Source organism: Lentibacillus juripiscarius (assembly GCF_042685205.1).
Lineage (GTDB): Bacteria > Bacillota > Bacilli > Bacillales > Amphibacillaceae > Lentibacillus > Lentibacillus juripiscarius.
In genome coordinates this window covers 1-86,879 of the sequence record NZ_JBHUNA010000017.1, presented here as the reverse complement: position 1 = coordinate 86,879, position 86,879 = coordinate 1, and the positions used below count along the sequence as shown (strand labels likewise).

At 43.6% G+C, this 86,879-nt stretch carries 92 protein-coding genes and 1 other RNA gene; 57 read left to right on the top strand and 36 right to left on the bottom strand.

Annotation, left to right across the window (positions count from 1 at the left end; translation table 11 throughout):
* Window positions 1–249 precede the first annotated feature (249 nt).
* From aroC to ACFSUO_RS07740, 14 genes are all read left to right on the top strand, one after another.
* Complete coding sequence (gene aroC, locus ACFSUO_RS07805; protein ID WP_382392775.1) at window positions 250–1,416, top strand: chorismate synthase; 1,167 nt, start codon at window positions 250–252, stop codon at window positions 1,414–1,416.
* On the top strand, window positions 1,416–2,495 hold the full coding sequence (gene aroB / locus ACFSUO_RS07800; protein ID WP_382392773.1) for a 3-dehydroquinate synthase: 1,080 nt from the start codon (window positions 1,416–1,418) through the stop codon (window positions 2,493–2,495). The genes aroC and aroB overlap by 1 nt, the downstream gene beginning before the upstream one ends.
* Window positions 2,496–2,511: 16 nt before the next feature.
* Complete coding sequence (gene hisC, locus ACFSUO_RS07795) at window positions 2,512–3,618, top strand: histidinol-phosphate transaminase (protein ID WP_382392771.1); 1,107 nt, start codon at window positions 2,512–2,514, stop codon at window positions 3,616–3,618.
* Complete coding sequence (locus tag ACFSUO_RS07790) at window positions 3,615–4,715, top strand: prephenate dehydrogenase (RefSeq protein ID WP_382392769.1); 1,101 nt, start codon at window positions 3,615–3,617, stop codon at window positions 4,713–4,715. Before hisC ends, ACFSUO_RS07790 begins: the two co-directional genes overlap by 4 nt.
* Before the next feature lie 21 nt (window positions 4,716–4,736).
* Window positions 4,737–6,029 (top strand): 3-phosphoshikimate 1-carboxyvinyltransferase, encoded by a 1,293-nt coding sequence (aroA, locus tag ACFSUO_RS07785; RefSeq protein WP_382392767.1) that lies wholly within the window; start codon window positions 4,737–4,739, stop codon window positions 6,027–6,029.
* A 105-nt stretch (window positions 6,030–6,134) separates the two neighbouring features.
* A complete protein-coding gene (locus ACFSUO_RS07780) occupies window positions 6,135–7,400 on the top strand; it encodes a tetratricopeptide repeat protein (protein WP_382392765.1) in 1,266 nt (421 codons plus the stop codon).
* A 38-nt stretch (window positions 7,401–7,438) separates the two neighbouring features.
* The gene (locus tag ACFSUO_RS07775; protein WP_382392763.1) at window positions 7,439–8,005 is read left to right on the top strand and encodes a ReoY family proteolytic degradation factor; all 567 of its coding nucleotides are present in this window, start codon (window positions 7,439–7,441) and stop codon (window positions 8,003–8,005) included.
* A 97-nt stretch (window positions 8,006–8,102) separates the two neighbouring features.
* Window positions 8,103–8,576, top strand: a complete 474-nt coding sequence (locus ACFSUO_RS07770; protein WP_382392761.1) for a DUF2487 family protein — start codon at window positions 8,103–8,105, stop codon at window positions 8,574–8,576.
* Window positions 8,577–8,756: 180 nt separating this feature from the next.
* Complete coding sequence (locus tag ACFSUO_RS07765) at window positions 8,757–9,272, top strand: QcrA and Rieske domain-containing protein (RefSeq protein WP_382392759.1); 516 nt, start codon at window positions 8,757–8,759, stop codon at window positions 9,270–9,272.
* Between the two features lie 6 nt (window positions 9,273–9,278).
* Window positions 9,279–9,953: a menaquinol-cytochrome c reductase cytochrome b subunit gene (gene qcrB / locus ACFSUO_RS07760; RefSeq protein ID WP_382392757.1), complete on the top strand. Its 675-nt coding sequence runs from the start codon at window positions 9,279–9,281 to the stop codon at window positions 9,951–9,953.
* An 18-nt stretch (window positions 9,954–9,971) separates the two neighbouring features.
* The gene (locus ACFSUO_RS07755; protein WP_382392755.1) at window positions 9,972–10,742 is read left to right on the top strand and encodes a menaquinol-cytochrome c reductase cytochrome b/c subunit; all 771 of its coding nucleotides are present in this window, start codon (window positions 9,972–9,974) and stop codon (window positions 10,740–10,742) included.
* 777 nt (window positions 10,743–11,519) lie between these two features.
* A complete protein-coding gene (locus tag ACFSUO_RS07750) occupies window positions 11,520–12,098 on the top strand; it encodes a DUF1405 domain-containing protein (RefSeq protein WP_382392753.1) in 579 nt (192 codons plus the stop codon).
* A gap of 64 nt (window positions 12,099–12,162) precedes the next feature.
* Window positions 12,163–12,423 (top strand): sporulation protein YpjB, encoded by a 261-nt coding sequence (locus tag ACFSUO_RS07745; protein ID WP_382392751.1) that lies wholly within the window; start codon window positions 12,163–12,165, stop codon window positions 12,421–12,423.
* Between the two features lie 64 nt (window positions 12,424–12,487).
* Window positions 12,488–13,174: a zinc metallopeptidase gene (locus ACFSUO_RS07740; protein WP_382392749.1), complete on the top strand. Its 687-nt coding sequence runs from the start codon at window positions 12,488–12,490 to the stop codon at window positions 13,172–13,174.
* 153 nt (window positions 13,175–13,327) lie between these two features.
* Here ACFSUO_RS07740 and ACFSUO_RS07735 read toward each other — a convergent pair whose 3' ends face one another.
* Window positions 13,328–14,200: a YitT family protein gene (locus ACFSUO_RS07735; RefSeq protein ID WP_382392747.1), complete on the bottom strand. Its 873-nt coding sequence runs from the start codon at window positions 14,198–14,200 to the stop codon at window positions 13,328–13,330.
* A 177-nt stretch (window positions 14,201–14,377) separates the two neighbouring features.
* Between ACFSUO_RS07735 and ACFSUO_RS07730 the strand changes: the two genes are divergently transcribed.
* The 12 genes from ACFSUO_RS07730 (at window position 14,378) to nth (ending at window position 27,164) form a co-directional block, all read left to right on the top strand.
* Window positions 14,378–14,719 carry a nucleotide pyrophosphohydrolase gene (locus ACFSUO_RS07730; RefSeq protein WP_382392745.1) on the top strand — a complete coding sequence of 114 codons (342 nt, stop codon included), beginning with the start codon at window positions 14,378–14,380 and terminating at the stop codon, window positions 14,717–14,719.
* 39 nt (window positions 14,720–14,758) lie between these two features.
* On the top strand, window positions 14,759–15,556 hold the full coding sequence (dapB, locus tag ACFSUO_RS07725) for a 4-hydroxy-tetrahydrodipicolinate reductase (RefSeq protein WP_382392743.1): 798 nt from the start codon (window positions 14,759–14,761) through the stop codon (window positions 15,554–15,556).
* 11 nt (window positions 15,557–15,567) lie between these two features.
* Entirely contained in the window at window positions 15,568–15,990 is a 423-nt protein-coding gene (locus ACFSUO_RS07720) for a methylglyoxal synthase (protein ID WP_382392741.1), read from the top strand.
* Complete coding sequence (bshA, locus tag ACFSUO_RS07715) at window positions 15,987–17,108, top strand: N-acetyl-alpha-D-glucosaminyl L-malate synthase BshA (protein WP_382392739.1); 1,122 nt, start codon at window positions 15,987–15,989, stop codon at window positions 17,106–17,108. The genes ACFSUO_RS07720 and bshA overlap by 4 nt, the downstream gene beginning before the upstream one ends.
* A 63-nt stretch (window positions 17,109–17,171) precedes the next feature.
* Window positions 17,172–18,335 (top strand): CCA tRNA nucleotidyltransferase, encoded by a 1,164-nt coding sequence (locus tag ACFSUO_RS07710; protein WP_382392737.1) that lies wholly within the window; start codon window positions 17,172–17,174, stop codon window positions 18,333–18,335.
* A complete protein-coding gene (locus tag ACFSUO_RS07705; protein ID WP_382392735.1) occupies window positions 18,311–19,300 on the top strand; it encodes a biotin--[acetyl-CoA-carboxylase] ligase in 990 nt (329 codons plus the stop codon). Before ACFSUO_RS07710 ends, ACFSUO_RS07705 begins: the two co-directional genes overlap by 25 nt.
* Before the next feature lie 297 nt (window positions 19,301–19,597).
* Window positions 19,598–22,390, top strand: coding sequence for an ATP-dependent DNA helicase DinG (dinG, locus tag ACFSUO_RS07700; protein WP_382392733.1), 2,793 nt, complete (start codon window positions 19,598–19,600; stop codon window positions 22,388–22,390).
* A 284-nt stretch (window positions 22,391–22,674) separates the two neighbouring features.
* Window positions 22,675–23,211: a cell wall elongation regulator TseB-like domain-containing protein gene (locus tag ACFSUO_RS07695; RefSeq protein WP_382392731.1), complete on the top strand. Its 537-nt coding sequence runs from the start codon at window positions 22,675–22,677 to the stop codon at window positions 23,209–23,211.
* A gap of 12 nt (window positions 23,212–23,223) precedes the next feature.
* Entirely contained in the window at window positions 23,224–24,408 is a 1,185-nt protein-coding gene (locus ACFSUO_RS07690) for a pyridoxal phosphate-dependent aminotransferase (protein WP_382392729.1), read from the top strand.
* A 20-nt stretch (window positions 24,409–24,428) separates the two neighbouring features.
* Window positions 24,429–25,721, top strand: coding sequence for an asparagine--tRNA ligase (gene asnS / locus ACFSUO_RS07685; RefSeq protein ID WP_382392727.1), 1,293 nt, complete (start codon window positions 24,429–24,431; stop codon window positions 25,719–25,721).
* 100 nt (window positions 25,722–25,821) lie between these two features.
* Complete coding sequence (locus ACFSUO_RS07680) at window positions 25,822–26,502, top strand: DnaD domain protein (RefSeq protein WP_382392725.1); 681 nt, start codon at window positions 25,822–25,824, stop codon at window positions 26,500–26,502.
* 5 nt (window positions 26,503–26,507) lie between these two features.
* Window positions 26,508–27,164 carry an endonuclease III gene (nth, locus tag ACFSUO_RS07675; RefSeq protein WP_382392723.1) on the top strand — a complete coding sequence of 219 codons (657 nt, stop codon included), beginning with the start codon at window positions 26,508–26,510 and terminating at the stop codon, window positions 27,162–27,164.
* 53 nt (window positions 27,165–27,217) lie between these two features.
* Here the strand turns inward: nth and ACFSUO_RS07670 are convergent, their stop codons facing one another.
* Entirely contained in the window at window positions 27,218–30,034 is a 2,817-nt protein-coding gene (locus ACFSUO_RS07670; RefSeq protein ID WP_382392721.1) for a PBP1A family penicillin-binding protein, read from the bottom strand.
* Window positions 30,035–30,052: 18 nt separating this feature from the next.
* On the bottom strand, window positions 30,053–30,646 hold the full coding sequence (gene recU, locus ACFSUO_RS07665) for a Holliday junction resolvase RecU (protein ID WP_382392719.1): 594 nt from the start codon (window positions 30,644–30,646) through the stop codon (window positions 30,053–30,055).
* A gap of 79 nt (window positions 30,647–30,725) precedes the next feature.
* On the opposite strand from recU, the gene ACFSUO_RS07660 reads away from it, so the two are divergent.
* Window positions 30,726–31,685, top strand: coding sequence for a DUF2515 family protein (locus ACFSUO_RS07660; protein ID WP_382392717.1), 960 nt, complete (start codon window positions 30,726–30,728; stop codon window positions 31,683–31,685).
* Between the two features lie 60 nt (window positions 31,686–31,745).
* Here ACFSUO_RS07660 and ACFSUO_RS07655 read toward each other — a convergent pair whose 3' ends face one another.
* A complete protein-coding gene (locus ACFSUO_RS07655; protein WP_382392715.1) occupies window positions 31,746–31,850 on the bottom strand; it encodes a spore protein in 105 nt (34 codons plus the stop codon).
* A 149-nt stretch (window positions 31,851–31,999) separates the two neighbouring features.
* Here ACFSUO_RS07655 and ACFSUO_RS07650 point away from each other — a divergent pair, with 149 nt between their 5' ends.
* The 8 genes from ACFSUO_RS07650 to ACFSUO_RS07615 all read left to right on the top strand — a co-directional run bounded on the left by ACFSUO_RS07650 (window position 32,000) and on the right by ACFSUO_RS07615 (window position 37,649).
* Window positions 32,000–32,287: a hypothetical protein gene (locus ACFSUO_RS07650; RefSeq protein WP_382392713.1), complete on the top strand. Its 288-nt coding sequence runs from the start codon at window positions 32,000–32,002 to the stop codon at window positions 32,285–32,287.
* An 86-nt stretch (window positions 32,288–32,373) separates the two neighbouring features.
* The gene (locus tag ACFSUO_RS07645; protein WP_382392711.1) at window positions 32,374–32,730 is read left to right on the top strand and encodes a DUF1798 family protein; all 357 of its coding nucleotides are present in this window, start codon (window positions 32,374–32,376) and stop codon (window positions 32,728–32,730) included.
* Between the two features lie 69 nt (window positions 32,731–32,799).
* A complete protein-coding gene (locus ACFSUO_RS07640) occupies window positions 32,800–33,213 on the top strand; it encodes a cytidine deaminase (protein ID WP_382392709.1) in 414 nt (137 codons plus the stop codon).
* Window positions 33,214–33,487: 274 nt separating this feature from the next.
* Window positions 33,488–33,787 carry a cell division regulator GpsB gene (gene gpsB / locus ACFSUO_RS07635; protein ID WP_382392707.1) on the top strand — a complete coding sequence of 100 codons (300 nt, stop codon included), beginning with the start codon at window positions 33,488–33,490 and terminating at the stop codon, window positions 33,785–33,787.
* A 67-nt stretch (window positions 33,788–33,854) separates the two neighbouring features.
* Window positions 33,855–34,239, top strand: an RNA gene (rnpB, locus tag ACFSUO_RS07630) — RNase P RNA component class B.
* A 203-nt stretch (window positions 34,240–34,442) separates the two neighbouring features.
* Window positions 34,443–35,576: a THUMP domain-containing class I SAM-dependent RNA methyltransferase gene (locus ACFSUO_RS07625; protein ID WP_382392705.1), complete on the top strand. Its 1,134-nt coding sequence runs from the start codon at window positions 34,443–34,445 to the stop codon at window positions 35,574–35,576.
* 469 nt (window positions 35,577–36,045) lie between these two features.
* Window positions 36,046–37,140, top strand: a complete 1,095-nt coding sequence (locus ACFSUO_RS07620; protein ID WP_382392703.1) for a type III polyketide synthase — start codon at window positions 36,046–36,048, stop codon at window positions 37,138–37,140.
* Window positions 37,137–37,649 carry an isoprenylcysteine carboxyl methyltransferase family protein gene (locus ACFSUO_RS07615; protein ID WP_382392701.1) on the top strand — a complete coding sequence of 171 codons (513 nt, stop codon included), beginning with the start codon at window positions 37,137–37,139 and terminating at the stop codon, window positions 37,647–37,649. Before ACFSUO_RS07620 ends, ACFSUO_RS07615 begins: the two co-directional genes overlap by 4 nt.
* Before the next feature lie 105 nt (window positions 37,650–37,754).
* On the opposite strand, the gene ACFSUO_RS07610 is transcribed toward ACFSUO_RS07615, so the two are convergent.
* On the bottom strand, window positions 37,755–37,955 hold the full coding sequence (locus ACFSUO_RS07610; RefSeq protein ID WP_135109102.1) for a cold-shock protein: 201 nt from the start codon (window positions 37,953–37,955) through the stop codon (window positions 37,755–37,757).
* A gap of 335 nt (window positions 37,956–38,290) precedes the next feature.
* Between ACFSUO_RS07610 and ACFSUO_RS07605 the strand changes: the two genes are divergently transcribed.
* On the top strand, window positions 38,291–39,961 hold the full coding sequence (locus ACFSUO_RS07605; protein ID WP_382392698.1) for a formate--tetrahydrofolate ligase: 1,671 nt from the start codon (window positions 38,291–38,293) through the stop codon (window positions 39,959–39,961).
* Entirely contained in the window at window positions 39,961–40,569 is a 609-nt protein-coding gene (locus ACFSUO_RS07600) for an HD domain-containing protein (protein WP_382392696.1), read from the top strand. The genes ACFSUO_RS07605 and ACFSUO_RS07600 overlap by 1 nt, the downstream gene beginning before the upstream one ends.
* A 112-nt stretch (window positions 40,570–40,681) precedes the next feature.
* Here the strand turns inward: ACFSUO_RS07600 and ACFSUO_RS07595 are convergent, their stop codons facing one another.
* A complete protein-coding gene (locus ACFSUO_RS07595) occupies window positions 40,682–40,996 on the bottom strand; it encodes a hypothetical protein (RefSeq protein ID WP_382392694.1) in 315 nt (104 codons plus the stop codon).
* Window positions 40,997–41,200 (bottom strand): helix-turn-helix transcriptional regulator, encoded by a 204-nt coding sequence (locus ACFSUO_RS07590; protein ID WP_382392692.1) that lies wholly within the window; start codon window positions 41,198–41,200, stop codon window positions 40,997–40,999.
* A gap of 547 nt (window positions 41,201–41,747) precedes the next feature.
* Between ACFSUO_RS07590 and ACFSUO_RS07585 the strand changes: the two genes are divergently transcribed.
* Window positions 41,748–44,081, top strand: coding sequence for a PBP1A family penicillin-binding protein (locus ACFSUO_RS07585; RefSeq protein ID WP_382392690.1), 2,334 nt, complete (start codon window positions 41,748–41,750; stop codon window positions 44,079–44,081).
* A gap of 112 nt (window positions 44,082–44,193) precedes the next feature.
* Here ACFSUO_RS07585 and ACFSUO_RS07580 read toward each other — a convergent pair whose 3' ends face one another.
* Together ACFSUO_RS07580 and ACFSUO_RS07575 are read right to left on the bottom strand one after the other, a co-directional pair.
* Complete coding sequence (locus ACFSUO_RS07580; protein WP_382392688.1) at window positions 44,194–44,553, bottom strand: phage holin family protein; 360 nt, start codon at window positions 44,551–44,553, stop codon at window positions 44,194–44,196.
* 67 nt (window positions 44,554–44,620) lie between these two features.
* Window positions 44,621–45,670, bottom strand: a complete 1,050-nt coding sequence (locus ACFSUO_RS07575; RefSeq protein WP_382392686.1) for a C40 family peptidase — start codon at window positions 45,668–45,670, stop codon at window positions 44,621–44,623.
* Between the two features lie 243 nt (window positions 45,671–45,913).
* Here ACFSUO_RS07575 and ACFSUO_RS07570 point away from each other — a divergent pair, with 243 nt between their 5' ends.
* The 10 genes from ACFSUO_RS07570 (at window position 45,914) to ACFSUO_RS07525 (ending at window position 52,404) form a co-directional block, all read left to right on the top strand.
* Window positions 45,914–46,870 carry a thymidylate synthase gene (locus ACFSUO_RS07570; protein ID WP_382392684.1) on the top strand — a complete coding sequence of 319 codons (957 nt, stop codon included), beginning with the start codon at window positions 45,914–45,916 and terminating at the stop codon, window positions 46,868–46,870.
* Between the two features lie 50 nt (window positions 46,871–46,920).
* Window positions 46,921–47,409: a dihydrofolate reductase gene (locus ACFSUO_RS07565; protein WP_382392682.1), complete on the top strand. Its 489-nt coding sequence runs from the start codon at window positions 46,921–46,923 to the stop codon at window positions 47,407–47,409.
* A 15-nt stretch (window positions 47,410–47,424) separates the two neighbouring features.
* A complete protein-coding gene (gene mobA / locus ACFSUO_RS07560) occupies window positions 47,425–48,003 on the top strand; it encodes a molybdenum cofactor guanylyltransferase (RefSeq protein ID WP_382392680.1) in 579 nt (192 codons plus the stop codon).
* Window positions 48,004–48,120: 117 nt separating this feature from the next.
* On the top strand, window positions 48,121–48,324 hold the full coding sequence (locus ACFSUO_RS07555) for a twin-arginine translocase TatA/TatE family subunit (RefSeq protein WP_382392678.1): 204 nt from the start codon (window positions 48,121–48,123) through the stop codon (window positions 48,322–48,324).
* A gap of 18 nt (window positions 48,325–48,342) precedes the next feature.
* A complete protein-coding gene (gene tatA, locus ACFSUO_RS07550; RefSeq protein WP_382392676.1) occupies window positions 48,343–48,531 on the top strand; it encodes a twin-arginine translocase TatA/TatE family subunit in 189 nt (62 codons plus the stop codon).
* Window positions 48,532–48,604: 73 nt separating this feature from the next.
* Window positions 48,605–49,369, top strand: coding sequence for a twin-arginine translocase subunit TatC (tatC, locus tag ACFSUO_RS07545; protein WP_382392674.1), 765 nt, complete (start codon window positions 48,605–48,607; stop codon window positions 49,367–49,369).
* Between the two features lie 14 nt (window positions 49,370–49,383).
* On the top strand, window positions 49,384–49,599 hold the full coding sequence (locus ACFSUO_RS07540) for a YozE family protein (RefSeq protein WP_382392672.1): 216 nt from the start codon (window positions 49,384–49,386) through the stop codon (window positions 49,597–49,599).
* A gap of 442 nt (window positions 49,600–50,041) precedes the next feature.
* Window positions 50,042–50,509 carry a VrrA/YqfQ family protein gene (vrrA, locus tag ACFSUO_RS07535; protein ID WP_382392670.1) on the top strand — a complete coding sequence of 156 codons (468 nt, stop codon included), beginning with the start codon at window positions 50,042–50,044 and terminating at the stop codon, window positions 50,507–50,509.
* A gap of 82 nt (window positions 50,510–50,591) precedes the next feature.
* Window positions 50,592–51,545: a peptide-methionine (R)-S-oxide reductase MsrB gene (msrB, locus tag ACFSUO_RS07530; RefSeq protein ID WP_382392668.1), complete on the top strand. Its 954-nt coding sequence runs from the start codon at window positions 50,592–50,594 to the stop codon at window positions 51,543–51,545.
* Between the two features lie 652 nt (window positions 51,546–52,197).
* On the top strand, window positions 52,198–52,404 hold the full coding sequence (locus ACFSUO_RS07525; protein ID WP_382392666.1) for a DUF6501 family protein: 207 nt from the start codon (window positions 52,198–52,200) through the stop codon (window positions 52,402–52,404).
* 40 nt (window positions 52,405–52,444) lie between these two features.
* Here the strand turns inward: ACFSUO_RS07525 and ACFSUO_RS07520 are convergent, their stop codons facing one another.
* Complete coding sequence (locus tag ACFSUO_RS07520) at window positions 52,445–53,635, bottom strand: M14 family metallopeptidase (RefSeq protein ID WP_382392664.1); 1,191 nt, start codon at window positions 53,633–53,635, stop codon at window positions 52,445–52,447.
* A gap of 196 nt (window positions 53,636–53,831) precedes the next feature.
* Between ACFSUO_RS07520 and ACFSUO_RS07515 the strand changes: the two genes are divergently transcribed.
* Window positions 53,832–54,071 (top strand): 4Fe-4S dicluster domain-containing protein, encoded by a 240-nt coding sequence (locus ACFSUO_RS07515; protein ID WP_382392662.1) that lies wholly within the window; start codon window positions 53,832–53,834, stop codon window positions 54,069–54,071.
* Window positions 54,072–54,166: 95 nt separating this feature from the next.
* Here ACFSUO_RS07515 and ACFSUO_RS07510 read toward each other — a convergent pair whose 3' ends face one another.
* Complete coding sequence (locus tag ACFSUO_RS07510) at window positions 54,167–54,436, bottom strand: acylphosphatase (protein ID WP_382392660.1); 270 nt, start codon at window positions 54,434–54,436, stop codon at window positions 54,167–54,169.
* A gap of 333 nt (window positions 54,437–54,769) precedes the next feature.
* Here ACFSUO_RS07510 and ACFSUO_RS07505 point away from each other — a divergent pair, with 333 nt between their 5' ends.
* From ACFSUO_RS07505 to ACFSUO_RS07470, 8 genes are all read left to right on the top strand, one after another.
* Entirely contained in the window at window positions 54,770–55,186 is a 417-nt protein-coding gene (locus ACFSUO_RS07505; RefSeq protein WP_382392658.1) for a hemerythrin domain-containing protein, read from the top strand.
* Window positions 55,187–55,212: 26 nt separating this feature from the next.
* Window positions 55,213–55,536 carry a hypothetical protein gene (locus ACFSUO_RS07500; RefSeq protein WP_382392656.1) on the top strand — a complete coding sequence of 108 codons (324 nt, stop codon included), beginning with the start codon at window positions 55,213–55,215 and terminating at the stop codon, window positions 55,534–55,536.
* A gap of 20 nt (window positions 55,537–55,556) precedes the next feature.
* On the top strand, window positions 55,557–55,844 hold the full coding sequence (locus tag ACFSUO_RS07495; protein WP_382392654.1) for a hypothetical protein: 288 nt from the start codon (window positions 55,557–55,559) through the stop codon (window positions 55,842–55,844).
* Entirely contained in the window at window positions 55,831–59,529 is a 3,699-nt protein-coding gene (locus ACFSUO_RS07490) for a nitrate reductase subunit alpha (RefSeq protein ID WP_382392652.1), read from the top strand. Before ACFSUO_RS07495 ends, ACFSUO_RS07490 begins: the two co-directional genes overlap by 14 nt.
* Window positions 59,519–61,057: a nitrate reductase subunit beta gene (gene narH / locus ACFSUO_RS07485; RefSeq protein WP_382392650.1), complete on the top strand. Its 1,539-nt coding sequence runs from the start codon at window positions 59,519–59,521 to the stop codon at window positions 61,055–61,057. The genes ACFSUO_RS07490 and narH overlap by 11 nt, the downstream gene beginning before the upstream one ends.
* Entirely contained in the window at window positions 61,057–61,659 is a 603-nt protein-coding gene (gene narJ, locus ACFSUO_RS07480; protein ID WP_382392648.1) for a nitrate reductase molybdenum cofactor assembly chaperone, read from the top strand. Before narH ends, narJ begins: the two co-directional genes overlap by 1 nt.
* Window positions 61,660–61,759: 100 nt before the next feature.
* Window positions 61,760–62,458, top strand: coding sequence for a respiratory nitrate reductase subunit gamma (gene narI, locus ACFSUO_RS07475; protein WP_382392646.1), 699 nt, complete (start codon window positions 61,760–61,762; stop codon window positions 62,456–62,458).
* A gap of 120 nt (window positions 62,459–62,578) precedes the next feature.
* Window positions 62,579–64,111, top strand: coding sequence for an FAD-dependent oxidoreductase (locus tag ACFSUO_RS07470; protein ID WP_382392644.1), 1,533 nt, complete (start codon window positions 62,579–62,581; stop codon window positions 64,109–64,111).
* A 265-nt stretch (window positions 64,112–64,376) separates the two neighbouring features.
* On the opposite strand, the gene ACFSUO_RS07465 is transcribed toward ACFSUO_RS07470, so the two are convergent.
* From ACFSUO_RS07465 to ACFSUO_RS07345, 25 genes are all read right to left on the bottom strand, one after another.
* The gene (locus tag ACFSUO_RS07465; RefSeq protein ID WP_382392642.1) at window positions 64,377–64,805 is read right to left on the bottom strand and encodes a cell wall hydrolase; all 429 of its coding nucleotides are present in this window, start codon (window positions 64,803–64,805) and stop codon (window positions 64,377–64,379) included.
* A gap of 127 nt (window positions 64,806–64,932) precedes the next feature.
* On the bottom strand, window positions 64,933–65,577 hold the full coding sequence (locus ACFSUO_RS07460) for a DUF3889 domain-containing protein (RefSeq protein ID WP_382392640.1): 645 nt from the start codon (window positions 65,575–65,577) through the stop codon (window positions 64,933–64,935).
* Between the two features lie 134 nt (window positions 65,578–65,711).
* Window positions 65,712–66,632: a cysteine synthase A gene (gene cysK, locus ACFSUO_RS07455; RefSeq protein WP_382392638.1), complete on the bottom strand. Its 921-nt coding sequence runs from the start codon at window positions 66,630–66,632 to the stop codon at window positions 65,712–65,714.
* 15 nt (window positions 66,633–66,647) lie between these two features.
* Window positions 66,648–67,958 (bottom strand): D-serine ammonia-lyase, encoded by a 1,311-nt coding sequence (locus ACFSUO_RS07450; RefSeq protein ID WP_382392636.1) that lies wholly within the window; start codon window positions 67,956–67,958, stop codon window positions 66,648–66,650.
* 57 nt (window positions 67,959–68,015) lie between these two features.
* Window positions 68,016–68,852: a gamma-glutamylcyclotransferase gene (locus ACFSUO_RS07445; RefSeq protein WP_382392634.1), complete on the bottom strand. Its 837-nt coding sequence runs from the start codon at window positions 68,850–68,852 to the stop codon at window positions 68,016–68,018.
* 118 nt (window positions 68,853–68,970) lie between these two features.
* A complete protein-coding gene (locus tag ACFSUO_RS07440; RefSeq protein ID WP_382392632.1) occupies window positions 68,971–69,840 on the bottom strand; it encodes a 5'-3' exonuclease in 870 nt (289 codons plus the stop codon).
* A 2-nt stretch (window positions 69,841–69,842) separates the two neighbouring features.
* Window positions 69,843–73,484: a dynamin family protein gene (locus ACFSUO_RS07435; protein WP_382392630.1), complete on the bottom strand. Its 3,642-nt coding sequence runs from the start codon at window positions 73,482–73,484 to the stop codon at window positions 69,843–69,845.
* 75 nt (window positions 73,485–73,559) lie between these two features.
* A complete protein-coding gene (locus ACFSUO_RS07430; RefSeq protein WP_382392628.1) occupies window positions 73,560–74,027 on the bottom strand; it encodes a CBS domain-containing protein in 468 nt (155 codons plus the stop codon).
* A 265-nt stretch (window positions 74,028–74,292) separates the two neighbouring features.
* Window positions 74,293–75,822, bottom strand: coding sequence for an acyl-CoA carboxylase subunit beta (locus tag ACFSUO_RS07425; protein WP_382392626.1), 1,530 nt, complete (start codon window positions 75,820–75,822; stop codon window positions 74,293–74,295).
* Window positions 75,823–75,840: 18 nt separating this feature from the next.
* The gene (locus ACFSUO_RS07420) at window positions 75,841–76,623 is read right to left on the bottom strand and encodes an enoyl-CoA hydratase-related protein (protein ID WP_382392624.1); all 783 of its coding nucleotides are present in this window, start codon (window positions 76,621–76,623) and stop codon (window positions 75,841–75,843) included.
* 83 nt (window positions 76,624–76,706) lie between these two features.
* A complete protein-coding gene (locus ACFSUO_RS07415) occupies window positions 76,707–76,922 on the bottom strand; it encodes an acetyl-CoA carboxylase biotin carboxyl carrier protein subunit (protein ID WP_382392622.1) in 216 nt (71 codons plus the stop codon).
* A gap of 12 nt (window positions 76,923–76,934) precedes the next feature.
* The gene (locus tag ACFSUO_RS07410) at window positions 76,935–78,290 is read right to left on the bottom strand and encodes an acetyl-CoA carboxylase biotin carboxylase subunit (protein WP_382392620.1); all 1,356 of its coding nucleotides are present in this window, start codon (window positions 78,288–78,290) and stop codon (window positions 76,935–76,937) included.
* Window positions 78,287–79,936, bottom strand: a complete 1,650-nt coding sequence (locus ACFSUO_RS07405) for an AMP-binding protein (protein WP_382392618.1) — start codon at window positions 79,934–79,936, stop codon at window positions 78,287–78,289. Before ACFSUO_RS07405 ends, ACFSUO_RS07410 begins: the two co-directional genes overlap by 4 nt.
* Before the next feature lie 28 nt (window positions 79,937–79,964).
* On the bottom strand, window positions 79,965–81,107 hold the full coding sequence (locus ACFSUO_RS07400) for an acyl-CoA dehydrogenase family protein (protein WP_382392616.1): 1,143 nt from the start codon (window positions 81,105–81,107) through the stop codon (window positions 79,965–79,967).
* A gap of 112 nt (window positions 81,108–81,219) precedes the next feature.
* The gene (locus ACFSUO_RS07395; RefSeq protein WP_382392777.1) at window positions 81,220–81,801 is read right to left on the bottom strand and encodes a TetR/AcrR family transcriptional regulator; all 582 of its coding nucleotides are present in this window, start codon (window positions 81,799–81,801) and stop codon (window positions 81,220–81,222) included.
* Between the two features lie 573 nt (window positions 81,802–82,374).
* The gene (locus ACFSUO_RS07390) at window positions 82,375–82,557 is read right to left on the bottom strand and encodes a hypothetical protein (protein ID WP_382392614.1); all 183 of its coding nucleotides are present in this window, start codon (window positions 82,555–82,557) and stop codon (window positions 82,375–82,377) included.
* Between the two features lie 46 nt (window positions 82,558–82,603).
* Window positions 82,604–82,951, bottom strand: coding sequence for a type II toxin-antitoxin system RelE/ParE family toxin (locus ACFSUO_RS07385; protein ID WP_382392612.1), 348 nt, complete (start codon window positions 82,949–82,951; stop codon window positions 82,604–82,606).
* On the bottom strand, window positions 82,938–83,201 hold the full coding sequence (locus ACFSUO_RS07380; RefSeq protein WP_382392610.1) for a hypothetical protein: 264 nt from the start codon (window positions 83,199–83,201) through the stop codon (window positions 82,938–82,940). Before ACFSUO_RS07380 ends, ACFSUO_RS07385 begins: the two co-directional genes overlap by 14 nt.
* Before the next feature lie 145 nt (window positions 83,202–83,346).
* Window positions 83,347–84,189: a tyrosine-type recombinase/integrase gene (locus tag ACFSUO_RS07375; protein ID WP_382392608.1), complete on the bottom strand. Its 843-nt coding sequence runs from the start codon at window positions 84,187–84,189 to the stop codon at window positions 83,347–83,349.
* 183 nt (window positions 84,190–84,372) lie between these two features.
* Window positions 84,373–84,708, bottom strand: a complete 336-nt coding sequence (locus ACFSUO_RS07370) for a hypothetical protein (RefSeq protein WP_382392606.1) — start codon at window positions 84,706–84,708, stop codon at window positions 84,373–84,375.
* A 252-nt stretch (window positions 84,709–84,960) separates the two neighbouring features.
* Window positions 84,961–85,146, bottom strand: coding sequence for a DUF3976 domain-containing protein (locus ACFSUO_RS07365; RefSeq protein WP_382392604.1), 186 nt, complete (start codon window positions 85,144–85,146; stop codon window positions 84,961–84,963).
* Between the two features lie 14 nt (window positions 85,147–85,160).
* Window positions 85,161–85,535, bottom strand: coding sequence for a permease (locus ACFSUO_RS07360; RefSeq protein WP_382392602.1), 375 nt, complete (start codon window positions 85,533–85,535; stop codon window positions 85,161–85,163).
* 14 nt (window positions 85,536–85,549) lie between these two features.
* Complete coding sequence (locus ACFSUO_RS07355) at window positions 85,550–85,759, bottom strand: helix-turn-helix transcriptional regulator (RefSeq protein ID WP_449280319.1); 210 nt, start codon at window positions 85,757–85,759, stop codon at window positions 85,550–85,552.
* Between the two features lie 208 nt (window positions 85,760–85,967).
* Window positions 85,968–86,150, bottom strand: coding sequence for a hypothetical protein (locus tag ACFSUO_RS07350; RefSeq protein ID WP_068446700.1), 183 nt, complete (start codon window positions 86,148–86,150; stop codon window positions 85,968–85,970).
* Between the two features lie 500 nt (window positions 86,151–86,650).
* Window positions 86,651–86,827, bottom strand: coding sequence for a hypothetical protein (locus ACFSUO_RS07345; RefSeq protein ID WP_382392597.1), 177 nt, complete (start codon window positions 86,825–86,827; stop codon window positions 86,651–86,653).
* Between the last annotated feature and the right edge of the window lie 52 nt (window positions 86,828–86,879).

The following is an 86,879-nucleotide window of genomic DNA, read 5'->3' as shown; positions in this document are numbered from 1 at the left end:
TATGCCTTAATAGGGCACGTGCGGTTTGATGAGGGGGTAGCCTTGAGAAAGGTTACCCTACTCTATTTAAATCAAAAGATACACAAATTTTTAACAACGTCAGAAAGTATAAATTATGGATGACCTTATAAGTAAAACTAAGCTTTCACTATAAAGATTTGGTGAAAGCCAAGTTTTTCTAACGAAAGCTCCCAAAAATAAGCTCGGATATGATATAGTAATACAAAATTCTGTGAAGGAGGAAGTCACATGCGTTACATGACAGCCGGTGAGTCCCACGGCAAACAGCTGACTACGATCATTGAAGGAGTTCCCGCGAACATGCCGCTGCTCCAGGAGGATATTAACCAGTCATTAATCCGGAGGCAAAAAGGCCACGGACGCGGCAAAAGGATGCAAATAGAAAAAGATATGGCAGATATTACAAGCGGTGTGCGGCATGGTTATACGCTCGGATCACCGATATCACTCGTCATACATAATGATGATTTTAAACATTGGGTCGATATTATGGGAGAAGATCCCATCGATGACAATAAAAAGTTGCGGCGGACTGTGTCACGGCCAAGACCGGGCCATGCCGATCTGAATGGAGCGCTCAAATACGGTCACCGCGATATGCGGAACGTCCTTGAACGATCATCGGCCAGAGAGACGGCGGCGCGTGTGGCAGCCGGTGCAGTTGCTAAAACATTGCTCAAACAGTTGGGAATCACCGTCGCTGGCTATGTGAAGGAAATTGCCGGAATTACTGCAGCCGAAAACAGCTCTCTCTCCATTGCGGACAGACAGCGAATTTCCGAGGAATCACCTGTCCGGACACTTGATGAAGATGTGGAACAGCAAATGATGGATGCTATTGATCAGGCCAAAAAGGATGGGGATTCCATCGGCGGCGTTACGGAGGTATATGTGGAAGGATTGCCTGCCGGCCTTGGCTCCTATGTGCATTATGACCGTAAATTGGACGGAAGAATTGCAGGTAGTGTTATGAGTATTAATGCATTTAAAGGTGTGGAGTTTGGACTGGGATTCGAAGCGGCCCGAAAAAATGGCAGCCAGGTTCATGATGAAATTGCCTGGAGTGAGGAAGATGGCTATTACAGGAAAACAAACCGTCTCGGTGGGTTTGAAGGTGGAATGACAACAGGTATGCCGCTGGTAGTTAAAGGAGTAATGAAGCCAATTCCAACGCTCTATAAACCACTTCAAAGTATTGATGTCGAAACAAAAGAACCATTCAGCGCCAGCATTGAACGATCCGATTCCTGTGCCGTTCCCGCAGCGTCTGTTGTGATGGAACACGTGGTGGCCTTTGAACTTGCAAAAGCAATAACGGAACAATTTCCGCATGATCAGTTCCCGAAATTGCAAAAAGCCCTCGATGATTACCGTGAAGAGATCAGGTGTTTCTAATGGACGTTCTGAAAGTGCAGGCGTCCGCTAAGACATATCCTGTTTATGTGGAGGAGAACCTCCGCCATCATGTCAGCCGTTTTTTGCCTAGTGAATACACAGCAATTCTGATTATCACAGACGAACATGTCAGCAATTGCTATCTGGAGGATGTCAAACAAGGGTTATCCGACCACCGTGTTTATACGCACATCATACCAGCAGGAGAAAAAGCAAAAAGCATTGATATTTTTTATGAGATTCATACGAAGGCAATTACATGCGGATTGGACAGGCAATCACTGATTATTGCACTTGGCGGGGGCGTTGTTGGCGATGCTGCTGGGTTTGCTGCCGCAACATTCATGCGGGGAGTCGGTTTTATTCAGATGCCAACGACAATCCTTGCCCATGACAGCAGTGTGGGCGGAAAAGTTGCCATTAACCATGAGCAGGGAAAAAATTTGATCGGGAGTTTCTATCCGCCCGATGCAGTTATTTATGATATACAAACATTGCACACGTTAAGCAAGCAGGAAGTGCGATCAGGCTACGCGGAACTGGTTAAAGAGGCACTCCTTGCTGATGCAAACTTTTTTCAGGAACTGATGAGCCAGCGTCTGTCGTCACTTACCAATCGCCAGCTTGCCGAACATTTGACGAAGGGGATTCGTATTAAATCGACCATCGTTGAACAGGATGAACGGGAATCAAGCGTTCGTAAATTTCTCAATCTTGGCCATACACTGGGGCATGCATTGGAAGCTATGCTCGGTTATGGAAAGTGGACGCACGGGGAACTTGTTGGTATTGGGTTATTATTTGCAATGCGCGTGAGCGAAAAAGAATATGCTACAGTACTGCCGTTTGAAAAGCTGTATACATGGCTTAAGGATAACGGGTATCCACTGAAATTGCCTGTGCTCGATCCACATGACATCCTTGCAAAAATGAAGCTGGATAAAAAGGCATTTAACGCTGCCGTCCAGATGGTTTTACTAAAGGATGCCGGACAGCCTGAAATGGCCGAGGTGAGTGACGCAGAATTACTGGATTTCCTTGAATCATTTCTGGAAGAATTAGCACAAGATTATCACTAGATGGGGGGAGCAGAGAATGAGAAATAAACAAGTACTTGAAGAAATGACACCGTACAAACCTGGCAAACAAATAGACGAGGTAAAAAAAGAATATGGCCTGAGCCGAATTGTAAAACTTGCGTCAAATGAAAATCCTTATGGACATTCAGAACATGTCGATACATACCTCGCTCAGGCAGCAATTGGCTATCACTTTTATCCGGATGGGTATACGTCCGAGCTGCGGAAAACAGTTGCCAAAAAATGGAATGTATCGGAAAGTCAGCTACTGTTCGGGAATGGTACAGATGAGATTATCCAAATGATTAGCCGTGCCTTTTTATACCCTGGTGTAAACACCGTTATGGCTACCCCAACATTCCCGCAGTATAAACACGGTGCACAAATTGAGGGTGCCGAAGTGGAAGAAATTCCATTAATCAATGGTGCTCATGATTTAGACGGGATCCTGGAGGCTATTGATGATAAAACAAACATCGTATGGCTGTGCTCACCGAATAATCCGACAGGGTGCGTCATACCGAGAGATGACTTTTACGCATTTATGGATAAGTGTCCGTCAGACGTGCTGGTTGTACTGGATGAAGCTTATTTTGAATATGTGAGCGGTGATGTTCAGCCGAATGTCCTGGATTATCTCGATAACTATGACAACCTGATTGTTCTACGTACATTTTCCAAAGTATATGGACTGGCAGGTTTAAGGGTTGGATATGGCATTGCGAACGAACCTCTCATTAGGAGACTTGATGTTGTCAGAGGACCGTTCAACACATCGTCGCTTGCACAGAAGGCAGCATCAGTGGCTATCGGGGATGATCGTTTTGTCGAACAATCTGTCAGCAGGAATCATGCCGTCAAACAATCGTTTGAGCAATTTTTGGATTCCATCGATTGGCACTATTTTGAATCACATACTAATTTTCTGCTCATTTCGACACCAGTAAGCGGTGAGCGAACATTTCGGCATTTGTTGGAGAATGGTTTCATCGTCCGAGCCGGTGAGGGAATAGGTGTCCCCAATACCATTCGGGTGACAATTGGAAACGAAGCTGATATGGAGCAGCTGAAGGAAATTCTGCACCAAATGCATCTTAAACTGGAGAAGGGGCAATCATTGTGAGGCGGACCATTTTTATCATTGGATTAGGATTAATTGGCGGATCACTGGCCAAGTGTCTTGCCAAATCAGAAGCCAACCACGTTATAGGATATGATATAAACCAGAAAACAATTGAGTTTGCCCGGATAAATGGCATTATTCATTCAGCTAGTTCCGATATAGCTGCAGCAGCTAAAGAGGCTGATTTGATTATTCTGGGCACACCGATAACGGAAACAATCGAAATCATGCACACACTGGATACAATTACGTTTGATCGAGATGTCATTATCAGTGATGTATCTTCAGTTAAAAAACCGGTTATGGAAGCGGCAAACTGTATGCAGAACAGCCGGATACAATTTGTGGGCGGGCATCCTATGGCGGGTTCCCATAAGAAAGGAGTCAAAGCAGCAAAAGGACATCTTTTTGAAAATGCGATCTACGTATTGACACCAGCCGAAACTTGTCAGCCCCAAACGGTCCAGCAATTGCAGGATGTGCTGGAAGACACCAAGAGCAACATCATTGAGCTCGAGCCAAATGAACACGACGAGATGACTGGTGTTATTTCCCATTTCCCACATCTGGTCGCATCGGCGCTCGTTCAGCAGGCGAAAAAATGGCAGGAGACGCATGCATATATTCCTAAACTGGCAGCCGGCGGATTCCGTGATGTGACCCGGATTGCCTCCAGCAGTCCGGAACTCTGGCAGGATATTTTCTGTCACAATAAGCAGAAAATGGTGCAGCTGATTGATGACTGGACAACAGAAATGACAGATTTAAAACAAATGCTGCTTGAACAGGATAAAGAACAGCTCACATCCTATCTTAAGCATGCAAAAGAGTACCGTGATGGGCTTGGTGCAAAGAAAAAGGGTGCTATTCCCGCATTCTATGATCTTTATGTGGATATACGGGACCAGACAGGTGCCATCGCCTCCGTTGCCAATTTGATTGCAGAGGAAAACGTCAGCATTACCAATATACAAATCCTTGAAATTCGTGAAGGGATCACAGGTGCTTTACGTCTTAGTGTATCAACGAAAGACGAGCAGCAAAAAAGCTATCAGCTCTTGCGGGATAAAGGATATGATGTAATGCTTGAAGAGTAGCAGGAAAAGGGAGGGAACATAATGAAAGAGATGGCACTGGCACCCGTTTCATCACCGGTTACAGGTGAATTGCAGGTGCCTGGAGACAAATCCATTTCACATCGGGCCATTATACTCGGCTCACTTGCAGCTGGCACCACAACCATTACACAATTTCTGATTAGCGAGGATACCAGGCGCACAGTCGAGGCTTTTCGGCAGCTGGGTGCAGAAATCGAGGAAAATGAAGCATCGCTGAAAATTCATGGCCATGGTCCAAAAGCTTTACATGAACCGGAAGAGCCGATTTATTTTGGCAACTCAGGGACAACTGCCAGACTGATGCTGGGGGTTCTGGCCGGATTGCCGTTTTTCACTTCAGCATACGGGGATCCCCATTTAACACGGCGCCCAATGGATCGCGTTGTAGATCCGCTGTCGGTAATGGGCGGAAATTTTGACGGGCGGAACAACGGGAGCTACTTGCCGCTTGCAGTGAGAGGCGGAAACCTTAACGGCATTCATTACAAACTTCCAGTAAAAAGTGCACAAGTGAAATCCGCCGTTTTATTGGGTGGATTGTTTGCAGAAGGGACAACCGAAGTCATCGAGGATACACCATCACGGAACCATACGGAAACTATGCTCCAGGCATTCGGTGCAGATATAACGGGCAGTGACCGCCATATACGGATAACGAACAGTAAATCTTTAACGGCAACAGATGTGACCGTTCCCGGTGATATTTCTTCCGCCGCTTTTTTCATGGCTGCGGCTGCAATTGTGCCTGGAAGCGAATTGACCCTTCGCCGCGTTGGTCTCAACGATAGCCGGACAGGAATAGTGGATGTCTTGTCCGAGATGGGTGCACGGGTCAGCATTGCCAATAAACAAACAGCTGGCGGTGAAACGTTCGGTGATATCACGATTACTCATCGCCCGTTAAAAGGTATTGTCATAGAGGGAGAAATCATCCCACGACTGATCGATGAGATTCCGGTAATTGCTCTCATGGCAACGCAGGCTGAAGGGGAAACGTTGATCCATGATGCGGAAGAGCTTCGGCTGAAGGAAACTGACCGAATTCTAGCAACGGCAGACGGACTGAACAGGATTGGCGCAAACATTGAACCTACAGATGACGGAATGATTATCAAAGGCAAGTCTATTTTGACAGGAGGGCAGGCAGAAGCACGTCATGACCACCGTATCGCTATGATGCTTGCAGTAGCTTCTTTGATTGCCAAACAAAAAGTCATCATTGATGATGTATCATCCATTGCCATCTCCTATCCCGACTTTTTTCAGCATCTGCACAAAATAACGAGAGAGTAAAAAGGATCTGCCCGCCCAGGCAGATTCTTTTCTGATTGAATAAAAAAAATGTATTCTGTATGATGAAAAGGATGAATGAGTACGACAGCAGAAAGGATGTTCCTGATGGACACCACCATAATGGAAGCAGTCAATTTAATGGAAAGCAAACAAATGGAAAAAGCAATATCCCTTCTTGAAGACTTTCTCCCCAAAGCTGATGATGAAGAGAAATTCACAATTGCTGAATTATATGTCCAATGGGGATTTTTGAACGAAGCAGCGGATATTTTAGACGAATTAATGCACCGTTTCCCTAACGAGAATGAAATAAAAATCATGCTCGCTGACGTATATATTGAGCAGGATAATGATGAAGAGGCCATCAATCTGCTAAACGAAATTGAAGAAGATGATCCGGCTTATGTACAGACCCTGCTGCAGCTGGCGGACTTGTATCAGGCACAGGGTTTATTTGAGGTTGCTGAGCAAAAGCTGCTCACCGCGAAACACCATGAGCCGACTGAACCAATCATTGATTTTGCACTTGGGGAACTACTGTTTTCAAACGGCGATTACAGGCAAGCCATTACGTACTACGAAAAAGTGCTTCCTATCACAAAAGAAATTGATCACGTATCTGTCAATGACCGGCTTGCCGAAGCGTATGCAGCATCCGGGGAATATGAAATGGCGCTGGACATTTACCAGGATATTGACAGCGAAGATCCGGATACTTTATTTAAATATGGCTTTACCGCGTTACATGCCGGGCGCCGCGACATCGCCATTAAAGCTTGGAAACATGTGATTGAACAGGACATGTATTACCATACTGCTTATTATCAATTGGCAAAAGCCTACGAATCAGAAGAAATGATCCAGGAAGCATACGATACAGCTTTACAGGGTATTCAAGTGGATGAGTTCAATAAAGAGTTGTACTTTTTCGCCGGTTCTATGGCCCATCAGCTGAACAATGATGAAGAAAGTGAAAAATGGATGCGTGAAGCCATCACACTTGATTCTGATTACAAAGAAGCTGTACTGTTTTTGATCGAACTTCTTAAACAGCAGGACAAAGAAGAAGGCATTATCGAATTATTGACGGAGATCATCCAAACCGGGGCAAAAGATTCACTGTACGAATGGGAGCTTGCACGTGCCTATAATGAAACAGAATCATATGACAATGCATTAAAACACTATAGAGAAGCATATAATAGCTTAAACCAAGACAGTGACTTCCTGAAAGAATTCGGCTATTTCCTTACTGAAGAAGGGAGGATTGACGACGCCATTCAATTGTTTGACGCGTATTTGCGCATACAGCCACTTGATGCGGACATAGAAGAATATGTATCCCGTCTAAAAAGTACTCGAGACGCTTGATCAATCCAAATGGATAGTTAGGGAGGGTATCCTGGTAAATGCAGACTCCTGTTTCCGTGCAAGACAAAAAAAGTTTTATTCAATGGTTCTTAAACCATTATCAGTTAAAAAAACGGGAGAGTGTGTGGATTCTGAACTATATCGTCAACCATAAGAATCTGCTGGAAAACATACACTTTGTCCGTGAGGCAAAATACTGCCCAAGAGGGCTAATCATGACCAGCCACTGCTCAGAAGAGGTTCCATTTCGTTTTTATAAAAAACAGCTTGTCACAACTGATGCCGAAAAGTCATTCCATGATATACGCATGAACCAGCATGAGCCATTATATATCCAATTGAACTTCAATCGGTCACATCAAAACAGTTATTATGCGGCAGTACTGGTCGAAAACCCATTTATTCCAGACGATTATTTCATTACCAAGCATGATAGAGATACCGCAAAACAGATACTGGATCTGACGGTGCATGAATATCAGCGTACGGCATTAAAGAGAAAAATTGACCGTGCGCTTGATGAAAGAGACCAACAAACGTTTTTCGAACTTGCTGAACAGCTTGACGGCATTGACCGCATGAAATCAAATCAGCCTAATTCCTGATTGGATAGGTTGATTTTTTTTTGTTTCCTAAGCATAATAAATAGACGTGACAATTTCTTGTTAATTGCAGAATAGACAGAAGGGCAGGGAGTATACTATGAAATGGATAAAAAAAGATCTGCAGCAATTTATCCAGGCAAAAGAATTCGTCGACACAGCAATCGTACCACTGCTTCCTTTTCAATTATCAAATGATGCAAGCCTTGAGAAGGACGCTTTCCAATCAGAAGCACTATCTGTATTTTTGCGTGAACTGGAGAAGGAACTTACCGGCAGGGTGATGCTGGCACCCAACTACCATTATGTAAAAACAGCTGATAAAGAATCGGAATTAGATCGCATCGGGAAATGGATAGATGATGTACAGGCCCAGCCTTTCCGCCATGTTTTTTTTATTACGTCTGATTCCGGTTGGAAAAAGAATGAACAGGCACTGCCTGGGACAATGATATGGCTTCCTGTAACCGGTGGCGAATCCGACCAGGGGACGATGCAGACGGTTATCCGTGAGCATGTACAAGAGGTCAGCGAACTGATCAGGAGCTATTGGAAAGATGACTCGAAATCGTAACCAGTGGATTCAGCTAATGTGAACGGCCGGTAATGCTTACTTCTTCTGTTCTTCTAGAATTAATAGAAGCACAGGGGATTTATATTGACCCGTCACACAGTTTGCGCTATCATGGTATTGTCCTAGTAATCTGATTTAAATAAGCTTGTCCGTGAAAAATGTATAGAGGGGGGTAAAATCATGAGCGAAGACAAACAACCAGTATCCCGTCGGCAATTCCTGAATTATACGCTAACAGGAGTGGGCGGCTTTATGGCAGCTGGTCTGATGGTTTCACCACTGCGTATGGCGATTGACCCAGTGCTTCAAGAAAGTTCGGCTTCCGGTGACTTCACTAACGTTAAACTTGCTGTTGAAGACATTACAGATGAACCGCAGCGTGTGGACTGGGAAATCAACCAAGTAGATGCTTGGTACGAATCCAAAGTGGGTAAATCCGCATGGGTTTATAAAGACGAAAATGGCGATATAGTTGCACTTTCCCCGATTTGTAAACACTTGGGCTGTGTTGTTTCATGGGAAGGCAGCGATGATCATCCAAATCAGTTTTACTGCCCATGTCATGACGGACGCTATTATAAGGATGGCATGAACGTTCCAGGAACACCACCAACAGCCGGACTGGATATTTACGAGCACAAAGTTGAAAACGGTATGTTATTCCTTGGAACAGCACAGCCAAGAGAGGAGGCGTAATAAGAGATGCTGCAAAAGATTTATGACTGGATAGACGATCGCGTAGATATTACGCCTATATGGCGTGATATCGCGGACCATGAAGTACCTGAGCATGTTAATCCGGCCCATCATTTTTCTGCTTTTGTTTATTGCTTTGGGGGATTGACATTTTTCGTAGTTGTCATCCAGATCCTATCAGGTATGTTTTTGACCATGTATTATGTGCCTGATATCGAAAATGCATGGCGTTCTGTTTATTATTTGCAGACAGAGGTTGCTCACGGCCAGATTGTGCGAGGCATGCACCACTGGGGCGCAAGTGTGGTCATTGTAATGCTTTTACTACATACATTGCGCGTATTTTTCCAGGGCGCGTATAAAAAGCCGCGTGAACTGAACTGGATGGTTGGGGTACTCTTGTTCTTCACCATTCTGGGACTTGGTTTCACAGGATATCTGCTGCCTTGGGACAATAAAGCGTATTTTGCAACTGAGGTCGGATTGAATATCGCACAAGACGTCCCTATTATCGGCGACGAAATTAAAACCTTGCTTGCCGGGGATGAAGAAATTGTCGGTGCACAGACACTGGCCCGATTCTTTGCGATTCACGTTTTCTTCCTGCCTGCAGGATTGTTCGCCTTATTGGGCGTACACTTTATATTGATCAGAAGACAGGGAATTTCCGGACCACTATAATACAAAGGAGGTTAAGCTGTGCATAAGGGTAAAGGAATGAAGTTCGTCGGGGATTCGCGTATATCCTCGGAACGCAAATCAACTATACCAAAAGATTATTCAGAGTATCCCGGAAGAACAGAAGCATTTTGGCCCAACTTCTTATTAAAAGAATGGCTGGCGGGCTCTGTATTTTTGGTCGGCTTTTTGTGCCTTACACTGGCTCACCCGGCTCCACTGGAAAAAATGGCTGACCCTACTGCTGCCGGTTATATACCATTGCCGGACTGGTATTTTCTGTTCCTCTATGAACTGCTGAAATATGATTTTGCCAGTGGACCTTATATTTTATTCGGTATTTTGATAATACCCGGACTGGCATTCGGGGGACTATTTCTGGCGCCTTTCCTTGACAATGGACCGGGCAGACGACCGCATCGGCGTCCGATTGCAGTCGGCATGATGCTTCTGGCGCTCACTTCCACGATATGGCTGACCTATAAATCAGCATCGCATGTGGACTGGGAGCAGCGGGCAGAAGCAAACAAACCTATTCCGCCGTCAGAGGAAGTGCAGATTGATAAAGAATCGGAAGGATATGCCCTTTATGAAAGTAACTGTATGAGCTGTCACGGCGAAGACATGCAGGGTGGTGCAGGGCCGGCACTAATTGGCATAGACAAATCCACAGATGAAATCAAAACCATTGCACAAGAAGGAATAGGTTCCATGCCACCGGGACAGTTTAAAGGATCTGACGAAGAACTGCAGAAACTGGCAGATTTCATCGTATCCGTTAATGAAAAGTAAAATGAACGTGTTTTATAAAAAACACCTTTGCCAAGACCGATTGGTGAAGGTGTTTTTTATACGTTACGACAGTATAAAACGTTTGTTAAGCTTCTCGTTATCGTCAAAAAACAGCTGTTTTCTTCCTATGTTTATTCATAAAGGCTCTTTTCGACTTTGTTGTTTTTCCTGCGTAGTTGATCTAAACTGCGACACGACTTTTTAGATGTCTCTCCCTAATTCTATCGGGACTGAGTGCTAGTTAATCGCTGCGGAAAAATACTCGCTTTCACCACTCCGGGTACAAGTGCGACATCTGCTCAAGCTTCCTTTGGTCGTATTCGCAGTGTCTTCTTTGCCGCGGGGAACGCTTCAGCCTCCCCGTTCGTCCCTCACTGCGGGGTCTTCAGACTGTTCCTTTCCCGCAGGAGTCTCGCATTTTTCTGCAGCTTGGTGTTGTGTTCTGTCCTAGTGAGAGAAAAGACTGCTGAATTTTTTTCTCGGGCTTCATCCTTCCAATATGCAGAATTTCAGTGCCAGCGGAGGCAATATACGCAGACTCCTATGGGAACAGCACGCGTCCGAAGACCCCGCAGGAAGCGGTTTTTGCTTCCGAGGAGGCTGAGGCCGTGCCCATGGAAAGCGAAGTATATTGCCGGAGCGGTGTCTTAGCACTCACATTTTTTCACAGTACGTCGCAGTTTATAAAAATTGTTCAACAGGGTTTCATTCTCTAGAATGACGCAAAAAGCAACAGTCTTCTAGAAAACATCCATCATAAAAGAAGGGATCTTGGACATGCTGAATTACATCCTCACCGACAAACGGTTTTTACTTATCTTGTTTTGGGTTAATTTATTCGGTACGGTTTATGGCTTTTATTGGTACCGGTTTCAGTTGTATCAGACACCGGAAATATTTTTGCTGTTTGTCCCGGATAGTCCAACAGCAAGTCTGTTCTTCACTATATTTTTACTATTTTTCCTGTTTAACCGGAATGTACCATATATTGAAGCACTAGCGATGATTACTTTATTCAAATATGGTGTCTGGGCAGTTGTAATGAATGTGCTAACATTGATGGCGGACGGTGCACTTGGCTGGACGGGGTATATGCTTATGCTTTCACACGGAGCGATGGCCATTCAGGGTCTGCTGTATGCACCTTTCTATACGATTAAATTACGGCATATTGTTGTTGCTGCAGTCTGGACCTTGCATAATGATGTCATTGACTATGTATTCGGACAGATGCCAGTGTATGATTCGATTGATGCGTATATGAATGAAATTGGCTACTTTACTTTTTGGCTCAGTATTCTGTCGATATCCATCGCTTACTGGCTCACAATCAGACGGAAAAAAGCGAACGCTTAGCTGTTATATGTTGGGAAACCTGCACATACATTAGTAGTGAAAGATGTTATGTGAGGTGACCCCCGTGAATAGAACTTTTACTTTAAGGCGTATGCTGATTGCTGCTATAGGCATATACTCCTTCCTGCTGATGAATGCACCAACCATTGTTTCTGCACGGCAACTGTATGCAGCTACAGAGACAGCCGGCGATGTCAAAATGATCCCTTTCTACTGGATTGTAGGAATCGTTGGCGGGTCTATTGCCATCACATTAACGTATGTCGGCTGGAAAAAATATAAAGGAGAGGAAAAGAAGCAGTCGGACGACGATGCTAACAGTTGACTGGAGACTGTTTTTTGACTATAATTGACCTTATAAGAATACCGTAATCGATGGAGGAATGACAATGATAGGTGGGCTAGGTGGCTATTTAGTATATATTGCACTATTAATGATTATACCGTTATGGGCGCAATCCAAAGTGAAAAGCACGTATAAAAAATATTCCAAAAAGGCAACATCATCCCATATGACTGGTGCGGAAGTTGCCCGTAAAATTCTTAATGATAATGGCATCTTTGATGTACAAGTTAGGGAAACAAAAGGGTTCTTGTCTGACCATTATGATCCAAGGAAAAAAACAGTGAACCTTTCACGCGATAATTTTCATGGTCAGTCCATGGCATCATCCGCCATTGCAGCACACGAAGTCGGCCATGCGATTCAGGATGCACAGGATTATGCATTTTTGCGTTTCAGATCTTCACTGGCTCCTGCAGCAGCAAAGGGATCAAATATTTCGTTTTTCCTATTATTTGCCGGCATTATTTTTAACATGTCAGAAATGCTTCTGCTTGGGATTATCTTCATGTCAGCAGCAGTGCTGTTCCAGTTAGTCACATTGCCGGTTGAATTCGATGCGTCCAACCGAGCCATGACACAGATGATTTCAACCGGGATTATTCGGAATAATGAAGAACGGGAAACCAAAAAAGTCCTGAACGCCGCTGCCATGACATATGTGGCCGCCGCGCTTGTAGCTGTTGCAGAACTGGTCAGATTTATCTGGATCTACACCTTAAGCAATGAATAATAATAACCACTGGAAGGGACGGCAATTAAATGTCGTCCTTTTCATATCTATAATCGGCTGCTAAACGTAAAAAGTGTCATATTATTAATGAAGTATGACACTTTTTTCATCCGGTATTCGATTACAGTTATAAGAAGGGGATTCTTTGTAAGTTTAATGATTTAACGGATTTTTATTTTCATCCAGGGTAAACCCTTCTCCAGCCACATCATGTACGGAACTGACTGCAACAAAAGCTTGAGGGTCGATATCGTTAATAATATTTTTCAGTCTGACAATTTCATTTCTGCCGACGATGCAATACAGCACGTCCCGGTCTTCGCCTGTGAAGCTTCCTCTTCCATTCAGTACAGTTACGCCACGGTCCATTTCCTTAATAATATTTTGAGCTATTTGATCATTTTTACCGGAAATAATCGTAGCTCCGCGCGCTGCATATGCGCCTTCCTGGATAAAATCAATCACTCTGGCGCCAATATAGACTGCAACTAGGGTATACATGCCCTGCACCATGTCAAGGAAAGTGAAAATGGACGTTGCGATGACACAAAAGTCGAAAAGGAACATCGTCCGGCCCATGCTCCAGCCCACATATTTATGGACGATTCTAGCGATGATGTCAACGCCGCCCGTTGTACCACCATAGCGGAAAATGATACCGAGGCCAATTCCAATGAATACCCCTGCGAACAGTGCGACCAATGTCATATCAGACTGCAGACCCATCTGGAACGGGTTGATTTGAAAAATATACAGGAATAAGGATACTGCCAGCGTACCAATGATGGTGTATAAAAATGTATTGCGGCCAAGGAACTTCCATCCGATGAAAAAGACAGGCACGTTAAGGACGATATTGGAAATAGCAGGGTCCCAGCCCCAAATAAAATAAAACAAAAGTGTAATACCAGTAAAACCGCCTTCACCGAGGTTGTTCTGCATATTAAAATGGACAATGCCAAATGAAAAAATAGCAGCCCCAAACAAAATGAAAGCAATATTTTTCAGTTTTAATCCAAAAACCATCATTGTTCCCTCCAATCATGTGCGTTTACCGTAAAATCTGACTGCACTTTTACTATTATAGACAATTTAGTCGTAAAGAACAATGCAACTTTAGCCTTTATGATTTGTCAAATGGATGCCTTTTAGCTACCATAATAGGAGATTGTATCAAATTAAATCAGGATAGGAGCGTTCTATATGCCGGCACCGGAACAACCGATATACGACACAAGCGAAATCCAGGATAGAGTCGATCGATATATAGGACAATTTAAAGAGGGCTATTTTTCACCGCTCAGTTTAATGGCAAGACTGAGTGAAGAAACCGGGGAATTTGCCCGTGAGGTTAATCATTTTTATGGGGAAAAACCAAAAAAAGCTTCTGAACAGCCAAAGACAATGGAAGAGGAGCTTGGTGATGTTCTTTTTGTTCTGACATGTTTCGCTAATTCACTCGATATCGATCTCTCAGAAGCATTCGACAGATCCATGCGGAAAATTGAAACAAGAGACAGCAACCGATGGACAAAAAAAGATTAACAATTTCCAACCCGCTCAGTTCAGACAGGAGGCTAAGCAATGACTAAAAAAATAATTATAGCAGGTCCACGCGGAAAAATGGGCAACGAAGCCGTACATATGGTAGATGGCGATACATCATTTGAGCTTGTCGCTTGCATCGACCGCACAAATGGCGGAAAACAAATGAAAGACATAGAGGGACTCCCGACTTTGCAAATTCCAATATACGAAGATCCGGAAGCTTGTTTTCAGGAAATTGACGCAGATGTGTTTATTGACTTAACTGTCCCTGGTGCAGGCTTCGAACATACAAAACTGGCTTTATTATATGGGATACATCCGGTTGTCGGCACATCGGGTTTTTCGGATGACCAACTCGAGGCTTTGAGGGATTTGTCGATGACACATGGGACAGGCTGCATTATTGCTCCAAATTTTGCTGTTGGTGCTGTTTTAATGATGCAATTTGCCAAAACAGCTGCAAAATATTTACCTGATGCAGAAATCATCGAGAAACACCATGACCAGAAATTGGACGCACCTTCAGGAACAGCGGTCAAGACAGCCGCTATGATGCAGGAAACACGGGAAAGCAAGCAGCAGGGACACCCGGAGGAAAAAGAAACTCTTGAAGGTGCCAGAGGGGCTGAAACGGACGGAATTCATATCCACAGTGTCCGGCTTCCGGGTCTCGTTGCACATCAGGAAGTGCTTTTCGGTGGTCCCGGGCAGGGACTGACAATCAGGCACGATTCCTATAACCGCGCCTCATTCATGGAAGGGGTTAAACTTTGTGTCCAGAAAGTAACCGATCTGGACAGGCTTGTTTATGGGCTGGAAAATATACTGGATTAGGCGGGATTTTGATGAATATTGCTTTGATTGCACACGACAAAAAAAAAGAGGATATCATCCACTTTACTGTGGCATATAGCCATGTATTAAAAAATCATCAGCTGTTTGCGACAGGGACGACAGGCAAACGGATAAGTGAAGAGACCGGTTTGACAATCCATCGTTTCCAGTCGGGGCCGCTTGGCGGAGATCAGCAGATTGGAGCAAAAATTGCCAGCAATGAAATGGATGGTGTCATTTTTTTCAGGGATCCATTAACAGCACAACCGCATGAGCCTGATGTCAGTGCATTAATGCGGCTATGTGACGTTCATTTAATCCCGCTTGCTACAAATCGTACAGCCGCTGAAATGATGATTGCAGCATTGGCAAGGGGCGATTTTGATTGGCAGGAATTTAAAACACCCATCCAGCAGGAAGGTAATCAGCCATGAAAAAGATAGGTATCACGTGTTATCCGACACTTGGGGGATCAGGTGTGATTGCCACGGAATTGGGAATGAAAATGGCAGAACTTGGTCATGAGATACACTTTATTACATCCAGTCTGCCATTTCGGCTGAATCATGTTCATCCCAACATTTACTATCATGAAGTGGAAGTCAGTCATTATCCTGTATTCCAATATCCTCCTTTTGATCTTGCTCTGGCCAATAAGATGGCAGAGGTCATTGACCAGGAAAAACTGGATATTCTTCACGTCCACTATGCAATGCCACATGCTATCTGCGCCATTTTGGCAAAGGACATTGCTGAACATGAGGTCAAAATTGTGACCACATTGCATGGAACGGACATAACCGTGTTGGGTATTGACGACGCATTGCGAAAAATGATTAAACACGGGATTGAACAATCGGATGCCGTCACAGCTGTTTCCAACAGTCTTGTCACGCAAACGAAAGAAATGCTTGGTATAGAAAAAGAAATTGAGGTCATTTATAATTTCGTCAATGAAGCGAACTATACGAAAAAAACGCTCCCTGGAATTCGCCGTCAATATGGAATAAAGCCGAATGATAAAGTTATTATTCATATATCCAATTTCCGAAAAGTGAAACGTCTCGAGGATGTTATTTATACGTTTCACAAGATACATGATCAACTGAATGCGAAATTGCTTTTAGTAGGCGACGGTCCGGAGTATTCGTCCATATACCAGCTCGTGAGAAAATTAGGTCTCACGGACGATGTGCTCTTTTTAGGTAAACAGAAGAATGTGAATGATCTGTTCTCCATTTCTGATTTGAAATTGCTTATGTCCGAAAAGGAAAGTTTCGGCCTGGTACTCCTTGAAGCAATGTCCTGTGAGGTGCCCTGCATCGGTACGAATGTCGGCGGTATCCCTGAAGTAATCAAACATAATGAGACAGGATTCATCGTTGAGCTCGGTGATACCGACCGTGCTGCAGCCTATGCTACTGATTTGCTTCATAATGAGGAAGCACTTGAGCGCTTCTCCCGTAACGCACTCGTGCATGCACGAGAAAAATTCTGCTCAAAGTCCATTGTTCAGCAATACACTGATTTATATGATAAACTAATACATTAAGAAGGTTAGAAAATTGGTGATAATGTGCGTTTACATGAACGTTTGACCCAGGCGGCGGATGTATTGAATATATTGGAAAGTCACGGGTACAAGGCATATTTTGTTGGGGGCTGTGTCCGGGATTTGCTATGTGGCCATGACGTTGGCGATATAGATATTGCTACGTCAGCTACACCGGATGCCGTCCAGGAAATTTTCGACAAAGTGATTCCGGTCGGGCTGGAACATGGCACAGTGATTGTCCGGCACGCTCATCAATCGTATGAAGTGACGACATTTCGAACGGATGGCGATTATTCAGACCAGCGTCACCCTGACTCTGTTGAGTTCATGCAAACCATTGATGAAGATCTGAAACGGCGTGACTTCACAATGAATGCGCTCGCGATGGATAAAGAAGGGATCATCATTGATTTATTTGGCGGACAAAAAGATATTCAGCGGGGACTAATCCGGACAGTCGGCAATGGGGTGGACCGGTTTCAGGAAGACCCACTGCGTATCATTCGTGCCGTCCGATTTGCGAGTCAGCTCGGATTTTCGATTGCTACAGAGACATTGGACGCAATGAAAACAGCTAAACAAGAAATGGAAACAATCGCTGTGGAACGGATTGCCCATGAAATGGAGAAATTTTTTGCTGGCGCCAATGTGCAGATCGGACTTGATTATTTACACACAACTGCCATTTACAAACATCTCCCAATAATGAAAGGTTATCCGCATATCATTGACAGGGTTCCGGAGCCGGTCCTGCCATTGCAGTCATTTGGGGCTGTTATTGCAATGTTTCACAGACTGGAACCCGCCGTCAGTATCCATGCATGGGTGAGGGGCTGGAAATGTTCGAATAAAGTGAAACACGAGGCACTTGGATTGCACGAAGCAATGGCCCATTTCCAGACTGCCGGGCTTGACCGGTGGCTTGTCTATCGGCTTGATAACAACTGCTACAAAGCATTTTCTGCACTAGCCAGAATGTTTTTTGATTCGGCCATCACTTATCGGGATGTGCTGGCAATGAATGAGCTGCTGCCAATTAAATCAAAACAGGATTTAGCTTTAGATGGCACGGACATAAAGCAGCTTTTCCCGGGTGCGAAAGGCGGACCATGGATGGGGAAACTGCTGGACAAACTTGAACAGAAAGTTGTTACCGGTCATTTAAGTAATGATAAAAACGAAATAAGGGATTGGATAAAATGGCATCCACACGATACCAGCTGATTCACCTGTTAAACACAAATGAAAACAGCTATATCTCTGGTCAAAAACTTTCAGAGGAATTGAATATTTCCCGAAGTGCTATCTGGAAACATATGAAAGAACTGGAGAAAGACGGATATGTTATCGAAGCCGTGCGCCGGAAAGGCTATCGAATTGTGACATCGCCGGACAAAGTCAGTGAAAACACTATACTTTGGGGGCTTGGCACAGACTGGCTTGGAAAAAATATGATACATAAACAGACTGCGGATTCCACACAATCCATTGCCCATCAGGAGGCTTTAAATGGTGCTCCGGATGGAACGGTTGTTATTGCGGATGAACAAACACTAGGAAAAGGAAGAATGGACAGAGAGTGGCATTCAGCAAGCAATAAAGGAATCTGGATGAGCATCGTATTGCGGCCAGCTATAAACCCCGCACTGGCCCCACAGCTGACCCTGATGACGGCTGCTGTATTAGCTGAAGTCTTAGCGGAACATACATTAGCCGAACCAAAAATAAAATGGCCAAATGATATTCTTGTTCATCATAAGAAGGCGGCAGGAATACTGACCGAAATGCAGGCTGAACAGGACCGGATCCAATATGTCGTCATCGGAATGGGGATAAACGTCAATCAAACAGAAACGGATTTTCCTGCGGCATTAAAAGAAAAAGCGACATCCATCAGGCTGGAAACAGGTGAGTACTGCCATGTAAAAGACCTGATTCAGCAAATCTTGCTTCGTTTTGAACAAATGTATGAGACCTTTATGCAAGCTGGGTTTCCTCTTATTAAAGCTAAGTGGGAATACTATGGCTATAAAATTGGCGAAAAAATCCGTATTAGTACAGCACGCAATTCACTGAATGCTACATTTTTGGGGATTGCCGAGGACGGTGCGCTGCTGGCACAGACGGAAGGAAAAGAAACAAAGAAAGTCTATTCAGGCGAAATTGAATGGCTGCGTGAAAGGGACTGAATAGTATGCTTTTGCTCGCCATTTTTTGATAAGAATAGAAGAGCACCATGTATTAAAGTGCGTGTTCAAAAAGGAGGATAAAAAGGACCAAGAATTTCAAGGCGGCGAAGCTCCCGAGTAGCGGAGTGTATGCAATTTAATACATGAGCGCAAGGAATGCTACCCTGAATCCGCATCGCACGCGAGCATTAGGGCTTTTCTTTTCCAAGGAACGGAAAAGCAAGCCAACGAAGAAATTCGAAGTGTCATTTTTACCGGACTTTTTGAACAACCTCTGAAAGAGAGTAAGGTGGCATTATGGAAAATAGATACGTTGTATTGGATCTGGAAACGACAGGCCATTCACCTGCGAATGCAGATAAAATTATTGAAGCTGGCATCGTTGTCATTGAAGATGATGTCATAACAGAAGAGTTTTCTACATTTTTGAATCCTAGTAGGCCAATCCCGCCATTCATTTCCAATCTGACAGGTATTACGGATGATGATGTGCGTCATGCACCCGTTTTTCAGAACAAAGCATCGGAGTTGACAGCTCTTTTGGAAAATAGCTGGCTGATTGCGCACAATGTGACGTTTGATTTAGGTTTCCTGAATGAGGAATTGGCATCCCATGGTTTTTCCCGGCTTGAAAATCAGGTGATTGATACTGTAGAACTTGCACGGATCCTTTACCCGCAGGCGCCGAGTTATAAATTGGAACAGCTGGCAGGATATCTGCAAATTGAACATGAAGCGCCGCACCGTGCTTTAATGGACGCGTATGTAACAGCCGAATTATTCCTTGAACTAAAAAATAAGCTGCACTCATTGCCTTATGAAACAATCGCTCATTTGCTCGAGTTGGAAAAAGGGCTTAACTCGGATTTATATTCGCTGTTGCAGCAACAAAAGCAAAAACTGGCTTTTTCTGTTTACGAGGATGAAAGATTTGAAACGTACAGGGGTATGGCCGTTAGAAAGCGGGCTAATGAGAAACAGGAAAAGCTCCTGTTGGATACTTCCTTTGGCCATTTTCTAGACACGATTTACGAGACGGGCGGGGCTATGCAGCAGCATATGAACCATTATGAAAGACGAGATGGGCAGCGGGATATGTCGGAGACGGTTTATGATGCGTTTCAGTCGCAAAACCATGCACTGATTGAAGCAGAAACAGGAACGGGCAAAACGCTTGCATACTTGCTGCCTTCCATATACGAGGCCGTCAAGTCACGAAAGCGAATTGTCATCAGTACCTATACGACCCAGCTCCAGTCGCAGCTTCTGGATGATGAGATTCCGTTAATAAGACATCTTGTTCAGTTTCCATTCCATGTTGCATTGCTAAAAGGGAAGCAGCATTATATCAGCCTTGAGAAATTTGAACGAGCCTTGACTTTTGAACAGGAGGACAACTACGACATCATCCTGACGAAAGCAATGATCCTCGTCTGGCTTACCGAAACGGAAACAGGGGATATCGATGAAATCCAGCTTCCATCCAGCGGCTATATATTTTTCAGAAAAGTTTCCAGTGACATGGAAGATACGACGGACCCGTCATCACCGGAATTCGCCCGGTCCTATTATCAGCGAGCTCGAAAAAAAGCGCAACAAGCAGATATTGTGATCACCAATCATGCCTTATTATGTACGGATATGGTCAATGACTATCAATTGCTGCCTGCTTATAAAAAGGCAATTATTGATGAAGCACACCATTTGGAAGAAACAGCAGCAAAACATTATGGGGCATCACTTGATTACGTTTTTGCCCAAAACATGCTCAGTCAGATAGGGATGACGTCAGAGAATTCCTGGCTCAGCCGATTGCTTGGTGGTGCGTCAAATAATCTGGATGTGTTTGCAGCAGGGAAGTGGGATGACCTTTTTACAAAGGCGAGACATGAGACGGATGATTTATTCCGAATGCTGTTTCAATATGTTCTGGATCAAAGGCAAAAAGATAAATCGTTAAGTGACATTGGCCGGATCCAATATCGTTTTGACGGTGACGGAGGAGACGCAGACCAGTGGAATACCGTTATAGAAATGGCTACAAGGCTTACTTATTATCTTCGTGATCTGATTCATTTGCTTTCACCACTCACACAGTTGGAAACAATGGATACAGGTCTAGCTGAAGAACTGAATAAAAATATGGAAGACCTTCAGACCGTTATTGACCGGCTGGAACATCTGTTTTTATCAAATGATGCCAGTAAAGAGGTGAAATGGATTGAAATTGAAGCTTACGGGGCAAGGAACGCAGTATATTTGTACAGTGAACCAGTTGCCATGGCTCCGTTACTAAGAGAGGACTTTTTCCAGCAAAAAGAAAGCATTATTCTAACCAGTGCCACATTGACCATGAGGGATTCATTCACTTTTATGCAAAACAGACTAGGGCTGCCGGAAGAAAAAGCTTTAACTGCCAAAATCAAATCCCCGTTTTCGTATGAAACCCAGGTCCAACTGATGATTCCGGATGATTTTCCTGATATTAAACACGGGAAGCTGGATGATTTTGTTGCAGCAGTCAGCGAAGCAATCCTGTCCATGGCACATATTACCGATGGCAGAATGCTTGTGCTGTTTACTTCGTATGATATGCTAAAAAGAGCTTACTATTTACTGAAGGAAATAATTGATGTAAATAAATACATGCTGATTGCACAAGGGATTTCAAGCGGAAGCAGGTCAAGGCTAAAAAAGAACTTCCAAACATTCGATAATGCCATTTTACTGGGGACGAGCTCTTTCTGGGAAGGGGTCGATATTCCAGGCGATGATCTGTCCTGTGTCATGATCGCCAGGCTTCCATTTCAGCCGCCGAATCACCCTGTATATGAAGCCAAATCAAGCCATTTAAAACAAGAAGGGAAAAACCCGTTTGTTGAATTGGCGCTTCCTGATGCCGTTATCCGGTTTAAACAGGGATTTGGCAGATTAATTCGTTCTGCACGAGACCGCGGAATCGTTTTCGTGTGCGATTCCCGCATCAGGAAAGCACGCTACGGTAAATATTTCATCGATTCCATACCAAGTGTACCGGTCACATTTGACTCCACACAGACAATATTGGAAAAAGCGGAGGAATGGTTTTAAAGAAACTTACGGCCAGCACCGAGGGTAAAAAAACTGGTGCATCTTTTGAAATGCACCAGTAAGGTTGGGTAATGGAATGGGGCTGGAAAAATTTTTGTTGAAACAAATAAAATGAAACATATTGCTTGTTATACTGTAACATACATGCTCAGTTATTTATTTTCAACCTTACGTTTAGTATTAGCACACGAAAACAAACTATAAGTACCAAAATGTGATAAGAGATGAAGCATTTGACTGGGGGATGGAGAAGTGATGCGTAACAATTATGGGATGTGGAAGTTATGAAGCCCCGTTTTTCCAGGTTCACTATTCCGGCGTGGCTGAAGTGGCTGACAGGAATCATATGTTTTGTTGTCATTTCCTGTCTCATTACGGGTATTTACCTTTATTATTCTACACAGCAGGAACGAACAGCGGAATTTGACCAAGTGGAACAGGATGCCATTAAGGAAACGGAAATGAGCACAGTAAACCGGATTGAACGGTTCCATGGTAAGGATGCTTATTATGTCATTTACGGTGAAACGGATAATAATCAATCGGCAATTATGTTTTACCCATTTGCTGAAAATGATACTGAAACCGTACTGGTGGAACGTTCTGAAACAATATCGGAAGAGACCGTTAAGGCAGACTGGCAGAGCAACTGCAGTGACTGCACACTGTTTACAATCACACCGGCACTCATCACCAATGACAAGCTGCCTGCATGGGAAATCACTTATGAAAATGATGCAGGACGTTATATAATGGAGTACGTATCCTTAAATGACGGAGAGTTAATTGAAAAGATTGGATTTAAACGGATGTTCAATTAGGAGGTTGATTAGATGGAACTAGCAAATAGGGTGAAAACACTTTCCCCTTCATCAACACTGGCAATTACGGCTAAAGCAAATGAATTGAAAAAGCAAGGTCACGACGTTATCGGACTGGGCGCTGGAGAACCCGATTTCAATACACCCGAAAACATTCTGGACGCAGCCGAAGATGCTATGCGAAATGGTTTCACCAAATATACGCCTTCCGGAGGGATACCGGAGTTAAAACAAGCAATTGTGGACAAGTTTCAGACGGATAATGGACTCAGCTACACACCGGAAGAAATTATCGTCACAACCGGAGCCAAACATGCCTTGTACACACTTTTTCAAGTTTTATTGAACAAAGATGATGAAGTGATTGTGCCTGCGCCATATTGGGTAAGTTATCCGGAACAGATTAAACTGGCTGGAGGCAAGCCGGTGATAGTCAGTGCAACCGAACAAAACAGCTTTAAAATAACACCTGAACAAATTGAAGAGGCCATCACAGCAAAAACGAAGGCTGTCATCATTAATTCACCGAACAACCCGACAGGAATGGTCTATAGCAAAGAGGAATTGCGTAAAATCGGCGACATTTGTTTAAAGCATAATATTCTGATTGTGTCAGATGAAATTTATGAGAAACTGATATATACCGATGACAGTCATGTTTCCATCGCAGAAATATCTGCGTCGTTAAAAGAGCAGACAGTCATCATCAATGGAGTTTCCAAATCACATGCCATGACAGGATGGAGAATTGGATATGCCGCAGGGCCGTCGGAACTGATTAAGCCAATGACTAATCTTGCATCCCATTCAACATCCAATCCTACGTCCATTGCACAATATGCAGCCCTTGCCGCTTACCGTTCAGAAGGTGACTCGAACTTAGAAATGCGGCAAATTTTCGCAGAACGGCTGGAATTACTGTATGGGCTGTTGCAGGACATCCCTGGCATCTCCTGTGTAAAACCAAAAGGAGCCTTTTATTTATTCCCGAATGTCGAGGAAGCCATGAATAGGAATGGATACCGGACCGTTGATGACTGGGTGAAAGCCTTACTGGAGGAAGAAAAAGTTGCCCTTGTCCCTGGCACCGGTTTCGGGGCACATGAAAATGTGCGTTTATCCTACGCCGTTTCCAGTGACGCATTGAAAGAAGCGAGCCAGCGAATTAAACGATTTGTATTAAACCATCAATCATAGCTTATTGGAGGTAGCAATGTATGAAAACAACCATAGCACAAGTACCAGCATACGAAGGGCAAGAAGTCACCATTGGTGTATGGCTGACGAATAAACGGTCAAGCGGAAAAATTGCATTTCTGCAGCTGCGGGATGGGACTGGATTTATTCAGGGAGTTGTTGCCAAAAATGATGTCACCGAAGAAGTGTTCCAGCTTGCCAAAAATTTAAATCAGGAATCATCCATGTACATAACCGGCATAATTGTTGAGGATAAACGGTCTCCATTCGGTTATGAAATGCAGGTGACGGATATTGAACTGATCCAGGAAGCTTCAGACTACCCAATCACGCCGAAAGAACACGGAACTGAATTTTTAATGGATCATCGCCATTTATGGCTTCGCTCCAGCCGTCAGCATGCGGTGATGAAAATCAGAAACGAAATTATCAGGGCGACGTATCAATACTTTAATGAAAATGGCTATATGAAGGTGGACGCACCGATTTTGACTGGTGCTTCTGCAGAAGGTACAACCGAATTATTCCATACCAAATATTTTGATGAGGATGCTTACTTATCCCAAAGCGGGCAGCTCTATATGGAGGCAGCTGCAATGGCTCTAGGGAAAGTTTTCTCATTTGGACCGACATTCCGCGCAGAAAAATCCAAAACGCGCCGGCATTTGATTGAGTTTTGGATGATTGAACCGGAAATGGCCTTTGTCGATCATGAAGAAAGCCTGGAAATACAAGAACAGTATGTCAGTTTTGTCGTGCAGTCTGTTCTTAAAAACTGCTCACTTGAGCTGCAGACACTCGGCCGTGATACCACAAAATTAGAAACAATCCAGGCACCATTTCCAAGAATCAGTTATGATGATGCCGTACAGTTATTAAAAGAAAAGGGATTTGATGATATTGAGTGGGGAGAAGACTTTGGTGCGCCGCACGAAACAGCCATCGCTGAAAGCTTTGACAAACCAGTCTTCATCACCAATTACCCGGCTGACATAAAGGCATTTTACATGAAGCCTGATCCGGAGCGTCCGGAAGTTGTTCTATGCGCGGATCTCATTGCACCGGAAGGATATGGGGAAGTTGTTGGCGGTTCGCAACGGATTGATGATCCTGAATTAATGAAACAGCGTTATGAGGAACATGATTTATCCGGACCTGCCTACCAATGGTATCTGGAACTGCGGCAATACGGCAGTGTACCACATTCCGGCTTTGGACTTGGACTGGAACGGACGGTTGCATGGATTGCCGGGGTGGAACATGTGCGTGAGACGATTCCATTCCCAAGGCTTTTGAATCGCCTTTATCCGTGAGTGTTGACATGGCAATAGTGTATGTTGTAAAATCCCTTGCCCAGCGCAAGGGGTTTTATCTCTTAGGTGGCATATTAAGGAATGAGGTGTATCAATCCCTATGACTAAATTCATTTCATTTCAGGAAATTTTACTGAATCAGGTGCAAATACCTGTAAGGCTGCTCGAACGGTATACATCACTCGGACTGAATGAAACAGAAGTAATGATTATGCTGCAGCTTGTCCGCTTTATGCAGGAAAATAATGAATTCCCAACCCCGGGAGACCTGGCGGCACATCTTACCATTAGTGAGAAGGACTGTGCTAACATACTGCGAAAGCTAATTCAACAGAACTTTTTATCCATTGAGCAGCTGAAAAATGAACAAAATCGGCTAACAGAAGCTTATAGTTTGAATCCGCTCTGGGAGAAATTGTTCTCTGAAGAGCAGCAAGATACAACGGAGGAACACGACGGGACGATCTTTATTTTATTCGAACAGGAATTTGGAAGGCCATTATCTCCTTTTGAAATCGAGATGATTAATTCGTGGCTTGATGAGGATGATCTGGCACCTGCATTGATTAAAGCGGCATTGCGGGAGTCGGTGCTCATGGGAAAACTTAACTTCAAATATATTGACCGGATTCTCCGTGAGTGGAAAAAGAAAGGAATTCATTCTGTTGAGCAGGCTCGGGAGGCCAGTAAAGCTTTTCATGAAGCCCAGTCAGGCAAAAAAGAGCCCTCGGAAGAAAAACGGGATACATCCATTTATTATAATTGGCTGGAGGAGGAATAGGAGGAATGCTGAATAAGAAACAAGTGCAGCACTGTCTTGAAGTGATGGAGGAAATGTATCCGGAAGCACAGTGTGAGTTGGACCACCAGAACCCATTTGAACTTGTCATCGCCGTCTTATTATCCGCCCAGTGTACAGATAATCTTGTCAATAAGGTTACAGCATCATTGTTTGACAAGTATAAAACACCAGAAGACTATCTGGCCGTTCCATTATCGGAACTTGAACAGGATATAAAGTCAATCGGGCTGTACCGCAACAAAGCCAAAAATATCCGCAAACTGTGTCAAATGCTGATTGACGATTATGGCGGGGAAGTACCAAAATCAAAGGAAGAGTTGATGAAATTAGCGGGTGTCGGCCGGAAAACCGCTAATGTTGTGGCATCAGTTGCATTTAATGAACCAGCTATCGCTGTTGATACACATGTAGAACGAGTTGCAAAACGCCTGGGCATATGCCGCTGGAAAGATTCCGTTCTGGAAGTAGAAGAGACATTGATGAGAAAGGTGCCAAAAGAGGCTTGGGCGGCCACACATCATCGGATGATTTTCTTTGGCCGGTACCATTGCAAGGCAAGAAACCCGCAATGCCCGGAATGTCCGCTGCTTGATCTTTGCCGGGAAGGACAGAAGCGTATGAAAAAAAGAGAAATGATTTGAACAGTGAATGAAAGAGGCAGCTTCTAGATTAGAAGCTGCCTCTTTTCATCGTGTCAGGCGGATTCTTTTTCTTCTGTATCTTCTTCGCCACCTGTTTCTTCTTCATCGGAACTGCCACCATCTGAACTGCCTTCATCTGAGCCCCCATCATCTGAACCACCTTCATCAGACTGTGGTATGGTGACTTCTGTACTTTTCGCTTCCCCGTTAACACCTTGGTTTGCACCATTCTGACCAACAGGGACAACCGTTATCGAGTAGGTTTGCCCCGGTTGCACACCGTTTCCTTCGATGACAATTCCTTTTGTACCGACCGTTTGGGTCTGAATCGGGGTTCCACCTTGCGAAACCGTCACTTCATATTGTACGGGAGGGCCATTGTATTGCCAGGAGACATCAATAGCTACTTCAGACGGTATCGGCTTTGCACTTAGAGAACCAATCGCTGGGATATTTCCTCCTTCATTTTCCTTTTCGTCGCCATCTTCTTCCTCATCTTCGTCGTCTTCCATGTCTTCCGGAACTTTTACGGTTGTTGTTGCTGGCTCACTTGTATTACCTTCTGTTTTACCGCTGGCTGCAACAACCTGGATTTCATATTCTGTACCTGGTTCCACATTGGCTATTTCAATCGACGTTTCTTCGGTTGATGACAATTCTTGCTTTTGCCCTCCATCAACACTGGCACTTACTTTAAATGAAACTTCTTGTTCCGTGTCATATTTCCACTCTGCCTGAATGGAATTCGATTCTTTATCAAATGTTGCTTTCAAGTCTTTAACAGGGTCCAGCTGATCATATCTATCTGATGTTTTCGTTGGTTCTGTTCCTTTAACAAACAGTTCCGTAACGATTTGCGATTCCGGTGTATAGTCACTTGGCAGTTTTGCCGGCCTTGAGCCTTCCTCAACGGCAACTTCAACTACTGAATCTGGTTTAGTAAAGTCGGGTGTCTCCATACCTTTTGACAGTTCAGACATTGTATGTTTGAACAAAGTGAGCGGAATCTTCGTCTCTGCACCCTGCAAGCCAATGTTATTATTATCATAACCGGTCCAGACTGATATCGTGTAATTTGTGCTGTAACCACTGAACCACGCGTCAGGGGAGCCCTCGACATCAGGTCTGGTTGTGGTTCCCGTTTTTCCAGCAATCGGAAGATCAGGGATATTGGCCAGTTCACCCGTCCCTTGTTGAACGACCGATTTAAGCATATCCGTAATCATATATGCCGTGGAATCGGACATGACCGCTTCAGGTTCCGGCTTCAGGTTAACGGTTTTTCCACTTTCCGGAAATTCAACTTTTGTCACTGTATACGGCTCATTATAAATGCCTCCGTTGGCAAAAGCGCGGTATGCTCCAGCAAGTTCCAGTGGGTTCGTGCCAATATTCCCACCAATGGCATCTGTCAGCTTAACGTTATTGTCCCCAAACCCAATTCCCAACTTTTCAGCAAATGCTTTTGCATTTTTCTGGCCGACTTCCTCGAATGTTTTTACAGCAGGGACGTTGAGTGACTGCTGCAGGGCATACCTTGCTGTGACCCACCCAAAGTAGGAATCAGCCCACGTTTCAATTTGCTTTCCGCCGCTTCCTGCAATGTCATATGGACCATCATCATTCAGCTGATGATAGGTGGACCACTGCATATTTTCAATCGCAGGGCCATAATCCATAATTGGTTTAAACGTTGAACCGGGCTGCCGCTCCATTTGCGTTGCATGATTAAATCCTTGACTTTCCAGTCCATTACGAGCTCCGCCGATTGCCCGAACGGCACCCGTTTTCGTATCCAGCACTGTCATCCCGGCTTCCGCCCCTACTTTTTCACCTTCATCACTATCTGGATTAACAACAGGTTCAGGATAGCTGATTGGATTATCTTCACTGTCCGACAGTAAAAATTCGACATGTTCTTGTGCATCAGTATCGATGGTTGTATAAATTTTTAACCCATCCGTGTAAATATCAGCGCCATCCACCTTCTGCTCGACTTCCTTCCTTACTTGCTGCACAAATGCCTGGTATTTAGTCGAATCGGGCTTTTCATCTGTAAGAAGGGAAGGAATATCTACCTGTCTTGCTTCCTCTGCTTCTTTTTCCGTTATTTTTCCATGCTCGACCATCAAATGCAGAACAGTGTTCATTCGGTCTTTCATTAAATCCGGGTTCTTAAACGGATTATATGCAGTAGGGCGCTGAGGCAATCCGGCAAGAATGGCAGCTTCAGGCAGTGTCAATTCATTCAGATCTGTTTTCCCAAAATAGACCTCCGCAGCTTTTGCGACGCCATAGGCCTGGTTGCCGTAAAAGATTTTATTTAAATACATTTCCAGTATGCGCTCTTTGGAATATTTCCGTTCCAGCTGCAATGCCAGCCACATTTCCTGAACTTTAAGACTGATTTTTTTCTCTGGTGACAGGAATGACTTCTCGACAACCTGCTGGGTAATAGTACTGGCACCTTCAGATCCGAACCCATCTGTTATATTGGCGACTACTGCTCCGCCAATTCGCCATACATCAATACCTGGGTGATCAAAAAACCTGGCATCTTCGGTGGCGGTCACAGCATCAATCAGCACTTGCGGCAAATCATCAAATTCAACCTTCGTTCGCTGTTTCCTGCCTAAATCGGCAAACAACTCGCCATCTTTGTCATATAATTTCGATGAAAACGGTGTATCCAGTTTAGATGCATCAATATCCGGTGCGGTGGCAATATAATAGGTGAAAAGGGCACCGACACCAATTCCGATTGCCAGCATAGCAACGATAGTCCATAATGCTATTTTTTTCCACAATGGTTTTTTGGACGCTTTTTTTTGTTTCCTTCTTGCTGTACGAGATTGGCCATTTTCTGCCATTGCTCATTCTCCTCCAATCTAAAAATAAAGCTTATCGATAACTGCCAGATAATTTACCCTTGCCTGGTAGTGAAATGGTACTAGATATCCTTCTTTTACGATCGTTTCGTAACGAATGGATTTCTTTCCGCCGTTAAATTGAGCATCCCAGTATCGGAATAGCACCTCAGCCGGCATATAATAGGTCTCCTCATAGGCTGAGAATCGAATAATAAGAAAACAAACCGCTCCCTGTTTCGCTATCGATTTCATGTGCCTGATCTGGTGCTCATGAATATTCGCAAGCGGGAATCGTGTTTTATTTTTGGTTTCTTTTGCTTCAAAATCAATATGCCTTCCGCGGTAAATACCGTTGTAATCAGTCGTAGAAGGCTGTTTGAAATAGCCTTCTGTAATGACGGCAGCACTTCGCTTCGGATAATGGACATTGACCACCTGAATGGGGGTCGGTTTTTTGTGAATAACTGCTTTGTCCATGTCACGATAATAAGTATTAGCTGCATTGATATCTTCCTCAAGTGTCATGCCCCGGTTGCTGAATCCCTGGGCCCGGTTTGCAATCGACAAGGTCTTGTAAGTATGGTTGTTCTTTCTTCCATTTGGATAGTGCATGTATACTCCCTCCGCATGTTACTGTATCATATCAAAAAAACCCTTTATTGACTATAAACCTTGTTTGGAGGTCACTCTCATGCGCGAAACCAAGGACGAACACCTTCATTATATACTATCTGAAACGAAAAAGCATAACGCGGATAACATTTCCCGGACAAAGGCCTATCAAAACTTCTACATGCAATACCCTGAAATGAAATGGGCTTTGTTGGCCAGCATGGTGTCCCGTAATGCCGGCTGGAATATGACAGATCTTCACTTGTCGCCGTTCCGAAAAATACTGTCCACTAAACAGCGTAACCGTCTCTTCATGACATACGAACGGGCAAATTGGCTCATTTTTTCAGATGCATACCCACAACTGCTTACTTACGCACTGTCCATCCACTACAACCAGCCATTGTTCCATCTATTATCCCGATTTCGTGTATCACGTTTCATGAAAAAAGAATGGGATTACTTTTGGAAGCACAGTGACCGGAACCGTCTGATGACTGCTTTGATTATTAATGAACAAAATGTTATCCATTCTCCGGTCATCAAACAGGATTATTTTCAGTATCGCATTTTTATGCGTCTGCCATACCTTTTGCAGGATATGCTATTGTTAAATGCCGTTCTCCTTCCCGACAGGTTCGGAAGGCTTTATGGAGCTTTTGTTCATGATTTCACGAATATCAATAAACGGATAGACATGGGCAAACGGATTGCTTCCATCGTGTTTCATCCAGCTGTATATGATTCGCTGCTTGATTTTGTGCTGACGAGGGAACACACCGGATCTCGTCGTGACTATGAACAGTTTTTTCACAGTCCTTTCGAGAAAGCCCCTTTTTTAAGGTCTGTCTATCCTGTCATAACCCATCAGGATATTATTCGCAAGGACTGGCACAAAATCAGGGGGGTTAAACGAAAATGGACCAATCCAATATCCGCTAAGCCTGATTCCGGAATAAAAAAGTCTTTTTATAACAGAAGAAAACTATTATACGCATATAGTCATCTTAAAGGCGTCTTCACACCTGACTCAACATGACGGAAATATATATCGGCATTCGCAAATGATGAGCGAATGCCGATTTTTACAGATAGCAATTTACGTGGACGGCCGGTTAGGTCCATCCAATTTTTTGTCCCGGGTGCGGTTTTCTTTCTTCTGGTGATGTTTGTTTGTTTTTTGTTGTGACGGTTTGTTTTCCATCCTGTTACCCTCCTTTCCTTGTTAGTTTGCCTGAGGTCGAGCGAATATACACTGGTTTTGCCATTATTCTTCTAGTTTTGTCGAGCAGGCAGGGAAGGGCAGGTTTTCGCCGAAGTAATGAGTAACTGATGAAAGGGAAGGTGAAACGGATGACAGAAATAAGATTGCCCAGGGGAATGAGCGAAGGGACCGATAAGCAACATTTTGCAGATGCTATAACGGGGATGGCTGATCAGCTGCGACTCATGGAACAAAAAATCGCCATGGCAGCAGATAACAGTGTCAGGGACCAATTCCGAACCAATAAAGATGAACTGAGCCGGGCTCAATTCAGGATAGAAAAACTGGTAAAAACACACGTACAAACGCAAGATGCTAATTATCCGTCCCCATCCGATAACGCTGACTTCACCGAAGAAGTAAAGCAATCATCCTAATATGCTGACAGATGCATGCATTTCTGATGCTAAAATGATACACTATTTCCTGCAGGGATTAGTAAAGAAAAAGGCAGGATTTCAGTATGGAACTATTACAGCAGACACAGCAATTTCAATACCATTTGAATAAGCTTGAAGAAATCTACAATGCGAATAAGCCGCCGGAAAGCAGAAAGGATAAAGCGTTTTTCCAAATGGTAAAAACATATACAGAACCCATTTATAACCTCCTGAAGGACTGGGAAGATCATGCACTGTATGCCGTTAAACAGCGTCACGTCAATCTGCATCCCCAGCAAGTAACATCCACTAAAGAAAACATGGAATTATTGATGATGCACAGTTTTTATGTAGATGTGAAGCGGAAACGTTATATGGAGCTGAATCACTCCATCCATTTCATCCTCGATAAACTCCTGGACGAGCTGGAGGAGGATTGAAAGCTTTACAAGTAACAGGTATTCTTTTATAATTAGTTTCCATTTCAGTGTAAAGGGGGAGAGTCCGGTATGCAGCGCAATGATTTGATTGCCAAAGCAAAAGATATGCTCGCAAAAGCTTATGTCCCTTATTCCCAATTCCCTGTCGGTGCTGCGGTAAAAACTGCTTCCGGCAAGGTATATACCGGGTGCAACATCGAAAACGCCGCGTATCCAGTGAGCTGCTGCGCAGAGCGGGTGGCTATCTTCAGGGCTGTTGCCGATGGAGAACATTCATTTCTCGAGATGGCTGTCGCCGCTGATACAGCGCGCCCCGTCCCGCCGTGCGGTTCTTGCCGGCAGGTCATGAGTGAGTTTTTTGACAGTGGTCTGAACATACATTTGACGAACGCACATAACGATGTGAAAACACTGACAATGGAAGAACTGCTGCCATTTTCATTCCGATCTGACGATATGGACGCAAGCCAAGGAGGAAGCTGACATGGGTCGGCTTCTTTTTTTGTAACGTCCGGAAAGTATAAATTATGGTTGACCTTAAAGTTAAACGAAGCCTTTCACTAAAGACTTGGAGAAAAAGCCAAGTTTTTCTAACCATCATACTTCTATAGGAAAACATTTCTATCCATGTTATACTGATAAAGGGACTTAAGCAGAATGCATAAATTAAGAGAGCTGTCAGTACAATGAAAATGAGCATGTCCGCCCGCGAATGGAATCAATAGAAAATCAACTGTTATACAGAGGTGACTGTGAAATGAATACGGACCGCATTCAAATGACGGGGAAAGATATTCTGGAAAAAGAATTTAAAACGGCAATGCGTGGCTATCACCAGGAAGAAGTCGATGAATTCCTAGATACAATCATTCAGGACTATGAAGCGTTTCAGCAGGAAATAGATAAACTGCGTCAGGAAAATGAGCGGCTGCAGAAACAGTCCGATCAGACAAAAAGCCGGGCAGCAGCCCCGAATCATCAGGTCAATTACGATATTTTAAAACGAGTATCCAACCTGGAAAAAGCCGTATTTGGTAAAAAATACGCTGATTCATAAAAACTGGTTCTCATTACCAGTGAAATATCGTAAAATATATGCTACACTATACATAGATTGTAATTGAATACTCACGTAATCGCTGTATAGGATTCTATGCAGAGGAAAGTCCATGCTCACACAGGCTGCGATGCCTGTAGTGTTCGTGCTTGACGAAATCATAAGTCAAGGTAGCCAAAACGGCTAACGGCAGTGGAAAGTCCTAACTCCTATGACATGGATGACTACACTTGAAAGTGCCACAGTGACGAAGCCGGATTGGAAACGATCCGGGTGGAACGCGGTAAACCCCACGAGTGAGCAACCCAAAAATAGGTAGGGGCATCCTTGATTAGGAAAATGAACCGAAAAAGGGACAGGCATTGGAAACATGTCTGTAGATAGATGATTACGACCGCTGTACAAGGCTGACCACCGCAGAAGTGCAGCGGAACAGAACATGGCTTATCGAGTATTCAATGGTCCTGTATATAACCGAACAAACCCTTTCTGACTGTAACGCAGCCGGAAAGGGTTTTTAATTTTGGCAGATTTGTCTGGAGGTTGTTCAAAAAGCCCGGGTTTGCACACATGCTTCTAGTGCGATTTTTGTTCATTACTCAAGAATGTGGTAAACTATCACTGCTTTTACATTGGAAATGAAAGGAACGTCTATATGGCTCAACAAGTGACATTAACCGCTACAGCTGCTATGGGACTTGAATCAGTGGTGGCCAGTGAAGTAAAACAACTTGGTTATGAAGTGGAAGTCGATAATGGAAAAGTAACATTTGATGCACCAATCAGTGCCATCCCACGCTGCAACCTGTGGCTGAGAAGTGCTGATCGTGTTAAATTACAGGCTGGCCGTTTCCAAGCCGTGACATTTGACGAACTCTTCGAAAAGACGAAAGCATTACCATGGGAAAATTTTATTATGGAGGATGGAAAGTTTCCTGTTTCAGGTAAATCGGTCAAATCAGAGCTGCACAGTGTCCCCGATTGCCAGGCCATTGTAAAAAAAGCAATTGCCGAACGGCTGAAGCTGAAATACGGGGTTGCTGGCAATTTGCCTGAAACCAGTGCTTTGTTTAAAGTGGAAGTGGCCCTTCATAAAGATGAAGCCACGCTGACCATTGACACATCCGGTACAGGACTGCACAAGCGGGGCTATCGCGTAAGCCAGGGTGAAGCACCTCTAAAAGAGACGATGGCAGCGGCACTGATTCTTTTAACCAACTGGAAACCTGACTATCCGCTGCTTGATCCATTCTGTGGTTCGGGAACCATCCCGATTGAAGCAGCACTTATCGGGCAGAATATTGCCCCTGGTTTCAACCGCTCATTTGCTTCCGAGGATTGGGGATGGATTAGAAATAAGCACTGGAATGAAGCCTTTGAAGAAGTGGAAGATAAGGCTGATTATGATCAGGAACTTGCCATTACCGGAACGGATATCGATCACAACATGGCCTCTGCCGCAAAGGAGAATGCCATGGAAGCCGGACTTGGGGATTTAATCAGCTGGAAACAGATGAATGTGAAGGACCTTTCTATCCAGCAAGAGAATGGTTATTTAATCGGCAACCCTCCATATGGACAGCGCATTGGTGATCAGGAGGCAGCAGCGGATATTTGTCAGCACCTCGGCCGTATCATGAAAAACTACCCTTCCTGGAGCGTGTATATATTGACAGCGTTCGACAGGTTTGAGAACGAATACGGTCAACAAGCAACCAAAAAACGAAAACTGTTTAATGGATTTATCCAAACGAACTATTATCAGTATTTTGGTGCGAAACAGTCTTAAATCTATAACAAAGCAAAACCAGACGAGGGAAGGCCACTTGTCTGGTTTTGTTTTTTTATAATCGATCTCATTTCCTAATCCTTAAATGACCGAGTGAATTACCTTTAAAATACGAACAATTAGGTTATTGCGTTTGATTTCCACTTCAGGCTGACGCTTTCACCACTCCGGGTACAAGTGCGACATCTGATCAAGCTTCCTTTGGTCGCTTTCGCAGTGTCTTCTTTGCCGCGGGCTCGCGCTGAGCCTCCTCGCTCGCAAAGTTCGCTGTATGGCGGAGGGCAGTCGACTCCTGCGGGAAAAGCAACAGTTTTAGAAAACAGCCTTTAAAAATTGTGTAATAATTTTGCTGAAATCAACCAGACTAAGAAACAAAAATGGCAGTAGCATCTTATAGGCCAGTGCTGCCGGTAAGATATTACAACAATTTATTTTCTAGCTGCTTACTAACGAAAGGGGATGGGTATGGTTGATAGGGTCAATTGGATTGGGAATACCTCCGTATGATATGCCGCAGCATTCTGTCAAGTCGTTTATCAGCAACGTTTTTGATAAGTCGGCGTCACGGCTGATTGATCGGCTGTTGCCTGTCTTTGACAATGCACAAATTGACAGAAGACAATTTGTCGTTGATCAGGAATGGCTGCAAAATGATCACACGTTTGAAGAGAAGAATGATTTGTATCATCAATGTGCACAAACCTTTTCACTTAAGGCAATCGACGCTTGTCTGACGAATGATCACTTGTTAAATGAAACCATTCCATACGAAGCAATCGACATGATTATTTTTGTTTCCAGTACTGGTATTGCAGCGCCATCTATTGATACATATATCATGAATGAACGACCGTTTCGGGAAGATGTTGTAAGGATGCCTTTATGGGGACTTGGCTGTGCGGGTGGGGCCATTGGCTTATCGCGTGCTTCTGACTGGATTAGCGCACATCCGGATAAAAATGTGCTCCTTGTCTGCTGTGAACTATGCAGTCTTACATTCCAGAAAGATGACCTGCGCAAAAGTAATATAGTCGGTTCCGCTCTTTTTGGGGACGGGGCGGCGGCCGCTTTGCTTATGGGTGAGAAATCCAGCTGGCGATCGGCTGTCAACCATTCCAAACCGAAACCACAAATTCTCCAAACAAGTTCTGCCACAAAGAAAAACAGCCATTCCGTTATGGGGTGGAATATGACGGACAGGGGAATGGAGGTCATTTTCACCAAAAGCATTCCTGCACAGGTGCGATCATTTTGGAAAAAGCATATCGAAACTTTTCTAGCTGATTTTCCATTATCTTATCACCATATCCATTCATTTATCGCACACCCCGGCGGGAAAAAAGTGCTGGAGGCAATGGAAAAAGTACTGCAGGCACCACAAGCAAAATTCATGCATTCGCATGGCGTTCTTCGGGAGCATGGCAATATGTCATCAGCTACGGTACTCTATGTGCTTTATGAATGGATGAAGGAGGATATACCGGAGAAAATGCTAAGTATTGTATCGGCTCTAGGACCGGGATTCAGTTCAGAATTATTGTTATTGGAGTGGAATGAACATTGACGACTTGGATATGGGTTTTTATTTTGGCAGTTATCATGCAACGCCTTGGTGAATTGTATATTGCCAGACGAAATGAAAAATGGATGAAAAGCATGGGTGGAATTGAAAAAGGGGAAAAACATTACAAATGGTTTGTTCTTCTCCATTGCTTGTTTTTTGCATCAGCAATAACAGAAGTATCTTTAAACCCCCAGTCACATGCAGCACAGCTTAATTACTTTCTCCTCTGCCTGTTTTTGCTGATGCAGGCGGGGAGGATATGGTGCATGCATACGCTCGGCCGCTTCTGGAATACAAAAATAATTGTACTTCCTGGAGTGACGGTCATCAAAAAGGGGCCATACAGGTATATAAAGCATCCAAACTATGTGATTGTGGCAGTGGAATTGTTTGTCATTCCGCTTTTAATAGGTGCCCAGCTGACTGCTTTTCTATTTCCGATTTTACATTTGCTGCTATTGAGGGTGCGGATACCAAGCGAGGAAAAAGCCTTAACGAGAGCGACGTGAGGGAAACAGAACCCTTATGGAAAAGCAATGAACACAATGAACAGCATCAAAAAAAGCGGCAATCAGATTAGGATTGCCGCTTTTTATATATGGTTTCGTTACACGTTATTTTTTAACTACGTTTGCAGCCTGTGGGCCACGGTCACCTTCAACGATATCAAACGAAACGTCCTGGCCTTCTTCCAGTGTTTTGAATCCTTCTTCTTGGATTGCGGAATAATGTACGAATACATCATTTCCTTCCTCCACTTGAATGAAGCCATAGCCTTTCTCTGCGTTAAACCATTTTACTACGCCATTTTCCATTATAAATTTCCTCCTAAAACCTTTCACGTAAAACGTGTTAATACAAATCAGATACATGGAATACAAAAAAACAGCCTGCCACAGAAGTAATGGATTACTTGATGCATCCACTTCCACTGGAAGCTGCCTGTCCTTCATGAATCCATACATCTTCATTGCTTGTGTCTAATATAGCTTATTTTAGAACCTCAGTCAAGAATTTACCCTGATTCGATTGTTTTTATACATATTGCTGTAATAGAAATGAAAGCGGTTAAAAGATGTTTAATTTTTATGTAAAAAAAGGTGTAAATGCGTTACACTGGAACTAACAAAAAGGGGAGGGAGCGCGCAGTATGAAAACGGACATTGAAATAGCACAAGAAGCCACTTTGAAACCTATTGGGGATATTGCCAAAGACTTGGATTTAACAGAAGCGGATTGGGAACCATATGGCCATACAAAGGCCAAACTCTCGAATGACTTGCTGCATAAACTGGACAACAAACCAGACGGGAAAATTGTGCTGGTCACCTCCATCAATCCGACAGCTGCCGGGGAGGGGAAGTCAACGGTAACGGTCGGACTCGGTCAGGCGCTTGAAAAACTTGGCCAAAAAGCGCTCATTGCCCTTCGCGAACCGTCGCTTGGTCCTGTTATGGGGCTGAAAGGCGGAGCAGCTGGTGGGGGATACGCCCAAGTACTGCCGATGGAGGACATCAATCTGCACTTTACAGGTGATCTTCACGCCATTACAACGGCAAACAATGCGCTGTCTGCCATCATTGACAATCATATTCACCGCGGGAATGAATTGAATATTGATCCTCGCCGTGTGGAGTGGAAACGCGTTATGGATATGAATGACCGGGCATTGCGGCAAATTGTTGTCGGGCTGGGTGGTCCTTTGCGGGGGGTTCCCAGAGAAGACGGGTTCAATATAACAGTCGCGTCCGAAATAATGGCCATCCTTTGTCTGGCAACAAGTCTTGATAACCTGAAAGAGCGTCTTGCAAACATTGTCATTGGCTTTACATATGATGAAAGACCAGTTACGGTGAAGGATCTGAATATAGAAGGCGCACTTTCCCTTTTGCTTAAAGACGCCATTAAGCCGAACCTGGTGCAGACAACTGAGAATACGCCAGCCATTATTCACGGGGGACCATTTGCTAACATTGCCCATGGCTGCAACAGTGTAATGGCTACTAAAACAGCGGCCAAGCTAGGTGATTACGCAGTAACTGAGGCTGGCTTTGGTGCGGATCTGGGTGCAGAAAAGTTTCTTGATATCAAATCCCGTGCCGGGGACATCAACCCAAGTGCAGTCGTTATCGTCGCGACAGTCCGTGCGTTAAAAATGCATGGCGGCGTTCACCGTGACCATTTGAAAGAGGAAAATATCCAGGCATTGGAAGCAGGAATGGACAATCTGAAGAAACATATGGAAACAATCGATTCGTTCGGGCTTCCGTTTGTTGTAGCAATCAACCAATTCCCGACAGATACAAAGGCTGAAACCGATTTTGTAAAGTCATGGTGCGAATCCCATGGCGCCGATGTGGCATTGACAGACGTTTATGCGCACGGCGGAGTGGGCGGTATCGAACTTGCTGAAAAAGTTATGGCGATTGCCGGTCCTGCTGAAGGAAAACCGAACTATGTATACGACACCAATGAGAAACTGGAAACCAAAATACGGAAAATAGCCCAAAACGTGTACGGTGCACTTGATATCGAATTGTCACCACAAGCTAAAAAACAGCTTGCATATTATGAACAGGAAGGATGGGGAAACCTTCCCGTCTGCATGGCCAAAACACAATACTCCCTGTCAGATGACCCGGCACTGCTCGGACGTCCGGAAAATTTCACCATAACCATTCGGGAACTGCGGCCATCGATCGGTGCTGGCTTTATCGTTGTTCTCACAGGAAACATGATGACCATGCCTGGGCTGCCTGAAAAACCTGCCGCATTAAACATGGATGTCGATAAAGACGGAAAGATTAAAGGATTGTTTTAATGGATACGACCAGGAAATTAGCAAATATCCGTGATTATACCCACAGTATTTTTCAGGATGACAGTACAGGACACGATTTTTTTCATATGCAGCGGGTTGCCCGCACGGCAAGTGAACTAGCGGCAAAAGAGGGGGCAGACCCGTTTATTTGTGAAGCTGCTGCATGGATTCATGATATCGGCGATGAAAAATTATTTTCCGATTCTACAAAGGCGATTCGGAAGCTGGAAGAATTTTTATATTCGATTGATTGTACTGGTGAACAGATCCAGCGTATGAAAGATGCCGCAAAAGATGTTTCGTTCCGTAAAGGCAGGATACCGGACACATTGGAAGGGAAAATAGTGCAGGATGCAGACAGATTGGATGCCATAGGGGCCATTGGTATTGCACGGACGTTGGCTTATGGCGGGGCGAATGGACAGTGCATTTGGCATGACAACGATGAAGAGAAAGAAAACACATCTGTCCAACATTTTTATGACAAGCTGCTGAAGTTAAAAGACAGGATGAACACAAACAGCGCAACACAGATTGCTGCCAAACGCCACCAGTTTATGGAAAGTTATCTGCAGCAATTTTTCCTGGAGTGGGGGAACACACTCTAAAAGTAGGTAGTTCATATTCATTGAAAATCAGCAAGAAGCTTGGAAAAGAGGGAAGTCTCCGATGGCTCCCCTCTTTCCCTATTTACTTATTCCGAATCACCAACAGATATTTTCAATTAATAACTAGCAATACAAATGACATAAGGATAAGAACGAAACTGGAATTTGCATATAAGGAATAATCTGCAAACATTTTATACTTTCTAGCCTCAACTTTATCTTCTTGATCGCCGCCAAAGTTTTGTGTGTTAAGCGATTTAATCTTTTGAAACCGAAAAACACTCATAGCTATTAGGAAGGTAGAGATTGCAATTAAGCTGATTACAGTTATTTCTCCAGCAAAATTAACCTCAGAAAAGTTCATCAAAGCATACACGACAAAAAAACCAACAAATCCACCAATAACAAATCGCAATATAAGTTTCATTTATAACTCCTCCTCCTCAAAGTGGAATACATTTTCAACAGGCTCATTAAAAATACGAGCAATACGAACGGCAATTAAAAGTGAAGGCATATATTCTCCGCGTTCGATTAAACTTATTGTTTGTCTGGATATCTTAGCGCGTTTCGCGAGCTGGGTTTGGTTATAGCCTGCACGTGCCCGAAGCTCTTTTAAGCGACTTCTCAAACCTCATCACCTTCAATTCTTTTGATCTAATAATAATAGTGTATACGATAATAATCATTTTGACAATAATAATTGTCGTAAGTGAAATAATTATTGTCGATTGCGTATGTCAAAACATCTCTATTATTATTGGGCCATTTACCGTAATAACGGGATCAAAATTACAACGTAACTACTACCATAGACTACGACGCCATTTAAATGGCAACGTAATTCACGCACATTAATTTCATTACTGCTACCATACAGTTTATTTTTCTTTGGGAATTGGATTGTGAATAGATTGAACATCTTGTTAAATGTCATTTTTTAAGAAATTGATGCTACATTACGAAAAAGATGCATATAATTGACCGGATAGAGAAGAAACATTTGGGAGGCAGAATGTTCGATGTCGGATGAATACAGCTCTCGTATGGAACGGAGAAAAGGGGAAAATAAACCAAAAAACAAAAATAGAAAACTTTTTAAGAGGATTATTCTATATTGTCTTATTGCAATTTCGCTCGTATTGATAGCTTGTGGGGTGTGGGTGGTTTCAATCATTATGAGTGCGCCGGAGTTAACCCCGGAGAAGCTGCAAACTCCTTTCTCGTCACAAATTTACGATCAAGACGGGGAACTTGTCACAACGCTGTTCAAGGAACAAAATCGGTTGAAGGTCGATATTGGAAACGTTCCGGACCAGATGATAGAGGCTGTAACCTCTATTGAGGATCGACGGTTTTATCAACATAACGGGGTCGATATCTATCGGATTTTCGGTGCACTCATGGCAAATATCGAAAGCGGATGGGGCTCTGAGGGGGGAAGCACAGTTACCCAACAGGTCGTGAAAAGGACGATATTATCGCCCGAAAAAACATTGACTCGTAAAATAAAGGAAGCCTATTTGGCGATAAAGCTGGAACAAAAGTATTCAAAAGATGAAATCCTGCAAATGTATTTAAACAATATTTATTTCGGCAACGGAGCTTATGGTCTGGCAACGGCATCGACAACTTATTTTGGTACGAAAGATTTGTCCGGGTTAAACGTATCGCAAATGGCCTTACTTGCGGGTCTACCGAATGCACCAAGTTATTATGATCCATTTCAACATCCCGATAGAGCGACCGACCGTCGGGATCAAGTTTTGCAGGCAATGGTAGAAACCGGTGCCATTTCGGAGAATCAAGCAAAAAAAGCAGAATCAATTCCCGTTAAAAAACTTGTTCAAGAACAAAAAAAGGTTATTAATAACAAGGATCGACCTTATCAAGCGTTTGTTGACCGGGTGTATCATGAGTTAGTAAACGAAAGGAAAATTGTCTCGGATCAACAGTTTTATCAAGGCGGATTGAAAATTTACACGACCCTGGACACCGATGCACAAAAAGAAGTCTATGATCTTTTGACTTCGGATAAAATCAATTATCCTGACAAGGCATTTGAAGCGGGAATTTCCCTAATTGATACGAAAACGGGGGCCATTCAAGCCATCGGCGGGGGAAGAGATTTTCTTTCCATCGGTGATACCAACTACGGTGCTGAGGAAAAAAATCCTCCCGGCTCAACGTTTAAGCCGATTATTGATTATGGTCCGGCGATTGAACACTTGAATTGGTCAACGAGTCATTCGATCGTGGATGAACCTTATTCTTACAGTGATGGAACACCGATCAACGAATGGGACGGGGAATATTGGGGGTCAATGACCATACGAAGGGCTCTGGCGTGGTCGCGAAATATTCCTGCGTTAAAGACGTTTCAGGTTGTCGGAAAGGAAAAAGCGGCAGGATTTGCGGAACAGCTTGGAATTGAACTCGAGGAACCGATTCCTGAAGCTGCTGCAATAGGAGGCCTTTCCACAGGCGTAACTCCATTGCAAATGGCCGGCGCCTATGCAGCATTTGGAAACGAAGGGGTTTATCATACCCCATATGCTGTAAAGAAAATTGTCTTTCAAAATGGAAAAGAGAAGAAGCCTGAACATGAGCCGGTTCAGGCCATGCATGACTATACAGCTTATATGATTACTAACATGCTCAAAACAGCTATCACTTCCGGAACGGGTACTGGTGCTAACATACCCAGTATTCCGGTAGCAGGTAAAACGGGATCAACAAACATTCCGGAGCCATTGCGACAAGAATATCATATTGGAGATGGTTTGCTCGATTCGTGGTTTACCGGTTATACAACACAGTACACGGCTGCAGTTTGGACCGGTTATCCGAAATTGAAAGATGGAGACGACGTTCATTATATTCGTTATGACGGGTCAGAGGATATAGCAAAAGAAATTTTTCAAGTGTTAATGGAAAATCTGTCTGATTCGGAAACGCCGGATTTCAAAAGACCGGATTCAGTCGGAGAATCAGGTGGTACATTGTATGTCCGAGGGGCACAGCCAACAATCTCCGGTTCGGTCGATGATGAGCAACAAGAGGATGATCATACGGATCAAAAGGAATTTGAACCGCCTGTTCAACAAGAAGAGGAAAACGAACAAGAACCAAATCGTGAGGAACAAGAACAGAAGAAACCGAGGAATCAAAATCAACATAAAGAACCAAAGGACCAGCAAGTCGAAGAACAGAAAAAACAGCAGAATGAAGAACAACAGGATCAAAATGAACAAAAGAACCAAGATCCGGAAGAGAATAAGACCGACCAGACGGATGAAGATTCTCAAGAGCAAGATAAAGATTCTCAAGAGCAAGATAATCAAGAATCCAATCCGGATGAAGGAGAGGATCAGGATAATGGTTCTGACGGAAATACAGAAGATCAAGATAACAGTGAAAAGGGAAATAAAGATGGTGATAACGGAGAAAACTCTGGAGGAGAGGAAAAAGATAAAGAAGATAACCAAAGCCGACCAGACGATACGGGTTGAGAATAAAAGACATCTGACAACCTTTCCGCCATTTACCCATGATAGAAGGACAGAACGTTGGTTTATGAAAAAACGAGCAGGAAGCATATGAAGCTTTCCTGCTCGTTTATTTTCACTCCTGTACGGTTTTTTTTACTCGGTCGCTGCTCAGGAGCCAATTGTGCTGGAAGATCTCCGTTATTCCAAGTAATGCTCCAGTTAAAACAGCTCCCCAGAATGTAACGGCCGTATCAGCCAGTAACATAGAACCAAAGTATACAATTAACGCGGTGACCACGAAATCTAATCCAACACTCAGCCAGTTTGTCTCTTCCCGCAGCATCATTTTTTCCATAAAATATCCTACAAATGCCAAAACAACACCAAGGATGATCGGCTGATACCAGTAGCCAAAGTCGACATTAGGAAAGAGCCATGATGCAGCATATAATCCGATTGGGCAGACGAGTAATTTAACGATTAGGCCAGTCATTGTTTCATCCCACCTTTCTCTTTTATACCGTTATTATTTGCGGTAAAGGTGGATTTATTCCAATAAATTACTGAACTCTTCTTGCCCCAAGGAATCGCTGTTTCCAGTAGGAATTTCCCAGTTTGCTGGTTTCGACACCACGTGATTCTCCTGCATGGATAAACTTATTATCGCCAACATAAATCCCCATATGGGACGGCCCTGGTTTATATGTTTCAAAAAAGACAAGATCACCGACGGATGGCTTGTTGACGGGTACTGTAAAATTCCACACATCACTGACAGTTCGAGGGAGTGTGATATCTTCCATTCGAAAAATGTATTGGATAAATCCACTGCAATCAAAGCCGGATGGGGACTCTCCGCCCCAGACATACGGTGTACCGACCTGTGCGTATGCAGCTTCAACAGCCCTTGAATAATTAGTATTGTTTACTTTGACCTGTTTCGTTTCCTGTTCAGATTCGGCTTCATTCTCTTGCGCTTGCTGCTTGCTTTCCTGCTCGTGATCGGCTTTGCTCTCTTGCACTTTCTGCTGGCTTTCCTGTTCTTCCTGCTCCTGTTCATACAGGGCTGCCAGAGCGTTATCATCGACAAGCTCCATTCCGAATTTATCCTCCGCCATCTCCAGAGCCTTCTGAGTAAGCGGTCCATAAATACCATCAATTTTTCCTTCGTAATAACCAAAATACTGCAGTGCCTCCTGCACGATTTTAACGTCTGAAGGATTCATTTCCGGATGGATGGTATCGGACATTTCGTTTAATTGTTCCTTGTATTGCTTCTTCTCTTCGTCAACGACTGTTTGGAGTGTTTTCAGGTTTGCTTTACCTGTAATCGTGATTTGATGATCCTTCTGAAACTTTTTTAGTGCATGCTCCGTTAATACATTGTACTCACCATCAATTTCGTCATCGAAATAAGATAATCTGTTTAATTTATGCTGCAGGATCCGAACGGCTTCTCCATGCTGTCCGAATTGTAGTTGTTCCTCTTCAAGCAATTGTTCATTTTGAAGTGCAGGATATGCATCAACATAAACGGAAAACGGCTGACTTAACACGTAGCTGTACAAAATAGATTGCTTTACTACATGTTGAACGGAACCATTCAGCATGCAAATATCCCCTTTCATGTGTGACTTGCTTTTAAAAGATTTATGTGCAGGTGAATTTGTTTATGCGCCAGCGAGTTAACGATTGTGTTACAATATGGAAAGGTGGAATCGTCCGTACAGGCTAAATTCGTGTAGTGTCACCGGCACTAGTACGTCCGTCCTGTACGTCGGCAGGCTAAAACCGCGACGTGCTATCGCAACGCCTGCACAGGATCTGGATTTAATTCTTATGGAGGGTACAATATGTTAATAGGTGAACAGGGTTACCTGGACTTATGTAACTACATACTAGAAAATGGTACGAAAAAAACGGACCGAACCAACACTGGAACGTATTCAGTTTTTGGCCAGCAAATGCGGTTTGATCTTAGCGAAGGATTTCCGCTTCTGACAACAAAAAAAGTCCCTTTCCGACTAATTGCCAGTGAACTTCTCTGGTTTATCAAAGGGGACACGAACATACGTTATTTGCTGCAGCATAACAATAACATCTGGAACGAATGGGCATTTAAGAAATGGGTGGAAAGTGATGAATATGATGGACCTGACATGACTGATTTCGGTAATCGAAGCCAGCAGGATATAGCTTTTCGTGAAGAGTACCGGAATCAATTGGATCGATTCAAGGAAAGAATCCTGCACGATCCATCATTTGCGGAAAGTTTCGGGGATTTGGGAAATGTGTACGGCAAACAATGGCGCGCCTGGGAAACATCCCGGAATGAAACAATTGATCAGCTGAAGGAGACAGTGGAGGGCATACGGAGTAATCCCGATTCCCGCCGGCATATTGTAACAGCGTGGAACCCGGAAGATATTCCAAACATGGCACTCCCGCCCTGTCATACACTATTTCAATTTTATATAGCGGACGGAAAACTGTCGTGTCAATTATATCAGCGCAGTGCCGATATATTTTTAGGAGTACCGTTCAATATAGCAAGCTATGCGCTGCTTACACAGCTGATTGCGCATGAGTGTGGCCTTCAGCCAGGCGAATTTATTCACACGCTCGGGGATGCACATATATACACGAATCATGTGGAACAGGTGAAAACACAGCTTGGACGTGACATCAGACCACTGCCGAAACTTGAGATTAATAAGGACAAGGAATCGGTGTTTGATTTTGATATGGATGATTTCAAGCTGACAGATTACCATCCGCATCCATCCATTAAAGCACCAATTGCAGTATAAGAGGTTTATCCTCATTTTTGAACACACACTCGAAAGGAGGTTTGTAGCGAATGATTTCATTACTTGTAGCAATGGACCGGAATCGGGTGATCGGGTCCCAGAATGATCTGCCATGGCATCTCCCGAATGACCTGAAATTTTTCAAACAAAAAACCACCGGTAACACTATCTTTATGGGCAGAAAGACATTTGAAGCAATCGGAAAACCACTCCCAAACCGTGAAAATATTGTCATGACACGCCAACAGTCCAGCTTCCCGGAAGGAGTGGATGCTATCCACACGATTGATGCGGTTCTTGAACGGAATGAAGAGCGTCCTGATGAGGAACTATTCGTCATTGGAGGTGCGAATATCTTCAGGCAGTTTCTTCCCCATGCAGACCGGATGTATATAACACTGATTGATGAGGCTTTTACCGGGGATACCTATTTCCCTGCCTTTGCAGAAGATAATTGGCAGCTGACAGTAAAAGAGAAGGGGGTGCAAAACGAAAAAAACCCTTATGATTATTACTTCCTTCAATATGACCGGATGTAATGGGGAGGTGAAGGCATGCAAGTCAGCGGAATCATTCTCGCAGGCGGGAAATCGTCCCGTATGGGGACAAACAAATCGCTATTGCCAATTGAGACAAAGGCATCCATCGCACATGTGGCAGATGAATTAAAAAAATGCAGCCAGCAAACAATGGTCATTACAAATGAACCTGCCCAGTACACATTCCTCGGATTGGATATGTTTAGTGACCGGTATAAAGATATGGGGCCACTGGCAGGCATGGAGGCCGGTTTGCATTATTCCAGTTCAGATGTGTGCGCATTTGCCGCGTGTGATATGCCGTTTATTGATCAGGAAGTCTACCGCCTGCTGCTGCATTCTCTTGGCAGCCATGATGCGGTAATTCCGGTGTATAATGAAAAAATGCACCCGCTGGCAGGCATATATAAAAAACGAGTTCTGCCGCAAATCCAGAATCTGTTGGACAGAGATCAGCGAAAAGTGCGCACATTGTTCAGGCATATAAATGTCCGGTATGTGTCAGACTATAAAGGACTTCCCGCTCAAATGCTGGAGAGACATTTTTTTAACATGAATTATCCCGGTCAATATGAAGTAGCAAAACGTTTATAAGTTGTACAGCAGCTGTTTCCCGTGTTACACTTTACTCAGCATAGGATGATGTGCAAATAATACGATTTTCTTGTGCGCGTTGGTTCATATATCATACATGATAAGAAGGTGTTTATAATGGCTAATATCGGATTCCCGGGACTCATTCTTATTCTGGTCATTGCACTGGTTATTTTTGGCCCGAAAAAATTGCCGGAAATTGGGAAAGCGGCAGGTCATACATTAAAAGAATTTAAGAATTCGGCTCAGGATTTGACAGGTGATGTTTCCAATGAAGTCAATGAAGCTAAAAAGGCAGTTAAAGGCGATGAAAGCAAATAATCATGCGGAGTGATGATGATGGGGTTAGGCAATATTGGCATTCCAGGATTAATTTTAATTCTAATCATTGCGCTGATCGTTTTCGGACCGTCTAAACTTCCGGAAATCGGTAAAGCGTTTGGAAGCTCATTAAAAGAATTCAAAAATGCCACCAAAGGTATTGTATCGGATGATGATTCCAGGAAAGACGACCATACATCAAAATAAGCGAATGAATAAGAAAGGTGTAGGGGCAACCTTACATCTTCTTTTGTGTGCGTCATAGTGGGAGCGTGAACGAATGGCTGATGAACAGCAATTGGACAATGAAAAAGAAATGAACGTAGTCGGGCATTTATCGGAATTACGGAACCGGCTGATCGTTACAGCGGTGTTTTTTGTTCTATTTTTTGCAGCCGGCTTTATTTATGTAGAAGAAATTTATGATTTTATAGCTGCTGATTTGCCCTTTAAGTTAAGTGTCACCGGTCTTACCGATTTGGTGTCTGTTTACATTACACTGGCAGGATTAATCGCTGTTGTTGGTACATTGCCGATATTGACTCTGCAAGTCTGGTTTTTTATTAAACCAGGCCTGACGAAACCGGAACGTATAACAGCATTAATGTATATACCGATCATATTTATTTTATTCATCATCGGCGTTGTTTTTGGATATATTATTTTTGTTCAGCTGATTGTACCCTTTTTACTATCATTGAATAATGACATGTTCAATGAAATTTTTACATACGACCGTTACTTCAAACTGTTATTCCGGATTGTAATTCCATTTGCTCTGTTTTTTGAAATACCAATTATCGCCATGTTCCTAACCCGGCTGGGAATTCTTACGCCGGAGTTTATGCGGAAGACGAGGAAGTATGCTTATTTAATCCTTGTCATCATCGGTGCATTGATTACACCGCCTGACTTTGCTCTGCAGCTCGTCGTGGCTGTTCCGCTGATTATCCTTTACGAAATCAGCATTTATTTATCAGCGGCTGTGTATCGCAAAAAACTTAAGGAACATCAGAAGTTTATGGAGAATAGTGGCTATGAATAGCAAAGGGGAATACGATGCGTTCATTTTATCATTTTGTACTGACTTATAGAGGAAAAAAAGAGCCGGACGATAAAAGCCGGCTGGCCGATTGGATTTTTTATGATCATGACTTTCCTAAACAATCTGCGGATTATCATGAGATCAGCAATTATCTGGAATGGAACAGTCCTTTTCCGAATGCACTGTCTGTCTTTGATGATTTATGGGAAGCATACCAAGCAATAGATTAGGCAGCAGATTTTTTCATACCGGGACATAAAGTGTGCTTTTTCAGCATTATTCACAGTCTGAATGTAGGATAGTGGAGATTCCTGCGGTTGCCCGGGAAATATTGACCGTGCTTATGGGGGTTTTCATGAAATCGTCAAACTGCCCATCGCCTGAACAGCCCTGAATCACGTATACTTAATGTATAAAGAGTAGGGGAAAGAGGGGAAACTAGGTTTTCTGTTGTGGTATTTGGCATCATACTTACCGGTTCTGTCGGCTTTATTATTGCCTCAGATATAGCAAGTGATTGATTTTATGATGAAGCCTTTCCTAATAGGCGAAGGCTTCTTTGTTCTAAGACTCGGACTTTCCGTCATTATGGTACAGTAGCCTACACTTTTTGAGCATTTGTCACGTACACTAATCTTAATGACCATGATGGAAGGGAAGGGGAGGATCAACATGGTATGGCCAATCCAGCACTACCCCAATAATCATTTTCAAAATCCTCAGGGGTTTTACCCGCCAGGGCCGCCCCAGCATAACACGTCAAATGGGTTACGGCAGTTTTTCACTCCTAACCATGCCCAGCGTTTACTAACGCCTGATAAGATAAGCAGTTTTTCACAAAAATTGGGAAGTGTGCAACAAGTATTAAAAACCGTCCAATCTGCAGCACCAGTCATACAGCAATATGGACCAATGCTTAAAAACCTGCCAATGATGCTGCAATTGCTGAAATCATTGAATGAAAACGAGGAAGTGGAAGAGGAAGAAGAAAATGCTGAAAGCCCGGATGACCATGAACCATTGTCCGATAGCGAAGACACGGAAGAGACACCGGATTTACCTCTGGAAAGCATGAATAACACTGATACAGATGATGCTATAACTAAATCAGGACAATCAACACCAAAGCTGTTTATTTAATTCCTCCAATTACAGGCAAAGCGCTTGATTTTTTTTGCTGAAAACGAAAAAATAGAACTAGAACAGAAACGGGAGGTATCCTATGGCAACCGAACTAGCAACATTTGCAGGAGGATGTTTTTGGTGCATGGTGGAACCATTTGATGAGCGCCCTGGTATCCTGAATATCATTTCAGGTTATACGGGAGGACATACGGAAAATCCGACCTATGAAGAGGTATGCTCGAATACCACTGGCCATGTGGAAGCAGTGCAAATTACTTTCGATCCTGAAAAGATGCCTTATGAGGAACTGCTCAGTACCTTTTGGCAGCAGATTGACCCAACAGATGCAGGCGGGCAATTCAATGACCGGGGCGAGTCGTATCAAACTGCTATTTTTTATCATAATGAACGGCAAAAGCAGCTTGCGGAACAATCTAAGCGGGAACTCGAAGAAAGCGGAAAATTTTCCAAACCAATTGTAACGCCAATTATTGCTGCGAAACCGTTTTACAAAGCAGAGGCAGAACATCAGGATTATTACAAGAAACAGTCGTTCCATTACCGTCTTTATAAAAAAGGTTCTGGTCGCGAGAACTTCATTAAAGAACATTGGCGTCAAAAACCGGACGAATCGGAACTGAAAAAGAAACTAACACCTATCCAATATAATGTGACACAAGAAAATGGGACGGAAAGACCTTACGCCAATGAATACTGGGATAATGAGAAAGAGGGAATTTACGTAGACCTGATTTCTGGGGACGTTTTGTTTTCTTCACATGATAAATTTGATGCAGGCTGCGGCTGGCCAAGCTTTACCAAGCCTGTGGACCCATACCGGGTGGAAGAAAAAACCGACACGAGTCATGGGATGATCCGAACTGAGGTCAGAAGCAAACACGCCGACTCCCATCTAGGCCATGTCTTTAATGATGGTCCAAAAGATAAAGGCGGTTTACGCTACTGCATGAACTCTGCCGCCATGCAATTTATACCTAAAGAGGAAATGGAAGAAAAAGGATATGGACAGTATTTGTCCTTTTTTGAGTAGGCTGTTTTCTAAAAGATTGTTACTATGTGCATCATTTTAGGAACCCTACTTAACAATTTCTATATAATGCGGTGTAAATTGAGATGGTGGTTAGACCACCGTTCTAGAAATACACTTCGCTTTCACCACTCTGGGTACAAGCGCGACATCTGCTCAAGCTTCCTTTGGTCGCATTCGCAGTGTCTTCTTTGCCGCTGGGCTTGCGATGAGCCTCCTCGTGAGAAAACCACTCACTGCGGGGTCTCATCGTCTTCGCTTTCCCGCAGGAGTCTTCGTGCATTTCTTCCACTAGTGTCTGCGATACTTTTTGGTGAAATGGACAATAAGTACACGATAACCAGAACACCACTGCCAGCGTAGGCAAAATACGTAGACTCCTGCGGGAACAGCACGTGTCTGAAGACCCCGTAGCGGCGGTTTTCCGCGAGGAGGCTGAAGCCGTGCCCGCGGAAAGCGAAGTATTCTGCCGGAGCGAATTCAAGCACTTATCTATCATTAGAACGAGAGATAGTGTCATAAAAGAGAATTTTCACTGTGTCGCAGTTTATATCAACTGCACTGGAAAAACAACAAAATATGCTAAAAGAACCTTTAAGTAAAGTTGACAATAATAATATTATGTAAACAAGACTAGAAATAGGAGCGCTTAGCAATGATACACTTAAACTGGCAGGAACGAGAAACAGTCAAAACAGTGGAATGCATCCATGCCGATGCCAAAAAATTCATTGTACATCATAAACTGACCCCAGGCGAGCACTATGATGTCAAAAATGAGACAGATGAATTTTATTTCATAGTGGATAACAGCGGCCGAATCGGTGGTTTCTACAAGGATTATTTCAAAGAAATAAAATAACAGGCAGGACCACCCTGCCTGTTATTTTATGTTTTGCCTGTTACATATAGAGGTTTGCCAGCATAATCCCCAGAGTTTCTTCATAAATCTCTTCAAATTGGCTGAATGGCAGCGGGTTTACACCAGTACCCAGTTCAACGGTAAATCCAGGCCGCCGGAATTCCTTAATAAACCAGTCTTTATATCCCGCGTAACTGTCAATATAGCGAACAGCCCGGTATCCGCTAACACGGCTGTATTCATTAACAAGCTCCTGAGCGTATGGCGGCTCAAGCCCTTCGTATCCCCAATAGATTACCTCACCCTGGGTATGAAACGCGTTAACACGCAAGAAATCCCGCCCGTTTGCGAGATCAGCCATTGCAATAGCTTCCGGCTCCGATAAGGGATGCGGCCCAGGATAATCTCTAGGTTGTGGTGAATCAGGTTTTCGTGCTTCTTCAACTTCCCATCGGGCTGGATATTGGTTGTTTAGATCGACGCCGGCAATATTTGCTTTCCAGTTCGAGAAATCCGGATTTTGGTCATTCAAAGCAAGGACTTCCTCGCGATACGTACCGGCTGCAGATGCACCATCCAGGACAAGATCGACACCGTCCGGGTTGACCATTGGGACAACAGATAAGTTGGTTTCCTGAATGTAAGGAAGCATTTGAAGTCCCCTTATCGGCATTTTATTGGTCAATGCCCGTGCATATTCGTTGATGAAGCGCATAATAACAGGGGTTGTAATCCATTCATTGGCATGGAATGAACCGTTCAGGTGAACCTGTTTTTGGCCGCTGCCAATCTGCAGTTCTGTTAGATCTTTTCCCATGACGGAATTGCCGATGGACTGTTTCCGAATGAATGGATAAACGGTTGTGAGCAGCTGGATATCCCGTACCATCTTTGCAAATGTATAGTGATTGAAATCTGTTAAGAGTAATTGATCAACACGTGCTGGAACTGCTATTGTTTCCCCGATTGATAAGTTGCCGGGATTAATCGTTGGGTTCACTAACTGAAGCATATCAACCGGCACATTCTGTTCCATAGCGACTTTCCACAATGAATCATTCGCAGCGATGGTACGGTTATGAATCATGTAGCCAGGAATTTGTACTGTTTCACCAGCCATTAATTGATTTGGATTCAATGCCGGGTTTGATTGTTCAATCAATACAAGCGGAACATCAAATAATTCACTGTAATACCAGAGGGAATCATTTGGCCGGATGGTGACTTCCATACATAACCTCTCCTTCATATGAATCCGATAGTAAATGGTATGTATAAACGCCCAGGAATGTGCTCCAACACTTGAATCTGCAGACAAAATTCTGTAATATACTTGTATAAGTGCGTGTTCAAAAAGTAGATAACCCGGACTTTTTGAACAACCCCTATAATGAATGATTTGTCCCTAATCTGAAGGAGGAATTAGCTTGGCTTTTGTCATAACATCACCTTGCATAAATGAAAAATCAGGGGAATGCGTAGAAGTTTGTCCTGTAGACTGTATAGAAGAAGGCAAAGATATGTTCTATATTGATCCTGATATTTGCATCGATTGTGGTGCATGTGAAGCGGTTTGCCCGGTCGAGGCCATTTATATGGAAGATGAAGTACCGGAAGAAGAAAGTAAATATACCGAATTAAACCGCCAATTTTTCGAGAACCGCTAGCGCAGAAGCGATGAGAACAAGAACCGCTGCATGCTGCCGGCGGTTCTTATTTTATCACGCATTAACGGGCTGTCATACCCCCACTGAATGAAGTTTCATTTGATGGAGAAATCCTTGAAACCTTTATCTTTCTGGTCTAAATCTACTTCCATATTGTCCACGTGAATAAACGGGCTGAATCCTTTTTTCAATGCCTGGAGAAAAGTATGGACCTGCTCTTCATCACCTTCCACTTCCAATTCCACGGTACCGTTTGCTTTATTTTGAACCCAACCATTCAAATGATGCCTCCTGGCCTGCTGCTGGGCTGAAAACCTAAACCCTACACCCTGAACACGGCCGCTGACAATGACATGTGCTAACATTCCTACCGTCTCCTTTATTTTCTCGCTATTCGTATATATAGCCACATAATGTATTCTTAAACATACCATTTTCCTTCTTAACAAACTCGTCATCCTATGTCAAGAAAATTATTTCGACAAAACTGTTACCAGGATTTCGTGATAATTATCACATTTTGACTAACATTCGCCATATAAGAATTGTGAGAGGTTAATAGGCGTGATATGCTGAAAAAAATAAAGGAAGTAAATTCCGATTAAATGACGGGCTGACGGGATGGTACAAATAAGAACGAATGTCAGCCTGCCTTATCTATTAATCTTTGAAAGACCAAAGCATAGGAGTGATTAAAAATGTCAGGTCCAGCTTTGAAACGTGCCGACAGTCATGCTGCCATACATGAAGCAGCATTAAACGAAGCAATCGAGCTAACAAACATGCTCGAAAAACTTGCCGATAACAGTCAGCAGGAAAAGGCAATGGAATTAGCATATGTGCTTGTCGAACAATGGGAGACAAGAACCCTTGCCCACGCTAGTTCAGAGGAAGAAGGTTTATATAAAGATCTGGTGAAGGAAAATCCGGATATGAAGGATGACATTGTTGCATTGACACGTGATCACGATTTGCTGCGGCTGCTGGTCGCTGAAATCAAACGGTTACTGCCCGAATTCGGGGTAACCGGCGGGGTGGTGCAGCGTTTCCATTCATTAATTATTGTTGATGAATTGCATAATCAAAAAGAATTGGATGTTTTGCCGGAGCATTAAAATAATACATCACTGGGAGGTGAAGCATGTTGCATTCTGAACAAGCATCAACCGGGAAAGAACGGTCGCTTCGTGTCATACTTCCGGAATTGTACAGCTTTATAACAACGGAGCTGGAAGATCGTTATAACATCCATCCGTATGATATTCAGGCGAATGCTGTTAAAGAAGCATCCGGGTATAAGATCATCCTTTATTATGGGGATAACTATGCTCATCAGAAGGCTCAATCGTTTTCCGTCAAGTCCCTTCAAAGCTTTGACACAGAATTGACGGCGTTCATTGAAGAAGTTGGGGAGTCCTGCAAAGAAGTGATGATTGCTGATTACTACCGAATGATGAAACCATAGCACAAAGGAGTGTATGTGTCATGTTCATGTTTGAAGATGAAGCAAATAATGTACAGGATCGGGAAGATTTATTGGCGATTTTAAAAATGCGGTTCGGTGAAATCCCTCCCAAAATCATCGAATCCATCTATGACATAAAAGAGTACGATACATTGGAACGATTAATACTTGTGGCTTCCAATGCTCCCAGCCTGAAAATTTTCCTGGAAGAAATGGAAGCAGGAAGTGGTAGCTTCAAAATCTTGGGGGAACGATTTAATCCAGTTGAGGCAACCCATCAGGGAGGTGGCACAAGTGAAAAAGAATAGAAATAAACTATTTGAAACCTTGAAACACGTAAAAGCCGGAACTCGCATCAATGAGGGCTGGACAGAAGAGAGTACTCGTCCCCGTGATTCAGAAGATATCTACCGAAGACGCTGGCAGCACGATAAAGTTGTCCGGTCCACACATGGTGTCAATTGCACAGGCTCATGCAGCTGGAAAATTTATGTGAAGGATGGCATTATTACTTCGGAAACGCAGCAGACCGACTATCCAAGTACAGGGGATGACTTCCCGGAATATGAACCACGTGGCTGTCCAAGAGGTGCCAGTTTTTCATGGTATACGTACAGTCCGATACGGGTGAAATACCCATATGTCCGCAGTGATTTGTATGCGTTGTGGAAAGAAGAACGCGAAGCTGGAAGCGATCCTGTCGAAGCATGGCAGAATATTGTCAGCACACCCGAAAAACGTGCCCAATATGTCCAGGCTCGCGGTAAAGGTGGCTTTGTCCGTGCAACATGGCGGGACATGAGTGAAATGATTGCCAGCGCTTCTATCCATACCATCCAAAAATATGGGCCGGACCGTGTCGCAGGCTTCAGTCCGATACCGGCCATGTCTATGATCAGCTATTCTTCCGGCACACGCTTCCTGTCGCTGATCGGCGGCACCATTTTAAGCTTTTATGATTGGTATGCAGACTTGCCGCCGGCTTCACCGCAAGTATGGGGAGAACAGACAGATGTTCCGGAAAGTGCCGACTGGTATAACTCCAAGTACTTCATTATCTGGGGTACCAATCTGCCGCAGACCCGGACACCGGATGCTCACTTCATGGTCGAAGCAAGATACAATGGGACAAAAGTCGTCGGAGTCAGCCCGGATTACGCGGAATATGAAAAATTCGCCGATATTTGGCTGCCAGCCCGTGCCGGCACAGATGCAGCACTTGCAATGGCCATGACCCATGTTATTTTAAAAGAGTTTTATGTCGATAAAGAAACGCCTTACTTTACAGATTACGCAAAAAAATATACTGACTTGCCATATTTGGTAACCCTGAGCGAACAAGATGGAGAGTACCGCAGTGACCGGTTCCTCCGCGCGTCTGATTTGAATGACGACCACGAACTGGGTGAATGGAAGACACTCGTTTGGGACTCTGGCACTGATACATTAGAAGCACCAAACGGAAGTATGGGATTCCGCTGGGATGGTGAAAGCAATTGGAACCTCCAGCTGGATAAAGAAGATGGTAGCTTCATCGATCCCGAACTTAGCTTCATCGATCGTCATGATGAGGCTGTGACAGTAAGCTTTCCTTATTTTGCAGAAACAGAAGGGGATATTGTCAAACGCGGTGTACCTGTCAGAGAAATACAGGATACGGATGGCAACCGTGTAAAAGTAACAACTGTCTATGACCTGATGATGGCGCATACGGGCATTGACCGCGGCCTGCCTGGGGATTATCCGTCTGATTATGATGATCCGAAACCATATACACCGGCATGGCAGGAATCCATCACAGGCGTTAACAAAAACCATGTCATCAAAGTTGCACGTGAATTTGCCGACAATGCCGAACGTACAAAAGGAAAATCAATGATTGCCATGGGCGGCGGAACAAACCATTGGTTCCATAGTGATCAGATTTACCGGGCTATTTTAAATCTCGTATTACTGACAGGTTCACAGGGTGTAAACGGTGGTGGCTGGGCCCACTATGTCGGCCAGGAGAAAGTGCGCCCGCAGGAAGGCTGGCAGCAGGTTGCCTTTGCCGGTGACTGGCAGAAAGCCCCGCGCCACCAGAACGGAACTTCTTATTTCTATTTTGTGACCGATCAGTTCCGTTATGAAAGCATACCAGATGATGCAGAAAAAACAGAATGGGGCAGCAAGTATAATGACATGCACCCGGCTGATTTGAATGCATTAGCAGCAAGACTGGGATGGCTCCCTTCGTATCCGCAGTTTTCACAAAACTCTATTGATCTGGTCAAAGAGAGCCGTGATAGAGGAGCACAGACCGAACAAGAGATTATAGATGATGTCGTTGGCCGGATAAAAGATAACGAGATTGATTGGGCTATTGAACATCCGGACGATCCAAGAAACTTCCCGCGGGTATTTTTCAATTGGCGCTCCAATCTGCTTGGTGACAGCGGGAAAGGACACGAATTCTTTGTCAAGCACTTGGTCGGTGGTGACAACCAGGTACTGGCAGAACCGGAAAATTCATGGCAGCCGGAAACGGTTAATACCGAAGGAGAAGCTCCTACAGGAAAAGCGGATTTGCTCGTCAGTGTCGACTTCCGCATGACAAGTTCCGGATTGTTTTCTGACATCGTGCTTCCCGCAGCGACATGGTATGAGAAGAACGATATCAGCAGTACAGACTTGCATCCGTTCGTGCATCCGTTCAACGCAGCCATTACACCACCATGGGAAGCGAAGAGTGATTGGAACACCTTCAGGGAAATTAGTAAAGTTTTCTCAGAGCTTGCGGAAAAACATCTTCCAAAGACAGAGGAACTTGTAGCATCGCCGCTCGGACACGACTCGCCTGGTGAAATCGCCCAAGCAATGGGTAAGGTTAAAGATTGGCGTAAAGGTGAAACGGAAGCTATTCCTGGTAAAACGATGCCAAGTCTGAAGGTCGTCGAACGTGATTTTCCAAACGTCTATCAAAAAATGACGACGGTTGGCCCGCTGATTAAAAATGGCTACGGCGGCAAAGGGGTTACCATCCCTGGTGAAGAAGTATACGACGAATTGGGCGGACGCCTCGGCAAATCCAAACGGGAAGGCATTGGAAAAGGGAATCCTGATCTATATACAGATGAACAGGCCATTAATGCCGTTCTATTAATGTCCGGTGCCACAAACGGTAAGCGAGCTGTTGCCGGGTGGAAGTCACTGGAGGCCAAAACAGGCCAAAAACTGGAGGAAATTGCCAAACCGCGTGCAGAAGAGGACCATACATTGCGTGATTTGAGCATTCAGCCGCGCAATGCTATTTCAACACCGGTATGGAGTGGTTTGGAAAAAGACCATCGACGGTACTCACCGTTCACCGTAAATGTGGAATACAATATTCCATGGAGAACGCTGACAGGAAGACAAAGTTTCTACCTTGATCATGAAGTGATGCTTGATTATGGGGAAGGACTGCCGCTTTATCTGCCGCCACTAAGACATGGACCATTCCTTAAAAAAGAGGAAGGTGTGGAGGAAAATGAAAACAAGTCCATTACGGTAAGGTATTTGACACCACACCAAAAATGGGGCATCCATACGATGTTTACAGACACTACCCATATGTCTCAATTGTTCAGAGGCTGGCAGACGATTTGGATGAACGAAGACGATGCTGCTTCGATCGGACTGAAAGACAATGATTTTGTCGAAGTATACAACCGGAATGGGGCTATTGCTGCGCGGGTGGTTGTCACCTACCGCATACCAAAAGGGATGGCGTATATGTACCACGCACAGGACCGTACACTTGGTGTTCCTGCTACATCCATCAGTAAAAATGGCGGCAAAAGACGGGGCGGAACCCATAACAGTGTGACCAGGGTTACGCTGAAAGGAACACATATGATCGGTGGTTACTCCCAGTTAAGTTATGGGTTTAACTATTATGGTCCAACCGGTCATCAGCGGGATACAATCGCGGTCATCAGAGCTTTGAAGGAGGTAGATTGGCTTGAGAATTAAAGCGCAAGTAGCAATGGTTATGCACTTGGATAAATGTATCGGCTGCCACACTTGTTCTGTAACGTGTAAGAACACATGGACAAACCGGCCCGGAACGGAATATATGTGGTTCAATAACGTAGAAACCCGTCCGGGAACCGGCTACCCGAAACGCTGGGAAGATACGGAACGCTTTAAAGGTGGATGGATCCTGAAAAACGGCAAATTGCAGCTGAAAGCCGGCGGACCAATTTCCAAGCTTATGAATATCTTTTACAACCCTGACATGGCTACCATGGAGGACTATTATGAACCTTGGACCTACGATTATCAGCACTTGATCGACAGCCCAAAGAGTGAAAATCTGCCTGTGGCACGTCCGCAGTCGATGATTACGGGTGAATATATTGACAAGCCTGAATGGGGATCAAACTGGGATGATGACCTGGCAGGGGGAACAGAAACTGTTTCACAGGATCCAACCGTTGAAAAACTGCAGGAACACATTTCACTGGAATATGAAAAAACGTTTATGATGTATCTGCCAAGGATCTGTGAACATTGCCTGAACCCATCATGTGTTGCATCTTGTCCTTCTGGTGCACTATACAAACGGGATGAGGACGGAATTGTTCTGGTGGACCAGGAAGCATGCCGCGGCTGGCGCTTCTGCATGAGCGGCTGTCCGTACCATAAAGTGTATTACAATTGGAATACACATAAAGCTGAAAAATGTAATTTCTGCTATCCGCGGACAGAAGCTGGCTTGCCAACCATATGTTCAGAAACCTGTGTTGGCAGAATCCGCTATATCGGTGTCGTTCTGTATGACGCGGACAAAGTAAAAGAAGCGGCATCAGTGGAGGATCCGCAAGACTTGTATGAAGCACAATTATCCGTCTTTCTCGATCCATTTGATCCTGAAGTCATCGAAGAAGCAAGGAAAGCGGGAATTAATGATGAATGGATTGAAGGGGCGCAAAATTCACCAGTATACAAAATGGCAATGAAATGGAAAATTGCGCTGCCGCTGCACCCGGAATACCGGACACTGCCAATGGTCTGGTACGTGCCGCCACTTAGCCCAATCATGAACCATATTACGAATGAAGAAGATTTAAGCACAGACGGCTACATACCAGCTGTCGATCAAATGCGGATTCCTGTTCAATACCTGGCATCGATTCTTGCAGCCGGCGACACAAAAGTCATCCGCAAAGTATTGCTGAAACTAACGGCCATGCGGGTATATATGCGCGGAAAAACCGTCGGTGGTGTGGATGCGTTCAGACAGAGCGAATTGCTGAAAGAGGCAGGAACAGATCCAGAAGAAATAGAGGACATGGCACGGCTTTTGGGTGTCGCCAAATATAATGAACGATTTGTCATCCCGACCGGACGCAGGGAGATGGATGATGATCTGTATTATGAACAAGGTGCCTGCAGCCTGGAAGATTTAGCACCGCCAGAAGGCCTGACGACGTATGCATCCGGAAGAAAGACGTCTCCAGGAGAAATGGTGACATTTACATCTGGGGGTAAAGAATAATGGAACAGCAGGATCGCGCATTATTGATCATTGGATCACGACTATTGGCATACCCTGGAGAAACATTTTTTGATGAGCTTCATGACATACTGGATGGCATTGAGAGCGATATTACATCATCTGAATTGAAAAAAGAAATGACCCACTCGGTAAATGCTTTTAAGAACTATACGATCGAAAAATTGCGGAAAGTATATGTAGCAACATTCGACCTTCGAGCTAAAAATGGGCTGTATTTGACAGCCCATGAGCTCGGGGACAGCAATAAACGTGGTGCAGCACTAATCAAATTGCAAAAAATTATTAATCAGGCAGGCTATGAGCGGATTGATGAAGATTTGTCCGATTATATACCAATGCTTCTGGAATTTCTATCCGTTGCACCTGACAGCCGCGATAATGACCGGCTGATAAGAAGGCTTGCTGTAGCCATACATCGGATAATGAGCAATCTGCCAGAAGGGAATCCGTACCGCCAGTTTTTGCACGTATTAATGGATACGGTTTTCCCGCAGCCGACAAAAAAAGAATTGGAGAAGCTGGAGTACGAACGGGAAGAAGCTGATTTGGAAGAACTGCCATATCCTATTATGTATGGATAATGAACGTGGTGCATTACGCTGGACTACAGTGTGTTCATGAATAGAGCTTCTTTTGCTAATTTATTAGTTCTGACGTTATAAAATAAGGGAGGAATAGGATATGAGTGACATCTTTTGGTGGGTAATTTTTCCTTACGTCACCGGTTTAATCATGATCCTCGGACTCATATACCGTTTCGCTTACAGGCAATTAACCTGGGCCGCCCCGTCAACAGAATTTTTCGAGAAAAAATGGCTGCGGCTTGGCTCTCCACTGTTCCACTGGGGAATTGTTTTCGCGTTTATCGGGCATATCATGGGGATGGTGGTACCAATTGAGTTTTACCATGCGCTTGGCATATCAGACCACCTGTATCACTTTGGAGCAATTTACGGCGGAGGCCTGGCGGGATTGATGGTCGTTGCTGGATTGATTATTTTGCTAATCCGGAAAATCGTCATCGATCCGGTACGTGTCCATGCGACGTTTGCTGATTTCTTTTCCGTGATAGCTTTGCTGATTGTTTCCGGGCTAGGCGTTTATATGTCGATTATTTACAATTTAACCGTGGTGGAATATGAATACCGGACAACCATTGGACCGTGGTTCAGAAGTTTGTTTTACTTTCAGCCAAAATACGAGCTGATGACTAGTGTGCCATTGATTTTTAAGGTACATGTCATCGCTGCCTTCGGGTTATTCGCAAGTATACCATTCACACGGCTAATTCATTTTTATAGTTTGCCAGTCAGCTATCCGGGCAGAGCACCTCAGCAGTACCGCTCCCGGTCCCAATACAAACACTTAAAAATTAAATAAGCACCAACAAAAAGAACTGAATCCCTTTTCAGTTCTTTTATTTTTTCTCCCGTGCATAAAACAGCAAAACAGGATAATCCTAGAAGTGCGTTTATTGCACTTATGGGAGGAATGATATTTATGGCGGCAAACGTGAATGTTCCGCAATTTCCTGAACCTTATTGGAGAGAATCGGTTTCTGTTCCCTCATTTCCAAAATTGGATAAATCCGTAAAAACGGATGTTGGAATTGTTGGAGGGGGCATTACCGGTATAACAGCAGCTTATCTGCTGACAAAACAGGGTCTGAATGTCACTTTAATTGACGCCGGAAACATATTGAACGGTGTCACTGGTCATACCACAGCAAAAATAACCGCACAACATGGCATTATTTATGACGAACTTATCCAGCATTTTGGTACAGATAAAGCATCTCTATATTACCAGGCTTGCATGGAAGCAAAACAGCTGATAGAAGATACCATTAACAAACATGATATATCCTGCGATTATAAAAATGAGGATGCATACATTTTCACAAATGCGGATAACTATCTTTCTAAACTGGAGACGGAAAAGAAAGCGTATGAACAGCTTGATATCCCCGGGGAACTAAAGGATAGCATACCATTGAACATCCCAGTAAAATCCGCATTAGTCATGAGAGATCAGGCCCAATTTCACCCGCTTAAATATTTGAAGCAGCTAGTAAATGAAGCGGTCAATAATGGTCTGGAAATATACGAACAGACAACAGCAACAGACGTGGAATATAATAAGCATCCAGCAATTATTACAAGAGACGAGCACCGAATTTCCTGCAAATACATTATCCAGGCTTCCCATTATCCATTTTATGATATTCCTGGATTTTATCCGGCACGAATGTATCCGGAAAGAGCTTATATTGTTGCGGTTAAAACACCGGAAACATTCCCGGGCGGCATGTATATCAACGCTGAATCACCAACACGGTCGATTCGTTCGGCGAAGATGGATGGGGAAGATTTGTGGCTGATTAGCGGAGAGAATCATAAAACCGGCCAGGGTGAATCCACGATGAATCACTATGATGCGCTGCAGGAATATGCCGAAAAACAATTCGGTATATCCGAATACGTATACAGGTGGTCGGCCCAGGATTTAACGACAATGGACAAGGTTCCTTACATTGGACCGGTCACGAAGGAAGAGGATAATATTTTTGTCGCGACCGGTTACCGCAAATGGGGGATGACGAACGGCACCATCGCAGCGAAAATTCTTAGTGATCGCATTTTAAACAAAGACAATTCCTATGCCGAGCTATATTCGCCGTCACGATTTCACGCCGATCCGGCCATCCGCAAATTCACTCGTATGAATACCGATGTTGCAAAACATATGATAAAGGGAAAACTTGAATATACCAATGATAATGTAAAGGATCTTTCGGCTGATGATGCCACCGTAACACGTGTTAATGGCAAACGTACCGGTGTATATAAAGATAAGGATAATGCGTTATATGCTGTTGATACAACCTGCAAGCACCTTGGTTGTGAAGTGAATTGGAACGCAGGGGACCGGACATGGGACTGTCCATGCCACGGATCAAGATATTCCTATACAGGTGAAGTAATTGAAGGACCCGCGAAAGAACCATTGAATAAAGTGGAATTAGATCAGTGAAAATTTTAAAACACAATCGATCATTTAACACGTTATAAAAACTCCATTTATAGCGTGTTTTTTATGATATCTCACTATCACAAGTATACTTTATAATGAGACAGGAAAAAGCTTATTTTGCATCGACTTCCTATAATATATATTATGTAAACTAGAAGATGAAACTTGCGGGGGAAGTTCTGACCCTGTTCAGTGGTACTTCCCCCGTTTCAGCGATGCTGTCTTTAGTTACACAGTACCAAGCTAGACACAAGTTGTCAATTATTTAAAGTGCTGTGTAAACTTGATCGCACTCACCACCGGTTGGCTCATAAAAGCAATGCAATTTATATCGTCCAACAAGCGGCTGATCATACCATGTCGCCGGGCAGTTACCCTCCGGCCTGAAATACCACAAACTGTACTTCGCCGGCCAGCGCCGCTCGCCATTAACGACCCGCCGCGCCAGGCGTTTTTCGGTTTCTCTTGCTCTTTGGTAAAAGCTCCCATGCTGCAAAGCCTCATATGCGGTTGGCTGGTGAATTACCTCGGGCAGTGTGTTAAGACCTGCAAAATCTGAACAATCAACCCTTACCCGATTTACAGTGACCGCGCCAACATGGAGCATTCCCAATTTACCTTCCCCAACCGCTTCAGCCCGGAGCAGCCTTGCCAGAAGGTTAATATGCTTATTGGTTGCCTTTATAACAGCCAATTTCCCACCTCCGGTAAATTATTAAGCAGAACGATGCCAACTAAACTTCACCGGATTTTCAAGCAATCCCGACAGTCGTTGACACCATCCGCAGTTGCTGTTCGTTATAAAAAACAGGGGACTCTCTTTACTTTTCACGAATGTCAAAGGAGATAATCCGATCGTTTTTCGGATTATACACAGCTGTTCCCTGAACGGTAATGCGTTCCCGCGGAGATTGGAGGATATATTCATATGTTTCTTGCTTTTGTTCTGGAGATGTTTGTTTTTTATCGGTAAAATTGTATTCAGTTACTTGATAGGAAGGATAAGCGGTTTGGATAATCTCCAATAAATATTTCCCCCATTTTTGCTGTTCCAACTCAGGAATAGGTGATATCTCAACATTTAAAACACCTTGCTGCGGGTTTGCCCCCAGTGTTTCGAAGGCTCGCCGATGCAGAGTGATTTGATTCTGTGCATATCCTGCTGTTTCATCAACAATGGTGACTAAAATCTCTCTTCCTGTGGCAGGATTCCGTATTTTCAACGTCTGCCCGCATTGATACGGCGAATTGGGCCCAACTGCAGCGGTCATGTATTGATTTGCCGACCATGGTATGCCGCATTTTGTAACCTGTCCGCCTTCTGTCCATGTTGCCTGCCCGCTGACCGTCTGCTGCCGTAAATAGCCATCATACGGGAATGGAAATTGCGTGCTGTTGTACCCATGCTGATAAGCGCCATTGCCATTAACTCCATAAGGATAGATATAAGGATATGGACGATGCATTTTCTTTCCTCCTGTCAGGTGTGAACTCCTTGTTACTTTATGCACCCGGAAATCAGTCCGTGACAGATGTCTCATAAGTACAGCAGTCCTGCACCAATAAAAAAAGAGCAGCCATTCACTGCTCTTTTTCCGGGTTATTCATCAAATAGATTCATGCTTAAATACCGCTCACCTGTATCCGGTGCCATACATAGTACATTTTTTCCTTTTCCGAGGCGTTTAGCCGTCTTTATGGCCGCAATAACTGCTGCAGCACCTGATAAACCAGTAAAGATCCCCTCTTTTTGTGGCAGTGTCCTGAACATATTAACCGCTTCTTCATCGCTGATTTGAATAATTTCATCATAAACTGCTGTATTTAAAATCCCAGGTACAAATCCCGGACTGGTACCTACTAATTTATGTTTGCCAGGCTCGCCACCTGACAGTACCGGAGATCCTTCAGGTTCGGCGACCGCAATATGCAGGTCAGGAAACTTTTCTCTTAGAACTTCTCCTGTGCCGGTAATGGTTCCGCCAGTTCCGGCAGTGGCGACAAATGCATCAAGCTCCCCACCCATTTGTTCATAAATTTCCTGTGCTGTTGTTGTACGGTGGATATCCGGATTCGCACTATTTTCAAATTGCTGCGGAATAAAGCTGTTAGGGATTTGCTGCTGCAATTCTTCCGCTTTTTTGATTGCACCAGGCATCTTTTCATCACTCGGCGTCAGAACAACTTTTGCACCAAATGCCCGCAAAATATTCCGCCGCTCCTGTGTACTGTTGTCCGGCATCACTAAAATTGCATGGTACCCTTCCGCTGCAGCATTCATCGCAAGGCCGATTCCGGTATTCCCGCTCGTTGGTTCAATAATGGTATCACCCGGTTTTATGAAGCCTTCATCCTCCGCTTTTTTGATCATACTGTATGCCGCACGATCCTTCACGCTTTTACTCGGGTTAAATGATTCCAATTTGATAAAAATAGAAGCAGCATCTTCCGGAACAATGCGGTTAAGCCGGACGACCGGCGTTTCCCCAATCAGTGCTGTCATATTGTCAACTGTTTTCATGGTATGCCAACCTTCCTATTCCAAGCTTTTCCCTTTATTATAAAACATTTCCATATCTTTTGCAGGGACAAGTGCTCCACCTGTCGCCCAGGCAATATGTGTTGTTTGATTGCTGGTGCTAATGTGGTTGTTGATATACGGAAATGCCCGCTGGGGACCGGCTAAACCAGCTGTAGCAGATGGTTCAAGGAACATGCCTTCCCTGTCTGCCATTGCGGCAAGCAGTCGGTATAATGCATCATCTTTCATCGTGTAAATACCGCTTACCAGCTGGTCACTTATAGCGGTAGCGAACCGGGACGGACGCCCTACTGCAAGCCCATCCGCTTCCGTACGATTATCGATGCCCAAATCCTGTACACTGATTTCATCCATCTTCCCAGTAACGAGACCAATCAGAACCGACGGAGAATGTACAGGCTCGGCAAAGAAGCAATGAACATGGTCACCAAACACCATTTTCAGGCCAAACGTAATCCCACCTGGGGAACCGCCGACACCGCATGGGAGATAAACAAACAATGGATGATCCGCATCAACTGTAATATTTTTCTCCTGGAGCTGTTTTCTCAAGCGTAACGCCGCTACACTATAGCCAAGAAATAAATCACGTGAGTCTTCATCATCGACAAAATAACCGTTAGGATCGGCATTTGTTTTCTTTCTACCGGCAGTAATTGCCTCACCGAAGTCCCCGGAGAATTCCAACACTTGTGCCCCATTTTCACGCAATAAATCTTTTTTCCATTGCTTGGCATCAGCTGACATATAAACATTAACTTGAAAACCTAGTTTGGCGTTAATAATTCCGATGCTCAAGCCAAGATTGCCGGTTGAACCAACACCAATGGAATACCGGCTGAAAAATTCCCTGAACCGGTCTTCTGCCAGCACTGCATAATGATCATTTTCCTGCAGCATTCCTGCTTCCATAGCAAGCGTTTCGGCATGTTTCAGTACTTCATAAATGCCTCCCCTTGCTTTGATGGATCCGGCAATCGGGAGTTTATGGTCACATTTTACATAAAAGTTACCAGAAACCTTAGGAAACACACTCGCTTGCAGCCTGCTCATTTCCTTCAGCGGAGACTCGATTATCCCGTCCGTCGCTTTTGTTTCAGGAAAGACAGTAGCCAGAAACGGGGCAAATCGCTTCCATCGTGCTTCAGCCTCTTCTATATCCTTCCGACTCAGCTGCAGATCTGACAAGTCTTCCACTTTTTTTAGCCGTGGGTTTGTCCAGAACACCGGTTTCAAATCCATTACATCGTTCAGGATAGGATACCTGATTTGCCAGTCATTGATTTGCGCCTGTGAAAATCCCATATACATCACCTCACACGAATAGTATTACCCGTTTATCATCCCATTGATGCCAGCGGATCAGCCCTGCAAATGATGGATTTTCCCACGAATCATTTGCAGGTAAGACTCACTTAAATAGTTCTCCCCGCCACGAAGGATTTCTCTTCCATAAAGTGCCGTTGGTGCTGTTTCCGGTGACTTTTCCATTCCGATAAAGGTCAGCGCTTGGTGCACCTCTCCATGTATCTCAACCGGAACTATGGCAGGTCGGTAGGATTGGGAATAAACACCTTCCCGCCGGTACAAGTAGGAAGTTGCCCTAATGGGAATCCGGTAGACAATACCTTCGACCTTTTCCTGGTCCTTTTCCACCAGATCCGCTTTCCCTCCATCATCTGTACTCCGGGAAAACTGAAACCGAAAGCCACCCAGAACACCTCTTCCTTCCACATTTTTAAAGTAGTGCGCAACATTCGCCTGCCGGAACCGCTCCTTGTCCATGCATGATCCATAAGCAAAATAACGAATGAAATGATGCTTCAGATATTGATAGACTAACCAGTCTCCAGACGGGATGAGCGTGCAACGACTTGATAACGATGCATCTGCCTTGTAAATGAATGCCTCCTTGGATTCCTCGGTATCGAAACTAACCTGGACGGAAACTCGCTGGTACAGGCTGTCTGGGAAACCACTCATCATTTGGTCAATCATTTGCAATTGCGTTTCCGTAACCTCATACAATTCACCATAGACCCGGTTGGATGGGTGCTCGCCCATAACCGGAACATCCTCATCGACAGCATATAAAGCCCCATTAACCCAGCATTGGCTGTTGTGGCATGCGGCTTTATTTAAACTGTCATGTTTGCTCCCCCACTTTCGCAGTTCCCCGTAAACAAACAGATTCGGCACCTTTTTCCCCTCCTAGGTAATTGCTGTCATTCTATTTTACTATAATTCTGCCAAATCGTCTCGAGGTGATTTCAGTAAAAAAGCGGAACGCATCAGATAAGGTGCGTTCCGCTTTGTATCAGGTCACTAAAGTCGTTAATGCTGGAAATTCTAATTCTGTAAACTTTTCTTCCACGGCCGATGTTTCATATTGCCATACAGCTTCTTCCGGCGTGCAGTTAAGCGTGAGATCACACCTGATTTTGGCGAGTTTCCGTGACAGATGAAGCATATCAAGGTTTTCGGTTATTTTTCGCCGTATACCTTGTGGGAGCTGGTCTATATCATCGAGAAGGGCATCGATTGTACCATACTCCCGCAGCAGTTTTAATGCTGTTTTCTCCCCAATCCCTTTTACTCCGGGGTAGTTATCGGACGAATCCCCCATTAATCCCTTTAAATCAATTATTTGAAGCGGGTAGATTCCTTTTTTGTCATAAAACGATTCATGATCGAAAACTTCATAGTTGCCAATCCCTTTTTTCATAATAGCAACACGAATTCCATCATCAACAAGCTGCAGAAGATCCTGATCGCCAGTCAGCACCAGTACATCATGTTCAGCGGCAAATTGTCCTGCCAGTGAGCCAATACAATCATCCGCTTCAAAATGGGGCTGGCCAACATTCGGAATGTTAAATGCCTCTGTAACTTCTTTTATCAGATCAAACTGGGGAACAAGTTCTTCCGGCGGCCCAGAACGATTAGCCTTATAACCGGCAAACAGCTCGGTCCGGAATGTCTTGCTTCCCATATCCCAGCAGCAGATAACATGCGTCGGTTCAAATTGCTTAAGTGCATCCAAGAAGTACCGCAAAAATTGGTAGACACCATTGGTCGGAACCCCATCTTTCGTGCGCATAAAATTACCGGAAAATGCTGTTGCGTAAAACCCGCGGAAAAGCAACGCCATTCCATCGACAAGCAAAACTCTCTCGTTTTTTTCCATTTTTAAATCTCCAGTCCTTCATATTCTGCCAGCATCGCCTCAAGCGCATGGGCCTTCTCTTTTAGAGTTTCCATATCCACTGGCTGTTCGGTCAGCATAGCGATTTGCCGGTCCCTATAACTGTCCACGTGATGACGGATCATTTGTTGCATCCCCTGTATGATTGCATGCCATTGATCCAAGTACGATTCCCGCATTAGCTGGTGATAGTGATCCATATATTGTTCGGCATATGGAAACAAACGCTCCAGTAACGCTTCCTTCATCACTTCTTTCTCATTCTTGGCAAAAAATGCCTTTGTTCCTTTAAATAATTTCAGTTCACGCTGGAATGTCTGTGTACCCAAGTTTTGAAACGCTTGTTCGTACAAAGGTGTCTCGAGTTGAGGTGTTTCGGCATCAGGAAGTGTAAATGCAGCGTCAACCTCATTGCTCTTCGACACATAATAGTGATGAGCCTCCTGAGTTAAATCAGTGATGAAGGCCTCCATCCTTAAAGAAACTGCCCGTAATTCCTGCATCAATTCGTAGCCTGTGTCATTGAGCAGGTTTCGCAGACAATTCTCCAGCTGCTCCATTGCATCCTTGCCGGTTTCGGTTATCGTTGCCGGATTAAACGTTTCTTTAAATAAATCGTGGAAACGAATGGACAGGCGTTCCAGCACATAATATAGCTGTTTTTCCAGCTTCTGGCTGATTTTTTGCGTATAACTCGCTGCGTGCAGCTCATCTGCCAGCTGTTTTAAAGCCGTCTCCTTCGTTTTTAAAGAGATATGGAACTGTTCTTTTTCTTCCTCACCCCATTGCAGTGCGTCCATATAGTGGCGCATTTCCTCCAACGCCCGGTGCATATCCCTTACAGCCGATTGCTTTGTGATGGCCGTCAGTTCCTCATGAATAAAATGATTGAATGATTCTTCAAAGAGATCCATTTCCTTGTTAAGCGGTTCTCCACTCACTTTTTCATCGAGTGATCGTTTGCTGGAAATAGAAAATAGTTTTGGAAACCGGATGCCGTAAGTGATCAGCTGCTCTTCGATATAACTGCGGACAGATTCAAGTTCCGTCTGATCTGCCGCAAGATCAGATGCATTCATGACAAAAAACATCTTATCCTTCTGAAACGAATCTTTCACCCTACCAAGCTGCAGTAAAAAGTCTCTATCTGCTTTCGCAAAAGCATGGTTGTAATAGGTGACGTAAAGAAGCGCGTCAGCGTATTTAATATAATCAAACGCAACCGACGTATGCCGTGCATTCACTGAGTCCGCTCCTGGTGTATCAACCAGTGTAACCCCCTGTCGCGTGATAGGGCAGTCATAGTAAAGGTCAACAGATGCTACGAAACTAGCTTTTTGTTCATTTGTCACGTAATCTTTTAGTGCACTTACTGGAACGACAATTTCCTGAGCTAGATTATCATGCATGTCGCCGTATCCCTCCAGTACGGCATGCAGAAAATCCTTGCTCGTTTTTTCTAAACCATCATGCATATGCAAACGCTGCTCCCTGATCCACCGCAGCAATTCATCAAAACTGTTTGCCTCAGGTATGGTGAAATGACGGATGAGCTTTTCAATATCTTCTTTCAGTAGTGATTCATCTTTCATAGTCACAACCGCCGTACCATGCTCATACGTGTCATTCACCGGGTTTATCCGATTAATGACTGCTGTTGTGGGATTGGGTGACGCCGGAAGGACATGTTCCCCCATTAATGCATTAGCAAAAGAGGACTTGCCTGCACTGAACGCACCAAATAAAGCGATGGTGTACGTGCGGCTGTGCAGACGCTCATACTTTTGGTTCAAGTCATGAACAAGCGTCTGAAAACCGGGCAGTTCTGAAATGGTATCCATTGTTTTGCTTAGCTGGTCAAGCAGCCGTTCCATTGAAAGTGCAGGCTTTTTTTCCGATTCTTCATCAGGATTCGTTCGTTCCGTACTTTCTGCAGGTTTTGGAGCAGGATTTATCCTATCCGGCTGTTCCACCGTTTCGTAAGGTACTTGAAGCGCTTGGTTCATTTTCGCCAGTGTTTCGGCTGATGGGTGCGGATCGTTTAGCACATGTTCCAGCTCACTGCAGCGTTCGTGTAAATGACGTTCCAGCACTTCCAAATTCTCTTGCGTTTCATACATCTGTTCCAGCTTCTGCCATTCCGTTTCGTATGCTACCAGCTCTTGATTCAATTCTTCTGTCAGTTTGTTATCGATTGTCTCCCAGATCTTTAGTGCCTTGCGCTTGAATTTCTGCTTCACATTTGTGCTGACATCACCTGTATAATTCAGAACGTAATCCCCGGTAATTTTTGCACCCGGTTTAATCAGATCGCGAAGCATGGCTGAATCATAGGAAATAGCAATACTTTGAACTTGTTCTGCAAGCAGCGGATCATGAAGCTCATAATAGTTAAGCAATTCCGTCCACTTATCACGCAGTTTCCAACGAATGGATGTTTCCATATTCTTCTGCAGCGCCTCCAGAAAATCATCCGACCGCCTTATTCGTTCTGCTTCCGTCTTTTTCTTTGAGCCAAACAATCCAACTTTAAAGTCTTTTTGCTGAGCTTCTAAAAATAGCCGGGCTTTCTCCCGCAGTTCTGCAGGCATCAAATAAGCATTTTTTAAGGTTGCATTTAATTCACGAAGGAAAGCATCTTCTACTTGTTGCGGTATAGCCTTTAGTTCAACAAGCTTCTCGTTAACCTGTTCCATTCGTCCATTGAGATCTTCCCCGGCTTCAGCTTCCTGCAGGCCTTGACTGGATACTTCATGTTCATGCATTGCCAGTAAGTATTGTTTGTGTTCTTCTTTTAATTGTTCAAGTGAACGTTTCATATTATATACTTCTTGTTTCTCTGCTGTCATAAGGGAAAAAAGCCTAGACTTAATGGCAGAAATCTGGTTTTCCGGCAAATCTTTTTTCGTTAAAGAAGAATAATAGATTGCTTCCGGGCTTATTTTCCATTGATCAAACGTTTGTTTAATTTTTTTAGTGAACTCCTCAAACGCTAATTCGGCAGCGTTATGCTTATCTATCTGATTAATAATGATAAAAACAGGTATCCCGTATTCCTGTACTTTTGTCAAAAATTGAAGATTCACTTCTGACTGTACATGATTATAATCCATCACATAAAACAGCACATCCAAAAGATGCAGTGACGATTCGGTAATCAGCCGGTCAGCATCGTCTGCCGCATCAATACCAGGTGTATCAATTATCGAACATCCCTCAGGCAAAATGGATTCCTCAAGATCGATTCCAATCTTTTTCAAATTGCCTTTCGTTCGGGCAAACTCCTTGATCACATCCATATCATATGGTTCCTCATAAGCAGAAACCGTGCCATCATCAAAATACAGCCGTGCGCCCCCATGGCCCGATTGAATCATCACGACGTTGGCACTTGTCGGTATCGGGCTTTTCGGCAATATTGATGTCCCCAACAGGTAATCAATCATGGATGACTTACCCGCGGAAAAGTGGCCAGCAAAACCAATCATCAGGTTCGATTTGCTCCACTTTTCATATACTTCTAATAATTTCTCAGCGTTATTGGTATCACCGTTATCCAGCAACAGCTGGTAAAAGGCGGCCAAGTGCTGTTCAGTGATTCGATTTCTTTCTGTTTTTGTTTGCATAGCGTTGTCTTTTTCCCCTTCTATTCACACTTCTGCCATCCATTATACGTGTTTGAATATAGTATTTCCACCCCGTCAGTCTGTTGTTTCAGCAATTATTTGAGTGGAAATAAATCGGATGATATCCCCACGGCTGACAACACCTATAACCTGTTTATCTTCATTGATGACCGGTATTTTCTTGAAATGATGCTTAGAGAAAATGGACAGTGCTTCTTCAATTTCATCGTCTGGGCTGACTGCATAAATATCTTTCTTCATCATGTCTTCAGCACGGTGTTCAAGACTGGATTCAATTTTATTTCGGAAGTTTTCCTGCTGGTTAACAATGACAAGCGAAAACATATCATAAATGGTTCGTCCTTTTGGCTGCAGATGCCGGATAATATCTCCATCACTGATCATGCCTTTTAAACGATTCGCTTCATCCACTACTGGGAAACCACCAATTTTATTATTCACGAGGGTTTCCAATAGTTGTTTGATTTTCGTGTCTTTGTGTACTGTTATAACATCGGTAATCATAAATTCGTTTATTTTCACTATGCTTCACCTCATTTGATTCTAGATAGTCTCTGTAATTACTATAAAGGTTGTTCAAAAAGTCCGGTAAAAATGACGCATCGAAATTCTCGGACCTTTTTATCCTCCTTTTTGAACGCACTATAAGTTCTTATTCTAATCTTATCATGAACCATTTAAGTTTGAAATAAACGGATTAACCAAGCTAAGTTTACATAATATGATTATCGTAAACTAAAAGATTCAGTACAATACCCCAGCCATGTCATGATGGCTGGGGCTGCTTCTACACGGGATAGACACCGTGTTTTCTATCTGTAAATGCAACATTTTTGGAATCATATATACGATAACGCTCAATCAGTTCATCCCGAAGTTTATCAGGGTCAACAACAGCATCAATTACCATTTCTGAGGCTAGTCGGTAAATATCAATGTTATCCTGATATTCTTCCTGCTTTTCTTTTATAAATGCTGGCCGTTCCTCCACCGGCAACTCGGCAATTTTGTTTGCATAAACCGCGTTCACCGCCGCTTCCGGTCCCATGACTGCAATCTGGGCCGTTGGCAGCGCAAGGCACGCATCAGGCTCAAAAGCAGGGCCGGCCATCGCATAAAGCCCGGCACCATAAGCTTTTCGGACGACGACAGATACTTTTGGAACGGTCGCTTCACTCATCGTTGCCAGCATTTTGGCACCATGGCGGATAATACCGGCTCGCTCTACTTTCGTGCCAATCATAAATCCTGGAATATCCATCAGGAACAGGAGCGGGATATTAAACGCATCACATAGCTGAATAAATTTCGCAGATTTATCGGCAGAATCCGGGAATAGGACACCGCCTTTCATGCGTGGCTGATTCGCAATGATTCCGATTGATTTTCCGTTCAACCTTGCCAGACCTGTGATCAACTCCGGTGCGAATTTCTTTTTGACCTCACAGAAACTGTCGGCATCAATAATCCGTTTGATCAGATCATGCATGTTGAATGGGGCATTCTGATTTTCCGGAATAAGTTCTGTTATCGATTTTTCAAATGATTTCACTTCACCGGCTTCTGCTGCATTCGGTTTGCTTCTGAAATTAGCTGGAAAATAGGACAAATACCGCCTTGTATAATCAATTGCTTCTGTTTCCGTCTTGACAAGCACGTCACCGACACCCGAAACAGAACAATGCATGCTGGCGCCGCCCATTTCTTCAAGGCTTACCTTTTCACCAATAACTTTTTCCGCCATTCTTGGTGAACCCAGATACATCGAGGCGTTCCCTTCTACCATCACAACGATATCACAGAAAGCTGGGATATACGCGCCCCCTGCAGCGGATGGTCCAAAAAGGAGACATACCTGAGGCACACGGCCGGACAATTTAATCTGGTTGTGGAAAATGCGCCCAGCACCGCGCCGCCCCGGAAACATTTCAACTTGATCCGTTATCCGTGCACCTGCTGAGTCAACCAAATAAAGCATCGGTATTTCCAGTTTTGCCGCAGTTTCCTGAATACGAATAATTTTTTCGACTGTCCGTTTGCCCCATGATCCGGCTTTAATAGTGGAATCATTTGCCATCACACACACATCCTGGCCGTTTACCCGACCAATGCCAGTTACAACGCCATCTGATGGAAGCGAACCATCCATACAGTTTGCAAAAAACGCATCCTCGATATCAATATCCTCGTCAAACAGAAGTTCAAGGCGCTTCCGGACAAACAGTTTTCCTTTTTCTTCATTTTTTTGATGGTATTTGTCTTTACCACCCATTTTGATTTCTTCTGTTTTCTTTTGTAATTCGTCCTTGTATGTCATCTAGTATCCTCCCTTGCTTCACATTCCTTTGTAGACGGGTGACCGTTTTTCTTTAAATGCATGCAGTCCCTCTTTACGATCGTCCGTCGGAATGGTTTCGTTATAGCAGAGTCGTTCTATGGACAGTCCAGTGTCGATATCCGCCTGCATGCCTTGATTGATGGCAGTTTTAGCCTGTTTCAAGGCAACTGGACCGTTTTGGACGATTTGCGCTGCCAGTTCATAGGCAGTATTCAGCAATGTATCCGGTTCGGCAGTTTCTTCAGCAAGCCCCAGCTGCAATGCTTCTTCCGCGATCACCGGTTTTGCAGAGAATATCAGTTTTTTGGCGTGCCCGGTACCTATTAGCCTGCTAAGACGTTGGGTGCCGCCTGCCCCTGGAATAATAGCAAGCGATGTTTCGGTCAGTCCCATTTTAGCACCAGCTGCAGCGATCCTGATATCGCAGGCAAGTGCCAGTTCTAGTCCACCGCCAAATGCGGCACCATTTATAGCTGCGATGACAGGCATCTTCATGTTTTCAACATTTCTGACCGTCTCACCAATCTTGTCCACAGCCGCTACTACTTGCTTATCCGTCATCCCTTTCCGTTCTTTCAGGTCAGCACCAGCACAAAATGCTTTTTCACCAGTACCAGTTATGATGGTTGTACGGATGTTGTCATCATTATCAATCGTTTCAATATACTGATTCAGCTCATCAAGAAGCGGTCCTGACAAAGCATTCATCGCTTCGGGCCTGTTAAGAATCAGGACGGCAATATGTTCTTCTTTCACACGAAAGTCGATCAGTGAGGCCACATACATCCTCCTTTCAAAGTAGCACTGCAAATGCCCGTACTGTCTCCATAAGAAGAGGTTTCCGGGCAATCAGAAAAAGTACATTATGATTCCAGAATGGCAATAACGTCTCCTTCGTTCACAAAATCACCTTCTGCAACTTTTAATTCTTTCACCGTTCCATCCGATTCAGCCGGAATTGGTATCTCCATTTTCATAGATTCCAAAATAACGACATCTTGATCCTCTTCAACGGTTTCCCCCTCACTGACTGCTATTTTCCATACACTTCCGGCCATCGATGCTTTAATTTCTGTCATTTTCATAACCTCCTAGTTTGTTTTCATCATTGGCAAGTAATAATTGTCGATAAATGCTGTCGTTGTATTTCCGTTTTGAAACTGGCTATGATCTGCCACTTCCACTAGCATTGGAATATTGGTTTTAATTCCTTCTACCTTATAGTTCAATAGTGCCTGTTTCAGGGCTGCAATTGCCTTGTTTCTGTCTGCGCCCCAGACAATCAGTTTGCCGATCATCGGGTCATAGAATGGTGTAACCGTAAAATCAGCTTTGACAGCTGTTTCATTACGGATGTTCTCGCCATCCGGTAGCTCAAATGCAGAAATGTGTCCCGGCGAAGGGAAAAACGTTTCCGGATCCTCCGCGTAAATTCTTGCCTCGATTGCATGCCCATCCCGTACGATATCCGGCTGTTTATAAGCAAGTTTTTCTCCGTTGGCAATGGCAATCTGCTGCTCAACGATATCTAGTCCAGTCACTTCCTCTGTCACTGGATGTTCGACCTGAACCCTTGTATTCATCTCCAGAAAGTAGAAATTTTCATGCTCATCAACGATAAACTCTATCGTTCCTGCATTAGTATAATGTAAAGCTTTTGCCGCTCTGATAGCTGATTCACCCATCTCCTGGCGTGTAGATTCAGAAATAAATGGAGAAGGTGCTTCCTCTATCACTTTCTGATTGCGGCGCTGGATCGAACATTCACGTTCAAATAAATGAACTGTATTCCCGTGATGGTCTGCCAATAGCTGTATCTCGATATGTCTGGCATTTTCCAGTTTTTTCTCCATAAACATGGCACCATCACCGAAAAAAGTCTGTGCCCGCCTCGCATTGCTGTCGAATGCTTTTTCCAGCTCTTCATCCGATTGGACCACTTGCATGCCAATGCCGCCACCGCCCGAAGCAGCTTTCAGCATGATGGGATAGCCGATTGATTCCGCTATTTCTTTTGCTTCTTCCACGTTAGCAACAGCCTCATCCGTTCCTGGTACAATTGGAACCCCGGCATTTTTCATTGCTTTGCGCGCTGCGATTTTATTCCCCATTTGTTCCATAACCCGGCTGGAAGGGCCAATAAATACAAGCCCTGCACCCTGGCATTTATTGGCAAATTGGCTGTTTTCACTCAAAAAGCCGTATCCCGGATGAATGGCATCTGCCCCCGCTTTTTCAGCAAGGGAAATAATTTTTTCAGCGTTCAGGTAACTTTCCTGGACACGGGAAGGTCCAAGCAAATAACTTTCATCCGCCATCGAAACAAATGGAGCTTTCTGATCCGCTTCTGAATACACGGCAACAGTTTCAATATCTAGTTTTTTACATGTGCGGATAATTCGAGCTGCAATCTCCCCGCGATTCGCTACAACTATCTTTTTTATCATTGTTTTCCTCCCTGATTTTGCAGTGCCTCCGTCGCATACTCCCGCAATTTATACTTCTGGATTTTACCACTGGCGGTAGCCGGGTACTCATCAGTGAATTTGATGTGCTTTGGAATTTTGTGTCTTGAGACATTCCCATCACAAAACGACCGGATGTCATCCTCCGTGGCAGTCACTCCATCCTTTAGAATGATCCAGGCCATGATTTCTTCCCCATATTTTTTATCTGGTATGCCAACGACCTGGACATCAAGAACAGCTGGATGCTGATAGAGAAATTCTTCAATCTCACGCGGATAAATATTTTCACCGCCGCGGATGATCATATCCTTCATACGACCCGTAATTTGTACGTAGCCGTTTTCATCCATAACTGCCAAGTCTCCGGTATGCAGCCAGCCATCACTGTCAATGGCCGTATCGGTTGCTTCGGGATTATTATAGTAGCCTTTCATAATATGATAGCCACGCGTGCACAATTCACCCGGCACACCTGCTTCCTGTTCCTCATTGGTACCAGGTGCGACAATTTTGACCTCCACATTTGAGTGGACTTTTCCAACGGTTGTTGCACGCAGTTCGACCGGGTCATCTGTTCTTGTCTGTGTAATAACCGGGGACGATTCCGTCTGTCCATAAGCTATCGTTATTTCGCTGGCGCCCATTTTGTTCATGACATCGTTCATCACCTCAATTGGGCAGGTGGAACCAGCCATAATACCTGTGCGCAAATGGGAGAAATCATATTTCGAAAAGTTTGGATGATTCAGTTCGGCAATGAACATGGTTGGTACACCGTGCAGTCCAGTACATTTTTCTTCGGAAACAGCTTTCATGACTTTTTCTGCCTCGAACTGTTCCAAAATAACCATCGTCGTTCCTTTCGATGCCGCTGCAAGCACACCCAGCACGCATCCGAAACAATGGAAGAATGGCACCGGTATACAGAGACGGTCATCCGCTGTCAGCTTCATACAGTCAGCTATTTTGTTTCCGTTATTGACGATATTGTGATGTGTCAGCATTACCCCTTTTGGAAACCCGGTTGTTCCAGACGTGTACTGCATATTGATAACTTCTTTCGGTTCGAGCGTCTGTTGCCGTCCTGCAAGTTCCTCTTCTGTGATGGTGCTCCCTTTGGTCATGACTTCTTTCCAGGTGTGTGCATTCGGATAATCATCATCACTTAATACGATAATGTTTTTCAGGAAAGGTAGGTTCGCCGACTGCAAGTTTCCTTTTTCGCTATGCTCGAATTCTGGACATACCTCTTTTAAAATATCAATATACGACGTGCCTTTATAGGACTCAGCAAGGATGAGTGTCGTAGATTCCGATTGTTTCAGCAGATATTCGAGTTCCTGCGCCTGGTAGTTTGTATTAACAGTAACGAGCACTGCCCCCATCTTGCCCGTTGCAAACTGTGACGTGATCCATTCCGGCCTATTATCTGCCCAAATGGCAACATTCTCTCCCTTTTCAATCCCAAGCGACATAAGCCCCTTCGCTGCCTGGTTGACCATTTCATTGAATTCGGTATACGTTTTGCGCAGGTTTAATTCTGGATAGACGATTGCTTCCTGATGCGGATACATCTTCACTTGCTCTTCCAGCAGTTCTCCCACGGTCAGGTTCAGTAACGTCATGAAACTTCTCCCCTCAATAATAGTTTTATTAGCAGCCCAGGTGCCTTGCAATCACCATGCGCTGTATTTCCGAGGTCCCTTCCCCAATTTCAAGCAGTTTCGCATCACGCAAGTACCGTTCCACTTCGTACTCCCGCATATATCCGTACCCGCCATGAATCTGGATTGCCTGATTAGCTGCCCGGAATGCAGTTTCTGTTGCATACAATTTTGCATATGCAGCTTCCTTAGAAAACGGCTTATCATTGTCCTTCAGCCAGGCCGCTTTATAAACCATGTTGCGGGCAAGCTCCACTTCCATAGACATATCGGCAAGTTTGAATTGAATAGCCTGCAATTTCGCAATAGGTTTGCCAAACTGCTGCCGTTCCTGTGCGTATTCAAGCGCTCTATCAAGCGACGCCTGCGCAATGCCCAGTCCAAGGGCGGCGATTGAAATGCGGCCGCCATCCAGTGTATGCAGAAATTGCTTAAATCCTTTTTCAGGGTCACCCAGCAGGTTTTCTTTCGGTACACGGACATTGTCCAGTACAATTTCCGCTGTATCAGAACCGCGTACCCCCATCTTGTCATAATTGCCCGTAGTGGTGAGCCCTTCTGCATCCGCCGGGACGATAATCGCAGAAATGATATTTTTCCCCCGGTTGTCCTTGCCGGTGACAGCGGTTACAATAATCGTCTTCGCATAGTTCGCATTGGTGATAAAACATTTTTCACCATTGATAATGTAGTCATTGCCATCTACAACAGCTGTCGTTTTTGTCCCGCCAGCGTCTGATCCTGCATTCGGTTCCGTCAGCCCGAACGAACCAAGTGCTTTCCCTTCTGCCATCGGCGTCAGAAACGTTTCCTTTTGTTCCTTGGTTCCAAAATAGTGAATAGGACTTGCTCCAAGGGATACCGCCGCCGCAAAGCTGAGACCGGTACTTCCGCATACTCTCCCGACTTCTTCGACAGCTATGGCATACGAAAGTGTATCACCGCCGGAACCGCCATATTCTTCAGGAAATGGAATTCCCAAAAGCCCCAACTCCCCCATTTGCTCAAATATATCGAGCGGAAATGAGGCTTCTTTATCGATTTCAATGGCTCGCGGCTGGATAACCTCCTGTGCAAAATCCCGGACCATTTTTTGAATCATAGCCTGCTCTTTCGTCAATTCAAAATTCATGTCAAACCCCCTCTGTTCATTCAAGAGACCGACTGGTTGGTCTGTAATGGCAATAAAAAATATATACAACCGTCGTTTCCCCGCTTAAGTGCTTATGCCCACTGCTTTCCCGTTATGTATCGATTGGGACTGTATCCATTGTGTCCTTTTCCAGTACAGCATGCAATATTAAGTCGACAAAAATAGATCCAATTTCATCAATTGATTTAGGACCAGATGGTTTATACCATTTATACGTCCAGTTAACCATTCCAAGAATAGCCATTGCCGTTATTTCTTCAGCAAGATCGTGGCGGAATGCACCCGCTTCCTTTCCCTCCCGGACGGTACCAACCATCAGCTCTTTGAAACGGTCCCGCTTCTCATTGATTAATGTTTCGTAATGCGGTTTTAAATAGATATGCTCCTGGTAAAAGACGGAAATATGTGCTTTGTACAGGTCAAACACCTTCACGAATTCCTTTACGATTGCCTGCAGTTTTTCGGTTGGGCATTCATACATTTCATTGGCAGTGGTTGCCTTCTCCAATACATATGTTATAAATTCGTCATGAATGACAAAAAGCAATTCGTCTTTGGACGTGAAATGGTGATAAAAGCCTCCCTTGGAGGTTCCGGTGTTACGAACAATTTGATTGACTGTGACACCGTGGAATCCATGTTTTTCAAATAAGATCAGGGACTCATCGATGATTTTTTTCCGTAAATTCGTTCTGAACCCTCCTTCCTGCTACCAAACAGTCTATCACTTTTTTCAGAAAATATAAAGTGTTTTTTGCTAGGATGAAACCTTACTTATCAGTTTCTATAAACTGCGATGTAACTGTAAAATATTGAGTCCTGTGACACCGCTCCGGCAATATACTTTGGTGCTCGTCGTGTTGCAAGTTTTTCCGTGAAACAGCACTCCCTCGCAACTCGCAGCTTACTCGGTGGATGTTTCGCTCGTCGCTTTCCATGGGCACGGACTCCTCGGAAGCAAAAAACGCTTAATCCGGGGTCTTCGGGCGCGTGCTGTTCCCATAGGACAAGGAATGCTTCGGCAGCTTTACATCTTCGTGAGAAAATTGGTTTGTATTTTCGAGGATTATTGCCTTCGCTAGCAGTGTATTTCTGCCGCAGAACTTATCACCTGTTGCCGCCGTATTTACCAATTGGGAAATTTAAAATAACGTAGAATAAAAAACCTAATTCCTCCCTGTTTTTGGCGAGGAATTAAGCTTTTGATGTTCAAAAATCGCGCCCTTTTTTGGAATAAATACTAAGTTTATTTATAATAGTCAAGAAATGACCAAGCAGTTAACATAACACACATTGCTCCCCAAACTCCAGTACCTAAAATAAACCAAGCTTTTCCTTGAGTCGTCAATTCTGTGAAAAACTGCAGATAAACATAAAAAATAAGTCCGATTACTAAAAATCCTACCGTTATCCACCCTAATGGTCTCACTTCAAAACCCCCTTACAGTTTTGAACAATCTGGCCCTATTCGGGAACTATTTTTTCCGCTTCCGCTTTGAACGTGCGGGCAAAATATTAATGACATCAATCTCGTAATCTTTTTCATAAACTGCATAAAAAATCAAATAATTTAACATTCGGTGACGGCTTTTTCCGTATGTAAGACAACGCAAACCTTTAAAAGGTCCCTGTTCAACCATCTTTCCAGCATATGGAAAAGAAGATAACAGTTGATCGATTTCATCAATCATGTTATCTTCTTTAGTAAACCACCATTCAAGCACATCTTCTCCTTGCTCCGAAAAGAAAGCTTGGATTTGATCCAAGCTCTTGTTAAACTCTTCTGTAAAATAAACCGAGAACTTCCGGTTATCTTCTGTCATGCCGTGACTCCTTTAACTCTTCTGCGGTATAGCGTCTCATATCCGGATTGTCAAGAAAACGTTGCAGTGATTTCTTTAATTCCGGGTACTCTTCGATTTCCTGTGCCAAATTATCGGGGTCTTCATCCTTGGAAGGTGAATCATGTGCCTCTAAAGAGATTAGTTTTCCATCGACAACAAACATCGCTGAATTTTGATTATTCATGGCATTTGCTAGCTCTTCCTTTGCATTTTTGCTTAACGGTCTCATTATCGATCACCTCAAAAGTTACGTTTTTAATTTCCTCTATTATAACACAGTAATGAGGTTCCGGAACATCATTGCATCATTTAAACTAGGAAGGTAACAGTTTTTGAATCCCTTTCTTGCCATACAGGAATATGCGCTTTTCCCTTTAAAAATATTTGCTATAGAAATCATGTCTTAATTTCCCGCTGAGATGAGCATAAATCCTGGTTGTTTCACTCTTTTCATGACCAAGAAGGCTCTGAATTACTTCAAGGGGAGCACCGTTATCTACCATGTGTGTAGCATAACTGTGACGTAATTGGTGGGGGTGAATTGTTTGTTTGATTCCAGCACGATTAGAAATACGTTTAATAATGTATCTCAAAGTATCTACACTCATACGTCTTATGGGTTTACGCTCTGTGACAAATAAACAGGGTTCGTCATCCTCACGTTCATCTAAATACCTTTTTAACCAAATCGCACATCGTATATTAAAGTAAACTTCTCTTTCCTTATCACCTTTACCATGTACTATTACTGAGTTTCCTGCGAAATTAATATCGTCTCGGTTTAATTTCGCAACTTCTCCTATCCGGCAGCCAGTCGAATAAAAAAATTCAAACAAAGCATTCTCCATCGATGTATGACATCCTTCTCGAAGATGTTCAATTTCATGTTCGGAAAGAAACTTTGGAATTCGCTTACCTAACTTAGGCTCTTTTAATTTGGCAGCTGGATTTTTTACAATAAAACCTTCCTCATGTGTCCATTTAAACAACGACTTAATAAATCGTACTCGATGCCCCAAACTAGATGGTTTTAAATGTCCTCCAGCTTCGCCCAAGTATTGTTTTAGATTTTCCGTTGTAGTATCACTCATTCTGATATCACCGAAATAACGCTGTAAAAGATCACGTTGAAAGCCATACATCTTCAAAGTAAGAGGAGAATAACCCTCGATTTTTTTATCGGACTGGTACTTTTCCCATGCTTCCGACAGCAACATATATTTCACGCTCCCATACTATGAATCAATTAATTTGATTCTAGTATGGTCTTTTTACATAATCTTTATTCAACAATCGAAATGTATAACAAAATAAAATCCTTGAGTAATCACGAAATTTTCTGTTCGGAACAGTGGACTTAACAATAGCCTGCCTTTTTTAAACAGCATGCAAAATTCATTCTATTTTTTAGCGTGCTCGGCTTCTATTTCTTTACTCAGCTCAGGAAATTGTTTCTTAAACGATTTTACCATCTTTGCGGTTTTACCAAAGGTGTATTTTTTGACTTCATCATAGGGAATCCATATTTCTCTATCCCTAATCTGTTCATATAGAGATGAAATAACCGTATCACGATGGTGTGGAGGAAGTTTTCTTGTTGTACGTATTTCCTCCATTTTTTTGTGATAAAGATTATAAAGCTCAGGAACAATCCAATTCTTTTGACTCTCTTTCAATTGTTTAAAACGTTTGTTTGTCTGAAGAAGCCTTCCATTCACCTTTATATGATTTTTCATCAAAACCATCCTTTAAATCTTACTCAATTCACTCTTTAAAATATTACCTTACTTGCTATTATTTCACTTTACTAGAAGAAGAAAAAGCGTCTTCACTTATTGCGTTTCAGACATTCTCTCATCCCCCTTTTAAACTGAACAAATGACGATATTCTTTTTTCGCAAACTGGCTCTACAATGGTAATTTGGAAGCTGCTTTTATTCCGGAACAGCGCCCTATTCTGGAATACGCTATACTCCTGATTAATAGAGTTAATCCACAACAAAATCTGAAATAAATAAAAATGCAATTGATGCAAGAAAAAGAACTATAAGGGCAGCCCAGAACTTTTTCCATCCTTTTTTGGTTAATGAACCATCTTCGTTCTTGTCTTTACGAATTAAAAGAAAAAGAACAATAAAGGAAATAACTGATGCAACAGGAAAAAAATATTCCATAAATTTTTGCTCCTTTAATAAAGTTTTGACAAAGTAACCATTGAAAGAAAGACCGTAATAAACGACAAAGCAAGCAAAAGACTAACTACTTGTAACGCCGATAAAGCAATAACATTCAAATTAAGAAGAGCCATTAGAACAATTAAATAAACGATGATTGAGAAAAAAGAATATAACATTGCTTTATGCCTAATGAATTTCGTCCGTTCATCATTTCTTTGAAATTGTGGGGCAAGGTAGCTTAAACAAAAACACATAATGATTAAGGCAATATACGTATACCCCATCACTGGAAAGGTTTCTTCAGCAATGATATATATTGTTGTATGAAATCCTCCAAAAATAATAAAAATACAACCAAAAAAGAGGTAAGCCTTCCGATAACCCATTTCTATCACCCCATTTATTTTTTTAGATCGTCTTCCTCTAAAAAGAAAATCCTCTCAACTGTTGTATTGAAGATTTGACTAATAAGTAATGCAAGTGGCAAAGAAGGATTGTATTTGCCCTTCTCGATGGATATTACGGTCTGTCGGGAAACACCCAATTTCTCAGCAAGACCATCTTGGGAATAACCGTATTCTTTCCTTAGGTCTTTCAAAATGTTTTTCAATTGGCTCATTCCTTCTGTCAAATTCATCTTTATTATTATCATAATGTAAAGTTTGTTGTACGTCAAGTGAACTTCACACTTTATCCGTGGAGGACATCAAAAAACAGCGCAGTCCCAGTCGTGGAATTGCGCTGTTTTTCGTAGTCTTATCAAAACTTATTAATCCAGGATGGCGCTAATCCTTACTAGGGAAAAGCGCCCGTTTGCTTTACAAACCCGTTAATTGATCTCCTCTATTCGAGCCTAAAAGCGTGAATATTGCTGAAATAATAACAAAATACGCCCAGTAGCTATTATTGTATACCGCCAACACTATGCCAATAACCCCTAATAATAAAGACGTTGCTGTTAATGACCACCATTTTGCGTCTTTTAGTACTGCCCAGTTCAATTATTACACCCCCTTTTTCCTTCAACTTGGACGTCATAACCAACATTATTTAATGGCCCGATAAGCCAAGAAAAGTCGTAATTATTATTCCCTTCTTGCGCCCTTTTGTGGCAACTTAAACAAGCACTATTTTAAAAATGGAACTTCTTGAAAGAGTGAAATCATCAAGATTAGTGTTAGTAAAGAACCTGTGGACATTAAAGTTATTGTTTTTCGCCAGTTTATCTCTTTTGAAGGTTTTACAGTCTCACGGGACACCGCAACCCATATAACCATAGCTGCTATGATAATGATAAATAAAGACATATCAGACATATTTAAACTCTCCTTTCTTAATATTATAGTATAAAAACTAATTCCAAGAATAACTGATTCCTACACAATATAGCCCTTTAACTTGATACCAATTATTTCAAATTCCAAGAATTAACTCAATCTTTTTTCTATAAAAAGTGGCACTTACCTTATTCGCGATAAGCGCCCTATTCTGGAATAACGTGCTACTGTTCACAATCACACTCATATTCCTTGAATTTAAATTCTTTATACAGTGTTAATTCCCCAAAGTCACTTGTAGCTGACTCATAAACTTTGACTAAGGGCGCAACGTCTTGTTCAGCAAAACCTTTTACTTGCTTATCCATATCAACAGAAGAATCTAAACCTGAATTATTCATACTTCCAAACTAAGTCCTTTTAACTTTAAAACAGGATGTTCTTTTGGCCTTC

Coding starts and splice junctions, on each gene's coding strand:
- aroC (WP_382392775.1), top strand. CDS start 250: ATGCGTTACATGACAGCCGGTGAGTCCCACGGCAAACAGCTGACTACG.
- aroB (WP_382392773.1), top strand. CDS start 1,416: ATGGACGTTCTGAAAGTGCAGGCGTCCGCTAAGACATATCCTGTTTAT.
- hisC (WP_382392771.1), top strand. CDS start 2,512: ATGAGAAATAAACAAGTACTTGAAGAAATGACACCGTACAAACCTGGC.
- aroA (WP_382392767.1), top strand. CDS start 4,737: ATGAAAGAGATGGCACTGGCACCCGTTTCATCACCGGTTACAGGTGAA.
- ACFSUO_RS07780 (WP_382392765.1), top strand. CDS start 6,135: ATGGACACCACCATAATGGAAGCAGTCAATTTAATGGAAAGCAAACAA.
- ACFSUO_RS07775 (WP_382392763.1), top strand. CDS start 7,439: ATGCAGACTCCTGTTTCCGTGCAAGACAAAAAAAGTTTTATTCAATGG.
- ACFSUO_RS07770 (WP_382392761.1), top strand. CDS start 8,103: ATGAAATGGATAAAAAAAGATCTGCAGCAATTTATCCAGGCAAAAGAA.
- ACFSUO_RS07765 (WP_382392759.1), top strand. CDS start 8,757: ATGAGCGAAGACAAACAACCAGTATCCCGTCGGCAATTCCTGAATTAT.
- qcrB (WP_382392757.1), top strand. CDS start 9,279: ATGCTGCAAAAGATTTATGACTGGATAGACGATCGCGTAGATATTACG.
- ACFSUO_RS07750 (WP_382392753.1), top strand. CDS start 11,520: ATGCTGAATTACATCCTCACCGACAAACGGTTTTTACTTATCTTGTTT.
- ACFSUO_RS07740 (WP_382392749.1), top strand. CDS start 12,488: ATGATAGGTGGGCTAGGTGGCTATTTAGTATATATTGCACTATTAATG.
- ACFSUO_RS07735 (WP_382392747.1), bottom strand. CDS start 14,200: ATGGTTTTTGGATTAAAACTGAAAAATATTGCTTTCATTTTGTTTGGG.
- ACFSUO_RS07730 (WP_382392745.1), top strand. CDS start 14,378: ATGCCGGCACCGGAACAACCGATATACGACACAAGCGAAATCCAGGAT.
- dapB (WP_382392743.1), top strand. CDS start 14,759: ATGACTAAAAAAATAATTATAGCAGGTCCACGCGGAAAAATGGGCAAC.
- ACFSUO_RS07720 (WP_382392741.1), top strand. CDS start 15,568: ATGAATATTGCTTTGATTGCACACGACAAAAAAAAAGAGGATATCATC.
- bshA (WP_382392739.1), top strand. CDS start 15,987: ATGAAAAAGATAGGTATCACGTGTTATCCGACACTTGGGGGATCAGGT.
- ACFSUO_RS07705 (WP_382392735.1), top strand. CDS start 18,311: ATGGCATCCACACGATACCAGCTGATTCACCTGTTAAACACAAATGAA.
- dinG (WP_382392733.1), top strand. CDS start 19,598: ATGGAAAATAGATACGTTGTATTGGATCTGGAAACGACAGGCCATTCA.
- ACFSUO_RS07695 (WP_382392731.1), top strand. CDS start 22,675: ATGAAGCCCCGTTTTTCCAGGTTCACTATTCCGGCGTGGCTGAAGTGG.
- ACFSUO_RS07690 (WP_382392729.1), top strand. CDS start 23,224: ATGGAACTAGCAAATAGGGTGAAAACACTTTCCCCTTCATCAACACTG.
- asnS (WP_382392727.1), top strand. CDS start 24,429: ATGAAAACAACCATAGCACAAGTACCAGCATACGAAGGGCAAGAAGTC.
- ACFSUO_RS07680 (WP_382392725.1), top strand. CDS start 25,822: ATGACTAAATTCATTTCATTTCAGGAAATTTTACTGAATCAGGTGCAA.
- nth (WP_382392723.1), top strand. CDS start 26,508: ATGCTGAATAAGAAACAAGTGCAGCACTGTCTTGAAGTGATGGAGGAA.
- ACFSUO_RS07670 (WP_382392721.1), bottom strand. CDS start 30,034: ATGGCAGAAAATGGCCAATCTCGTACAGCAAGAAGGAAACAAAAAAAA.
- recU (WP_382392719.1), bottom strand. CDS start 30,646: ATGCACTATCCAAATGGAAGAAAGAACAACCATACTTACAAGACCTTG.
- ACFSUO_RS07660 (WP_382392717.1), top strand. CDS start 30,726: ATGCGCGAAACCAAGGACGAACACCTTCATTATATACTATCTGAAACG.
- ACFSUO_RS07655 (WP_382392715.1), bottom strand. CDS start 31,850: ATGGAAAACAAACCGTCACAACAAAAAACAAACAAACATCACCAGAAG.
- ACFSUO_RS07650 (WP_382392713.1), top strand. CDS start 32,000: ATGACAGAAATAAGATTGCCCAGGGGAATGAGCGAAGGGACCGATAAG.
- ACFSUO_RS07645 (WP_382392711.1), top strand. CDS start 32,374: ATGGAACTATTACAGCAGACACAGCAATTTCAATACCATTTGAATAAG.
- ACFSUO_RS07640 (WP_382392709.1), top strand. CDS start 32,800: ATGCAGCGCAATGATTTGATTGCCAAAGCAAAAGATATGCTCGCAAAA.
- gpsB (WP_382392707.1), top strand. CDS start 33,488: ATGAATACGGACCGCATTCAAATGACGGGGAAAGATATTCTGGAAAAA.
- ACFSUO_RS07625 (WP_382392705.1), top strand. CDS start 34,443: ATGGCTCAACAAGTGACATTAACCGCTACAGCTGCTATGGGACTTGAA.
- ACFSUO_RS07610 (WP_135109102.1), bottom strand. CDS start 37,955: ATGGAAAATGGCGTAGTAAAATGGTTTAACGCAGAGAAAGGCTATGGC.
- ACFSUO_RS07605 (WP_382392698.1), top strand. CDS start 38,291: ATGAAAACGGACATTGAAATAGCACAAGAAGCCACTTTGAAACCTATT.
- ACFSUO_RS07600 (WP_382392696.1), top strand. CDS start 39,961: ATGGATACGACCAGGAAATTAGCAAATATCCGTGATTATACCCACAGT.
- ACFSUO_RS07595 (WP_382392694.1), bottom strand. CDS start 40,996: ATGAAACTTATATTGCGATTTGTTATTGGTGGATTTGTTGGTTTTTTT.
- ACFSUO_RS07585 (WP_382392690.1), top strand. CDS start 41,748: ATGAGTGCGCCGGAGTTAACCCCGGAGAAGCTGCAAACTCCTTTCTCG.
- ACFSUO_RS07580 (WP_382392688.1), bottom strand. CDS start 44,553: ATGACTGGCCTAATCGTTAAATTACTCGTCTGCCCAATCGGATTATAT.
- ACFSUO_RS07575 (WP_382392686.1), bottom strand. CDS start 45,670: ATGCTGAATGGTTCCGTTCAACATGTAGTAAAGCAATCTATTTTGTAC.
- ACFSUO_RS07570 (WP_382392684.1), top strand. CDS start 45,914: ATGTTAATAGGTGAACAGGGTTACCTGGACTTATGTAACTACATACTA.
- ACFSUO_RS07565 (WP_382392682.1), top strand. CDS start 46,921: ATGATTTCATTACTTGTAGCAATGGACCGGAATCGGGTGATCGGGTCC.
- mobA (WP_382392680.1), top strand. CDS start 47,425: ATGCAAGTCAGCGGAATCATTCTCGCAGGCGGGAAATCGTCCCGTATG.
- ACFSUO_RS07555 (WP_382392678.1), top strand. CDS start 48,121: ATGGCTAATATCGGATTCCCGGGACTCATTCTTATTCTGGTCATTGCA.
- tatA (WP_382392676.1), top strand. CDS start 48,343: ATGGGGTTAGGCAATATTGGCATTCCAGGATTAATTTTAATTCTAATC.
- tatC (WP_382392674.1), top strand. CDS start 48,605: ATGGCTGATGAACAGCAATTGGACAATGAAAAAGAAATGAACGTAGTC.
- ACFSUO_RS07540 (WP_382392672.1), top strand. CDS start 49,384: ATGCGTTCATTTTATCATTTTGTACTGACTTATAGAGGAAAAAAAGAG.
- vrrA (WP_382392670.1), top strand. CDS start 50,042: ATGGTATGGCCAATCCAGCACTACCCCAATAATCATTTTCAAAATCCT.
- msrB (WP_382392668.1), top strand. CDS start 50,592: ATGGCAACCGAACTAGCAACATTTGCAGGAGGATGTTTTTGGTGCATG.
- ACFSUO_RS07525 (WP_382392666.1), top strand. CDS start 52,198: ATGATACACTTAAACTGGCAGGAACGAGAAACAGTCAAAACAGTGGAA.
- ACFSUO_RS07520 (WP_382392664.1), bottom strand. CDS start 53,635: ATGGAAGTCACCATCCGGCCAAATGATTCCCTCTGGTATTACAGTGAA.
- ACFSUO_RS07510 (WP_382392660.1), bottom strand. CDS start 54,436: ATGTTAGCACATGTCATTGTCAGCGGCCGTGTTCAGGGTGTAGGGTTT.
- ACFSUO_RS07505 (WP_382392658.1), top strand. CDS start 54,770: ATGTCAGGTCCAGCTTTGAAACGTGCCGACAGTCATGCTGCCATACAT.
- ACFSUO_RS07500 (WP_382392656.1), top strand. CDS start 55,213: ATGTTGCATTCTGAACAAGCATCAACCGGGAAAGAACGGTCGCTTCGT.
- ACFSUO_RS07495 (WP_382392654.1), top strand. CDS start 55,557: ATGTTCATGTTTGAAGATGAAGCAAATAATGTACAGGATCGGGAAGAT.
- narJ (WP_382392648.1), top strand. CDS start 61,057: ATGGAACAGCAGGATCGCGCATTATTGATCATTGGATCACGACTATTG.
- narI (WP_382392646.1), top strand. CDS start 61,760: ATGAGTGACATCTTTTGGTGGGTAATTTTTCCTTACGTCACCGGTTTA.
- ACFSUO_RS07470 (WP_382392644.1), top strand. CDS start 62,579: ATGGCGGCAAACGTGAATGTTCCGCAATTTCCTGAACCTTATTGGAGA.
- ACFSUO_RS07460 (WP_382392640.1), bottom strand. CDS start 65,577: ATGCATCGTCCATATCCTTATATCTATCCTTATGGAGTTAATGGCAAT.
- cysK (WP_382392638.1), bottom strand. CDS start 66,632: ATGAAAACAGTTGACAATATGACAGCACTGATTGGGGAAACGCCGGTC.
- ACFSUO_RS07450 (WP_382392636.1), bottom strand. CDS start 67,958: ATGGGATTTTCACAGGCGCAAATCAATGACTGGCAAATCAGGTATCCT.
- ACFSUO_RS07440 (WP_382392632.1), bottom strand. CDS start 69,840: ATGGAAAAAAACGAGAGAGTTTTGCTTGTCGATGGAATGGCGTTGCTT.
- ACFSUO_RS07435 (WP_382392630.1), bottom strand. CDS start 73,484: ATGCAAACAAAAACAGAAAGAAATCGAATCACTGAACAGCACTTGGCC.
- ACFSUO_RS07425 (WP_382392626.1), bottom strand. CDS start 75,822: ATGACATACAAGGACGAATTACAAAAGAAAACAGAAGAAATCAAAATG.
- ACFSUO_RS07415 (WP_382392622.1), bottom strand. CDS start 76,922: ATGACAGAAATTAAAGCATCGATGGCCGGAAGTGTATGGAAAATAGCA.
- ACFSUO_RS07410 (WP_382392620.1), bottom strand. CDS start 78,290: ATGATAAAAAAGATAGTTGTAGCGAATCGCGGGGAGATTGCAGCTCGA.
- ACFSUO_RS07405 (WP_382392618.1), bottom strand. CDS start 79,936: ATGACGTTACTGAACCTGACCGTGGGAGAACTGCTGGAAGAGCAAGTG.
- ACFSUO_RS07400 (WP_382392616.1), bottom strand. CDS start 81,107: ATGAATTTTGAATTGACGAAAGAGCAGGCTATGATTCAAAAAATGGTC.
- ACFSUO_RS07385 (WP_382392612.1), bottom strand. CDS start 82,951: ATGACAGAAGATAACCGGAAGTTCTCGGTTTATTTTACAGAAGAGTTT.
- ACFSUO_RS07380 (WP_382392610.1), bottom strand. CDS start 83,201: ATGAGACCGTTAAGCAAAAATGCAAAGGAAGAGCTAGCAAATGCCATG.
- ACFSUO_RS07375 (WP_382392608.1), bottom strand. CDS start 84,189: ATGTTGCTGTCGGAAGCATGGGAAAAGTACCAGTCCGATAAAAAAATC.
- ACFSUO_RS07370 (WP_382392606.1), bottom strand. CDS start 84,708: ATGAAAAATCATATAAAGGTGAATGGAAGGCTTCTTCAGACAAACAAA.
- ACFSUO_RS07365 (WP_382392604.1), bottom strand. CDS start 85,146: ATGGAATATTTTTTTCCTGTTGCATCAGTTATTTCCTTTATTGTTCTT.
- ACFSUO_RS07360 (WP_382392602.1), bottom strand. CDS start 85,535: ATGGGTTATCGGAAGGCTTACCTCTTTTTTGGTTGTATTTTTATTATT.
- ACFSUO_RS07345 (WP_382392597.1), bottom strand. CDS start 86,827: ATGAATAATTCAGGTTTAGATTCTTCTGTTGATATGGATAAGCAAGTA.